Genomic DNA, 111500 nt, shown 5'->3' with positions numbered 1-111500 from the left:
CTTGAAATTCACTAGCCATTTTTACGTCTCCCATGTAGCCATTCGAATTTTCAGCTCGTGATTCAATGGTAAATTCTAATATGTCACCTCGTTTTAGTTCAATTGGGACTTTATGTTCACCACTAAAATGTTGAAAAGATGCTTCGAAAGAGTTATCTGTTTTTGTTTCGACCCATTGTTCTTTTGATGTTCCAAACCTTTCTAAATCTATTAAGTTGATTGTGATAAATATAATAAACATAATGCTTGGTACGAAATATTGTACCCACTTAAATTTTGTTGCTATGACTGTACATAAAAAGAAAGAAAGAGAACATACTGCTCCAATTGATCCGAGTAACAAGAACTGTATTAGACTAGCTTCTTTAAACATTAGGAAGGGAAGAAAAAATAAATAGCCGCAAAAAATATAAAGTAATATTGTCTTCAGTCTTGTATGTGTTTTTAATTTCAATTTATCGATACAAATAGAACAAACAATTGCATATGCAGCAAGAATAGGAACGAAGGGAACAAATAGTAGTTCTCGTAATCCAGCTAAGAAACTATATAATGTTTGTTGACTAGTTGTTAAGAGAAGCGTGCTAATAAGTGATAATAACAAGAAAGTCGCTGTAAGCTTAGTAAGAATATAGGAAAAAGTAGATATTTTATTCATATGTCACTTCCTTTGTTTAATATTTCACATTCATTATATAGGTTATTTCCATCATAATACATCTTTATTTTTGTCAATTATTAACGTCAAAATGACAATTATAATTGACAAAAATAAGGATATTATTTACAATTTTAATTAAATAAATGAAAAAGAGGGAAGACATGAAGCTTCAAAATCGAGTGAGGGAATTGCGAGCAAAGCATCGTTTATCACAAGGGGATTTAGGGAAAGCGATTGGATCATCACGGCAAACGATTAGTTTAATTGAGCGTGGGGATTATGCACCATCTATTGTATTGTCGTTAAAAATCGCACAAATTTTCAATGTATCGGTGGAGGAAATATTCACGTTAGTGGAGGGGGAAGAGGATGATGAAGAGTAAACGAAAAAAACAATTTGATTCTGTGGGGAAAATAGCGTTAAGTATGATGGGTGGCTTTTTAACGTCTTATATAGCTTTAAATTTACTCTCGGATGAACCGAGAAAATTATCATCCAATACATTTATAGGTCTATGTACTATTTTTGGAATCTTAATGATGTACTACACTTGGAAGAATACGCGTATGTTAGCGGAGGCACGCGATGAAGAAGAGAGCGTACAAGGCAGAAAATTAGGCATTATAAGTATATATTTACGTGTAGGTGATATAGTGACGCAGGCATGGTTTGTATATGCAGTTATTACATGTAGACGTGCACTGTTGCAGGATACTAATGTTTCATTTGCGGTGTGGAATTTAGTAGCTTCTATTGTTTGTTTAACTACTGTAGTGATTATCGGGCTCATAACAAAAAATCGTTATAATAAGCTATATCCTGAACAAGGTGTAACGTATATGGAATCTATGAAAATGTGGACGAAAAACGCAGATGAAGGATTAAAGCACATTGTGCATGAGGCTGGATATAAAGCGTATGAATTTACGAATACAATATTGGCATATGTATGGTGGGCTGCCGTTATATATACAGCTGCTAGTGATATCGATTTTGTGTTAATTGGTTTAATCTCATTTATTTGGATATTGCATCTCGGGAAGTTCATGTACGAAATGCAGAGAAAAATGATTTATTAAGGGGAGAAAAAGGTGGATATTTTAAGAAGGCCAGCTGGCTCAATGACAGTGGCGCTAATTCTGTCCATTTTATACGGAGTAATCCGAACTGGGAAATTAGAAGTAATTTTGAACCTATGGGCAATAGTTGGAATTGCATTGTTAGTGTTAGCCATTCATGAGTTAGGACATGTAGTATTTGGTGTAATAGTTGGTTTGACATTTAAATTTATGACAGTAGGACCCATTACTATTCAAAAAGAAAAAGGAAAATTACGCATTCGAGAAAATAAATTATGGGCGTACTTTGGAGGCGTTGCAACACTAGTACCACCTTCTATAGAGACACCTAACCTTTCGAAAAAATGGGCTTGGCTCACTTTAGGTGGACCCATTACGAGTTTACTATTTGGTATTACTTCCGGTTACATATACATGGTAAGTTATTATCAATATCTTTTATATTTTTCCTTTTTCCATTTTGCAATCTTTGCAGTTACAATTGTGCCGATAAAAGGAACACTTATGAGTGATGGGATGCAATTTCTTATTTTAATTAAAGATGATGAAAGAGCTAGAAATCATTTATATGAGATTCAAATATCGAGTGAGTTATTTAGTTATAAAAGACCGAAAGATTGGGATGAAAGATTAGTAGAACTTAGTGAGGAAAAAATAAAAGAGAATAAAGGCATAAGAGAGATAATGAGTAGACTTATGCTCGTCTTTTTTGCTCGTGCGGATCAAGAGGGAATGGAAAGAGCGATACCGTATATAAAACAAATTGTTCAACTACCTGTAACGAAAGAAAATAAGTTTTTCGTTAGTAGTTTTCATAGTTGGTATCTTTTATATAAAGCCCTTTATCAGATGGACAGTCTTTCTTTGCAAGAAGCAAAGGAACATGCAAAGGCCATTACAAAAATGGACCTAAACGGATATTACCGTACACAAGGAATTATTAAATATTTAGAGGGCAATATGGAAGCGTCCCGTATTTATATGAAGAAAGCTGATAAAGAATTAAAGAGTGCCGAGAAGAGTGAGATGGGATATTTACAATTAGAAAGAGAATGGTTGGAGCAGCTGAAAGAGAGGGTATCTTACGATGGGTGAGGTATCCTCTTTTTTATATGTCATCTTATGCCGTTCCATAAACAGCCTAGGGCGAGTAAAATAAGATAAGAAGAGCACAGCTTGGAGGAAGTAAATATGGAAATTTTATCAATTATTTTGATAGTCTTGCTCATTTATGTTGTTTTTAAAGTGGCATATGTAGCATTAAAGATACTCGCGATCCTATTAATTATCTTTTTAATCGTAGAGTTCGGCAGTAAGTTGCTTGGGGGATAGGGTATGTTGTGCATTTTGGATGTCTAAGGTTGTCGTTAAATCGATATCTTGTGCCGAATCGTCGATATAATGAAAAAATCGTTGATATAAGTGGAGAAACGATCGATATATTTGAAAAATCGTTGATATATTTTAGTGAATACGAAGTGGGGTATGTGGAAAAGAAGTTGCCGTTGGGTAGCTTCTTTTTATTGTAGTGCCGGTGTATGCAAACCAACATAAAAAAGCTGGAAGAATTCCTTCCAGCTTAAGAGTTACTTTCAATTTGGCGACCGCTATCTTCTTCATTGTCTTGTAATAGGTTGAATACGTCTGCTAAGCAGAATGCAATGAACCAAGTCCATAGACCGTGGAAGAAAGCTGAGCTTAATTGAAGTGGTAATGTATAGTTTGTCATTGAGTAGGAAATACATCCACCAACGATTCCAATCATTGTTAATAACATTGTTTTCTGAGCATTTTCTTCTGGATTGAAGAGGAAGTAAATGTATCCGCCTAAAATTGAAGCGCTTACAAGTGTTTCGATTCCATTAAAAATGATATTCTCTCCAAGCTGTGTGTTTGTCCAGAAACAAATCGTACCGCCGATAATAGCAAACAGGACAGCTATTGTATATCGTATATATTGATTCATATTTTCATCTCCCTATGTAATAAGATGATTTGGAAGTCAAAAAGGTAGGTATAGTATATTGAAGTGAGTTTTAATTGTACGTATCTTTTTATAAAAAGATCATTGAAGAGTAACTAAGATGATCGGTTGTTTAAACCGTTACGTGTATGGTGTCTGAAATATACCCGACTGCTCGTTTCTTTTTGCTTGTAAAATAAGAGAAACTTCCAAGTCTATATACTCTTTTTTTGTGAGTCTGCTTTCATTATAACACATTTAGGGACATAATAATAGAATTATCTGATTTTGTAATAAGTGTAAAAAATAAAAAGCGCAAGGAGATACCATTAACAATGCAGTTTAGTGGAAGAAGGATTTTAATTTATTATGATGAAATATGTAATCAAGGTGAGATCTAAGAAGGAGGCTTAAATACAATAAAAAATGTTTTGTAACATGAATGTAAGGGAGGGGAGCTAACTTGGAGATCACAACAGAAAGATTAATAATTAGACCTTTTAAGAGTACTGATTTACAGGATGTATTTGCTATTTATAATAATGATGATACATGTAAGTTCCTATTACATAATAAGTGGACTCATGAAGACATGCAGAAAAGATTTAATAAGAAGCTAGCAAACAATTTACTTACTGAAGAATCAATATTAAGTTTGGCAGTTATATACAAGACTAAAGTAGTTGGTGATTTATCCGTATGGTACACAAATATGAAGGACACTGTTGAGATTGGTTATAGTTTTTCAAATGAAGTAGCTGGAAGAGGTTTGGCAACAGAAGCAGTAAGTAGTTTGGTATTTAAATTATTTAATGAATGTAATGTACATCGTATACAAGCTAATCTTGATGCACGTAATACAGCTTCAAAAAAATTGTGTGAACGAATAGGCATGAGAAAGGAAGCCCATTTCATACAAGATTTTTGGAATAAAAATGAATGGACAGATAGTTTTGTATATGGAATGCTATCCTCCGATTTGTAGTAATAAACTTCGTGATTTTATTATGCTAAAGGGTGCGTTAGTTGAATAACAAAGGGCGTAACATAGTATATATGACTAATATGTTATGCCCTTTAATGTATTAACCTTTTTTATATACGTTTGAAACGGCCGACAATTTCAACTGTTTCAGTAATGTTCATAAATGCTTTGTTATCCACTTGACGGATAATACGTTTCATTTCGCCTAACTCATAGCGAGTCACGACAGTGTAAATCATTTTTTTCTTATGGTTTGTATAGCCGCCGACAGCGTCTACCATTGTCACCCCGCGTATGCCGTGATGTAGTAGTGCGCTTTTTATTTCCTCGCCTTTTTCTGTAATAGTCATTATCGTTAATTTAATATGTTTCGTATGCACAGCATCGATAACTTTGCTGACTACAAATCGACTAATTAACGTATAAAGTGTAATATCCCATCCGAAAATAAAACCTGCTGCGACAAGTAAGATTAAGTTGAATACAAATATGATTGCTCCAATTGAAACATCTCTATATTTCGCTACAATCAATCCAACAACATCAAAACCACCTGTTGAAGAAGCAAATCGGAATATAATTCCTGAAGCTGCTCCGCAGATAACACCACCGAATACAGAAGAAAGTAAAATATCGTCTGAAACTTGGTGTACCGGGATAATGTTCATCGCTAAAGATGACACAGCTACAAAGTACGCTGTTAAAAAGGTTGTCTTCTTGCCTAAGTAAAAGTGACTTAAAATAAGAAGAGGAATGTTTAGTAAAAAGATAAGTGCACCGATATTGTAGTGCATTAAATAACCGATAATCATCCCTACACCAGCGAATCCACCGCTAATCATATTATGCGGGATAAAAAACATATTCATAGAAATTGCATACAAAATAGAAGCTATAAAAATAACAACCAACTGAATCATAAATTCTAAATGAAATGTTTTAGCTGCTGGGAAGGATAAAAAGGCGGTGTCGGGAACGTAATCGGCGTCTCCTAGTTGACCCATAGTATGTTTCATCTCCATATTCATTTTTGATTACAAGAAGAGAATAAAGGTTTTTTCAAAAACTGGCAATAGTTTTATTATAATGCAAAAATTTTATAAATTTCTAATAAATCAAGCCTATTCATTGATGTGCGTGAATATACTAAAGAAAGCGAATACAACGTTTCTTAATTATTGTTTTCTTGAGAAAATATGCAAAATACTTTTTTTGAAAATAAAAGGAAATAGAGAATGTTTGCCTAATGTGCTAAAATGACCTTATTAAGGATGTGAAGCGATGGAATTTTTATTGCAGGATGCAATTTTATATATATCGTTTGTAACGACGGCACTTTGTTTATTAGAAGTTTTCTTCCTTGCTAATGTTTCTCGCTTTGTGCGTCAACAAGCATCAAGCGGTAGACAAAGAGCTTTTACGTTAGTTGATACATGTGAAGATAGTGCGGGAAATGTACCGCTATTTTCTATTTTTTATAAATATGGGATGATTCGTTCTGTACGCAGACAAGAATCAAGTGAAGAGAATGACGAGGTCGGTCCGTATACACCAATGTTTCGCTAAATAATTACGAAACATTGGAGGAATGAACATGTTAAAATCATACCGAGCTGTGCTCGTTAGTTTATCATTATTACTTGTTTTTGTTTTATCTGGTTGCAGTAATGCGGCCCCAATTGATGCACATAGTACTGGGATTTGGGATCATTATTTTGTATATCCAATCTCGTTTATGATTCAATTTGTCGCTCATCATATACCTGGAGCTAGCTTTGGGATTGCCATCATTATTATGACGCTCGTTATTCGTTCAGCAATGATTCCATTAGCTGTTTCGCAATATCGCAGCCAAGCGAAAATGAAGAAAATGCAACCTGAATTGCAGAAGTTAAAGAAAAAGTACGGTGATGTAGGCAAAGATCTTGAAAAACAAAAGCAGTATCAAAAAGAAATGTCAGAACTAATGAAATCAGGCGGTTGGAATCCACTTGCTGGTTGCTGGCCAATTTTTATACAAATGCCGATTTTCTCTGCTTTGTATTATGCGATTAGTAGAACGGAAGAGATTCGCACATCTTCGTTTTTATGGGTGAACTTAGGACATGCAGATCCATATCATATATTACCGATTATTGCAGCGTTAACGACATTTATTCAGATGAAAGTTTTCCAATCTAATATTACACCTGGAGAACAAGTACAGATGCTAAAGATGCAGCAAATTATGATGCCGGCAATGATTCTATTTATGGGGTTTGCGGCGCCATCAGGACTTGTATTGTACTGGATAACAGGTAACTTATTTACAATGACACAAACAATTGTATTAAGAAAAATAATGGAACGTGAAGAGTTACAATTACAAAAAGCATAGAGAAATACCGCTCATTACGAGCGGTGTTTTTTATTTGCATCGTTAAGGAAATTTTAAGAAACCAACATTACTATTGGCATTGTATACGAAAGTGTACATGCTTTAGAAATATGAAGGAGGAAATTTCCTATGAAGAAGAAAACAGTTGGGTATTTAGCGATTGCAGGTGCTTTATCATTCGGAATCATTGGAGGAGTCGGTATTCCGGCATTCGCGGCAACGAATACTCCAGCAGCTGAACAGTCTACAAAAACGGCGAAAAAGGATTTGGATGACGCTACAAAACAAAAAGTAAAAACAATTATGGACGATACAAAGAAACAGTTAGAGGAACTAGGTGTAAAGCTTCCGGAGAAAGAGAAGCGTAAAGACATGTTTGCAGGATTAGATGATCAGGCGAAAGCAAAAGCGAAGTCGATTTTAGAGCAAAAGAAGTTTGGAAAATTAACGCATGAGCAAGCAAAAGAGGAATTAACAAAGCTAGGCGTGAAAATGCCGGAGAAAGGTAAACATGGAGACATGTTTGCTAACTTAGATGAACAGGCGAAAGAGAAAGCGAAGTCGATTTTAGAGCAAGAAAAGTCCGGTAAATTAACACGTGAACAAGCACAAGAGGAATTAACAAAGTTAGGCGTGAAAATGCCAGAGAAGGGTAAGCATAAAGACATCCTTGCTGACTTAGATGAAGCAACGAAAGAAAAAGTGAAGTCAATTTTTGAACAAGAAAAGTCGGGGAAATTAACGCATGAACAAGCAAAAGAAGCATTAATAAAACTAGATGTAAAACTTCCAGAGAAAGAGAAGCATGAAGACATCTTTGCGGGATTAGATGAGGCAACGAAAGAAAAAGCGAAAGCGATTTTAGAGAATGAAAAGAAACAATTAGAGGCGTTGAATGTGAATCTTCCACATCACAAATTTTTTATGAAAAAAGATGAGAAATAATTGAGTGAAGTCGTATCTTTCGTGTGGGCAACCGGAAGGTACGTGCGAGGACCGATTTCTGTCAGCAGAAATCGGTCCCTTTTAATGATTCAATAAAATTTTTTTCATTGTTAGTATGTATCCAAAGACGCAGTAGAAGATTGCAAAACCGATAAACACTTCCGTATATTGATATTTACCCAATACGTAGAAGGAAAGAGTGGGTATAATAGCTACGGCTAAAACGCTATAACCAGGATACTTGTGCCGATGCATGATAGCGAATAGAACAGAAAGAAACGTAGCGATGATACAAAAGAAAGCAATCATTATTGGTACACCTCCTAAATGGATTGTACCATTTTTAGAGAAATAGAGAAGTTTTGTATCTTTTGTTATAATATAAGAAGAGAAATATTTCCTATGTTATATAAAAAAATATATTGATTTTTTCTAACAATTCAATATAATGAACAATAACTACAAAATTCGACATCAAGAAGTGATGATGAGGACACGATTAATTTTTTACGATTCCCAGAGAGGGAAGCCTTTGGCTGTGAGCTTCCTAATACGGAAAAATAGATTACCACCTCTGAACTGCAGCAGTGAACGAACATCTAGTAATTGCTTGCCGGCAAAAACCGTTATTTAGACTTGAGAAATTGGTGAAGTGTGTTACTTTACGAATTGAAACAAGGGTGGAACCACGAATACAACACTCGTCCCTTTTTAGGGAGGAGTGTTTTTTTATTTCATTTTTGCATCACACTAGGATTGGAAGGAGGATACGCAGCATGCATCATGATGAGAAGAACAAAATTGGTTTAACGGTAGCACTTTCTATCGTAGTAGGAACGATTATTGGATCTGGTGTGTTTATGAAACCAGGGAACGTATTAGATTACTCGGGGAGTTCTAATATGGCCATTCTTGCTTGGGTAATTGGTGGTCTGTTGACGCTAGCAAGTGGTTTAACAGTAGCTGAAATTGGAGCGCAAATCCCGAAAAATGGTGGGTTGTATACGTATTTAGAGGAGATTTACGGAAGTTTTTGGGGATATTTATCAGGTTGGATGCAAACAATTGTTTATGGACCTGCTATTATCGGAACATTAGGTTTATACTTTAGTTCTTTAATGATTAATTTTTTCTATTTAGATAAAGTATGGAATTTACCAATCGCAATTGGAACGGTTGTTTTCCTTGGCGTTGTAAATAGTATGGGAACAAAATACGGAGGTATCGTTCAAACAATCACGACAATTGGGAAGATGATTCCGATTGTGTTAATTGTTGTGCTAGGTTTCTGGAAAGGGAATAGCGATATTTTTAACGTAGTTGTGCCAATATCGGAAAATCAAAGTATCGGTATGGCAATTTTAGCAACGTTATTTGCTTATGACGGTTGGATTTTACTTGCTTCGATTGGTGGAGAAATGAAGAATCCAACAAAGTTATTACCGAAAGCAATGACAGTGGGGATTTTAATCGTAACAGCTGCTTACGTATTGATTAACTTGGCGTTATTAAATGTATTACCAGCAGCGAAAATTGTAGACCTTGGAGAAAATGCAACAGCGACAGCTGCTGGTATGTTACTTGGAGAATATGGTGGGAAAATTATTAGTATCGGTATTATCGTTTCTATTTTCGGTTGTTTAAATGGAAAGATTTTAACGTTCCCACGTATTCCAATGTCTATGGCAGAACGTGGACAACTTCCATTTGCTAAATTTATTGCAAAGGAAAGTCCGAGATTTAAAACACCAGCAAATGCGATTACTGTTGAAATCATTTTAGGAATTATTTTAATGATTATTAGTGATCCAAATAAGCTATCTGAGATTTCCGTATTCATTATTTATATTTTCTATGTAATGACGTTTATTGGTGTCTTCATTTTAAGGAAACGTAATAAGAATAAAGAGCGTGCATATAGTGTACCGTTATTCCCAATCGTACCAATCGTTGCGATTTTAGGTTCGTTCTTTGTAATCGGTAGTGCGATTATTAACGATCCAGTAAGTTGTTTCTTATCAATTGGAATTGTCTTTACGGGACTTCCGGTGTATTGGTACTTGAATAAGAAGAAAGAAACAGAATGATGGAAGGGTAGGCGTATAATACGCCTACCTTTTTTACTGTAAAAAAATTGTACTTGCGTCCACTTTCTGTTTTGGTTACCATAGTCGTAGTAACCAAAATAGAAAGCGTGGGGAAAGACTTGAATTTTCGTGTTTATATTTTAGCTATCGCGGCTTTCGTAGTCGGAACGGTTGAGCTAATTATAGGAGGAACGCTTGACTTAGTTGCCAACGACTTAGGAGTATCTATTAGCGCAGCTGGTCAGCTTATAACAATATTTTCAGTAGTATTTGCTTTGTCAGGTCCAGTTTTATTAGCTTTGACAGGGAAGTTTGAAAGAAAAAAATTGTATGTTGGAGCATTATCGATTTTCTTAATCGGAAATATTATTTCGGCATTTAGTGTGAATTACGGAATGCTAATGTTCTCAAGGGTTATTTGTGCGGCGAGTGGTTCATTAATTATTGCACTATCGGTAACACTTGCTTCTAGTGTAGTAGAACCGCATTTTCGTGCGCGTGCAATTGGAATCATTTTTATGGGAATTAGTGGATCACTTGTACTTGGAGTACCGCTTGGTCTTGTACTCGGAAATGCATACGGATGGCGTGCGCCATTTGTATTAATTTCGATATTAACAGTTATGGCAATTGCTTGTATTTCATTGTTCTTAACGAAAGTACCACCGACATCGGTATTATCAATAAAAGAACAACTTGCTACTTTAAAAGATAAAAAAATTGTAAGTGCACAGTTAACATCATTTTTGTTTTTAACGGGGCATTTAACATTGTATGCATATTTAACACCGTTTTTAAAAGATGTCATGCATGTTGAAGCAAATTGGATTAGTGTGTTTTACTTCATTTTCGGAATCGCAGCAGTAATTGGTGGCGGCTTTGGTGGCTGGCTTGCTGATAAATGGGGATCGAAGAAAAGTATTATCTCGATTATTATCGTATTTGCATGTGCAATCTTCATGTTGCCATTAATGACATTCTCATTCCCGCTCTTCATCATTATGATGGGACTTTGGAGTATGCTGAGCTGGGCGATTTCACCAGCACAGCAAAATTATTTAATTGAAATTGCACCGGAATCAGCTGGTATCCAGCAAGGTTTAAATAACTCTGCGCTTCATTTAGGAATTGCACTCGGTTCAACAGTAGGCGGAGTTGTTATTGAAAAATCATCTGTTATATATAACGCTTGGGTAGGCGGTGGCTTTATTATATTAGCACTGCTTTGCGCGGTTTTCTCGATTACGAGAGGACGCTCTACTCAGCTTGCAAAAAAAGAATCTATCGTTTGATAGGTTCTTTTTTATTTGTAAAAAATTGCAGGTTTTAGTAGAGAAATGGAGAAAAGGGTGTATAGCGAGGTGAGGTATATGTATACGAATTTTTCAATTATTGGTCTTCTAATTTCAATGCTCCCTTTGTTTCTTATTATTTTTGCACTTAGATGGGTTCGTTTCATCTATAAAAATTCAGAGAAACAGGTAGAGCAAAATGAGAAAATTATTGAGCTGTTGATGGATATAAAGGAACAGAATAAAAAGGAGTCTAGTTGAAAAACTAGACTCCTTTTTATTATTTAATTAGTACCTCAACTTCATCAACAAACTCTTAATTTCCTCATCTTCCATAAAGAGATCGTGGTGTTTTTGAGTAATCTTTGCAAGTGCAACGTCGTGATAGAAAAATTCTGTAAAGAACTTTACGAAAGGTTGTGACATTGTTTTCATCGCTTGCCATGACTCTTGTTCTACGCCAGCAAATAAAATTTCACGATCGTCAACGATGAGTAGCAAGTAGCGCTCTAATGCATTAGGCTCTTCAGCTGGGATTAGAAAATGCATGTTTTCTAAGTCTGTTTCTACTTCTCCAACAATAAGGGATTCAATTTGAACACCTTGTTTTGCTTTTTGTTCTAGTAAAGGAAGATATTCTAAAAGAGTATCATTCCAAGCTGAAATACGGATTGATTCTTTTGCACTTTCAATGAGTTCTTTACTTTGAACTCGAATAGAAGATTGCATCTTTAAGCTCCAAACACGGTCATCTGTAAATGATTTTTTTGATATATTTGTTTCCAGTTCTTTAATATTTGATTGAAATTCTGTCGTTAATTTTTCAATTGCTAGCTTTAGTGGTAATGCTGTATACAATTTTTTCTTTTCTGAAACAGAATCCATTACCATTCCTTTATCGATTAGGCGTGCTAGTACTTCATATATTTTTGCTTTTGGAACACCTGAATGCTTCACAATTGTTGTAGCATCTAATGGTTCATTGCTTGATACGACAACTTCATAAGCTTGGCTTTCATATTGTGAGAAACCGAATTTTTGTAACATAGTTCCCTCCGAACGAATGAGATTATATTTTAAGGATAATGAACTATTTGTTTTTGCACAAGTGGTATTCCTTTTTCTAATTGTATTAAGGTGAGAATTAATTTCAATTTTTTAATTTTATCTATTATACTTAATATAATGATTAATAAGTTTTTAATTTAATGCGAAGGGGATGCTGGGGGGAAGATGTTAAGAAGTTTACGTTTAAAAATTGCGGTAGTGTTTTCAGTTCTTATTTCTATGATGTTCGTAATATTGGGTACAGCTGTGTATCAATTACAGAAAGAAAAGGAAGTGCGTTCCTTAGACGAGTATTCTCAAAATGCGATGGATCTTGTGACAGAGCAACTTACGACATTTGTTCAAAGAACGGATGAAGATATGGGGTATTACGCGAACAGTGAGATGATTCGTAATATACTTCAAGGTGGGGTTACTCCAGAAGAGGAAGCGTTTTTAACGAAAGAGTTTGCGGAGTATAAAAAGAATCATCCTGGTATTTTAGATTTATATATTGGTACGAAAGATAAAAAAACATTAAGTGCCAATCTTGCTGAAGGTGGGCAAGTGCCAGAAGGATATGATCCAACGACAAGACCATGGTATAAAGATTCAGAGGCTGATGTAAAAAAGGTCCATTGGGGACAACCTTCTTATGAAATTGCAACAGGAAAGTTAAGTGTAGGTGTTTCTAAAGCAATTACAGCTCAAGATGGGTCTGTATTAGGCGTTGTTGCGATGGATGTATCGCTTGGGACGATTCAGAAGTTGCTTCACAATATTCAATACAATAATGACGGAGAAATGTTTATTATAAATGATAAAAATATGGCTCTTGTTTATCCAGAAAAGATAGGGAAAGATGTTTCTAAAGAGCCACTTATAAAGAGCTTAAATAAAGAGGTAACAAAATATGCGGTCACTACAATAAAAGGTGAAGATGTAGTTGTTTATAGTCAATCATTTGATACGATGAAATGGACGATAGGAATCTTTTATCCGAAAGAAACGATCGATGGGCTATTAAATAGTACGAGAAATACAGTTATTATAATGGCATGTATTAGTTTATTAGTTGGAATCGTAGCTTCCTACTTGTTCTCAAGAAGATTAGCAAGACCACTGCAATTATTAAAGAATCACGTTCAAAAAGTAGCAGAAGGCGATTTAACGCTGCGAATGAAAGTGACAAGTAAAGATGAAGTTGGAGAGTTGACGAAGCACTTTAATGATATGGTTGAACAAATGAATGAAATGGTAAGTAAAATTAAAAACAGCGTATCAACAGTGCAACAATCAACGAATAGTTTACATTATTTAACGAACGAAACAGTAGCGGCTAGTAGAGAAGTTTCAGGAGCAATGGATGATGTGAGCGGAGGAGCTTCTACTCTTGCGAATAGTGTGGATGAAGTTTCAGCTCAACTCGAGAATATGGCGGAGTCAGTGGAACAAATGAATAGCTCCGTTGGTGAAATAAAAGGAGTGGCTGGCAAAGCGGAAGAGGCATCTAAGCAAGGGTTAAATACAATGAGGAACTTAGTCCGTACAAGGGGGCAATCATCTTCGATTGTTGTTCATACAGAAGAAGCATCGGGTAAGTTAGAACAAAGAGTTGGATCGATTCAAAATGTGGTTGAGCTTATAAAAGGTATTTCAGATCAAACAAATTTGCTTGCTTTAAATGCTTCAATTGAAGCTGCACGTGCAGGTGAGCAAGGTAAGGGATTTGCTGTTGTTGCTGAAGAGGTTCGGAAATTAGCGGAACAATCAAAAGAGGCAACCGGAGAAATCACAACGATGATTGGTGATGTGCAAGTAGAAGTAAAAAGGGTTGTAGAAGTTGTAAGTAAATTGAAAGACATTGCAGATGTGCAAAATAAAGTGACGACAGAGGCAGAAATGGAGTTCCGCACAATTATGTCAGTTGTAAATACGATTAGTACTTCAGTTGAAAAAATTGTAGAAGAGGTACATAACATAGGTTACGAGCAAGGAGAAATTACAGCGGTAATGCATACAATTGCTGGTACGAGTCAAGAAAGTGCAGCTGTTTCTGAAGAGGTACACGCTGCAACGGAATCACAGGTTAATCATCTAGAAAAGGTAGCCCACACGATGGAAAGTTTGACAGAGCATATGAAAGATTTAGAAAGATTAGTTGAGCAGTTTAAAGTGGAAGAGTAACATATTAGTAAAATGATGAGGATTTCGGTAAAATAGACAATGGATATATAAGAAGCGATTATAGGAGGAAGACTACTATGGCAATTGTTGACGTATCGATTATTCCGGTAGGAACAGGTAATCCAAGTGTTAGTGAATATGTAGCAGAAGTACAAAAGGTGCTAGAGAAAAATGCGGATCGCGTGAAGTATCAATTAACACCGATGAATACAATTATTGAAGGAGATCTTCCTGTCATTCTAGAAGTAATTCAACAAATGCATGAAGTTCCATATACGAAAGGTGCACAGCGTGTTGCAACAACGATTCGTATTGATGATCGTCGTGATAAAGTAAGCACAATGGAGAAAAAATTAAACTCTGTTCGATCAAAATTATAAGAAAAAGCAGCGATCTTCGCTGCTTTTTTCATATAGGAGGTAAATAAGATGAGTGAAAAGTTTAACGAGCAGTTTGACGGTTTACTAGAGAAATACACTGAGCTGTTACTTGGCGAGAGTAATGAAGAGCGAAAAGAACAGGTAAAGAAGTGGGCACTTTATTCTTACATAGCGAAGACGATGCCAGCTTTAGTGAAGCATTGGAATGAAACTTATCCAGATGCGAAAGAAGAGATGGTGCAGTTGATTACGGATATTAAAAGGCTGAATGAAGAGAAGCGAAATGAGAAGTAAATAAAGTGAAACTTTAATCAGTGGGGGTCTTACTGCCCGGCAAATAGCGGGATAAACTTAGGTGATGCTACTTTAAGTTTTTCTTATTAATATCCTTATATAATTTACATGGAATATTAAGGGGTTTTATAGGCCTGTCGAATATTTTCGGTATGCCTATTTTTGCCCTAGTAAACCCGTTTTTTCTAAATGTCGAAAAATATTCCCTTCATATTTACATGCGAGAATATAGGTTTTTAAATGTTTTTATAGTATTTTATAAATTATCTAAATAATTATTTGTATCCAATAATTTTAAACAATGATATAATTTTGAAGAGGGGTAAAAAACAGATAAATTACAGTCATAGGGGTGAATTACATGGAACAATTAATGCGAAATTCGTTTCTTTTCTTATCTAAAAATAAAGCGCTAACAAAACTGGCTAAAAAGTACGGTTTACGCTTTGGTGCAGGTCGCTTCGTCGCAGGGGAGACGATTGAATTAGCGACAGCTGCCATTCAGGCATTAAATAAGCAAGGTCTTTGTGTAACAATCGATTATTTAGGTGAATTCGTTGATAATGAAGCGGAAGCAAATGAAATGGCTAACCAATCGATTGAAGCGATCCGTGCAATTGGAAGAGAAGGTCTTGATTCGCAGCTTTCTTTAAAGATGACTTCTATGGGATTAGATATCTCTGATGAAATCGTAATGAACAATATGCGCCGTATTTTAGAAGCTGCAAAAGAAAATGGTGTGTTCGTTACAATTGATATGGAAGATTATACACGCTGCGGAAAGACAATTGATATCTTTAAACAGTTAAAATCTGAGTACGATAATATTGGTACTGTTATTCAAGCTTACCTATATCGTACAGAAAAAGATATTGAGGACTTAAATGCTTATAAACCTAATTTACGTCTTGTAAAAGGAGCTTATAAAGAACCTGAAGAAGTGGCGTTCCCGGACAAGAAAGATGTAGATGACAATTATAAAAAGATTATTAAAATGCACTTATTAAATGGAAATTATACTGCAATTGCTTCACATGACGAAGCGATTATTGAATATACAAAAAAACTTGCTGAAGAACATAATATTCCAAGGGATCAATTTGAATTCCAAATGTTATATGGTATTCGTAATGAGCGTCAACTTGAGCTAGTAAAAGAGGGTTACAAAATGCGTGTTTACGTACCTTATGGAAACGACTGGTATGGATATTTCATGCGCCGTCTAGCAGAGCGTCCAGCAAACGTTGCGTTCGTATTAAAAGGTATGGTTAAAAAATAACCAAGGAGAAAATACTCCTTGGTTATTTTAATTGCTGAAATGCATAATGTGCCATTTTCTTCGTATCAGGATATAGTTGCGCGCGAGTAGAAGATAATACGACGTTAATGACGCGTTTACCGTCTTTTTCATCCACTGTTACGACTGTATATTTGCCAAGTGCCGATAGACCGCTTTTACTTCCAATCGCATATGGATCGTTATATAGTTCTTCTCGTCCGTAGTTTGCGATGTTTGGAGAGCGTTCTGAAGTATGTAGAGTTGTACGTGTTGAATTCATATATTCTAAAACAACTGGATACTTTAATGCTTCTTTCGTAATAATAGCAATGTCATATGGTGATACTTTATTTCCAAGTGCATCAGCACCACTTGCGTTCTTGAAAGTCGCATGCTTTGTACCGAGTTCCTTCGCTCTAGCATTCATCATTTTCACAAATTCATTTTTTGATCCTGCGATATGTTCTGCAATTGATTCAGCTATTGGATCTGCACTAATGATAAGCATAAGTTTTAATGCCTCATCACGCTTTAATTTTTCTCCAGCACGAAGTTTAATTTTCTTGCTTTGACTTTCTGTTTTAATTGCGTTTTCTGTAACTGTAATGTCTTCATCTTCTTTTACATTCTCTAGTAAAAGAAGGGTTGTCATCATTTTGGCTATACTAGCCGGATAAGAACGTTCGTCTTCGCGTTTCCCATACAAAATTTCACCTGTGTCTGCATCGATTGTAACTCCATATTGCCCAGTAATGTTAGGTTGATCAGCTCTTACAGCTTGTTGTCTTTGTGCATAAGAGAAGAAAATCATCCCTGTAAATAGTGTAGCAATCATTACAATCATAACTATTGTTCGTTTCATCATCGTTCCCTCTTTTGTTTTCCATATGTACAAATAAATTGGGCAGAAAAAGCAGCCATTAATCATTATGCCACGTTCTCTGCCCAAAAATATAGCGTTATTTTTCGCCCATATTATGCTTCTTATATTGTTGATTATTACTTTGGCGTCCTTTTTCAACACCGTGATTATGCGGACCTGCATTTCCAGTTACACTAGCTGCACTAATTCCAGCCTTTGAAGGGTTCTTCTTAAGTTTTGCCATATATATTCCTCCAGTTTCGTCAGATTATAAAAAGGAAAAGTGCATTTAAACAAAGAAAATACACATGTATAGCATAGCCAAATGAAAGAAAAATACTTATTTCAGAAAATTTTATCAATAAATATATTGCGAAAATTTAAACAGTATCATATATTTATTAGTAGAGGCTCACTCATTGATTGCGACTTATGTCGAAAAATTGAATGAGCATTCATTCAAGAATAGGGGGAGAATTGGATGTTCCAAATTAAAAAGGCTGCTGTTCTAGGTTCAGGCGTAATGGGTTCAGGGATTGCGGCACACTTAGCTAATATTGGTATTCCGACATTATTGCTTGATATTGTACCACCTGCGCTAACAAAAGAAGAGGAAGCGAAGGGACTTACATTAGAACATAAAAGTGTGAGAAATCGTTTTAGTAATACGGCTGTGCAAAAATTATTAAAGCAAAAACCAGCTCCTCTGACAGTGAAAGGAAATTTAGCACTGATTGAAGCAGGTAACTTAGAAGATGATCTTGAGCGTCTAGCTGATGTAGATTGGATTATTGAAGTAGTAGTTGAAAACTTAGATATTAAAAAGAAATTATTTGAAAAAGTAGACGCTGTTCGTAAACCGGGTTCTATTGTAAGCTCGAATACGTCAGGCATCTCAGTTGAAAAAATGGCAGAAGGTCGTTCAGACGACTTCCAGAAACACTTCTTAGGCACACACTTTTTTAACCCACCACGATATTTAAAACTTCTAGAGGTAATACCGACGAAAGAAACAGATCCACAAGTATTAAGCTTCATGAAACTATTTGGCGAAGACGTTCTTGGAAAAGGCGTTGTTATCGCAAAAGACACACCAAACTTTATTGGAAATCGCATCGGTACGTACGGTTTATTAGTAACTCTTCAAGAGATGATAAAACGCGGCTATAGCATTGGGGAAGTTGATTCTGTAACAGGCCCACTTATTGGTCGTCCGAAGAGCGCGACGTTCCGTACATTAGATGTTGTCGGTTTAGATACATTCGTACACGTTGCAAATAACGTATATGAAAACGTACAAGAAGAAGAGCGTGATGTATTTAAAGTACCAGCTTTCATGCATGACATGCTTGAGAAAAAATGGCTTGGAAGTAAAACGGGTCAAGGCTTCTTCTTAAAACAAGGAAAAGAAATTTTAGAATTAAATCCTGAAACGATGGAATACGAAGCGCGTAAAAAATTAAAAGCTGCATCCGTAGAGTTAAGTAAACAAGAAAAAGGATTAGCGAATAAATTGAAAGCGCTTGTATACGCGAAAGACCGTGCAGGAGAGTTGTTATGGAACATCATTACACCAACTCTTTTATACTCTGCAAAACTTCATAAAGAGATTGCTGACGATATCGTTGCAATTGACCAAGCGATGAAGTGGGGCTTCGGCTGGGAGCAAGGGCCATTTGAAGTGTGGGATGCAATCGGCGTTGAAAAGTCCGTTCAAAAGATGGAAGAAAACGGCGTAGTTGTTCCGACTTGGGTGAAAGAAATGGTAGAGAAAGGTTTCACTACTTTCTACAAACATGATAACGGAGATAGCTACTATTACGATAATGGCGAATATAAGCTAATCGAACGTAATAAAAAGGCAATTTCTCTTAAACAATTAAAAGCGAAAAATGGCGTATTAAAGAAAAATAGCGGAGCGAGCTTAATCGATTTAGGCGACGGCATCCTTTGCTTAGAATTCCATTCGAAGAGCAATGCAATCGGTATGGATATTACGCAAATGATTAACTACGCTGTTGATGAAGTAGAAAAGAATTATAAAGGTCTTGTTATCGGTAACCAATCGAAGAACTTCTGCGTTGGTGCGAACCTAGCAATGATCTTAATGGAAGCACAAGATGACAACTACTTTGAAATTGAGTTGGTTGTGAAAAACTTCCAAGATGCAATGACGAAAATTAAGTACTCTTCTAAGCCAGTTGTAGCAGCACCATATGGTATGACGCTTGGCGGAGGTACAGAAGTTTGCTTACCAGCAGCTAGCATTCAAGCTTCTAGCGAAACGTATATGGGCTTAGTAGAAGTTGGTGTTGGCTTAATCCCTGGCGGAGGCGGTAATAAAGAGCTATACATTAAACACTTAAATAAAATGCCAAACGGTGTAGAGTTTGACCTGCAAAAAGTTGCGAATAAAGTGTTCGAATCTGTAGCGATGGCGAAAGTTTCTACGTCAGCACAAGAAGCTGTATCGAACAACTTCTTAGGCGATAAAGACGGTATTAGTGTGAATGGTGATCACTTACTATATGATGCGAAACAGAAAGCACTTGCTTTATATGAAGCTGGCTATAAAGCACCAATCCGTAAAAAGATACCAGTTGTTGGTGAAACAGGATATGCAACTCTTGTACTTGGTGCAGAAGCAATGCATTTATCAGGTTACATTTCTGAACATGATCTTCACATTGCGAAGAAACTTGCATATGTCATTGCGGGCGGAAAAGTACCGTACGGAACAGAAGTTGATGAGCAATATTTATTAGATGTAGAACGTGAAGCATTTATTAGCTTAGTGAGTGAGATGAAATCACAAGCAAGAATGCAGCACATGCTTGTAAAAGGAAAGCCATTACGTAACTAATAACGAGGGGAGATATCGTTCATGAGAGAAGCTGTCATTGTTGCGGGAGCAAGAACACCAATTGGAAAAGCAAAGAGGGGTTCATTAAAAACAGTTCGTCCTGACGATCTAGGGGCATTAGTAGTAAAGGAAACGTTAAAGCGTGCGAATTATGAAGGACCAATCGATGATTTAATTTTCGGTTGTGCGATGCCAGAAGCAGAGCAAGGTTTAAATATGGCTCGTAATATCGGCGGATTAGCAGGACTTTCTTACGATGTTCCAGCTATTACGATTAACCGTTACTGTTCTTCAGGTTTACAAAGTATCGCTTACGGAGCAGAGCGTATTATGCTTGGTCACTCTGAAGCTGTATTATCAGGCGGGGCAGAATCAATGAGTTTAGTTCCAATGATGGGACACGTTGTTCGTCCGAATAGTCGCCTTGTAGAAGCAGCTCCAGAATATTATATGGGTATGGGACATACAGCAGAGCAAGTTGCTGTGAAATATGGAATTTCTCGTGAAGAGCAAGATGCATTTGCAGTAAGAAGTCATCAACGCGCTGCGAAAGCATTAGCGGCAGGTAACTTCGCTGATGAAACAGTATCTGTAGATGTAACGTTACGTACTGTTGGATCAAACAATAAACTGCAAGAAGAAACAATCATTTTCGCACAAGACGAAGGTGTAAGAGCAGAAACGTCGCTAGACATTTTAGGTAAATTACGTCCAGCATTTAACGTTCGCGGTTCTGTAACAGCTGGTAACTCTTCACAAATGAGTGACGGTGCAGCATCTGTACTATTAATGGATCGTGAAAAAGCAGTGAGCGATGGCATGAAGCCGCTTGCGAAATTCCGTTCATTTGCAGTAGCTGGCGTACCACCAGAAGTAATGGGAATCGGCCCAATCGCTGCAATTCCGAAAGCATTAAAACTAGCTGGCTTAGAGCTATCTGATATTGGCTTATTCGAACTAAATGAAGCATTCGCTTCTCAATCAATTCAAGTTATTCGTGAACTTGGTTTAGATGAAGAAAAAGTAAACGTAAACGGTGGTGCAATCGCACTTGGACATCCACTTGGTTGTACAGGAGCAAAACTAACACTATCTCTTATTCACGAAATGAAACGCCGCAACGAACAATTCGGTATCGTAACAATGTGTATCGGCGGCGGAATGGGAGCAGCGGGAGTATTTGAATTACTTTAAAAAGTGCAGGTGGCTCGTTTAGAACAGGAGGGCGTTGGAAGCCCTGACGAAGAGGCGTTTTTTGCCTCACAGGAAGGGGTGAAACGACCGACTGTTCTAGCCGCTGGAACTAGATTATGAAAAAAAGTGTAAGCGGCTCGCTCAGAATGTGAGGGGGATGGAGCTTCAGACGTAGAGGCGCTTTTTGCCTCGCAGGAAGAAGCGAAGCCACCGAACATTCTAGCCGCTGGAACTGGATTATAAAAAAGTGCAAGTGGCTCGCTCAGAACGAGGAGACGCCAATGCAAAGAATGGAAGCAACCAAGGTTCATAAAAAATAAAATTGAGAGCTAGCTTCTTTCAAAACGGAAGAAGCGGCTCATGAAAATATGAAGGAGGAAATTTTCATGGAAAAAACAGTAGGAAATGCGGTTAAAGGCGGTAGCTTTTTAGTAGATGAGATTACGATTGATCAAGTGTTTACGCCAGAAGATTTTTCATCTGAGCATAAAATGATTGCAAAAACGACAGAGGACTTTATCGTAAATGAAGTTCTTCCAGAGCTTGAATATTTAGAACAACATGAGTTTGATCGTTCTGTTCGTCTTTTAAAAGAAGCTGGGGAGCTTGGTTTATTAGGCGCTGACGTACCAGAAGAGTACGGCGGGATTGGTCTTGATAAAGTAAGCTCAGCGTTAATCGCAGAGAAATTCTCTCGCGCTGGCGGTTTTGCAATTACTCACGGTGCTCACGTAGGTATCGGATCGTTACCAATCGTATTATTCGGTAACGAAGAGCAAAAGAAAAAGTATTTACCATTACTTGCAACTGGTGAAAAATTAGCTGCATACGCATTAACAGAGCCAGGTTCAGGATCTGACGCATTAGGCGCAAAAACAACTGCACGTTTAAATGCAGAAGGTACACATTATGTATTAAATGGTGAAAAACAATGGATTACAAACTCTGCATTCGCTGACGTATTTATCGTGTATGCAAAAATTGATGGAGAGCACTTCTCAGCATTTATCGTAGAGAAAGAATATGCTGGCGTATCTACAAGCCCAGAAGAAAAGAAAATGGGTATTAAATGTTCTTCAACTCGTACGTTAATTTTAGAAGATGCATTAGTACCGAAAGAAAACTTACTTGGTGAAATCGGTAAAGGTCATATTATCGCTTTCAACATTTTAAATATCGGCCGTTATAAATTAGGTGTTGGTACAGTTGGATCTGCGAAACGTGCAGTAGAAATTTCAGCACAATATGCAAACCAACGTCAACAGTTCAAGCAACCAATCGCTCGCTTCCCATTAATTCAAGAGAAACTTGCGAATATGGCAGCAAAAACATATGCAGCTGAAAGCTCTGTATATCGTACAGTAGGTTTATTCGAAAGCCGCATGAGCACATTATCTGAAGAAGAAGTAAAAGACGGTAAAGCAGTAGCAGCTTCTATCGCTGAATATGCAATCGAGTGCTCTTTAAATAAAGTATTCGGTTCTGAAGTACTAGATTATACAGTAGATGAAGGTGTTCAAATTCACGGTGGTTACGGATTTATGGCAGAGTACGAGATTGAAAGAATGTACCGCGATTCTCGTATTAACCGTATTTTCGAAGGAACGAACGAAATTAACCGCCTAATCGTACCAGGTACGTTCTTACGTAAAGCGATGAAAGGTGAATTACCACTTCTTCAAAAAGCACAAAAATTACAAGAAGAGTTAATGATGATGATGCCAGAAGAAGTAGGCGATGAGCCATTAGCACTTCAAAAGTATTTAGTAACTAATGCGAAGAAAATTGGTTTAATGGTAGCTGGATTAGCGGCTCAAAAATACGGTAAAGCATTAGATAAAGAGCAAGAAATTCTTGTGAATATCGCTGACATCGTAAGTAACCTATACGCAATGGAATCAGCTGTTCTTCGTACAGAAAAAGCAATTAAAACAACTGGTCTTGAAAAGAATAAACAAAAAGTGTTATACACTGAAGTATTCTGCCAAGAAGCATTTAACGAAATCGAAGCAGATGCGAAAGAAACACTTATCGCAGTTGAAAACGGCGACATGCTGCGCATGATGTTATCATCATTACGTAAATTAACTCGCCACACACCACTTAACGTAATTCCAAAGAAACGTGAAATCGCTGCGAAAATTTTAGAAGATGAGCGTTATACAGTTTAATAGATGAAAGAGAACCAGTAGCCGATTGGCTACTGGTTTTTTATTGCTGAATTCTTGAATAAAGCTGTATTACATATGTATGTGTAAACAGCTCTTTTTATGGAGGTAAAGAAGATGAAGGTAATAAGCGTAGAAACAGTTCATCAAATCGCATTTTTACCGCGTCTATTTCCAATTAACTGTTACTTCGTTGAAGAAGAGACAGGATTAACTTTAATTGATGCGGCTTTACCGATTTGTGCAAAGAAGATTTTACAATCAGCTCGGAAAATAGGAAAACCGATTACGAATATCGTTATTACACATGCGCATGATGACCATGTAGGAGCACTTGATGCGATAAAGCAAGAGATGCCCGATGTTCCAGTCTATATTTCTAAGAGAGATGCAAGTTTACTTGAAGGAGATTTGTCATTGCAATTAGGAGAACCAGGCAAGCAGGTAAAAGTGGGTGTGTCAAAAAAGATAAAGACGATTCCAGATATTCTTCTTCAAGAGGGAGATAAAGTTGGTTCTCTTGTAGCGATTGGAGCTCCAGGTCATACACCGGGATCAATGGCGTTTTTAGACACAAGAAATGATGCACTCATTGTTGGAGATGCGTTTCAAACGAGAGGAGGATTAGCGGTAGCAGGACAGTTGAAGTGGCTTTTCCCGTTTCCTATGTTTGGTACGTGGGATGCAGAAGTTTCATTAGCAAGCGCGCAGAAATTGCTGGAGTATAAGCCGTCTTTATTGGCGACAGGACATGGGAAAATGATTGAAAATCCGTTAATACAAATGCAACGGGCGATTGAAGAAGCGGAAAGGAATTTAAGTAAAAAGAGCCTCTAATCGTTTAGAGGCTCTTTTTACTTAAATGATTATTTAGCAGGTTTTAGAAATGTATATATTGCTAATACGAAATTGAAAAACGTAAATACGAAAGGGTCTTGGCTTGGATCAGAATCATAAGTTTCTTGGCTTTTTGTAAGAAAGTCGTGGATTTTCATAATCATTGCTCCTTTGTGTTTAGTGTGTAAAGTTTATAAAAGGGTATTTTTAATTAAACTAATACTTACTAATAGAGTCGCACTAATAAATAGTAAGAAAAATGTAGTGTTACGATTTTTATAATTGTTAAGTGCTAAAAATAGAAAACAAATGAGAAATAACATATGTAAAGGTATAGAGGTGAATAGTGGTTTTAAAGTTAATACATCAATTAGTAATTTTATATATAGGATAGTGTAAATGATGAAAAAGATAACTTTAAATGTTCTTTGCATAGGCACCTCTGCTTAATATATTTGTAAATTATCAAGGTAACATAAGGGGGGGATTGTATTTTTCTGTAATTATAACATTTATTTGTATTTATAAATAGATGTGATGGATTTGAAATGTAAGAAAGCTTTTTAATGAATACGATTTGAAAAAAAACAGAATACTAAAGAAGAATGAAAGAAGAAAGGTAGGAGTATTCCATGCAAAATTTAACAGAGCTTGAAGTAGAAAATTTACGTCATTTGATCGGTGGACACGCAACAATTATTAACAAGTTGGAGCAGTATGCACAAACGTGTACAGATCCACAATTGAAACAAATGTTACAAAAGGATGCGCAAGATGCACGAAATACGAAACAGCAATTAATGACTTTCCTAGGATAGGAGGAAGCGGAACATGAATGAAAAAGATATGGTAAATGATTATTTAGCAGGATTAAATGCAAGTTTAACAAGCTATGCAAATTATATTGCTCAGTCTGATAATGAGCAGTTACATCAAACGTTAATTCAAATTCGTAATCAAGATGAGATGCGCCAACGTAATATGTATGAGTACGCAAAGCAAAAAAGTTATTACAAACCGGCAGCACCTGCGAATCCAATGATTGTGCAGCAATTAAAAAGTCAATTAAGTGCGGAATAACGGGATGACAAAAAACGGGCGAATGAAGTCGCTCGTTTTTTGTTTTGAGCATGTCAATAAATATAAAATAAATATTTTTCCAGTTGTAACAAATATGACGAAAATGGAATATGACAATTCACAAAAAGGACAAACACTTTGCTCGATATTTCACAAAGTATCCATGGTTTCTATCGTGAGAACCTCTATAATTAGGAGTGTAAAGAGCAAAAGAAATAGATTATATGATCAATTAGGAGAGATTGCTATGAAAAGACATACAAGAAAAATTGCAATTATCGGTACTGGATTAGTTGGATCAAGTTGTGCGTATTCTATTGTGAATCAAGGTATTTGCGAAGAGCTATTATTAATTGATATAAATCATGAACGTGCAGTTGGGGAAGCAATGGATTTATCACATTGCATTAACTTTACAAATACAAGAACAAAAGTATATGCAGGAAGCTATGAAGACTGCAAAGATATGGACATTGTTATTATTACAGCAGGGCCAGCACCAAAACCTGGACAAAGTCGCTTAGATACTTTAGGAGCGAGTGCGAAGATTATGGAAAGTGTTGTTGGCGGCGTAATGGAAAGTGGATTTGATGGTATTTTCTTACTTGCATCGAACCCAGTTGATATTATTACATATGAAGTGTGGAAATTATCTGGATTACCTAGAAATCGCGTAATCGGTACTGGTACATCACTAGATTCTTCTCGCTTAAGAACAATTTTATCTGAAATGCTACATGTAGATCCTCGTAGTATTCATGGGTATTCATTAGGAGAACATGGTGATTCTCAAATGGTTGCTTGGTCTCATGTAACTGTTGGTGGAAAGCCAATTCTGCAAATTTTAGAAGAACAAAAAGAACGATTTGGTGAAATAGATTTAGATGAAATTGTTGAGAAGACTGCAAAAGCTGGCTGGGAAATTTATAAACGTAAAGGAACTACTTATTACGGGATTGGAAATTCTCTAGCATATATTGCGAGTTCAATCTTTAATGATGATCACCGTGTCATTGCTGTATCAGCCATTTTAGAGGGTGAGTACGGTGAATATGATATTTGTACAGGAGTACCAGCTATTATTACTAGAGATGGTATAAGAGAAGTTGTAGAACTCAATTTAACAGAGGATGAAGAATCTCGATTCGCAAAATCAAACGATATTTTACGTGATTATATGAAAACAATTGGTTACTAACTTATAGAAGAAGGTGAAACAAATGAAGGAATATATAATGTCTCGTGTATTTAAAGCATCTGCTGGAATCGCACAAGGTATTTTCGTATCCCTCGGAATTGGTTTACTGATCGAAAATATAGGAAGAATTGTTGATATACCATTACTTATTACAATCGGAGTTGTTGCAAAATCACTAATGGCACCGGCAATTGGTGCCGGAATTGCTTTTATGCTCGGTGCAAACGGTCTTGTAATCTTCTCGGCGATGGTAGCCGGAGCGATTGGTGCCGGATCCATTTCAATTACTGAAGCTGGTCTAATTATTAAAACAGGTGAGCCAATCGGTGCATTATTAACAGCAACTTTAGCTGTATATATTGGTAAACGTTTAAGCGGAAAAACTGCGTTAGATATGATGCTCGTTCCATTTGCAGCAATATTAGGTTCTGGTTTAGTTGGTATTTGGTTATCTCATAATATTACTCCTGTTTTAAATGCAGTTGGAGCGTTTATTAAAGATAGCTCAGCTGGTAGTCCGTTTATTGCTTCTATCGTCATTGCAGTAGTTTGGGGGCTATTACTTATCTCTCCAGCTTCATCAGCTGCGTTAGCAATTGCACTTAGCTTAGACGGTGTTGCAGGTGGTGCTGCTCTTGCCGGATGCGTTGCTCAGTTTATCGGATTCTCTGTCATCTCAGCGAAAGAAAACAATTTAGGTGGCATATTAGCTCAAGCACTTTGTACTCCGAAAGTACAGTTGCCAAATATCACTAAAAACCCAATGATTCTCGTTCCAACTGTCGTCGCCAGTGCTATAGTCGGTCCAGTATCAGCATTAATTTTCCAACTGGAAGCAGGAAAGGAAATTGCAGGTCTTGGATTAAGTTCTCTTATCGCACCAATTAATTTAATTTCCAGCGAAGGATGGGAAGTTCTCCCGGCGATGGTAATTACTTATATCGTCATTCCAGTAGCTGTTTCTTATATACTTTACATTGCTCTTAAAAAAGCAGGTCGTATTCATTCTGGTGATATGACTGTACCGCAATCTTAAATTGAAAATCTCCTTAATAATAGATAAAAGCAGACTGAGAAGCCACAGTCTGCTTTTTTGTCATGTTACATTCTATGATTTTGTTTTACTGGAACTCTTATTGGTTCTTTGGCCAATAAGAGTTGAACGCCGAAGTAAAGTATGCTTGCAAGCGTCATTCCAGAAACGGCATCTACAAAGGCATGCTGCTTCGTAAATAACGTTGATAAAATAATAAGTGTACCGAAGAAAGTAAGGATGTAATATTCAAAAGCATGCTGTTCTCTACGCTTAAAGGCAGCTAACATAATTACAAATGTAGTAAGAACGTGAATGCTAGGGAAACAGTTTACCGGTTGATCGATACTATAAATATAGCGAACTAGTTCAGAAAATACATCTGTTCCAACGACAGTCGGACGCGGTACAGTTGTTTGCCAAAAATAATAAATAGAAAAACAAGCAAGCTTTCCAAAAATAACACTACTTAAAGTGACATAATATTGCTTTCGGTCAGCAAAGCAGTAATAAATAAGTGCGCCGTATAAGTATGGAAACCAAAGTAAATAAGGAATAATAAATGCTTTTACAAATGGAATCCAATCATCTACTACAGTTGTAACGTCTACTGCGTGAACAGTCGATTTATTTAATACGTCGTAAAGGGGACTTACGAGCACGAGTAGAAGTATATAACTTAACGGAAGAAAAGATGAAAGTTTAAATTTCTTCATGTTGATCTCCTATGTTTAGTAATGTAAGTAAATTCAATTGATTATAATATAGAAACGTGAATTGGGCTATCGATTTTACTTACACTTTCTTGAATTAACCTTACGTTTTTGTCACTTGACTAAAAAGAAGGAGAGGGTGCTAAATGAAGCGTTTATCGTATTTCTTATTTTTTATATTGATATGCCTAGTCGTTGCTGGGTGTGCAAAGGATAAAGAAGGAGAGAAATTAGAATATAACGGAAGAGCACTCGTAATTGGAGTTGTGGGAGAAAAACCGAAAGATACGTTTAGGAATATAAAGTTTGAGGAAATGAAGTTAGAGGAACTGGAACATAAATCAAAGGAAGTGGATGGTTTTCTAATAATGAAAGATCACTTTCAAGAAGCCTCAACAGAGCAGTATAAAAATGTATTTTCATCGCTAAAGAAACCAGTGTTTTTTATCGGTTTACAAGATAAATCATATTCAATTTTTATTACAAAAGGGGTAGAGTATAACAGTGCACGGAAAGATGTAAATGCTATGTATACGCAAGGGTTTGCGAATATCGGAAGTGGTGAAGGACAACAATGGGCAGTTGGTTTATCGAATGGTGGAAATACAGAAGAAAGTATTCATAATATGTATATCGTCGTATTTCAAACCATTGCAGATTATTTGAATAGATGATGAAGGAGCCTGTAAAAGAGGCTTCTTATTTTTTTAATCAAACGTTTGTTTAAGCTGTATGTTCGGTAGGAAGAAACCGATGTAACTCAATGGTTAACAAAGAGAAATGGAGAATTAATCAAACGTTTGTTTAAGCTGTATGTTCGGTAGGAAGAAACTCCTGTAGTTCAAAGGTTAAGAAAGAAAAATGGAGAATTAATCAAACGCTTGTTTAAGATATATGTTCGGTAGGAAGAAACTCCTGTAGTTCAAAGGTTAAGAAAGAAAAATGGAGAATTAATCAAACGCTTGTTTAAGATATATGTTTGGTGCAGAATCTAAAAAATTTATATATTTATTTTTTTCTTAACAAATGGCGGAAAAATAAGAAAAATTCGCAGGATTATTAAAAATTATCACGAAATAAGTAAAAGTTTAGCGAATAATGGTTTGAAATAATAAAACGTTTTCTATATGATAAAGGTAAAGGTTAGTAAAAAAGTAGGTGAATTTATGACAGTAACATTTTATTCATATCCAAAGTGTGGCACATGTCAAAAGGCAAAGAAATGGTTTGAGGCAAACGATGTAGCATATGAGATGATTCATATTGTTGAAAATCCACCATCAAAAGAAGATTTACGTAATTTACATGAAAAAAGTGAATTACCATTAAAAAAATTCTTTAATACAAGTGGAATGCGTTACCGTGAACTTGGTCTAAAAGATAAGTTGAAAGATGCAAGCGAAGACGAAATGTATGAGCTTTTAGCATCTGATGGCATGTTGATTAAACGTCCAATTGTAACAGATGGAACGAATGTAACACTTGGTTTTAACGAAGAGCAGTTTGAAAGTGTGTGGAAAAAGTACCAATAAGGTATTTTTACATAATTAATACATTCACTGGAGGTACAGTCATGAGCATTCCAAATAATTTACGTTACTCTGAAGAACACGAATGGGTAAAAACTGAAGGTAATGAAGTTGTTATCGGTATCACTCACTTTGCACAAGGTGAGCTAGGCGATATCGTATTCGTTGAACTTCCTGAAGTAGGTGCAACAATCGAAGCTAACGAGCCATTCGGAAGCGTAGAATCTGTTAAAACAGTTTCTGAGTTATACGCACCTGTAAGCGGTAAAGTTGTAGCAGTAAACGAAGAATTAAGTGACCAACCAGAACTTGTTAACGAATCTCCATACGAGGGTGCATGGATGGTTAAAGTTGAACTTTCTGATGCAAGCCAAGTTGAGAAGTTATTAACTGCAGAAAAATATGCAGAAATGACAAACCAAGACTAATTATAGTCGACTAAAGGACAGCCTTTGTGCTGTCCTTTTTTATTTTGTGTGAAATAATGAAATTCAAGTTATATGTAAATAAATAAGCTATTATGAGAAAAACTGTTTTGTGGTAAGGTTTCATAAGTCTTCACAATCTAAACGAGCCGCTTCCGCTTTTCTTTTGCAAAAATAAACAGGAAACAACATGAAAATAACGAATATACTATATACTAAGTTCAAGGTTATATAGTATATGGTGATCGGGTGATGACATATGATTTATGTAGAAAAAGTCATTATTGTAGAAGGTACATCAGATAGAAGAAAGATTGAATCTATTATTCGTGAACCGGTGGAAATTGTTTGTACAAATGGTACAATTGGTTTGTCGAAAATGGATGAGCTCGTTGATCAGTTTTTTGATAAGGAAGTGTATGTGCTAGTGGATGCTGATGATGCTGGAGAAAAGTTAAGGAAACAATTTCGAAAAGAATTTCCGCAAGCCGAGCATATCTATATTGATCGCTCGTACCGAGAAGTGGCAACTGCGCCATCTACACACTTAGCAAATGTATTATGGGGAGCCGACATTGACGTTTATACAGAATATTTACGGTAAGGAATGATAGAAGTGATTGATTGGACAGGAGCCGAAGCTACAGCCCTAATAGAGAACGAAGAAAAAACAGTATTATATGTATATACTCCAATGTGTGGAACATGCCAATTAGCAAAAAAGATGTTAACAGTCGTTGAGATGACAATTGAAGAGTTGAAAATTGGGATGTTAGATTTAAATTATGCTCCGCATTTAGCGAAAGAGTATGGGATTGAAAGTGTACCTTGTTTACTTGTTTTTGAAAATGGGACACTGATGAAGAAGATATACGCATTTCATTCGGTTGAATATTTATATACGGAATTAAAGTAGGCGGCAAAATTTTTGCCGCCTCGACATATTTCTTGGGAAATATGTCGAGATGCAGGATGGATACAGTATTTGTCGAGCGAAAATAACAGGATTGCTCTTTAGTGAGAGGGAATGGTATGTAATAGAAAGTGATATGAAGGATGTGATTTAGGGTGAGATTATATTCTTTGCTTCAATCATTTGTAAATTACGCTAATGGTCAATATCATTTAGAACCGCTTTTAAGACGAGAGGAAAAAACTGTTAATTTCCGTTTGGGAGATGAAAGTTGTTCGTTACAAATTTCAAGAGATTATATAGAGCTGGTACATGAGGAAAGAGGAACGGAACAAATCATTTGCTTAGACGAAAAGGATATAGAACAATTGGTTAATGGAAATGTACGATTGCAAATGTTAATGAACGATGGACGTGTACAGTATTCGGGAACGTATCGAACGATGCTATTAGTCGAATCGATGTTTCATATATGTAAACCGATGTCAGTAGGTGCTTAAAATTCTGAAGGTTCATTTTTTGCGAAAATTTCTGTTGACATGATGTTTGGATATTGATACAATTCAATTCATAAAATATAGATAATTTCATAAATTACAAATCAGACGAAAATTGAATCTGATTTCTCTTATCAAGAGAGGTGGAGGGACTGTGCCCTGTGAAGCCCGGCAACCGTCAACTTATGTTGAAATGGTGCCAATTCCTGCAAAGCAAATGCTTTGAGAGATGAGAGAGAGGGATAATGTTGTTATATACGCACATAAACCTTTCTGCTTCTCTAAAGCAGAAAGGTTTTTTTATTGTTTGAATGTGGAGGACATTCAAATAATAAAAGTAGTAATAACGGTGGACTACACGCATTAAACATAAAAAATTGCGGAGTCGATCAAAATAAAAAAGGGGTGAACATCATGATTCTATTAGAGAATGTAAAGAAAATATATAAGGCGAAAAGCGGTGATGTCACTGCTGTAGATAACGCCAATTTGAAAATAGAAAAAGGCGAAATATTTGGTGTTATCGGATATAGCGGCGCTGGAAAAAGTTCTTTAATTAGATTGTTTAATCAGTTAGAGAAACCGACTTCTGGCCAAATTACAATTGCCAATCGTGTTATATCAGCAATTACAGGAAGTGAACTTCGTAAGGCAAGGCAAGAAATCGGAATGATTTTTCAGCACTTTAACTTACTTTGGTCACGAACTGTACGTGAAAATATAGAGTTTCCACTTGAAATTGCAGGTGTTGATAAAGCGAAGAGAAGAAAACGTGTTGATGAATTAATTCATCTTGTTGGATTAGAAGGAAGAGGAGACGCATACCCATCTCAGCTGAGCGGAGGACAAAAGCAACGCGTCGGGATTGCAAGAGCATTAGCTAACAATCCACAAGTGCTTTTATGTGATGAAGCAACGTCAGCTCTTGATCCAGAAACGACAGATCAAATTTTGGATTTACTATTAGATATTAATAAGCGCCTTGGTTTAACAATTGTACTCATTACACATGAGATGCACGTAATTCGAAAGATTTGTAACCGAGTGGCGGTAATGGAGAGAGGAAAGATTGTAGAAACGGGTCCAGTACTTGATGTATTCCGTAATCCGAAGCAAGATATTACGAAACGATTTGTACAGCAGTTAACAGATTCTGAAGATACAAATGAAACGATTGAAAGTTTAATTGAAAAATATCCAGATGGAAAAGTAATTCGTTTGCAGTTTATCGGTGAGGCTGTAGAAAGGCCAGTGCTTCAACGATTAATGCAACGCAGTGATATAGAAGTTAGCATTTTGCAAGGGAATATCGCACAAACGAATAATGGTTCTTACGGTAGTTTAATTGTTCATTTAAATGGTGAGGAAATAGCGATCCAGCAAGCAATAGAAGGAATTCATCAAGATCAAGTAGAGCTGGAGGTGATTGCACATGGATAAGTTACTCGCAAATATTGATTGGAATCAAATGTTAGAAGCAACTGGTGAAACGTTATATATGACGGCAATCGCAGCTCTTGCGACATTTGTTTTAGGACTAATTTTAGGATTGTTACTCTTCATGACAGCAAAAGATAATTTATGGGAAAATAAATCAATTAATACGGTGATTGGAGCATTCGTAAATATATTCCGTTCGATACCGTTCATCATTTTAATTATTTTATTAATTCCATTCACAAAGATTCTTCTTGGAACAATTCTTGGAGCAAGTGCAGCTCTGCCGGCTTTAATTATTGGAGCGGCACCATTCTACGCGAGAATGGTTGAAATTGCACTTCGCGAAATTGATAAAGGTGTAATTGAAGCTTCAAAAGCAATGGGAGCAAAAACAAGCACAATTATTTTGAAAGTGTTAATTCCAGAATCATTACCAGCATTAGTATCTGGTATTACGGTTACGACAATTGCTTTAGTAGGCTATACAGCAATGGCGGGAGTTGTTGGTGCTGGTGGCCTTGGAACACTTGCTTACTTAGAAGGATTCCAGAGAGGGAATAACGATGTAACAATTGTTGCGACAATTTGTGTATTACTAGTTGTATTTTTAATCCAGTGGATTGGTGATAGTTTAACGACTCGAATAGATAAACGATAATAAAAAACGGGAGGATGTTTCAAATGAAAAAATTATTACTTACGGCACTTATTTCAACTTCAATTTTTGGGTTAGCGGCTTGTGGCGGGAAAGATAAAGATGAAAAGAAACTTGTTGTTGGTGCTTCTAACGTACCGCACGCTGAAATTTTAGAAAAGGCAAAACCGTTACTTGAGAAAAAAGGAATTGAGTTAGAAATTAAAAAATTCCAAGACTACGTATTACCAAATAAATCATTAGCGGATAAGGATTTAGATGCAAACTACTTCCAGCACATTCCGTATTTAGAGAAAGAAATTAAAGATAAAAAATATGACTTTGAAATAGCAGGAAAAATTCATTTAGAACCAATTGGTGTATACTCTCAAAAATATAAGAGCTTAAAAGAACTTCCAGACGGGGCGACAATCATTATGAGTAATTCTGTTACTGACCATGGACGTGGTTTAGCAATTTTACAAAAAGAAGGCATTTTAAAAATTAAAGACGGAGTAGATCCAGTTAGTGCAACTCCAAAAGATATTGCAGATAACCCGAAAAACTTAAAGTTTAAAACGGACATTGAGCCAGGTTTGTTACCACAAGTGTATAACAATAAAGAAGGCGACGCTGTTTTAATTAACTCGAACTATGCAATTGATGCGAAATTAAACCCAGAAAAAGATGCAATTGCAATTGAAGGTGATGATTCTCCATACGCAAACGTATTAGTGGTTCGTAAAGGTGATAAAGATAAAAAAGAGATTAAAGAGCTTGTAGAAGTATTGCATTCTAAAGAAATCGAAGACTTTATTAATAAAGAATATAAAGGAGCGGTTGTTCCTGTAAAAGAATAATTGCTGACAAGGCTGGTGTATGCCAGCTTTTTTATAACTACATAACTATAGGGGAGAAGGGGACATCATATGAAAAAGATTCTATTGTCAGTTGTTACAGCGCTGTCTGTATTTACATTAGCTGCTTGCGGAGGAAAAGAAGAGAATAAGCTTGTTGTTGGAGCTTCTAACGTGCCGCACGCTGTTATTTTAGAGAAAGCACAGCCAATCTTAGAGAAAAAAGGCATTAAGTTAGAGATTAAAAAGTTCCAAGATTATGTACTGCCAAATAAAGCGTTAGCGGATAAAGAGATTGATGCGAACTACTTCCAGCATATTCCGTATTTAGATAAGGAGATCCAAGAAAAAGGATATAAAATTGTAAACGCAGGAAAAATCCATTTAGAGCCAATGGGTATTTATTCTAAGAAATATAAAAGCTTAAAAGACTTACCAGATGGCGGGACAGTTATTATGAGTAATAACGTAGCGGAGCGAGGCCGTATGTTAGCATTGTTACAAAAAGGCGGCGTGATTAAGCTTAAAGATGGTGTAGATGTGGTTAAGGCGACAGTAAAAGATGTAGTCGAAAACCCGAAAAACTTAAAATTTAAAACAGATGTTGAACCTGGACTTTCACCGAAGTTGTATGAAAATAATGAGGGAGATGCTTTATTCATTAATTCGAACTATGCAATTGATGCAAAATTAAATCCAACGAAGGATGCAATTGCGATTGAAGGATCAGACTCTCCGTATGCAAACATCATTGCAGTTCGTAAAGGTGATGAGAAGAAAAAAGAAATTAAAGAGCTAGTAGAAGTGCTACATTCAAAAGAAATTCAAGATTTTATTAACAAAGAATATAAAGGTGCTGTACTTCCGATAAGTGAATAATTATAAGGAAAGGACTGGGAATTTACCGGTCCTTTTTTCTTTATATAAATAAGAAGAAAGGTGTATCATATAAAGGTGAGAAGGAAATACTTATATACATTTGTGAAAAAACGGTTACTTTTTTTCGTCGTTTGCGATATCATTTTATTTGATATAAAATTAGAATGAGAATAAAATGAGAATATGAACGTTTTAGGAATTTTTAAAATGTATATATAGGATTAATGGAGGTATTGAGATGGCTGGTTCTACATTAACGGTTAAAGACTTACACGTATCAATTGACGGCAAAGAAATTTTAAAGGGTGTAAACCTTGAAGTAAAAGGTGGAGAAATCCACGCAATTATGGGACCTAACGGAACAGGTAAATCAACTTTATCTTCTGCAATTATGGGTCACCCAAAGTATGAAGTAACAGAAGGTAGCATCATCATTGACGGTGAAGATGTATTAGAAATGGAAGTAGACGAGCGCGCGCAAGCGGGTCTATTCCTAGCAATGCAATATCCAAGTGAAATTAGCGGAGTAACAAACGCTGACTTCTTACGTTCTGCAATTAACGCACGTCGTGAAGAAGGCGATGAAATTTCTCTTATGAAATTTATCCGTACATTAGATAAAAACATGGAATTCCTAGAAATGGATCCAGAAATGGCACAACGTTACTTAAACGAAGGTTTCTCTGGTGGAGAGAAAAAACGTAACGAAATTCTTCAATTAATGATGATTGAGCCAAAAATCGCAATCTTAGACGAAATCGACTCAGGTCTTGATATCGATGCATTAAAAGTTGTATCTAAAGGTATTAACCAAATGCGCGGCGAAGAGTTCGGTTGCCTAATGATTACGCATTACCAACGTTTATTAAACTACATCACTCCAGACTTCGTTCACGTTATGATGAACGGTCGTATCGTTAAATCTGGTGGCCCTGAGCTTGCACAACGTCTAGAAGCTGAAGGTTACGACTGGATTAAAAAAGAATTAGGTATTGAAGACGAAACAGCAGAGCAAGAAGCGTAAGAGAGGAGCATAAACATGACAATCGGTACATTACCTTTCGATCAAGAAACAATCCGTCAGCGCGCAAGCGAAGTAAACGAAGCTGCTTGGTTGACTGAGTTCCGCTTACAAGCTCTTGCACAAGCAACAGAACTTCCAATGCCAACGCCTGATAAAACGAAAATTGAAAAATGGGACTTTATCGGAAAAGGCGACGCTGCTAAGCAAGAGCCTGTAAGTTCTTTAACAGAGCTTCCAGAAGCAGTGAAAAACTTAATCGATGAAAATAACAGCGTATTAGTACAACGTACTGGTACAACTGCGTTCGTTTCTTTAGCAGACGAAGCAAAAGAAAAAGGTGTTATTTTTACAGACATCGTAACAGCTGCAACAGAGCATGCTGAACTATTACAAAAGTATTTAATGAAAGACGGCGTGAAGGTAGACGAGCATCGTTTAACTGCACTTCATGCTGCATTAATCAACGGCGGTGCATTCGTATATGTTCCGAAAAACGTTGTTCTTGAAACTCCACTTCAAGCTGTATTCTTAGTAGACGGCGAAGAAGCTAACGTATATAACCACGTATTATTCGTAGCTGATGCGAACAGTACTGCAACTTATGTAGAAAACTATGTTGCAAATGAAAATGCTAAAGGTATTGCAAATATCGTAGCAGAAGTAATCGTGGAACAAGGCGCACAAGTTAAATTTGGTGCAGTTGATCTATTAGCAAAAGACGTAACAACTTACGTTAACCGCCGCGGTGTTGTTGGACGCGACGGCCGCATTGATTGGGCTCTAGGCCTTATGAATGACGGAAATACAATTTCAGAGAACGTTACAAACTTAATGGGCGACGGTTCATATGCTGATACGAAAACAGTAACAATTGGCCGTGGTAACCAAACACAAAACTTTACAACTAAAGTTGTTCACTTCGGTAAACACTCTGAAGGTTGGATTTTAAAACACGGTGTACAAAAAGATAGTGCAACATCTATCTTTAACGGAATTGGTAAGATTGAACACGGTGCATCTAAATCAAATGCACAACAATCTTCTCGCGTTCTTATGTTAGATGAGAAAGCTCGTGGGGATGCAAACCCAATTCTTTTAATCGACGAAGATGATGTAATGGCAGGTCACGCAGCTTCAGTAGGCCGCGTAGATCCGTACCAATTATACTACTTGATGAGCCGTGGTATTCCAAAACGCGAAGCAGAACGTTTAGTCATCCATGGATTCTTAGCACCTGTAGTAAATGAGCTTCCAATTGAAGGAGTAAAAGCACAGCTTGTTGAGGTAATTGAAAGGAAAGTTCGCTAATGAATATTCATGAAATACGCAAACAGTTTCCAATTCTTGATCAAAAAGTGAACGGCAAACAACTTGTATATTTCGATAGTGCAGCAACTTCTCAAAAACCAATTCAAGTCATTGAAACGTTAGAACGTTACTATAAAGAATATAATTCTAACGTGCATCGCGGTGTTCATACGCTCGGTACGAAAGCTACCGACGCGTATGAAGGTGCACGCGAGAAAGTTCGCAAGTTTATTAACGCGAAATCAATGGAAGAGATTATTTTCACGCGCGGAACGACAACTGCATTAAATACAGTAGCGGCTAGCTATGGTCTTGAAAATGTAAAAGAAGGCGATGAAATCGTTATTTCTTACATGGAGCACCATAGTAACATCATTCCGTGGCAACAAGTTGCGAAGAAAACTGGTGCAACTTTAAAATACCTTCCGCTTCAACCAGACGGTACAATTTCTTTAGAAGATGTTCGTCAAACAGTTACACCGAATACAAAAATCGTTTCTATTATGCAAGTTTCAAACGTGCTTGGAACGATTAACCCTGTAAAAGAAATCGGAGCAATCGCACACGAAAATGGCGCAATTATGGTCGTTGACGGTGCACAAAGTACACCTCACATGAAAGTAGATGTACAAGATTTAAACTGTGATTTCTACGCATTATCTGCTCATAAGATGTGCGGACCTACAGGCATCGGCGTATTATATGGTAAAAAAGAATTGCTGAACAATATGGAGCCAATTGAATTTGGCGGTGAAATGATTGATTTCGTAGATTTACAAGAATCTACTTGGAAAGAGCTTCCGTGGAAGTTTGAAGCAGGTACACCGATTATCGGTAATGCAATCGGACTTGGTGCGGCAATTGATTTCCTAGAAGAAATCGGTCTTGATAATATTGAAAAGCATGAACATGAATTAGCGCAATACGCTTTAGAAAGACTATCAGAAGTAGATGGCGTTACAATTTATGGTCCAAAGCATCGCGCTGGTCTTGTTACATTTAATATTGAAGACGTACATCCTCACGATGTAGCGACTGTATTAGATGTAGAAGGCATTGCAGTTCGCGCAGGACATCACTGTGCACAACCGCTTATGAAGTGGCTAAAAGCTTCTTCAACAGCACGTGCGAGCTTCTATTTATATAATACAAAAGAAGAAATTGATACATTTGTTGAATCGCTAATCAAGACAAAGGAGTATTTCACAAATGTCATTTAATAATTTAGATACGTTATATCGTCAAGTTATTATGGATCATTATAAGAATCCTCGTAACAATGGCGTGTTAGAAGATAGTGTTACTGTTAACTTGAACAATCCAACTTGCGGCGATCGTATTCAACTTACGATGAAAGTAGAAGAAGGTATTGTGCAAGAGGCGAAGTTTGAAGGCGAAGGATGTTCAATCTCAATGTCTTCAGCTTCAATGATGACACAAGCAGTAAAAGGTAAGAAAATTGAAGAAGCACTTCAGCTTTCGAAAATTTTCTCTGACATGATGCTAGGAAAAGAGTACGATGACAGCATCGATTTAGGAGATATTGAAGCATTACAAGGCGTATGCAAGTTCCCTGCACGTATTAAATGTGCAACATTAGCGTGGAAAGCGTTAGAAAAGGGCTTAAACGAAGATAAGTAATGTTAAAGGTTCCTAAAAATGAGGTTATCTAAGGAGGGACACACCAACATGGCGAAGCAACTGCCAGATATCGGCGATTACAAATATGGTTTCAAAGACAAAGACGTTTCGATTTTCCGTGCTGGACGCGGTTTAACAAAAGAGATCGTTGAAGAGATTTCACGTATGAAAGAAGAACCACAGTGGATGTTAGACTTCCGTTTAAAATCACTGGATAAGTTCTATGAAATGCCAATGCCACAATGGGGCGGCGACTTAAACGACTTAGATTTCGATGAAATTACGTACTACGTAAAACCATCTGAGAAATCTGAGAAGTCTTGGGATGAAGTACCTGATGAAATTAAAGCAACATTTGATAAATTAGGTATTCCAGAAGCTGAGCAAAAATATTTAGCTGGTGTATCTGCACAGTACGAATCTGAAGTTGTATACCACAACATGAAAGAAGACCTAGAAGCTCTAGGAATCGTCTTCAAAGATACAGATAGCGCATTAAAAGAGAACGAAGATATTTTCCGTGAGCATTTCGGAAAAGTAATCCCACCAACAGACAACAAATTCTCTGCATTAAACTCTGCAGTTTGGTCTGGTGGATCATTCATCTACGTTCCAAAAGGTATTAAAGTTGATACACCACTTCAAGCGTATTTCCGTATTAACTCTGAAAATATGGGACAATTCGAGCGTACGCTTATCATCGTAGACGAAGGCGCACATGTACACTACGTAGAAGGTTGTACAGCACCTGTTTACACTACTAACTCACTTCACAGTGCGGTAGTAGAAATCATCATTAAAAAAGATGCGTATTGCCGTTATACAACAATCCAAAACTGGGCGAACAACGTATACAACCTAGTTACAAAACGTGCGGTTTGTGAAGAAAACGCGACGATGGAATGGATTGATGGTAACATCGGATCTAAATTAACGATGAAATACCCAGCAGTTATCTTAAAAGGCGAAGGCGCTCGTGGTTTAACATTATCAATCGCGATTGCTGGTAAAGGCCAACACCAAGATGCTGGTGCGAAAATGATTCACTTAGCACCAAACACGTCTTCAACAATCGTTTCTAAATCGATTGCGAAGCATGGTGGTAAAGTAACTTACCGTGGTATCGTACACTTCGGACCAAAAGCGAAAAACTCTCGCTCTAACATCGAGTGTGACACGTTAATCATGGATAACCAATCTACATCTGATACAATTCCTTACAACGAAATCAAAAACGATTACGTTTCACTTGAGCACGAAGCGAAAGTATCGAAAGTATCAGAAGAACAATTATTCTACCTAATGAGCCGCGGTATTTCTGAGCAAGAAGCTACAGAAATGATCGTAATGGGCTTCATTGAGCCATTCACTCGCGAACTTCCAATGGAATACGCAGTTGAAATGAACCGCCTAATCAAGTTTGAGATGGAAGGTTCTATCGGCTAATATATGTATGAAGAAAGCGCCCTGCTGTGCAGGGCGCTTTTTTGTTTTGCGGATTTGTCTTGGTTTGGTAGAGGATACCCAGGTGGGTGTTCAGCTAAATATATCAACGATTTTTCAAGTATATCGATCATAAACGGGAATATATCAACGATTATTTCAATATATCAACGTTTCGACAAGGAATATCGATTTGTTGACAAAGTAAGACAAAAGAAAATCCTCACATACCCCAAACATTTTATAAGAACAGAGAACGACTAGGTTTAAGACAAAGATACTGACAAATCCACTTGAACAATCAACCACTGAATTTTATATTAAACTTTTTGAAAAATCCCCCTTCTAGCAATGAATTCAACAACTAAAAAAATAAAGTTTCTCATATAAAAAGGACAATCTTTTGCTTTTTCTCACAATGCGAGTACAATGTAAAATAGCAAGAAAAGACGAAAAATATTTACAGGATTATTGTGTGCGCATAGCGTAAATGGCAGTAAGGAACTGAGAGGAGGTTTTTTCTCTGAATATAAATAAAGAAACAATCATCCACCTTTATCATACAAACGATATACATAGTCATTTTGAAAATTGGCCGCAAATTTCTCGGTTTGTACAGGGAGAGAAAAAGCGAAGACAGGAAGCGGGAGAGACCGTTTTGACGGTTGATATCGGCGATCATGTGGATCGTTTTCATAGTATTTCGGAAGCGACGAATGGACTTGGCAATACGAAGCTTTTAAATGAGGCGTTATATGATTATGTAACGATCGGAAATAATGAAGGAATTACGTTAGCGAAGGAGCATTTGAATCGTCTATATGATGAGGCTGGATTTGAGGTGCTTGTCGCGAATTTATTTGAAAAAGAAGGTGTACGTCCGGAGTGGGCAAAGCCTTATAAATTACATACAACGACAGATGGGATTACGATTGCCTTTATCGGGTTAACGGTAGCTTATCCAGAGTTTTATCATATGCTCGATTGGCATATTGAAGATCCGCTTATCCATTTAGAGTCTATTTTAGAAGAAGTGCGAGATGAGGCTCATATTACAGTTGTCCTTTCTCATCTTGGAAAAAGCATGGATGAGTATATGGCAGAGCATTATGATATAGATGTTATTTTAGGGGCACATACGCATCATTTATTTGAGCGTGGCGTTCTTATGAATAATACGTTACTTTGTTGTTGTGAAAAGTGGGGGCGTTACGTTGGTCACGTACAGCTTACTGTGGATATAGAGACGAAGAAATTACTGAAAAAAGACGGTAGAGCAATTAAGACGGAACGGTTAGGGGCTTATAGCGAGCCGTTATCCACAATTGAAATACTGCAGGAAGAAAGTAAGCATATAATGGCAGAGCCTGTCGTTCATTTAAAAGAGTCATTACCGGTTGATTGGTTTCATGAGACGCCGTTTTCTCATATGTTAGCAAGTGCGCTGAAAACATGGTGCGGTGCAGAAATTGGAATGGTGAATGCTGGTGTACTTCTTGAAGGATTAGAAGAGGGTGTTGTAACGCGCGGAGATATTCACAGAATTTGTCCACATCCAATTAATCCGTGTGCTTTGAAAGTTCCAGGAAAGATATTAAGAGAAGTTATTTTGAAAGCACGTAAACCGAATATGGAGAATCTTGAGGTGAAAGGATTCGGATTTCGGGGGAAAGTGATGGGGAAAATGATTTACGCTGGTGTAGAAGTAATTCCAGATACGATTCCTGGGAATAAAATTTTATTAGAAGATGTATTGATTAACGGCGAATCGCTGGAGTTAGACCGTATATATACAGTAGGAACAATTGATATGTTTACGTTTGGATACTTATACCCAGAGCTATCCACACTTTCTAGCAAACAATATTATATGCCAGAACTACTTAGAGATGTGTTAACAGATATGTTAATAACTTATACATCTTCCGTTAAACTATAGGCTAGTTAACTTGTAACACTCATTTTTCTCTTGTCATACAGATAAGAAAGAGAGGAGTGTGAACTATGGTTAATGTGGAGCCAATTATAATTGATAATTATACGTTTATTGCAGTTAGCGTGAAACTTCCAAAGACGAATTTGCTAGCTGTAATGAGCGATAAAGGATATATTATGTGTGGTGCATTAGATGTAGGTCTTTTAAATGAGAAGTTAGGTGATCGAGGAATTATTGCTGGCCGTGCGGTTGGTGTAAGAACGATTGAACAACTTCTTGAAGCGCCACTAGAATCGGTAACGACTGGAGCTGAAGCATTAGGCATTTCAGCAGGAACGATTGGAAAAGAAGCATTATTAAAAATGAGATAAGCATATATCGTCCCTCCTTCTTGCATAGAAATGATATAAGAAGGAGGTTTTTTTATGAGTATATTTCGCTCGAAAAACTCGCGGTTTCGAAAGGGACCTATTGCCTTTCGGTATATACTGCTTATGTCGTTTATTCTTTTTGTTATATTACTTACGCAAGGGCTGTGGATTGTGAATAATAGTATTCAGCCGACCTTAATTAAATATGGAGAAGTAGAGACACAGAAAATGGCGACGGCAATTATGACGAAGGCGGTAAAGGATCGAATTAATGAAGGATTCGATGTGGATTCATTAATGAAAGTACAGAATGATAAAAACGGGAAAGTATCCACAATTAATTTAAATACAAAGCAAGTAAATGAAATCGTAACGTCAACGACCACGTACATAGAAAAATATTTGCAGCAAGTAGAACAAGGGAAGTTGAAGGAGCTAGGTATTTCTGAAAAAAACGGGGCGACTATGGCAGTTCCTTTTGGGCGTGTAACTGATAATGCGCTTCTTGGTAATATAGGACCAGATATTCCGATTCATGTCACGCCAATTGGGCATGTGAATACAGATATTAAACAAAAAATTGAGCCGCATGGGATCAACACTACAGCGATTCAAATTGTTATGGAAATGGAAGTAACGTTGCAAGTAATCATTCCATTTCATACGAAAGAGATAACAGTGAAACAAAATGTTCCGATTGCGACGCGTATCGTTCAAGGGGAAGTGCCTACGTATTATGGAAGCGGAAGCGTTGCTGTACCTGATAAAAAGAAAACAGATAGTTAATTGCATATAAAGTGAAACTTGAATCAATCGGGCTTTTACTGGATAAAAAATAACCGTAGCAATGCGCTACGGTTATCGTTTTGTATTTGCTCGTTCTTTGCGTTCCCAAAGGCTTAAATGCATATATGGATCGAAGGCCCATTCTGTATAGCCATTGTCTTTATATATGCCAAAATGTAAGTGGGGTGGGAATTTTCCGGCTGTACCAGGGGGTCCATAGCCAGTGCTACCAACAAATCCGATTACTTTTCCGGGCTCAACAATTTGTCCAAGCTGTATTTCTTTTGAGAACCCGCCTAAATGAGCGTAATAATGGTAATTGTTATGAAGGTCGCGAATACCAATGCGCCATCCACCAAGGCGGTTCCAACCTTTCGTTTCAATAATGCCATAGCAAGTCGATCTTACTGGCACGCCATATCCGGCAAAAATATCGGTTCCTTCATGAACTCGTCTGCCCCCAAAACTTCTTCCAGCACCGAAAGTACTACGGTAACTATGGTCACTACGAATCGGAAGAGGAAAAGCATTTCCTTCTAAATTAATACGTCCATAATGTTTATAAATTTGGGCGTATTCGCTAATTAAATCAACTGTTTTTGCACGTCTATAATATTCCCAAAGCATAATTTTAATACGGTCTTCTGACGTTCCTTGTTTCCTTAAAATAGTCGCTGCGGTATGCAGAAGATCACGGTCGCTATTTGCATTTGCAAATCCATCTTTGTCACCATCTAAACCTATTCCGCCAAATAGAGAAATTGTATGGGGGAGAGTATCGTTACTATTAACAGGTCCAGCCCATATTTCTGGTTTGAAATAAAGGGAAATGATGGCATCTGGTTTTTTTGGAATATCTCTTCTTACGCTCCGTATATTTCTTTCATATTGATCCATTGCAGCTAAGTAATACCATGGAATGCCTGAAGACTGCTCGGTTTCTTTATATAGTGCCATGCGCTTTTCGTATATGCTTTGCTGATTATCTTCACCGTAAGCGATGTTTTGGTGGAGAAGAAAACAAATAGAAAGCAAAAGAGAAATTTTTCGAAGCATGAAATAGACTCCTTTCACAACATCACTCTTTTTAGTGTGGGATATACGGAGTATTTCATTATAGGGAACGATTGGAAAAAATCTTAGAATCTTCATTTGAGCAAATCGCTTTCATACGTTAGAATAGATATGTTACATTGAAAGAAGCGAACACGGTAAACTATTTCATATTGTGCGGAGTTGATAACCATGACAAAACAAACAGAATATAAGCGCAAGCCCGAATGGTTGAAAATTAAGTTAAACACGAATGAAAACTATACAGGCTTAAAGAAAATGATGCGTTCTAAGAATCTTCATACCGTTTGTGAAGAGGCAAAATGTCCGAATATTCATGAATGCTGGGCTGTAAGAAAAACAGCAACATTTATGATTTTAGGTGCGGTTTGTACACGTGCTTGTCGTTTTTGTGCGGTTAAAACAGGCTTACCAACTGAGCTTGATTTACAAGAACCAGAACGCGTAGCAGATTCAGTAGTACAAATGGGCTTAAAGCACGTTGTTATAACAGCGGTTGCACGTGATGATTTAAAGGACGGCGGAGCAGCTGTTTTTGCTGAAACAGTACGAGCAGTACGTCGTAAAAACCCATTCACGTCTATCGAAGTATTACCATCTGATATGGCTGGGGTAGAAGAAAACTTAAAAATGTTAATGGATGCAAAACCAGATATTTTAAACCATAACATTGAAACAGTACGTCGATTATCTAACCGAGTTCGCGCTAGAGCAAAATATGATCGTTCATTAGAGTTTTTACGTCGAGCAAAAGAAATGCAGCCTGATATTCCAACTAAATCGAGCATTATGGTCGGCTTAGGTGAAACAAGAGAAGATTTAATTGAAGCAATGGATGACTTACGTGCAAACAATGTGGATATTTTAACTCTTGGACAATATCTACAACCATCTAAGAAGCATTTACCAGTTATTAAATATTATCCACCAGCAGAATTTGCAGAGCTTAAAGAAATTGCACTTAGCAAAGGATTTAGCCACTGTGAAGCTGGCCCACTTGTGCGTTCTTCTTACCATGCGGACGAGCAAGTACGTTCTGCAAAAGAAAAAACAGCAGAAGCTAAATAATGAAAAAAGAGAGCTAACGATTAGCTCTCTTTTTGTTTGTACTCTAAAACGGTATTTGGACATGTTAATAAAATCTTTTTTAATTCTTCTGTGGATAATTCAATTGTAAATTCAGGAACACCAGGTGTAATTAAAATTTTATCGTACGTATAAACGGAACTGTCCACAATAATTGTTACATCTTGTGAATAACCAAAAGGAGCTACACATCCTGGAGTACAGCCAGTTTCCATTCTTAGTTCATCAGGAGAACAGAGCGATAAGCGTTCTCCAGTTATTTCTTTCATCTCTCCTCGGTTAAGCCGAGTTCCTTCTAACGTAAAAAACACGTAAAAATTTCCAGATGTTGATTTTAAAAATAAGCTTTTACTTGGAGTACCTTGTAAGCCAAGTCTCTCACGTACAATCCGATCTGTCTCATAATCGAGTACCGGTTCGTGTTCGAACTTTTCATAAGAAACATTTGTTTTATGTAGTAGAGCAAGTACGTCTTCGTACATATGAAATAATACCCCTTTCTATTGTTAGAACAGTCTCTTCTCGTGGCGTCAACTGAATGTTTTGGAAAGGGATATTACTTGGACGATGCTTTCCATAAGCGTGTTATGATACATTGTTCGTCGATTGTAATTTCGTAAATATCAGGATTCGTTAAAGTTCTCCATTCATTAAAGCCAATCGTATGATCAAAATGCTTTAAAATGAGTGTAAGTAAATTGCCGTGTGTAACAAGTAGTGTTGTCGTATGGTTTAATTGTAAAACATCTTGAATAAGCGATATGGCACGGTCTGTTGCTTGTTTTGTTGACTCTCCGCCTGAAAAGGCAATATCTATGTTCGTAAAAGTGGATTCTAGTTTTTGCATCCAATCATCCATTGGAACGTTGCTCAATATGCGTTCAGTTAATCGTTCATCTTCTTGGATAGATAAGTTAGCTTGGAGCGCATAGGGCCGAATGGAATCGATAGCTCGGACAAATGGGCTTGAAATAATATGATCGATTTGTAGATGATTTTCTAAGAGGAATGTAGCAAGGGTGTTTGCTTGGTCTTTTCCATCGGTCGTTAATTCATCATCACGTTTTTGCCCAGTTGCTGAACAATGTCGTATTACAATAATTTTCTTCATAATTCATCCCCATCTTTCAAGTTGACGCTATATACTTCGACAAATGTGGAAATAATTCCTTTTTATTGGAAACAGCATATGGATTTAAATATGTGGAAAAGTAATGTGGATAATAAAAAATTGAGGTGCAATGATGAAAAAAATGATATGTATCGTATTCATTATTTGTTTTCTTGCGCAATTGTCCACAACATATGCAGAATCCAACCAAAAACTAAATTATCCAATCAATCGAAATAAGTCATTTGTGAGTGAGGATGTTTTTTATAAACAGTTAGATAAGAAAATCTATAAAGAATATAAAAATGCAGCATATAGTGTTCGGAAAAAAATCTTATTTAAAGAAGTGCCTGATGAAGAATTTTCTTTTAGGCAAAAAACAGCTGTCGGTTGTCGAAGTAGAGTGGTGCTTCAAGATTTTTTTGTTCACCCTGATCGCCAAGTTTATTTTTTCGCTTCTTTTACTCAAAATGAAGTAGAAGAGTTTCATAAGTACATCGTTATAGATGCAGAAACAAAGAGGGAGCTAAAGGAGGGCAAAAGTTATCATCATTGTGATAGTCCTTATAAAAAATAACCCACCAACCGGTGGGTTATTTTTTTACTCTGGTACACTCATTAATTTCTCTTTCATTTTGCGAATAAGAACGACAGCACCAATTGTACAGAGAAGTGTAATTCCTTCGGCAACAAAGATATTGATTGTCTTTGTTTGGTAAAGTGCCGCAAAGAAGTCTACAAATGCGTGGAATAGTATAGCGTATACTAGGAAGATATATTTCTTCTGTTTTACTGCGTATAAAACAAGCATTGTAAAGGCGATTTGAAGCACGAGTGCCATAATTCTTTCTAAGCTACCAAGGAAGTATAAGTAGGCAGGTTGCTGAATTAACATGTCTTGTAAAATGCTGAGTTCGGGTTTTTGTTCAATTAGTCGAGCGAAGCTACCATCGTTAATAGAATTAGCAAAGATTAATGCTTGTAATGCAGAAAAACCGCCAATTAAAATAGATTCAATTCCGCCGTGACCAATTCCATAAGCGAAGCCATCTTTATATTCTAGATATTTTTTTAGTAAGAAGAAGAAGGCAACGAAGCGTCCTAATTCTTCAAAAATACCAGCAGTCAATCCGCCATAAATTGCGAAGGCAAACGGATTTTCTAAAAATGGAGCGATTGTTGGATTACCGCGCATAAATAGGTGGAATGGTGTTTCAAGAATTTGGGTAAATCCGATAAAGATAAGAACACCAATGCCGACCACTTTCCAATTAATATTATATTTTTTACGGAAATAAACGAGTGCGATAATTGGGACCAGAATCGAGACAATGAGTTGAAATATGATGCTGGCAATTACAGTATTTGAAACCATACTTTCACCGCTTTCTAATATATGTACATATCTATTATGCATGAAATACGGGAGAGATGAAACTTTTAGAAAGAAAATGAATTTACTTATTGACTCTAACGTTGCGTCATACTTTATCGTATGTACTAAGGGGGAGATAAAAATGACAATGAGAGTAAAAGAAGTAGCTGATTTAGTTGGAATTAGTGTGCGCACACTGCATCATTACGATGAAATTGGGTTGTTAACCCCAGACGAGACGACAGAGTCTGGATATCGTCTGTATTCCAATGAAAATTTAGAGATATTGCAGCAAATTTTGTTTTTTAAAGAGCTTGGCTTCCCTTTGAAGAAAATTAAAGAAATTATCATGAGTCCATCATTTGATCGCGAAGAGGCACTACAGCTTCATAAGAAAATGCTTATTGAAAAGCGTGCCAGATTAGATAAGGTGATTGCGACGATTGATAAAACAATTCAGCATACAAAAGGAGAGATTGAAATGACGAACAAAGAGAAATTTGAAGGATTCGATTTCAGCCATAACCCATATGAAGAAGAAGCACGTGAAAAATGGGGAGACGCAGCTGTAGATAAAGCGAACGAATATGCAAAAGGTATGTCAAAAGAGAACCAAGAAGAGTTTAATACTATTTATAGAAATTTAGCGGTACTGAGACACGGTGCACCAGATTCTAAAGAGGCGCAGGCAGCGATCAAAGTATGGTACGATTACTTGCAAAACTTTAGTTACTATTCATTAGACGCTTTTAAGGGACTCGGTCAAATGTATGTCGCTGATGAGCGCTTCACGAAAAATATCGATAAGTTTGGTGAGGGGTTAGCGCAGTTTATGTGTGATGCGATGGAAGTTTATGCGGATCGTAATAAAAAGTAAAACAGGTGGAGATTTTCTCCACCTGTTTTACTTTTTAATCATATCATTTAAAGTTTGATCCCCCGTATTGTTCAAATGAGGATTTTTACTCATTTCACGTTTTAACATATCGAGGCTTTGCGTATATTCTGTATCATTTAATGCGCCAGATTGAAGGCCTTGAATTTGGGAAATCAACTTTTGGTCTGTTGATACATATGCTTTATAATAGCGAGGGACGATGGACAAAGCAGCTTTATATACTTGATTTGCTACAAGTTTCGGATCCGTTGTGTTTGCACGGTATACAACGAACACTTCATCATCAGTAACGAGTGTAGCAGCGTTTGTAACGTCAGGAAGTTTGACTGTCATGCTTGTAATCATTTCAGCGACCTTCTCCCGATTAATGGCCCCTACTTGTTTGTTAGATACTTCATGTTTTTGTTTAGAAGAATAACCGACTCTCGTGAGCCTTGTATTTGTATTTTCTGTATGATACATGTCGTTTTTATTGGAAACAAGAACACGGCTTCCTTCTTCGCGCTCCATTTCGGCTTTATTATTTGTTTGGCAGCCTGCAAATAAGGAAACAGTGAGAAGGGAAAGTAAAATTTGTTTTTTCACGATGTATCACCTCCTTCTCCATAGCATGTACTAATTTGCAATTTTTTGTATTTGAAATTGTTGGTTGTTATGCTTTGTGATACGATAAAAAGAAGAATGCTTAGAGAGGAAGTTAATGATGGAGCAAAAGCAAGAGCAAGAGATTCATGCTACGGTGAGCATTAATAATGTACAGTACGAAGTAATTAAAAACTTTCGTGACGGTTTTAGTGAAGAAGCATTTAAAGAGCGCTATGCAGAAATTTTAAATAAATATGATTACATCGTTGGGGACTGGGGATATGAGCAACTTAGATTGCGCGGATTCTTTGATGATAGTAACCAACGTGCGACATATGATACGAAAATTAGTACGTTAACGGAGTATTTATACGAGTACTGTAACTTCGGTTGTGCACATTTTGTACTACGAAAAGTGAAGAAATAAAAAAATCCTCTTACAATTGTAAGAGGATTTTTGGCATATGCTCGCTTACAAACAAATCGAGATATGATCACCTTCAGAAAGTATTGCATTTGGTTTCATTTGTTTTCCGTTCAATTGAATATCCCCATTTTTAATTTTATCCACAATGAGTGTACGGCTCCAATCAGAGATATATGTGGATAAGGCCTTATCCATTCGGTGGGAACCGAAAACGATATCTAATACGATCGTGATTTCAGCTATGCCACTTTCTCTATGTTGCGTAATGGAAATGGTAGTAGTTGTTTCTATTTGATCTTGCTGCGTCATATCGACTGTTTCAACATGTTCAGTAAATGCTTTATAAATACGAAGTTTTTGATTCCACGTGTGATCTTTCGGACATTTATAAATAGCAAAGCGGTATATATTTTTTCCGTTGGCGTTATGCCTACGAATATTTGTATCAGTAAATAGGGTAGTGCGTCTGCAATTTTTACAATATTTTTCGATTGTGTTTTGCTCGTTTTCATATAAACTCCAAGAAATTTGTACTTTCTGCATTTTCCTTCACCTCTTATTTTAGTGGTAAAGGAACGTAATACAGCTATTTGGATGTCTTGTAGTATGAAGACATGAGAAATAGACAAAAATAAAAGGAGATTCCCTTAGGAAGCTCCGTAAACATCATACTACAGATGCGTTACGCTCCTTTGTAATGGGAATGGGCAGACTACTCCCTTGAAAAAAGCATGGTGCTTTTTTGAGAGTAATGCTATCCAATTGCTGGTCCATTACAAAGTAGTTGTTGGCATACGTAGTAAACGTCCTTTCTATCCAAATAGATTTATTCTTAATTATAACATAGAAGATTGAAAATTCTAAACTCTTATAATGAAAAAACACCAGCTAAAATAGCTGGTGCATACGATGAATTATATAAGTTCAAATAAAAATGAGCGTAGTTCTTCTGCGATTTCTTCAGTCATAGAAAATGCGTGCTCTAAGTAGCCTGGTTCGTTTAAATCGTCAGCACCGATGATTGCAAATTTATTACTTTGCATATCAAGGACAATTGTTTTACCGTAATGACGATCGGAGTATAAAAGCGCTAAATCATGACGCTCATTTTCTCCCATAAAGCTAACGAAACGAGTTTTTGTAGCGACAGTGTCGTCGTACAGAAAGAAACGTTCTTCCATACACATGGCTCCTTTATTAAATATCTAAGTTTAAGTGTGGTTTATGATCTAAATGGTGATGCGTTTTAATGAATCGTACTGTTCTTGTTTTGTAACGCATTACGATAGAGTATGTTTCAGCTAAATCTCCGCCAAGGAATTTAACACCGTCTAATAACTCACCAGCAGATACACCAGTTGCTGAGAAGATTGCATCATCCCCAGATACTAAGTCATCTAGCATAAGAAGTTGACGAGGGTCTTCTAATCCCATTTCACGACAACGAGCTTCTTCTTCTTCGTTCATTGGAACTAAGCGAGCTTGCATTTCACCTTCAAGGCACTTTAATGCTGCTGCAGAAATAACACCTTCTGGAGCTCCGCCAATACCTACGAATAAGTCGATACCCGTTCCAGGTAGTGCTGTTGCGATTGACGCACCAACATCACCGTCACCAAATAATTTTACGCGTGCACCTTTTGCACGAACACGGTCAATAATATCTTGATGACGCTCACGTTCTTGAACGATAACTGTTAGATCGCGAATCTTTTTATTGTTAGCTTCTGCTACAATTTCAATTGTTTTTTCAATTGGATCATCTAAGCTAATTTTACCAGCTGCTTTTGGACCAACCGCGATTTTTTCCATGTACATATCAGGAGCATGAAGAAGGTTCCCTTTGTCTGCGATTGCAATAACTGCCATTGCATTTGCAAGACCTTTTGCAACGATGTTTGTACCTTCTAATGGGTCAACGGCGATGTCTACTTCTGGACCGTTACCTGTTCCTAGTTCTTCACCAATATACAACATCGGTGCTTCATCAAGTTCTCCTTCACCGATTACAACTGTACCTGCCATGTTTACTGAATCAAACATATCACGCATTGCTGTAGTTGCTGCATCATCTGCTTCGTTCTTCTTTCCGCGGCCCATCCACTGTGCGGATGCTAATGCTGCTGCTTCTGTTACACGGACAATTTCTAGTGCGAGTTCACGTTCCAAGATTCCATTCCTCCAATTTCAAAAATCATACAAATATAACTATAACAAATAACGGAGAAAAGGTGAATTCGAAAAATTGTCGATTTTTTCAGAAGAAAGCGTTACAATTAAAATGTAAATGCTTTAATTTCCAGGTAGGTGACATTCATGTATTTTGTAGACAGAAAGAAAATAGAACAAATGCTAGTATGTTTAGAACGAGCAACAAGTACATTTCAAGAGAAAAAGATATATGAAACCGAGTTTGAATTTTACGCATTAGAGCGCATAGCCCATCTTATTATTGATACTGTATTAGATGTAGGAAATGCGATGATTGATGGATTTATTATGCGCGATCCAGGAAGCTATGAAGATATTATTGATATTTTAATGGATGAGCGAGTGATAAGTGAAGAAGATGGACAAGGGATGAAAGAAATTATCCTTCTTCGAAAAATGCTTACGCAAGATTATATTCAAATGAATCATGATGAATTATATAAGACGATTCAAAAACATATTGCAGTGGTAGAAAAATACCCAGCAAATATTCGCAGTTATTTAGAAAAGGAATTAGGACCTGTATCTGCATTTGTACCAGAATAATTATGCTTATAAGATCCCCAGAGAATGCCTTTTGGGGATCTTATATTGTATGTGAGAAAGAAAAGGGAGAAGGGTGAAGTATGGGGGAAGCACGTACTACGAAAGACGAGATTGTACAATTGTTGAAAGTAAAGGGAGAGCACACAGTAGCGGAACTAGCTGACGTTTTAGAGATTACAGAAATGGCAATCAGAAGACATTTAAGTAATCTTGAGAAAGATGGACTCATTTATTCTAAGATGGTAAGGCAACATGTCGGAAGACCAACTTATTTGTATGGATTAAGTGAAAAGGGAGAAGATACATTCCCGAAAGAGTATAAGCAATTTGCGATTGATATGCTAGAAGATTTAGCTCGGATGGGCGATGAAAAAATACTTCAATATGTTTTAAAAGAAAGAACGAAGCGTATGGAAGAACAGTTGCAAAAGCGAGTGAGTAATCAAAAGAATTTAGCATATAAAGTGCAAGAGATAGCAGCTATGCAAGAGAAAAATGGTTATATGGTTCAAATAAAGAGAGATGGAGAGAAATCTTTCGTAATTGAAAAACAAAACTGTCCGTTAAAAGAAATTGCAGAGAGATTCCCACAAGTATGTAAAGATGAAAAAGAGATGTATAAGCGTTTATTTACGAACGCAGATGTGAAAACGCTAGCAAACATGTGCGAGGGCGATTGTAGTTGTTCTTACCAAATAAAAGAGAAAAAATGAACGTTATGGGGCGCTTTAAGGTAAAGCGTTTTTTTCTTTTGGAAAAGCGGGTAATATAAGAGTGGTATGATAAGGTGAGAACGTTAGCATAGAAGGAGAGACATAATCGATGTATAAAGGTTACTTAATTGACTTAGACGGTACGATGTATCGCGGGGAAGAACAAATTGAAGAAGCAAGCGACTTCGTCAAAGCATTAGGAGAGCGCGGCATTCCATATTTATTCGTTACGAATAACTCAACTCGCAAACCAGAACAAGTGGCAGAAAAGCTTGTTCGTTTCGATATTCCAGCGAAAGCGGAGCAAGTATTCACAACGAGTATGGCGACTGCGAACTTCATTTATGAACGTAAACAAGATGCAACTGTATATATGATTGGTGAAGAAGGCTTACACGATGCACTTGTGGAAAAAGGATTTGAACTTGTGGATGAAAATCCTGATTTCGTTGTTGTCGGTTTAGATCGTGACATCACATATGAAAAATTAGCAAAAGCATGTCTTGCTGTGCGTAACGGCGCAACGTTTATTTCTACAAATGGAGATATCGCCATTCCGACTGAGCGCGGATTATTACCAGGTAACGGTTCATTAACATCAGTTGTAGCAGTATCAACAGGTGTGGATCCAATCTTTATCGGAAAACCAGAATCAATCATCATGGAACAAGCGTTAAAAGTTCTTGGTATAGGAAAAGATGAAGCATTAATGGTTGGGGATAACTATGATACAGACATTTTAGCGGGAGTAAATGCTGGCATGCATACTCTTCTTGTCCACACTGGAGTCACAACTGTGGAGAAGTTAACAGAATATGAAGTACAACCGACGCAAGTTGTGCATAACTTGACGGAGTGGATTGAGAAGATGTAATGAAGAAAGCTGTTCCAAACTTTGGAACAGCTTTTTTTCTGATATTTGCGGGGAGCCCGATTGGTGTGGGCTAACATTCAGTTGTGACTAGTGTCGATTTTTGTAGGTAAGTCGATATATTTGAAAAATCGCCGATATAATCTGAGTTGCGCTGATATATTAAAAAAATCGCTGATATAATTTTATTAGAATGCACGATTCACAACATCTTTAACTTCTTCAAGATATTGTTTACGCACACTGTCATCCACAGACGGAACACTCGTATAGAATGTATGCTCAATTGTTTCAATGCCTGTAAATTCAAAAATACCAACATCCACTGTTTTCTTCATTGCGTCAAACATACCGCCTGCTGTGTATGCTTCTTTCGAATTTCCCATTGTAGATAATAATAAGCCCTTTTTACCGCTTAATAACTTTTCAATACCGTTTTCACCGTAAGCATAAGCGAAGCCGTGGCTAAATACACGGTCAACGTATCCTTTTAAAATAGCTGGAAGTCCCGCCCACCAAACTGGATAAATGAATGTAATGCTATCAGCCCAAGAGATATGCTCTTGCTCTTCTTTAATATCTTCTGGTGTGTTTCCTTGAGAAAACGAGATGAAATCGGAAGCGCCTAATACTGGATTGAAGTTTAATTCGTATAGATCGCGAACGCGTACTTCATGACCGTTTCCTTCTAACTCACTTTTTACCGTTTCTAAAATCGCATGGTTGAAGCTTTCTGTATTTGGGTGTGCATAAACGATTACATGTTTCATTTTTCTTCCTCCTATTTGTGGATATGTGAATAGTTATTTGTATATCTGTAACTATTATGGTTACTGCTTTTATAGAAGTCAAGTAATACATATGTATAAAAAGACGCCCGAAAATCGCCTTTTTATACCCCGCTCATACAAAGTACAAAGAAGACAAATAAAATAATGACAAGACCGATGCCGAAATTAAATACGAGAGTGCTATCCATATATGTAGCCTCCTTGTTTGAAAGTAAAAAGCACTCTAGTTAAGAGTGCTTTTTTATTTTGAATCTACTTTATAACTTTTAGAAAGTGATTCATGCGTGTAATGATTTACATTATTTTATGTATTTATACTTTGAAATGAGTAAGTCCTTGTTGGATATAGAAAAAAGACACTCGTTGGAGTGTCTTTTAAGATGACAAAATGTGCCAATTGCTTGAGGTTGATAAGACGCTAATTTCCGTGTTAACGCCTTTTCTTTAATCAAGAAGTGTAGCAACAGCGATTCAAATAAATTGTACCATTTGTTTAATTGCGGTGCGTATGCAATTGTGCATATTATGATCATGAGGTAGGTAATGAACTGTGAATAATTTGAAGTGATTTATTTACGATTTCTTCTGCGGCATATATGCCGATTGCGTCTGTTTTTAAAATATGAGGTTGTAAGTTATCATGCATTGCTCCTAATTCACCATGAAGTGGTGCGAAGGCATGATTCGTCTTTTCAAGCATGCATAAATCAAGTAAAGAATCCCCAGCTGTAATAATCGTATCTATTTGCAAAATTTCTTTTATATATTGCACGGCATCCCATTTGTTAATTGGTTTTGGTACAAAGTATAGCTTCCTACCTTGAAGTGAATGATTCCAGCCTTGTTTGTCTAACCAGGAAGTGAAGGATGATAATTCATCATAAGGAATGTTCTCCCGTTTAATGATGCAATAATGGAATAGATCATCAGCTGTTTTTTGTGATATAACCCAATCTTTATGAGCTATTTGCCCAAATTCCTTTAGTATGTCGTTTCTCTCTATACATTCAACCGATAGTCTTTCTTTTACTGTCCTGTTCCAAGTACCATCTTGTTTACCGTTATGAAGGATATTACCGCCGTTACTTGTAATGGCGTATTCGGGAATGATTTCGTTTTGGAATAAAGCAATCCGCTGAAACTGCTCAATAGTTCTTGTTGTAACTGGGATGAAATGTGAGTGCAGTTGTAATTTTTTTAGTAGTGAAATGGTTTTATGTGATATGAAAGAAATTTCTTTCCCATCTAAAGTTTCAATGAGTTGAATTGATTCATCTTCTATAGGGGCACGAAATGATTTCCGGGAATAAATAAGCGTTTGATCAAGATCACTGGCGAAAATCATAACGTTTCCCTCTGAAGAGGCTTAATGAGTCCGCAACATGAATAAGCCATATTCTCATAGATTTCAATTGGGACATTCTTTTCTTTAGCGAGAAGTAAAATATGCTTTAAATCGGGATTGTTTTGCTTACGTATTAAAATTTTCCACGGTATTCTCCGGAGTAATACGCGAGTTGTTTCACCGACTCCTGGTTTAATTAAGTTAATATCGTCAATTTCAAAGTGATTTTGGATAGACTGTATATCTTTTAATCCTTGCCAAGAGGGATCAGTGTAAGTTGAAGTAATATAACGTAATTGATTATCTATATGAGAATGAACAGAAGGGAATAACTCTGTTACCTCATCAACGAAGAAATTTGATAAGTCTTCTTGTTCTAGCTCTTTATAATATTTAACACCATGAAAATCATTTGGACCGATATAGGTGTCATTTAGTACAGTGCGGCTAATTAGTCCAGAGACTGTTGCATTTAAGCAAGCGCTAGGAATAAGAAAATCTTCACGTGTACCGTAAATTGAAGTACAGTAACCGGGATCAGCAAGCACAGCCATACAATGAGAAATGTGTGTATTATTTCGTTCGTTAAATGTGTGTACTGCATATTTTAATTCTTTTTTTATTGCACCTTTTCCAGTCCACCCATCAATGAATTGAATTGTTTCTTTAGGGTGATGTTCCAAAATATAATGGAGTGCATTTTCATCAATACCGCGTCCGCGAACAATAGAAATACAATAGTGAGGTACATCAAGGTTGTATTGATAGCGTATGTAGCGTTTGATAAGAATGCCAATAGGTGTACCAGCACGAGCTAATGAAACGAGGACAAGGTTAGTTCCTTTAGTTTGTATAATCTGTTCGGCGACAACTCCAACAGCGATGGCTAGTTTGTGTTTGTATTGTTGCAGGGAAGAAAAGAATAAATCCATATACGCTTTAGATGGTTTATATTCCATTGGTAACATTTCGGAATAATGTGTGCCAGCTTGAATTGCTTGTTCTCTAGTTTCCGTGGAACTTTCTTTCATTAAATCACTAATATCTTTTAATAGAAAAATAGCATCATTTGGATTGTAACTACTAATATGAGAATTTACTTTTACCATAATTATCAACCTTCCTTTTCTATGCTATTTGAAAATAAGACGATATGAATAAAAGGAATGACTGTTTGTAACTGCTGTAGAAGAGGAGACAGGGCTTCTTCCCCTAAATCACGCTCAATAAAAACAAATACTTCATCGTAATCATGAGGTGAAATATTATAAAAGTAATTTGTAATAGTAGAATCTTCAGGACTTGGATATGAGAAATGATTATGAATGGCGTAGTTCACATCATTTGAAACAGGATGGATAGGGCTTCTTGTTGTAGATTGATATAAAATATTTTCACCCATTTCAGCAGCAATTTTCATTGGGATATACATAAATTCACCTGTCCCGAGACAAAGTGTTCGTTTTCCAATTCTTTCTCTTTTAAAGTTTTTCCTGCTTCTTGAGCGAAAGAATGAATGTGTTTTTGTTCATATGCTGAAATGCCAAATCGCCCAGTATATTTTATATAATTTGATGTATAGGGTAATTTTGGGCAGGTAAGAATATGCTTTTTGAAATTAAGTTTACTTTCTTCAATTTGAATATCTGTTTTTGCAATATTCAATGGTTGGCCAGTTGTATGAATACTGCCTTCTAATAAAGAAATAACATGAATCTTAATTTGAAGTTCTTCTTCTAATTGTTTAAATTGTCTTCTATTAGTATGAGAACGCCAGTCTAATAAAGAAGCAATAATATATTCTTCCCGTGGGAATTTATTTTGAATCGATCTAATAATATTTAATGCTGTTTTTCCTGTTGTCATCTCATCATCTACGAGAACAATAGGATTGCTGTTTTGAAAAAAGCTTTCATCCACATAACAACGGTGCGATGTTGCATGAGAATGTTCTTCCTCAAATGTAATGACAGATTCTAGGTGGGGTATCGATTCCCTAGTTGTATGTACATACTTTGCATTTTGAAAGCATTGAAACATAGAATGACCAAGTGCTGTCGCTGTCTCAGCGAATCCGATGAATAAAACTTCTTCTTGCAGAGGATATTGATAACGAAATACTTCCTCTGGGATTTCATCAATTTCTAATGAAATGAGATTTAAAATTTCTTTTTGAAATGGATGAGAAATATTATGTAGTATTTCCATATATCTTGCAGCGAGAGCAACTCCACTTGATAGGGAGACTGCAGGTTTAATAGGAAGATGCTTTCCAAGGATTGTACTCACAAATAAAAAACTACGTTTCTTATTTATTCTCGCAGCCATTTGAAAAAGACTGTCTAGCGCTAAATTATATGGATTATCACGTACTTCTACATGAACTTGTATATTATTTAAAACGTTATACGTGTTGCTTTGCGTTTGTAATAAGGAGATCGGTGAATTGTTTGTTTTCATGTAGCACCCCGTAAATATTAGATTTTAAAATGGTTTTGCGAGCCCAACCATAATGAGGTTTTACTTCATTCATTTTGTTAGAAAAACTGCTTTTTAGCACTCCATTATACGTATCTGCATTTTGTAAAATTGATCTCGCATCTAAATAATCTTCCATTGTGACAATGTGCATTGCCTGTACAACTTTAATATGAGATGGGTGAATAACTGTCTTTCCGATTAAGCCATTTGCATGGTCAAGTGATACCTCTTGAATAAGCCCTTCTTCATGATCATTAGAAAAATATTCCCATACACATCCTGAAATAATATATTCATTTGTTGCCCTTGAGAAAACGTTAATAATGTCTGAAATACAATCACGGACAACAGTAATATGATAGATAGGTGTGTATTTATTGCGCCGAATACTAAATATACTTGAAAAATCAGTAGCACCAATACGTACATTTAAGATGTAATCGTGATAAGAATCTAGTAAATCTTTTATTTGTAATAATGATTCTGCCCGTGTTTCCTTATACATAATTTCTGGTGATTCTAAAATCGGCATGCCATATAGCGATAATGAGTATAACTCGTTTATATATGCAAGCTGATTGATATAAGTCTTTCCGTTAATAGGTGTGAATTTTGGAAAGACAAAACCACATAAACAATGAACAGCACTACCTAATTCAGTAACAATTGTCTTCATTTGACTGGGCTGTCGAACTCTAATAAAAAGAAGTGGGATGTCTGCTTGATTTAGTATGTTGACACTGACTAAGTTGGCGATTTGCTGTATTTGAACGACGATGTTTTGCTCTGCAAGTTGTACTTCCTCATCGCTGATAGCGTCCTCTAGACAAAGAATAATTGAGGTAGCATCCACATGTTTCTTTCTAATTATATCTTCTGCAATCGTTTCTTTCGTGCCAGGAGTATATAGTGTAGCCCCTAGTGCGTAAGCTAGTTGTTCTTTCCCTATATTTTTTGAAAAACTAAGAGGTTCTTTATAGAAAAAATTTTGCCGTTCTTCTGAGGAGAGATAAGAAAAGTAATTCACATTGTCACCACCTTATTTGTAATGATTCTGTTTAATCGTAACATAATAAGGAAAATCTTCCATAAAATGAAGCGAGAAATTAAAAAAGTATATTGAGAAAGATGAATTATAAGATGAATATCGAATATTGTTAATAGGAATATAATAGGGGGAAAGAGAAAGTGGATATACATAAGTTAACAGAGGAAGAAGCAAATGAGATAAATACGTGGACGTACGAGGAACCATATAGTTTATATAGTTTTTCAGGCGAGAAAGAAGTAATAGAAGAGCTATTAGATGGAACGTATTATGGCTGTTGTAACGATAATGGAGAGTTCATCGGCTATTTTTGTTTTGGAGAAAATGCACAAGTACCAGGTGGAAGAGATGCTCATTTATATGGTGGAGAAGATATGATTGATATCGGACTTGGCATGAAGCCAGATTTAACAGGGAAGGGCATGGGAGAAATGTTTTTTCAAGCTGGAATAGCGTTTGCTGCTAAGGAATTTAATTCGAAAATGTTTCGATTAAGTGTAGCAACATTTAATACAAGAGCGATTACGCTATATAAAAATATCGGATTTAAGCAAGGGCCTATTTTTTTGAGTCGTGGAAGAGAATTTATGCTTATGGAATACGAAAGACCGTCAGCATGAAACTGACGGTCTAGAAAACATTATTATTCCGAGTGATCAGCTCGGTGCGCTAAACGGCTTGAGGCAGCGGCAGCAATTCCGCCAACGATATCGTCAAGGAACGTGTGCACTTTTCCAGTTGATTTATCATTTAAGTATTCTAAAATACCAGGTTTTAATTTATCGATATATCCAAAGTTCGTGAAACCGATAGATCCGTATACATTCACGATAGAAAGTGCGATAACTTCATCAATTCCGTATAAGCCTTCATCACGTTTTACGATATCTTGTAACGGCTCACTTAGCATTCCCTTTTCAGCAAGGACATCAAGCTCGATACCAGTAATCAGTGCGTTTTGTACTTCACGTTTTGATAGTACACGTTCTACATTGTAACGGCATTCTGACATCTCTAAATTTGGATGATATTTTTTTTGAAGAAAATGAACAAGTTCAGCAATATCGTCAATTGTTACACCGCGTTCTTGTAATAGTTGTAATGCTCTTTCTTGTAGTTGATTTGATTCTTTCATGTTTATCACCTTTTTTTCTTTTTAGTATTTGTATACGTTTCGTTGCTTTATCATGTGCATAGGAATGAAAGGCGAGCACAAGCTCATATATATAAAGAAAAACCATAGGTGGCGACTGCGATGATTCAGCATATTTATGAGCATTATCACATGCATGTTAAAGAATTAATCCCCCTTGGCCCCTATAAAAGCTTTTGGATTCGCAACAAAATTTATGTACTTGTTCCAATTGGAGAAATGGAGGAAGAAGTACTTGTAGAGATGAAAAAGCTCAGTGATTATATGAACCAGCAAGGGGATATAACTGTAGCGACTTTCGTTCCGACTATACACGGCTACTATGTAAGTGAGATAGAAGAACAAAATTACTGCTTATTAAAAGGTATGCGCACGTTAGAACGACATGCTATGTCATTAGGAAGTGAGCTTTCTATATTCCATAAACGAGGTGCATTCTTTCCAGAAGAAATTGAGCAATTAAGCCGCATTGGTGAATGGAAAGCGTTATGGGAAAAAAGGCTCGATCAATTAGAAAAGTTTTGGCAATCACAAGTGATGAACCACCCTTCAGATGTATTCGATCAATTGTTTATTGAATCCTTCCCGTATTACTTAGGAGTTGCAGAAAATGCAATTCAATATGTTGTCGATACAGAAATGGATGATACGCCGCAACTAACGGATGCAGCAACAATTTGCCAAGAACGATTCACACCTTTATTATGGCATCAAACGAAGCGGCTCAAACTTCCTTTTGATTGGGTGTATGATCACCCAACTCGAGATATGGCAGAATTAATTCGCTATATGATGATAGAAAAAAAGAAAGACTGGGAGCAAACAATAATTCAATTTGTTACAGATTATGAACGCAATTATTCGCTATCCTCATTTGGCTGGCGCTTATTATTTGCAAGGCTCCTGTTCCCGCTGCACTATTTTGAAACGGTCGAACGATATTATCAAACTGGAAACGAAGAACAAAAAAGCATATATAGAGATCGCTTAGAAGCCATTTTACACGATGTGAACCGCTCAGAGCAATTTATGAAGCATTTTTATGGCTCACTTCGTTTACCAGTAGATAAGCTTGGGATTAGAAAATTAGATTGGCTATCTTAAACGTATAAAAAAGAGACCGCTGGAGGCCTCTTTTTTATACCACAATTTTATGTAATACATTATGCCCCTACCTGTTGATCTGTACATATATTTAAAACGAATTGATGTCTTTCGAGTTTTTCATTTACTTTACCCAATAATTCTTGCTGGATTTCTTTAAATAAAAATTGATAGCTTGTATTCCATGTTGGTATAACGGATGAAAGGCCTAATAAATACTCTTTTTTCTTTTCTAGTTCTTGAATTGTTAAAAAAGTGTTCCCCATTCTTGGCATGTGTCATCCCCCTATGTTTTCTTACTGTATATGTGTGAACGATTCACTATATAGTATTAATTATCGCATTTTTTGAGAAGGATTTCCAATTTTGTTTTATGATGTTAACGGATAAATGTGATTTGAATAAAAAAAGGAGACCCAAATGGGTCTCTTTTTAGGAAGCGGCTAGAACAGTCGGCCATTTCGCGCCTTCCTGTGAGGCAAAAAGCGCCTCTTCGTCAGGAGCTCCAATGACCTCCTGTTCTGAACGAGCCGCTTCCGCTTTTAGATTAAAATACTTGTTCTACTTCAATAACGCCTGGTACTTCTTCAAGTAACGCGCGCTCGATACCAGCTTTTAGTGTGATTGTAGAACTTGGGCAGCTTCCGCATGCACCCATAAGGCGTAGTTTTACGATACCTTCTTCAATGTCTACTAATTCAACGTCTCCGCCATCGCGAAGTAAGAATGGACGTAATTTATCTAATACTTCTAATACTTGTTCTTGCATATGTGGGTTTTCCATTTTTATCGACTCCTTTCATCAGTTTTATTATAATCAAGATAGAGGGGAAAATCTATTTTTTCTCTTCTTGTTTTATTGTCGAAATATTGTATCGTGTTTTTTCAGTATAGGGGTATGGAATAAGTTTGTAAAATGATGTGCTTATGTAATAAGACATCTGAATATACTGTTGGAACAAGAAGTGGGGGAGAAGAAATGGTTAATGTTCAAGTGTATGGGACGAAAGTAATTTGTGCGAGCTGCGTCGGAATGCCATCTTCAACAGAAACGTTTGAATGGTTACAAGCGGCAATTGGTCGTAAATATGAAGGACAAGAAAATAAATTTAATTTCGAGTATATTGATTTCCAAGAAGAACAAGAAGATGAAGATAAGAAAGCATTCGCTGAGCGCGTAGTGGAAGAAGATTTATTTTATCCGGTCGTTCTTGTAAATGGAGAAATTGTTGGAGAAGGAAATCCTCGTTTGAAGGATGTTTACGAAGAAATCGAGAAATATTTATAAAACAAGAAGTCTTTGCGAATTTGCAAAGGCTTTTTTTATTGGAGGGATAGATATGAAAAATGGAGTGAAGCATGCGTTACCGACGGAAGTACAACAGTTAATGGAGCGGTACACAGTAGAATTAAAAGAAATTTTTTTGGATGAAAAAATAGTCGGGGTATATATTTACGGATCCATCGCACTAGGTGCATTTTATAAGGAAACGAGCGATGTTGATTTTGTTACAGTGATAAATGATTCCGTGAATGAAGCTGAAAAACAGCAGCTTGTGGAACTACATAAGAAACTTAGTGATAATACGCTAGGTAAAAGAATGGACGGTATGTATATTCCGCTTGCTGACTTAGGGAAATACAATGATGAAATGAACGAGTACGTGTATTGTGCAGATGGTAAAGCTAATGTTGGTCATTGGGACATTAATGCGGTCACATGGTGGACGTTGAAAAATCAAGGCATTACAGTTACCGGAAAAGAAGCAGAAGATCTTCCGCTGCAAATACAATGGAATGATGTAGTAAATACGATGAAATACAACGTAGAACAGTACTGGAGTGAAAAGGCGAAGAAGCCATATTTATTTTTTATAGAAGAGTGGGTAGAATCAGCTGTCGTTACGATGGGACGTATTTTATATACACTAAATCATAAAACAATCGTTTCAAAAGATAGAGGATTGCAATACTTGTCAGAACGTTCAGCGGAAGAATGGGAGCTCTTATTAAAAGAAGTAGCGAGAATACGGCACAATCCAAAAGAAAAGCGAATGCTCTCAAGGTGGAGAAGAGCAGATATGACGAAGAGGTACTTACTGCATTTAATTGAGACGTGTAGAGAGAAATGGTAGGGACGAAAATGGACAATACAGTGGGGTGTATTGTCTTTTTTATGTTAAATTTGGTATATAATGGTTTAAAAAGTTTAATTATACTGGAGGGGATAGGATGAATATAGAATTAGCTACATATGAAGAAAAGAATGAACAAATGAGTATGCGCCAAGTAATTAGCATTCTATTAATTATTTTTGGGGTCATGCATGGAATTGGTTTTTTGAACCTTTTATATGATTCTTCCTTATACCCATGGTATGTAGATCATCTTATTCCACCTTTCACGTTTTGTATGATTATCGTAATGTATGCACCGGCAAGAAATTGCTGCTTACATTTAATAAAATCATTACAATTCAATAATTTTAAACACTATGTAACGATAGTAATGACAGCGATTGTAATGCTTATATATCTTGCAATATTAAATTTAGTTCTACCACATGGGCTTGGTGTGGATGAGTCTAGTATAGTAATAAAGCCTACTAAAAGTGAAATCATTTTATACGTAGTTGTACTCATGATTTTTGCACCGGTTTGGGAAGAACTTTTATTTCGAGGGATATTTTTCACGAAATTATCTCAGCGCTTTTCTATACTTACTAGTGCCGTTATAAGTGCTTGTATATTTACTTTAGGCCATCCCCTTACAGTAGGTAGTATTTTATATATTTTTGGTATGGGTATATGTTTAGCATACACATATAAGAAAACGAAGAATTTACTCGTTCCAATTGGGATTCATTTATTAAATAATTCGTTTTATTTATTAATAAATTTTCAACTATAAAAAGATGCCTTTTAAAAAGGATGTCTTTTTTATTTTGTAGTAGATAGAAAAGTATTTACAAGTATTGTGTAGAGGAAAGATAATAGAAAAAAATATGTGCATGGGGGAAGCGGATGAGTAAATATAAATTACATATAGATAAAGAACAATTATGGAAAGGGTGCATTTTAAATTCGATTGCCCATGCAATTAATGTAGCACATTGTCCAGATTTCTCACATGAAAGTTCATGGGACGGATTTAACTATAGTATGCAAGATACTCAAGGCGGACAAGGGACAATTACGTTTCATCCGAATTACACGATTGTATGTCTTCAAGATGTGAATAGTGAGAGAATTGATGAGTGGATTGATGCGAAAAATTATTTTGAAGGGGCACCTTCGGAAGTAATAGATATTGCGCAAGAAGAAGCACTTCAATACGTATTAGAAGAAGTAGAAGGCGAAACAGTTCCTTTTATTACAACTGCATTTTGGATTGAGGATAGCGGTGCGTATTCAATTGATTCATTTGAAGAGATGGAAGAGCACGGCGGATTCTTACTAGAAATTCCATTACTTGATACAGAATCAGCAATTGAAAGACTGGAAGAAGAGTATGAACTGACAGAGGAACAAATAGAGCTTTTACAACTCGTGTATAAGAAAAAAATCCAAAGTCCAAATGAGGAAATTAAGTTGTCTAAAGAAGAAGTAGCAATGATTGGGACGGAAGATAGCGAAGGATTGGAAGTTAGTAAGGACTCATTTGAAGAAATGAATATTACTTGGGAGTTGTAGGGGGAGATAACATGTTTCCGATTGGTGATCAGCCGAAGATTATGAAAGACTTAGCAAGTATAGCTGGTGATTTAGAAGAAGTAGCGATTGAGGGGAAAACAAAAAATATAGAACGACTAGCATCTTTGAAAGTTAAAAAATTATGGGTGTTCACAGTAAATCAAAAGCAGTTTGATCATATTCTTACGTATGTTTGTCCCGATATATTATACGTTTACGAAATGAGGGTCGAGGATTTAAGTAGCCTTCAGAAATTGTCTAATTTACAACAGTTGTATATGTGCTGGAATACAAAAGCGAAGACGTTATGGGATATTGATTATAATAAAAAACTCAAATCCTTACTAATTGATGATTTTTCTAAGTTAGAAGATTTAAGTGCTTTAAGTAAGTGCACACAACTCAATACCTACTATATGGGTGGTGGGATAAATACAGCGATGAAAGTACAAACTTTAAAACCACTCGCTGAATTACAGCAGTTGCAAAAGCTTACTTTGATGAATTTAAAGGTTAAAGATGATTCATTAGAACCGTTAATGCAATTGAAAAATTTAAAGGAGTTAAGCTTATCTAATCAATTTAAGGTGGAAGAGTATGCAAAGCTTTCTGTAGCATTGCCATATACGGTATGTGAGTCTTTTAAACCTTACGTATATATAAACGATGCAATAGATGGGAAAAATATAATGGTGACTGGGAGAAGAAGGCCAGTCCTTAATTCAAAAACGGATACTGTGAAGATGCAAAAGTATGAAGAACAATTTAAAAAGTTACAAGAGGAATATAAAGCACTAGTAGAAAGCACAATGTGAAATTACATTGTGCTTTCTACTAGTTTTTTCATATACATATCAACTTCGTGAAAGAATATGGGCTCTTTTTCCTCGGTATTCAGATGCACAGTGCAATGTAAATATTGCTGTAAATAGCGATTAGCTTGTTCGTGCTGTTTTAATTTGTAGAAAGAAAAACAGGTAAGAAGTAGAAACGCTTTTTCTTCTAATATTGGAACGACAGCTAGTATCGGAGTAATGGAATGTATATTTACTTCCACTAAATTTTCATAAGACGCCCACGTTTGAAACCAGTCGAAAATAGTAGAAAGGTAACTCGGAATGTTGATAGTTTCATGTGAAACATTATGCAATAACTGGTTCTGTTTGATATGCATAGGCTCTATTCTCGTTTGTAGAATGCAATCGAATATTGAAATGTTTTCTTTTATTTGTAATTGGTTCGTAATAAGCTGCGGGAGACCGATAGGGTGAACTCCTATATTTATATAAAAATCATCTCCAAACTGGCTTTTTTGTATGTTAATGAGCTTATAAAATCCGTTTTCAGCTTTGAAAAATGTATGTCTTTTTTTCTTAAAGCCGAGTGGTTTTAAAGTGGCGTGTAAATTTGTAATGAAATCTCGATCCTTTTTAGAGCGAGACTTATTCTTCGTCATATTCATACGTAGTTAAGTTTTGTAAGAAACTTTCAAAGTTAGGTGCTAATTCAATAATTTCCTCAAACTCATTATCGATAAATATAACTGGAGGATTTTCAGCTACATTTCGATAGTCTAATGCAATCCATGTATGTCCATCACCAGATAAAAGTACGATATTTTCAGGCATTTCCCATTCTCGAATTAAATAGCGACTCTCTAAAATACTAGATTCATTTTCATCAAAAGAAATACCATATAAACCAGATACATTAACGTGATCGTCTGCCCAAGAATTTGGCTTCGAAGTAGGGTGAGTATCAAGACGAAGAGTTCCCCCATTTTGTTCTTTTAGAAGGTTTATGTATGATTCTGGAAGCTTTACGTTCAGTACCTCTTCTGCTTTTTTGATTAGTTCGTCGTTAATGGGTGCTAGTTTTAAATAGTCATCTTCTGCCCAAATTGTACTCTTCATATTCGGTTACCTCAAATAATAGTTTTAAGAATCTTAAGTCATATATTATAGTTAGTTTAGATAACGCGCAATAGAGGGAGGGATGGAGTATGAATGTGTACGAATACCTTAATCACGTAAATTCTAAAGAAGATTTATTAAAATTCCTTGTATACCTCCAAAAGGATTTTAAAGTGAACAAAGATGAATGGGAGAATGTAGAGGTAGAGACTTATTTAGAGGCATTAAATGGTTGGTTAGGTGATTATGAAGGCGTTTATATAAATCAAGGGGAGAAGATTCCAGAAAATATTCCATGGAAGTTCATTGCTCAAATGTTACTTGCGGCAGCTCATTATGAATAAAATTAGATTTTTAAAAGATAGAATGGAGAAGATGTCATGATTAACCATAATAAAATTAAACAACTTTTAGCACATGTAGATCGTGCTGAGGATAATGAAATTGAGCTAGAGTATGAATCTGAACCTATGACGATAGAATTGTTTAATAGTGAAGAAATAGAAGAAGGGCAACTTGGTTATAGTTTTGATGAAGAAGGGCAAAGCTTAGCCGGGAATGAAGAAGGAGATTGGAAAGAAGGATGGATTGTAATCGGCATAGATTCATATCTTGGAGACCCGATTTTTGTAGATAGTAATGATGAGAATTGTCCAGTTTATACAGCTATGCACGGTGAGGGAGAATGGGAGAAAGAATGTATAGCGGAACGTATAGAAGATATTATTGAGAAAGTGAAGGGGAATGTGGGGTAAATAAACATAGTATTCCAACGTGATTAAGAGGGAGGAAATGTAGTATATATTCACTAAAAAAGATGTATAAAAATGATTTTGATGCATCCTTTTTAGTGAATATATAAAATAATTAACTTAGTGTATTAAAGGTATGATACATGATTATTTTAATATATTTAAAAGTAAAATGAAATAAGAAACGGATAATTGTCGGAATATATTCGATTTCCGTTCATTTTTATGAAATATGTGTACTTTTTGTTAGATTCCTTCATTTTGTACATATACAATAAATGTATATAGAAATAAGAAAAGGATGATGTACGTGAAGGACACTGTTTTACAAGAAACAATTTCTCCACAAGAATTACATAAAGTTGTTCAAAAGAATACAGCTTATTATGACTTTAAGTGGGGGAAAGTAGAAAATCCAGCGCAAGGGAATACATGGAATTGGGTAGCCTTTTTCTTCCCAACTTTTTGGTTAGCTTATCGTAAAATGTATAAGTTATTTATTATATTTGCGTTATTGGCTATACCTAGTATAGTTATACCCCCTTTTATAGATATTCCAGATGGGATTTATGTAACATTTAGTTTAGCTCTTCAATTAGGAATGATGATATTTACTGGATGGCAAGGAAACTGTTTATATTATAAGCATGCTGTTCGTGTTTTTCGTAAGGGAGAAGATGCGTCTGATCATGAGAAGGCGTATTTCTTACAATCAAAGGGTGGCGTTAGTGTAGCTGGTATGATTGGTTTACAGATTATAGTCGGGATTGTGTTTGGGTTAGCTGCGTTCGGGCTGTCCTTTTTACCAACTGAGCCGAATATTAAAAACGTTGTTCGTTCAAGTGATGAAGGGGTTACTTTAGAGATTATGACTGATAATCCAACTTGGAAGTTTGTGAAGAAAGAAAAAGATTATGACGTAGTAGAGTTTACTGGTTATGATTATACAGAGAAGAAAAACGTGAAAATTAAATTCGCTGTTTATTTCGATGAAGATTATTTCGAGTGGCAAGAGGTATATGAAAATAATAAAAAGTTAAGTGAAGAAGAAGTAGAAGAATATCAAATTTACATTGAAGAAAATAATTGGGGTTTCTAGAGGGAACTCGTTCATTTTGAAAAGAAGAATCTTGTGAAGGTTCTTCTTTTGTTTATTAGGGGGGAGAGAAATGATTTCAGCATTAATAGAAGCTCTAATAGAATCTATTAGTTTAAGTACGGGTTTACACACGAAAAAGATTGATGCTAACATACTTTACTTGCAGCAGTATGAATGGTTTCGAATGATATATGAAGACGAGAAGTATCGAAAGTTATTTATTACGAACTACAAAGTTCGCTAAGGGTTTGATTGCTCGTAAAAAAATAAAAATGCACAACGAAGATTTTTAAAATTAGTAGAAGAGCAAATGGAAAAAAGGCATACGAATTGAAATTTTGTAAAATACAATAAAAAATGAGAATTTGAGGTAGGGTTGTCAATAACGTGAGACTATGGCACTATAAAGAAATGCTATACAAATTTTATTTATCGAGATGTAAACATCAATTTTGATTTTTACGTATAAATAATGAACGGAGGAAATGAATTTATGGCTACTTTACCAAATTGTCCAAAATGTAATTCAGAATATACGTATGAGGATGGCGTTCTTTTCGTATGTCCAGAATGTGCTCATGAGTGGGGCCAAGACGCAGAAGCTGAAAATAATGATGGTGCAAAAGTTGTAAAAGATGCGAACGGAAACGTTCTTCAAGATGGCGATGCTGTTACTGTTATTAAAGATTTAAAAGTAAAAGGAACTTCTTCAGTTGTGAAGATCGGTACGAAAGTAAAGAGTATCCGTCTAGTTGATGGCGATCACGATATCGATTGCAAAATCGACGGTTTCGGAGCTATGAAGTTAAAATCACAGTTCGTTAAGAAGGCGTAGTAAATAGAAGAGGAGGCGAATAGCCTCCTCTTTTTATTATGTCACTTTTTGTCGGTAAATCGATATTTCGTACAAAATCGTTGATATATTCTGAGTTATGATAGATATATTTGAAAAATCGTTGATATATTGCAAGTTATGATAGATATATTGAAAAAATCGTTGATATAATTTCACTCACCGTGAACGGTGCATCATTTACCAAGCGAGAGGTACGATTCACTTCGCAGCATAGTCAACCTCTTTCAACTGACACCGCTTATTAAAGAACGTTTTATATCCAAGCTGTAAAAAGATAATGACAGCAAAGGCAGTACTTCCAGAAATACCGAGTATGATGGCAATTTGATATTGAATGGCTGTGAATGGTGATACACCGGATAATATTTGACCGGTCATCATGCCTGGTAAGCTTATAATTCCCATTCCGACCATAGAATTAATTGTTGGTAAAATAGCAGAGTCAAAAGCGTCTCGAATGAGCGGAGTAGCAGCTTCTTTCGGTGTTGCGCCGAGCATAAGTGCACCTTCAATTTGACCTCTTTGCGATTTCATATTGTTTAAGAACGTATTTGCTCCAAGAGAAACACCAGTCATGGCATTACCGACTAACATTCCCGTAATAGGGACGATATATTGCGGAGCATACCAAGGGTCATGACCGATAATAACAAAGATAAATAGTAGAAGTGGCCCAATTGATCCAGCGACCATGGAAAGGGCGGCTACTCGTTTTAATTCTTTAGACATTGGGATATTAACTCGTTTATAAATATTAAAAATTGCAAAGGTAGTAATAGAAGTAATGAGAGCAATTGTATAAAATGGATTACTGTTTTCAAATACGTATGTAAGGACATATGCAACAAGTACGAGCTGAATCGTCATACGGAATGTTGCGAGCGCGATTTGTTTTTCGCGAGGTATTCCTTTTAATTTTACAAGTCCAATTAAGATAAGGATAAAAATATAGGCAGCCGCCAGTTGCCAAATTTGGAGTTCAATAACGCCCTTCAATAGAGAGCACTTCCTTTCTAGTTGCACCGTTTGTTTTACTAATTTCAATAATGTCGTCTGCAATTTCTTCTGGAAGTTGTTGCGAGTGCGTGATGAAGATAACTGTTTTTTTCTTTTTTCGTGCTAGTTCAGTAAATTGTTTCATAACGCGGCGTTCTGTATCACTGTCTAGTGCTGAAGTGGGTTCATCTAATAAATAGACAGGCGGATCCATAAGTACAATACGAGCAAAGGCAAGTCTTTGTTTTTCACCGCCGGATAATGAGGTGGTGCTATCTTCTAATTGCTTGTCTAAGCTAACGGTTTGTAGTGCACTCCGCAGGGCATCATCATTTGGAAATGTTTTTTCAGCAAGACGAAGTCCCATTAATAGGTTGTCTTTAACGGTTCCATCAAAAATAGGTGGAGTTTGCCCAAGCATAACTACGTCACGACGTAATTGAATAGGCGGATAATCAGAAATTAATTTTCCGTTATATTCAATTGTACCGGATGTTGGAGATTGTAAATCGTTTAACATGCGGAGCAATGTACTTTTTCCGCTCCCACTCTCACCGATAATGCATGTGATTTTTTCATTTTTAATCTGTAAATAAGGAATGTGTAGGATATCTTTATATATAACGTCTTTTAATATAAACATAAATCGCTCCTTTCTGATTCTAGTTATATCGTATCAAAAAAGGGAGGATAATGGTTATAAAGAGCAACGTTTTTTCTTCATCTTGAGTTTTATTAATAAGTTAAGTAAACGATCTAATTCTTGGCTGAAAGAAATCACTTTATCATGAGTGAAGCCGTATCGTTCAACGAGATAGATTAACTCTTTCTTTTTCGCTTCTATTCGATTGTTTAGTTTCGATAAGTTCATAAGTTGAATGTAATGCCTCCTACAAAAGTATTTATCACATAAAAAATAAGACCGAATGAATTCGGTCTTAAAGGAAATAATAAGACAACTTACAAATAGCATACACTGTTTATCAATAGTTTTTAATATAAAAATGAAAAATAAATCATTATACATATTGAGAAAGATGTGTCTGATAATTTTTAAAAACTGATGCAAAGAGGCTGCCTACATAGTAGACAGCCTGTAAAGTATTAACCCTTATGATATTTGTACATCCAAAGAAGACCAGATTTTAATAATCTCGGTACACGTCCCATTAATGGTTGGTTTGCTAATAAACCAAAACCGTGCTTCTTACCAAGAGAACCGAGAACACCTTTTAATTTAATTACAGGTAGTTCGTCAGGAAGTGGTTCATTATTCCAACGTTTTAATAATATTTGGACAATTTGTTCTCCTTGACCTTCAGCAAGTTGGGCAGATGGTGCATGTGGAAGTGCTGCGCAATCTCCTACAACGTAAATGTGCTCGTTATTTGGAATATTATGATATTTAGTTAAGACAACCCGTCCGCTACCATCTTGTTCAACTGGAAGGTTTCGAACAACTTCATTTGCTTGAATACCAGCTGTCCAGACGATTGCATCACATTCAAGTGGTTCATCGTGGTTGTACACAATATTTGGTTCTACTTTTGTAATGTTAGAGTTTCGTATAATGTTAACTTTATGCTTTACAAACCATTCTTCTACATATCTACTTAATTTCTCTGGATATGGGAATAAAATTCTATCTTTTCGATCAAATAAATAGATTTTTAAATCAGAACGGCTTTCACGAAGTTCACTTGCTACTTCAACGCCACTTAAGCCAGCGCCAACAACAGCAACTGTTGCATTCGGTTCTAGACTATTTAATTGTTCATATGTCTTACGTGTTTGTTCAATCGATTGTAGACTGTGTGTATATTCCTTTGCTCCAGGAACGTTATGATATTTATCTTCACAGCCAAGTCCGATAATTAAATCATCATATTGGATTGCTTCGCCGCCATCAAGATGAACAGTTTTTTCTTCGAGATCAATATTTGTTATTGTGCCGTATTGAATATTAAGGCGTGGGTGCTCAGGAAACGGTATGCGAATATGAGTTTCTGAAATTGTACCCGCTACTAATGCATAATATTCAGTTTTGAAACAGTGGTATGGTACTTTGTCGATTAATGTCACTTGTACATCATCCGGAAGTTGGTTGCTTGGAAGTAGCCGCTGCAGAATTCTCATTCCCCCGTAGCCGCCACCTAGTATTACGAGGTGTTTCATGATGGATTACCCCTTTTCTGTTGAAATATCCCCTAATCATAAAATTATATATTAATAAAATATTTTGACTTTACTCAATCAAATTATATCGAATTTGTGAACAAATAACAATGCATGAATGAATACTCTGTTGTACAATAAGAAGAAAAGTAAAGTAAACTGTTTTTCCTTTGTAGTTACTCTTTCATTGGAAGTAGCATGTTATATAGAAGAAGTCATCTACTTTGAAGTGAAGTAATGAAGTAACTAAATAGTTTAGACTGTGTAACGAAAACAACAAGAAACAGCTTAGTTTTCTTCTTATAGATAAAGTGAAACTTTAATTGGTGGAGGTGTTCGTCCCACACTAATTATTAGCCTTCACAAATCGAGCATTTACGGACAGTTATCTCCCAACTAACTTCCTTGCATTCGCCGAATTTTGAGGTGGGAGTCTTACTGCCCGTTATGCAGGATAAAGTCAGAAGGTAATTTGTTTTGTAGTACAGGGGGGAGAATTTTGATTAAACCATTAATTGAATTTTGTGTAGGTAACCTTGCAAGTGGTTCACAAGCAGCTCTAGAAAAATTAGAAAAAGATCCGAATTTAGATGTAATGGAGTATGGTTGTTTAGGATATTGTGGTATTTGTTTTGAAGGACCGTTTGCACTTGTAAATGGTGAGGTTGTACAAGGTGCAACAGTAGAAGAGCTTGTTAATAATGTATATGAGTATTTGGATGAAAATCCAATGTTTTAAGGTGTTGCGAATGAGCAGCACCTTTTTCATTAGATAAAATGTTATTTCGTAGGGGAGGCTAATACTGATTATTAGCCTTCACCAATCGAAAATAGTGGGATAAATAAAAAAAAGGCCCTTTTTAGAAGGGCTTTTTTCTTACACAAGTTGTGTAAGAGTGGCTCATCGCCAAACGTTGTCAAATATGAGAAACGGGGGACATTCATATTGTGTTCTAAAAGCATGCATTTTATACTTAACATAACAAATTATTTTTGGAGTGAATATAAATGAGCCAATTTTCTTTTACAAAAATGCATGGTCTTGGCAATAGTTATATATATGTAAATATGTTTGAAGAGCAAATTCCTGAAGAAGATTTAGCTCTTGTGGCGGAAAAGGTTTCAAATATTAATACTGGTATTGGAGCAGACGGGATGATTTTAATTTGCCCTTCAGACGTAGCTCCTGTGAAAATGCGCATGTTTAATAATGATGGTTCTGAAGGAAAGAGCTGTGGTAACGGTTTACGCTGCGTAGCGAAATATGCGTATGAGCATAAACTAGTAGAAGAAACAATTTTCACAATTGAAACGTTAGCTGGTATTGTAACGGCTGAAGTAACAGTAAAAGATGGTGTCGTGACATTAGCGAAAATCGATATGGGAGCACCGCGTCTAACACGTGCAGAAATACCGATGCTTGGTGAAGGTGAAACACCATTTATTCGTGAAAACTTCTTATACAATAATCATCGTTATGCATTTACAGCTGTTTCAATGGGAAATCCGCATGCGGTTATTTTTGTTGATGATGTAGAAAAAGCACCTCTTACAACACTTGGACCAGTTCTCGAGACACATGAAATGTTTCCAGAGCGAGTAAATGTTGAGTTTATCGAAATTTTGAATGATGACGAGATGAACTTCCGCGTTTGGGAACGTGGATCTGGTGTAACGCAAGCTTGCGGAACAGGAGCGTGCGCTGCCGTTGTAGCTGCTATTTTAAATGGAAAGATGGAACGTGGTAAGGAAATTACAGTCCATTTAGCCGGCGGTGATTTAATGATTGCGTGGACTGAAGAAGGAAACGTGTTAATGAAAGGACCTGCGGAAGTAATTTGCCGCGGAGTGTATGAGTACAAGATAGAAGCGTAAAGATGTATAATAGAATGAGAACAGAAAGGATGGTGTATTTCATGATTGAAGTAACAGAACAAGCAGCTTTTCAAATTAAAGATATGTTAAAAGATGCTGAAGATGGAGAGAAGTACGTGCGCCTTGCTGTACACGGCGGCGGATGTACTGGCCTTTCTTACGGCTTAGGATTTGAAGTAGAACCAAAAGAAGACGACACAGTTCTTGAGTTTTTCGGTGTTGAATTTGTTATCGATACAGAAAGTGCTCCAATTGTTAAAGGAGTAAAAATTGACTATAAACAATCTATGCTTGGCGGCGGATTCACAATCGACAATCCAAACGCAATCGCATCATGCGGATGTGGATCATCTTTCCGTACAGCGACGAATGCTGGTAAGCCAGAAGAGTGCTAAGTTTTTAGCAGAAATAGAGAAAGACCTTTTTAGCGATGGGATAAAATCGTTAAGGAGGTCTTTTCTTTTGCCGTAAAAGCCTGATTGGTACGGGCTAATTAAAGTTTTACTTTATCTTTGCATAGATGCATGTATCAGCTAGTTGTTTACCGTCAGCTGAAAAATCTTCATTACGTAATACCCCTTCAAGTTCAAAGCCTAGTTTTTCAGGGATCATACGACTTTTCGTGTTATTAGATTCACATCGTATTTCAATCCTTCTAAATTTGAATAACTGAAATCCAAGGTTTGTTAACGCACTTACTGTTTCTGTCATATATCCACTGCCACTAAATTGCGTGTTAATCCAATATCCAATTTCGCATTTCGAAACCTTCCAATTAATTCGATGAAGGCTAGCCGTTCCAACAAAATCATTCGTCTCCTTGTGGTAGATAAGATAGCGAAAGCTTTCTCTTTTCAAAAAATCTATATGCGCATTTCTCAGGAGGATTTCCGTTTCTTCAACAGTAGGAATGGACTGGAATAAAGACAACCATTGCTTTAATTCACGAATTGAATCTTTAATAGCTTCGTGTACTACATTCCCTTCACCTGCTTGAAGTGGTGCTCGAAGAATGAGTCTATCTGTTTCTATTTGTAACGGAACATCTAATAAAATAGGATTCATATTATTTCTCCTCTCGAAACCTTTAAATTATGACAGAATGAAACTTATATCATAAAAAAACTTTCACCCAAAAGAAATAATCCTTGAGGACGAGAGTTGCAATTTATAATAAATGAATTGAAAAATACTTTATCTCACTAATAGAAAATCCCGTCACAGCATCACTATTAGTTATTATAGAACTGTGCGAAGTACAGGAATATAGTAAAGCTTATCTCCCATAAAGGAACCTCTCAAAAACGCGTAAACAATAAATATATATTCAATTCATCATTTAGAAATCCCTTTTCACATATTGAAAACTAAACTATCATTTGGTACAGCAGCATTAGGCTGTTAAACTAATGCATATGTTAATTAAATAAGGAATTATTATTTTTTAACCTGCTTTAAATTGAACGCATAATTCACGATTGATTATCTAAACGCAATCGCATCATGCAGATTTGGATCATCTTTCCGTACAGCGACGAATGCTGGTAAGCCAGAAGAGTGCTAAGTTTTTAGCCAAAATAGAAAAGACCTTTTTAGCGATAGAATAAAATCGTTAGAAAGGTCTTTTCTTTTGGCGTTACAACAGAAAATGCATGCAAAGTGACTTTTAAATTAAATTTTAATGTTATTATATACGGAATGTATGATAAGTATTGTTAATTCGAGTTTAATATTGTTCGTTTCGGACAATATTATGTAACAAAAATGTAAATGAATAGCAGAAATATACTATTTATTAGTTATATTTAATGTTAATATTTGTAACGAAGATGATTGGTGAGGGTTGATTAAAGTTTCATTTTATATAAAAAGGTGCATGAGGGAGAAGGCTATAGCAAGTTGTATAGAACTGAATAGTTCCGTATTAATTAAAATACGTTGATTACTAGATATTAAAAAAACACCAGGGGGATTAGAATGAAGTCATTTAAGAAAGTACTTATAGTAGGGGTGGCGTTGACTACAATATCGATTTTGGGAGCTTGTTCTAGCGATACAGACGTATTAACAAAAGTAGGAGTAAAGCAACCAGCGAAGGCGGAAGGTGACGTACTAAAAGATCAGAAGAAAACACCTATGACTACGAGCAAACGTGAAAGTATTAAAAATGAGGACGCTCCATCATCAAAGAAGCGTTATATTTCTCATGACGAATTTCAAAAGATTGAGGAAGGTATGACGTATACGGATATTCTTAATACGATTGACTACGGTGGTGAGAACATAAAACAGTATAATAACAATGAAAAACGCGTATTTTATACAGAAAAAGATACGGATGGTACATATGAAATTATGGTTGAATTAAATACATATGGTTACGTCGTGAATATTGAACGTAATGCTATAAAGGATCCAGATAAAGAGAATGAGGTATCTACGAAACGTAGTGAAGAGCCTGTAAAGGAATATGAAGAAAAAAACGATCGTGTACCGTGGTATAAAGATGTAAATAACGATTCGGCAGCAGTAAGTTACAATCACTATTTGAAAATCAAAAAAGGTATGCCCGCGAATCAGGTAAAAGCTGCAATTGGACAGCCACATGTGATTGAAAAATATAAATCTTATTCAGTATATGACTATACTGGTTATGGTGGAGAAGGATCATTACGTGTAATCTTTGAACCAAATGGAACTGTTACCGATGTAGTGGAAGACGGTTTACCACGATAATAAATTAGTTACGGGAAGAGTTGTAGTAAAGTTTTCGTTGATTTTATAAAGTTTTTGGTAGCATACCCGAATATAGGTGGAAAAATAATACTATTAGCTATGTTAACTATAGTATTTACCGAAGTTTCTTCCAAATTCAAAAGCGTTATTGTGAATGTTGTTGTCGTATTATTCTTGTTGGTATATACCGCAGTAGGGCAGCAATTGTAACTGGACGTAAAAGGACGCGGAGTAGTAGTAGCTTCCTTTTGAAAGAAGGAGGAAAATATGATGGAGGATATTTTTGAATTCATAGGGAGATACGTAATTAAACCTATTATTAGTTTAGTAAGATATCTTGTAATAGAGATTGTAATTGAGGGCGTAATAAACGGTATAAGGAAATTACGTGATAAGTGGCGAAATTGGCGTGAAAGACGTTATTGGCGGTAGTGTAGCTGATGAGGGTGCGAAACAAAAACGTTATACAGAAGTTATGAAGAAGTTTAATGAAATGATAGCATACGACCCGCATTTAGAATCCGTACTCGTTCCAATTGGTGATGGAATGACGATTTCTAAAGTGAAGAAATAATTATTATCTTACAAAAGTGTAATGTTCATGTCATGTTTTTGAATTTCTTCTTTAAGCTCCGGGCTTTAAGATAACAATATAAGAAAAAAACATGAGGTGAAGGAAATGAAAAGATATATTGCACTGTTTAGTATTTTAGTTGTATTCGCAAGTTTGTTAGTTGGTTGTGATATTAACCGTATGGGGAAAGATGAGTATTACGTTCAAATCACAGCTGATGGAATTGAAAAAAATGAGAAGTTTGATAACGGAGAGCCACATAAATATTTCGAGTATAAATTAAAAGGATTCGATAAAGGTGGAGAAGTAAAAGAATTAGAATTCACAGCTCCAAAAAATCTTCGTAAAGATGCATTCTTACGCGTATACAATTCAGATAAAAAAGGTGTAACAGCTTGGGAAGAAGTGAAAAAAGAAGAGCTTCCTGCGAAAGTGAAAGAAAAATTAAGTGTGAAATAAGACAGATAAAAAGGAATTGACGCACAGGGTCAATTCCTTTTTTGATTTTCAAAATCCTCTTCTGAAATGACTTTAAAGCCATGTCTTTTAAATAAAGCAGTTGTTACCCCGTAACCAGTTTGCTTATTCCCGTTAAATTCTCCAGTGTAAATCGTAGAACTACCACAAGATGGACTGCGTTCTTTCAAAATAATATATTCTGGGTGTAAATCTTTCATTTGTTCTAGAGCTTTATAAGCACCATTTACAAATGCTTCTGTGACATCTTCACCATCTTTTGTCATCACTTTCGCTTTTCCATCCAAAACGTCATCGCCATTCCCGCCAATAATTTCAGCGGAAGGACGAGGCGTTGGCAATCCTCCTAATACTTCAGGGCAAATGAGGACTGTATCTTCTTGTTGCAGTAACTCCTCTATTTTTGAAACGAGATTGTCATTGCCGTCATATCGACAAGCGATACCACCTAAACAAGCGCTAATTACGATCATATTTTCATCTCCATTAAAAAAATATTAAATTCCACGCCAAATTCTCTTCCTGCCTCTTACTTATAAATGAGGTGATATAAATGGGAAGCTTATATAATTTAATGAAACCATATAGTGAATTTCGAAGTAAAGAAGAGTTTAATACATATCAAAAACAAGTTTTGAAGTGCTACCGATTTCAATTGAATAAAACGGATGCTACCATTATTCATTTTTTAGGAAAGTATGCGGTGAATGAGAAACAAAAAACAGTAGGAGTCGCTTGTCCGTTAATGGAGACGATTGCGACTAATGTTGGAAAGAGTATTCGTACAGTACGCCGCTCAATTGCAAAGTTAGAGGAACTAGGAATTATAAAACGTGTTGCGACGAAAGAAAGGCATAAGCGCGGGGGATATAGTGCGAACTTATATGTTTTTCTTATATCTGCAATTGACCGCATGGATGACCGTATGAAAATGTCCGCTTGTAAAAGTGAGGAATATGCAGCTGGCTGTAGCAGAAAGGAACAAAAAAACGAGGGGGAAACAATTCTTTCTAAAAACATTCCACAAATAAAAGAGAATAGAAAAGTAACGTACGAGCTTGATGAGACGTATTGTCGCCATGATATACCGAAGCCTTTTATATACGCACTTCTGCCGATGACGAGTAATCCGAAGAAGATTAATATATTTTGGAGCAAGGTGGAACTTGCTTATAAGAAGAGCGGGTTACTAGAACAAGGTGTTTTACTAGAGCAAATATTAGCTGACGAAGAAGTGTATGGAAATTTAATTTGGCGCGTGAAAAGTGTTGTGAGAGCTTATAAATATGGGGAGATTCGTAAAGATGTTAGGGCACTTTTATACAGTACAGTGCGAGATTTATTTTTAGAGGTTGGATTAGAATGGGGAGCAGCACTGAGAAGAAGTAAGGGAATAACGTTATTTGATCCGTTTAAAAAGGAGCCATGCGTATAGCACATGACTCCAAGTAGTTAATCAAACTTTCTTACAACTGGAACACGAATCGCTACAAATAGTACGAAGACAATAACAGCTATTGCACCACTTTTCATAACGGTTACGATTGGAATTCCTATTGCAAGTGCAATGGATGTGAATGCATAAGAGAGCGGGATAAAGCCCATTGATGATAGCATAAGTAAACTCATTACGCGTCCCATCATCTCTTCTTTTACGGTTGCTTGAATCATTGCCATAAGCGGTACAATGGCCATTGCAATTGTAATACCATAAAACATGCCGGCTAATAATGCTTGCCAAAGTACGGTGCTAAAGTTGATGGATAAGAAGAATACACCAGACAGTAGCATCATGATAATACAAAATAGACCGCGTCTACGATTAATATTTTTTAAACCGACAATGACAGCACCGATTGCCATTCCGCCGCCTACAGATGCTTCTAAGTAACTAAACTGGAGCGAATCACCATGTAGCACGTTTTTAACAAAAAGCGGGAAACCAACTTGCATTGGGCCGATTAAAAATAAGTTTAAAAAAGCACTACAAATAAGGAAAGTTGAAAGGAATGGCGATTCTTTTACATATAAGATTCCTTCTTTAATGGAAGTGAACATACCTTTATCTGTATCTTTTAGTTCTGGCATCGTAAATTGTATTTTTTGAACGAGTATGGCCGCGACAATCAGTAATAAAATTGTAATGGAAAATATTGTCTCGTAGTTTGTGAATTTGATAAGAATTCCGCCAAGTACAGGGCCTAAGATGACCGATGCTTGGTTTGTCATTTGTGTAAGTGAGTTTGCTTGTGTTAAACGGCTTTTTTCTACCAATTCCGGTAAGATAGATCCATCTGCTGACCAGAAGAAAGCATCAGCAAGTCCAAAGAATAAAGCGAATAAAGCAAATGTATATAGTGTTACATCACCAACGATAAACCATGTGAGAATGGTTGCGACAAGAATCGCTCGAATAATATTGGAGTAAAACATAATGTTTTTTTTCGGGAATTTATCAGCTACAGCGCCGCCGATAATCATAAAAATAAGCCTTGGAACACTAAGAGCTACGAAAACAACACCGAGTGAAGCTTCAAGGTTTAATGTTTTTGCTATGTACCACGTTTGTGAAAAAGTAAAAAAGGCTAAAGCAAAGCTTGAAAAAAGAGTAGCCGCCCAAAGAAAAAGGAAATTCGTATTTTTTAATAACGGTTTTCCGCTTCCTTCTAAAGCAGTTTTATTTTGTTGTAGTTCCTCCATATTGCTTCCTTTCTATGTGACAAATTTAAACTAAAAAACCTGTAAACGCCTGATTGGTGAGGGCTAATACTCAATGGGAGATGCCCTTCGCTGAGTATAGTTTCACTTTATACAGTTTCTAATATTTCTATACTGCACTTTCTCATTGTAGACAATAATAATGAATTTGCACAGTAGCTATTTAACGACAAAAAAGAAGATACCAAATGGTATCTTCTTTTTTGTCGTTCAGGCTAATGCAATATAAATATCCAATTGTACGTTGGTTGGATCTGTTGCTTTTTCATCATAAAGCTCAAAGTCTGTTGTAAAAGCACGTTTATTTTCTTTCGACCATTTCCAAATATATTCCCAAGCTTCGCAAACGACTTCAGCAACTGGTCCCTTTCTCGTTGTAAATACCGCATACGTAGCGGCGGGTATTGTTAAAGTTGTCATATTTTCAGGAACGTCTTTTAGTGAAGAAACGGGCATACCGATTGTAAATGTATATGTACCAGTTTCATCTGACTCGTAGTTTGAATAGAAAGCGAGTGTTTCTTTCGTTTGTTGATTTGGGATGTGATGCATCATTTGTTCTTGAAAGTATCGGTTCCAAAGTTGTGGAATGTTTCCTTCAGTAGATGCCTCTTTTTCATTAGTCGTCGTAACCGAAACGCCGATTGCTTGGAAAGCTTCTTTTTTTACGATAATAGGTTCTTTCATCTTTAAAATATCCCCCTTATTGAATAGAACGTTTGTTCTGTTTTATTGTAACATATTTTGGAAGGATACGGTAGCACAATAATAAAAAACTCCTTCGCGTAAAAGGAGTTCTTTTCATTGCTATATTAAAACATACTTGAGCTATGCATCGGTTGAAGTTTTGCATTTGGATCGAAGTAAGCTTTTGCATTGTTTACTGCTGTCGGTGCTTCGCCAAATCCACAAGCGATAAGTTTTACTTTTCCTTCATATGTACAAATGTCACCAGCAGCGTAAATGCCAGGAATATTCGTTTCCATTTTTGAATTCACAAGGATGCTATTTTTTTGTATATCTAAGCCCCAGTTTTTAATTGGACCAAGAGAAGAAACGAAGCCGTAGTTTACAATTACGTCATCAACATCGATGATAACTTTTTCTTCAGTTTTTACGTGCTGAAGAACGACTTGTTCAATTTTGTCATCACCAATGAGTTCAACTGGAACATACGGTGTACTTACTTCTGCACGAGAATTCATTAAGTTTTCGACGCTATGTTCATGTGCACGGAATTTATCACGGCGATGAACGATTGTAACTTTTTCAGCAATCGGTTCTAACATCATCGTCCAGTCTACTGCTGAGTCGCCACCGCCAAATACTACGACGCGCTTGCCAGCAAATTTATTCATATCATCAACGAAATAATGTAAGTTTTTCTTTTCGTATTTTGCTGTACCTTCTAATTCTAAGCGGCGTGGTTGGAAAGCACCATTGCCGGCAGTAATAATGACTGATTTAGAATAGTGAGTTTGTTTATTCGTAACAAGTTTAAATATACCATCAGCTTGTTTTTCAAGCGTATCAACCGCTTCTTCTAAGCAAATGGTTGGATCAAATTTCTTCATTTGCTCTTTTAAGTTATCAACTAATTCTTGTGCACGCACTTTTGGAAATCCAGCCACATCATAAATGTATTTTTCAGGGTAGAGTGCGGATAATTGTCCTCCAAGTTGAGGTAAGCTTTCAATGATTTTTACACTTGCTTGTCTCATACCGCCATAAAATGCTGTGAACAGTCCCGTTGGACCACCACCAATAATTGTTATGTCGTAAACTTTTTGATTTTCTGCCACTTTCATTCCCCCTATAGATGGAATTTTGATATTGATTTCATATATTGTTCATATGTACACGAAAATCCTGCAAATGATGACACTTTCAAATAAATGATAGCATATTTGAGTTCATAATACTTCTGAAAACGACTGAATTGTGTGTAAGTTTTCGCATAGGTTCCTTTTTATTGTATAAAATATGCAGAAAGGAAAATACATGAAAAAAAGGCTGAAAAACCCTTGAAAACGCTATGTTATTTTAAAATATTGATAATTCGCCAGATGCTTGAATTCTGGAATAAAACCGACTAATATAGGGAAGTATTATGTTAAATTTCTATGACAAAATTCGTACGATTTTTTGACTGCGTTTTGTTATGATATAGAATGTGATAAATTCCACATTCTTGACAAATAGAGTTTTTAGTACTTGGTATTATTTCTCATTACTATTATATAAAGAAAAGGGTTGTGATTTGGTGAAGACTCCAAAAATCGTAGTTTTAGGTGCAGGTTATGGCGGGATGATTACGACTGTTCGTCTGCAAAAAGCATTATCTGTAAATGAAGCTGAAATTACGTTAGTAAACAACAACAGCTATCACTACCAAGCGACTTGGTTACACGAGAGCGCAGCTGGTACATTACAAGATGAAAAAATCTGTCTAGATATTCAAGACGTTATTGATACAAATAAAGTGAACTTTGTACAAGACACAGTAGTAGAAATTAAAGCTGCTGAAAAACGCATTATCTTAAAAGACGGCGAGTTAGAGTATGACTACTTAGTAATCGGTCTTGGTTTCGAATCAGAAACATTCGGAATTACAGGATTAAAAGAGCATGCATTCTCAATCGCTAACATTAATGCAACTCGTGAAATTCGTGAGCATATGGAAGCTAGTTTCGCTAAATATGCAGATGAAAAGCGCGATGAGTTAGTAACAATCGTTGTTGGTGGTGCTGGATTTACTGGTATCGAGTACGTAGGTGAGCTTGCAAACCGTGTTCCTGAACTTTGTAAACAGTACAATGTACCACGTGAAAAAGCACGTATCATCTGTGTAGAAGCGGCTCCAACAGCACTTCCAGGTTTCGATCCAGCATTAGTAGAATACGCTGTAAAACAACTTGAGAAAAAAGGCGTAGAATTCCGCATCGGTACAGCAATTAAAGAAGCAACTGAAGAAGGAATTATCGTTGCAAATGGCGATGATACTGAATTAATTAAGTCTGAAACAGTAGTTTGGGCTGCAGGTGTTCGTGGTAATGGTATTGTGGAAGAGTCTGGATTTGAAGCAATGCGCGGACGTGTAAAAGTTGATGAGTACATGCACGCTCCAGGATACGAAGAGGTATTCATGGTTGGTGATGCAGCGTTAATCATTAACGAAGAAATTAACCGTCCATACCCACCAACAGCACAAATTGCAATTCAACAAGGTTACAACATTGCACACAACTTAACTGTATTAGTTCGTGGCAAGGGCGAAATGAAAAAATTCGCATTTGATAATAAAGGATCTGTATGTTCTTTAGGTCATGACGATGCAATGGGCGTTGTTATGGGTAAAAAGTTAACAGGTTGGAAAGCTTCCTTCATGAAAAAAGTAATCGATAACCGCTACCTATTCTTATTAGGTGGACCTTTATTAGTTCTTAAAAAAGGTAAATTAAAGTTCTTTTAATATATAGTAGAAAAAGCAGAAACGGCTAAGCGCTGTTTCTGCTTTTTTTCGTATAATACATGTTTTCGATATAACAATAGAAAGATGGGGGAAATGTTTTTTTGAACATTGCCGTATCATGAAATGGATGAATCCAATGTTTTATTTTCTTCATAATTACATTCCTGTATCTTGATATTTTTTTGTTAACAGTATATCGACAAAATGGGTTTTTTCACTTTTTGAAAAAAGGAAATTTCACAGCAAATTAAAAAGTATAGTATAATATATAGAAAAGAAAGAATATTCTGTCCGTTCGGATGGAGGAGGATGCATCATGGGGAAGCGCGGGAAAGTATGGTTAGCTGTTAGTGGCCTAGTAGCTACAAAAGATGGCAGGTGGCTATTCGTTAAGAAGAAATACAGTGGGTTAAAAGGGAAATGGTCTTTACCGGCTGGTTTTGTAAATGAAGGTGAGACAGTTGATGAAGCTGTGAAACGCGAAGTGTTAGAAGAGACAGGCATTGTTGCTCATGTGAAGGGGATCATTGGTGTTCGATCGGGTGTTATTCGTGATGAAATTAGTGATAATATGATTATTTTCCTTTTGGAGCCTGAAGGAGAAAATATTATTGTACAGGAGAAAGAATTGTCTGAAGTGGCGTTCTTACATCCGGAGAAGATTGCGGACGATCCGAATACGTCTGTGCTTATTAAATATTTGTTAGAAGGAAGATCAGAACTACATCTTGAAGTGGACAAAACATTAAATCCAGGAGAACCATTTGGTTATACAGCTTATCACGTATTTACGGCATGTGCGAAGGAGAGGGAAAAAGAGTGAGTATACCGGTACTACTTATTTCAATGATGTTATTCTTTATTTTGTTCTTTGGAATTGGATTTTTACTCAACATGATTTTGCGAGCTACATGGGTAATGGTTATTGTGTATCCGATTGTTTGTATGCTTATTATTAATAAAGCGAGTATGTGGGATTATTTTTCAAAGCCGAAAGAGACATTTTCTTCATTTGGGACAAGTGTATCGCACTTAGGACAAGCAGACTTATTTATTCTATCTACTGGATTAGTAGGGGCTGCTTTAGCAGGAGTCGTGATTAAGAAACTTCGGAAAAGCGGATATCAAATGTTTTAATCTCCAATTCATTTGGAGATTATTTTTTTGCATATTCCTTCATCGTATAGGGAATGATTAACGATGAAGGAGTGTGGAATATAAAAATGTTAAAACGATATTGTATTCGCATTATGATGACTTGTTTACTTGCAATTGCATTATGCGTAACATGGAATGCTTTCACAGGAGTTTCTCTATTAGAGATTGTAAAGAAATATGAGGGAACGAGTGCAAAAGAAGTACATGCAGCAGAAGTTAAGAGAAATGTTGCTCCGAGTAAAGAAGTGATAAATGCTTTAGAGCAGGCAAACGACTGGTCTAAATATCGTTCAATTGAAATGACTGCAACAGGTTATACATCGGGGATTGAGTCAACTGGTAAGAGGCCAGGGCATCCAGAGTATGGTATTACATATTCAGGTGTTAAAGTAAAAAGGGATTTATATTCCACAATTGCTGCGGACTTACGCGTATTCCCGATTGGAACGATTCTCTTCGTGCCAGGTTACGGGTATGGTGTAGTAGCTGATAAGGGCGGTGCAATAAAAGGAAACCGTCTTGATCTATATTATGATACGGTGAAAGATGTTTATAGCCAATGGGGTAAGAAAAAAGTAAATGTGTATGTAGTAAAAGTAGGAAATGGTAAGTTTACAGAAGAAGAGTTAACGATGTTAAATCAAGACGAAACGATGCAAGTGTTTCGTGGTCAATATTTAAAACAAAGATAGTCTAGTCGTAATTACGCTAGACTTTTTTTCTTGGCTTATTTCATAACAGAGGAGATTTTACACGTCATATAACTGTAGTTAGAATTATCGCATTTTATCGAAAATAAAGTTATAATGGTGGTAGAGAAATTTAGGGGGTCTGAACATGTTTCAAGTACAAAAAGAATTAGCAGGTCATGAAGTAGTGATTGTTGCTCTATTTGAAGAAGAGAAAATGAGTAGTTTTGTACAAGAACTGGACAAAGCGTTTGAAGGACAATTACAAGTTTTACTAGAAGAGAAAGAATTATCTACGAAGAAAAAGGCCATTTCGAAAGTACATAGCTTAGGAAAAACAAATGTGAAACGTTATTACTTTGTTGGTTTAGGAAAGAAAGAGTCTTACACGACAGAAACGTTACGTGCGGCTCTTGGAAAAGCGTTTAAAACATTACAAGTAGCAAAAGTACAAGATGCAGCAATCTTACTTGATTCTTTCGTAACAGAGAAATTAGACGCGATTGATGTCGCTCATATTGCAGCAGAGGTACAAGGCCTTGGTACATATGAGTTACAAACGTATAAATCAGATAAAAAGGATCGTGTAGAGTTAGAGAAGTTCACGGCTATTACAGCGGAAGATGCACAAGAAATTGAAGCCGCATTAACAGTTGGCTACGTACATGGACGTGCAACAAATTCGGCTCGTACACTTGTAAATATGCCGCCAAACGTATTAACAGCGACAAAGCTTGCTGAGTATGCTGTTGAGTTAGCGGAGAAGTATGATATGGACTATAAAGTTCTTGAGAAAGAAGAGATGGAAGATCTTGGTATGGGTGCGTTACTTGCAGTAAACCAAGGTAGTACAGAGCCGCCAAAAATGATTGCTCTTATTTATAAAGGAAAAGAAGAGTGGACGGATGTCATTGGATTCGTTGGAAAAGGTATTACATACGATACAGGTGGTTATTCTTTAAAACCACGTGAAGGCATGGTTGGTATGAAAGGTGATATGGGCGGTGCAGCTGCTGTATTAGGTGCGATGGAAATTATCGGAGAACTGCGCCCAGAAAAAAATGTGATCGCTGTTATTCCTTCAACTGATAACGTTGTAAGTGGTACGGCATTTAAGCCAGACGATGTAATCAAATCTATGAGCGGAAAGACAATTGAAGTATTAAATACGGATGCAGAAGGTCGTCTAGCTTTAGCTGACGGTATTACGTATGCGAAAAAACTTGGTGCAAACTATCTTGTTGATGTTGCAACATTAACAGGCGGTGTAATTGTTGCACTTGGAAACTATACGACAGGCGCAATGACAAATAATAAAGAGTTATTTGAGCAAGTGCTAGAGGCTTCTATGGAAACAGATGAGCCAATTTGGCAACTACCGATTTTTGATCGTGATAAAGAACGTGTGAGAAACAGTAAGTTTGCTGATTTAAATAACTCACCAGGCCGTGAAGGACATGCGGTTATGGCAGGTACATTCCTAGGCGAATTCGCTGAAGATACACCGTGGGTACACTTAGATATCGCTGGAACATCAGAAACAAAAGGCGCGCACGACTTAGGTCCAGCTGGAGCAACTGGTGCAATGGTACGTACACTTGCAACACTTGTGGAGCGTTTCGGAGAAGAATAAGAGTATAAGTGAAGACTGTTCCAATATTTTGGAACAGTCTTCTTTTTTATAGGTTTGTTTATCCAGCTATTTGCCGGGCAGTAAGACCCTCAATTCAAAATTCAGCGGAAGCAAAGAAGTTAAGTGTGGATTGAGCTGCTCGTAAACGCTTGATTGGTGAGGGCTGATTAAAGTTTCACTTTATAAAGAAATCGTATACAAAATCCCATTTAAGGCAAAAGAAGTACGGCCCGTTTCTTCAGAGACAACTAATATAAGTGCATCACTCTTTTCTGATAAGCCAATTGCAGCTCTGTGACGTGTTCCCAGCTCAGGATCAACTTCTGTACTTTTCGTTAAAGGAAGAATATTAGCAGCTGAGACAATATGATTATTTTTTACCAGAACGGCACCGTCATGAAGAGGGTTACCTGGATAAAATATTGATTCGAGTAATGGTGCAGTTAAATGAGCGTTTAATGTCGTTCCAGTTTGAATGAAAGCTTCAAGCGTCTCGTTTCGTTCTACAACGATAAGAGCACCATGTTTTCTGGCGCTTAAATGTTGGATAGCTGTTGTAATAAAAGATGAACTTTCCGTATAAGGTGATAAATATGCTTGAATATAGTATGTAGCTGCCAATGTTTGTACATTTGCCAACATATGATGAATATCTTCCATTTTGCATAAAATGCATTCATCTTCTTTATCGATTGCGTTCCTCATAATCGATAGTTCTCTTTCAGCAATTTCAATCATTTGTTTTGTTTGTATTTTGAGCTCTTCTGACAAGCCCCATTCGTGCATAATCCTCATTCCCTTTAGTGGAGTATTTAACAATAGTGTATACAAATATTCCTAGTAAAATCCTGCTAGATTTTATAAAATATTGAGATACAGCATGTTTTTTTCATATAATAAAGGTATGACGAGCGAGAGGAGAGAGAAGAATGAATTGGAAACAAGAATTTAGTCGCTGGCTTTCTTACGCACAATTAGATGCAGAATTAAAAGAACAGCTAGAAAACATGAAGCAAGATGAGAAGAAAATCGAGGATAGCTTTTATAAAAATCTAGAGTTCGGCACAGGTGGTATGCGTGGTGAACTTGGTGCTGGTACGAACCGTTTAAACGTATATACAGTTCGTAAAGCAACAAAAGGATTAGCAAGCTTTATTGAAAAGTTAGGTGAGGAAGCGAAAAAACGAGGTGTTGTTGTAGCCTATGATTCTCGTCATAAATCACCTGAGTTTGCAATGGAAGTCGCTGCTACACTTGGTGCACGTGGTATCACAACATATGTGTTTGAAAGCTTACGTCCAACGCCAGTACTTTCTTTCGCAGTTCGTCATTTACATACAGTAAGTGGAATCGTTCTTACGGCAAGCCATAATCCGCCTGAATATAACGGATACAAAGTATACGGTGAAGATGGTGGACAGTTGCCGCCAAAAGAAGCGGATGAGTTAATAAGCTACGTAGATGCAATAGAAGATGAATTAACAGTTGAAGTCGCTGATGTAGAGCAATTAAAAGCTGACGGTTTATTACATATTATTGGACAAGAAGTAGATGATGCATATGCTGCAGAATTGAACAATGTCATCATTAATAAAGAAATGGTGGAAAAGGCCGGCAAAGACTTAAAAATCGTCTTTACACCATTACACGGAACATCAAATATTTCTGTACGCCGTGGTTTAAAAGAAGTTGGATTTACAGATGTAACAGTTGTAAAAGAGCAAGAGTTACCAGATCCAAACTTCTCTACAGTAAAATCACCGAACCCAGAAGAGCATGCAGCATTTGAGTATGCTATTCGTGACGGTGAAAAGGTAGGCGCAGATGTATTAATCGCAACTGATCCTGACGCAGATCGTCTAGGTGTAGCAGTCCGCAATCATAATGGTGAGTTCCAAGTATTAACAGGAAACCAAACAGGTGCTTTAATGCTTGATTACTTATTATCTCAAAAGAAAGAAAACGGAACGCTTCCAGAGAACGGTGTCGTATTAAAAACAATCGTAACGTCTGAAATTGGTCGTACAATTGCAAAAGCATATGGTTTAGATACAGTTGATACGTTAACTGGATTTAAATTTATCGGTGAGAAAATTAGACAGTATGAAGAAAGCGGACAATACGAATTCCAATTCGGTTATGAGGAAAGCTATGGTTATTTAATCCGTCCATTCTGCCGTGATAAAGATGCAGTACAATCTGTCCTATTTGCATGTGAAGTAGCTGCATACTACAAATCACAAGGGAAAACGTTATATGATGGTCTATTAGAAGTATTTGAGAAGTACGGTTTCTTCCGTGAAGACCTTGTATCGTTAACGTTAAAAGGAAAAGATGGAGCGGAACAAATCCAAGAGATGATGGCGACGTTCCGTGAGAATCCTCCAAAAGAAGTAGCAGGCTTAACAGTCGTAGCAGTTGAAGATTATAAAGCAAGCATCGTTACATCTTTACAAGATGGACATAAAGAAGAGATTCACTTACCGAAATCAAATGTGTTAAAATATCAATTAGAAGATGGTTCATGGTTCTGCCTACGTCCATCTGGAACTGAACCGAAGATTAAGTTCTACTTCGGTGTACAAGATAGTTCTTTACAAAATAGTGAACAAAAGTTACTTACTATTAAAGAAGACATTATGAATCGTTTATAATACAAAGTAATTTTAAGTAGTAAGGAACAAAAGGGAGCGAAATCTCCCTTTTGTTTTATGTAGGAAATGATTGCTATTAATTCCGACAGGAGAGAGGGTATTTTGTGATGAAAAAAGTAAGAAAAGCGATAATCCCAGCAGCTGGATTAGGAACACGTTTTTTACCAGCAACGAAAGCAATGCCGAAAGAAATGTTACCGATAGTAGATAAACCAACGATTCAATACATTGTAGAAGAAGCAGTGAAATCGGGAATCGAAGATATTATTATCGTTACTGGTAAAACAAAGCGCTCTATCGAAGATCATTTTGATAACGCATTTGAACTAGAACAAAACTTATTAGAGAAGAAAAAATATGAGTTGCTTGAAAAAGTACAAGCTTCTTCAAAAATGGTAGATATTCATTACATCCGTCAAAAAGAGCCGAAGGGACTAGGACATGCTGTTTGGTGTGCACGTAAATTCATTGGTGATGAGCCATTTGCAGTGTTACTAGGTGATGATATTGTCCAAGCTGAGAAACCATGTTTACGTCAATTAATGGATGAGTATGAAAAAACACTTTCTTCTGTTATTGGTGTACAAACTGTTCCAGAAACAGAAACACACCGTTACGGAATTATCGATCCATTAGAACAAGAAGGTCGTCGTTACCAAGTTCGCAATTTCGTTGAGAAACCAGCACAAGGTACAGCACCTTCAAACTTAGCGATTATGGGCCGTTACATTTTAACGCCTGAAATCTTTATGTTCTTAGAACAGCAACATGTCGGTGCTGGCGGTGAAATTCAGTTAACAGATGCAATCCAAAGCTTAAATGAAATCCAACGTGTATTTGCTTACGATTTCGAAGGAAAGCGCTACGATGTAGGTGAAAAGCTAGGATTCGTTCAAACGACAATCGAAATGGCTCTGCAACACCCAGAATTACGTGATGACATGGTTGCGATGATGAAGAAAATTTTAGAAGAACAAGCGAACCAAGAGTCTTAATAAAAAAAATGAGTTATTTCAGTATACTGAAATAACTCATTTTTTTATTAGGAAATCGTCGAATGAGAATGCTGATAAGCAGAACGACGCACAGCATAGTATATGCGAGGTGCGATAATAGCACCGATAATTGTAAATGCAATATCTTTTACTGCGAACCACATCATAATCATCCAAGCAGCTTTATAACTCATATTACCGCCCATAAAGAGATTGACTGCCCCGTACATGTAAGTAGTACCGATTATATAAGTTAAAATAATTCCTGTGAAAGAGGCAATAGCAAATGTAATGAATGTTGGTCTTTCTTTTTGTTCTACTAGTTTTCCCGATACGTAAGCAACGATAATAAATGCGATAATAAAACCACCAGTAGGATCTAAAAGTGCTCCAAATCCAGCTTTGAAGTTAGCAAAGATTGGTGCACCGGCTACGCCAACGAGCATATATACAGTCATGGATAAGGCACCAAGTCTACTTCCAAGAAGAAGACCTGCTAAAATTGCGAAAAATGGTTGCATAGATAATGGGATGCCCGCTACTTGCAGGAATGGTGCCCAAGATACAATATTTGCACCAATGGCCATAAGAGCGACGAACATGGCAGCTAATGCTAAATCTAAAACATGAAATCTCCTCATAATGTTAACCTCCTGTTGTTTTTAGGTTAACATTATCGTAGCGAAAATATTTACTTGTTGTCAATCAAAATATTTTGATAAGAAGGCTTCAAATAGTCTCTTAGCAACGTATATGGAATACGAAATTGCGGAATTCCACTTGAATACGGAGCAATCTCATATAAAGGGAAATAAATGACGAGATTGTCTGGCTCTAAAAAGAAGTGAAACTTTTTCATACTCATTACCTTTTCAGTTGCATCAGGAAAATAAATACTTTCATTTTGTTTAATTTGTCTTACAATCTCTGCACGGATTACATCTTTATATTTATCTTTTTGTTGAAATAAATCGTCTAAGTGCAGTAGCTTTTTTTCGTTTAAATCAAATGTATTTGCCTTCCACGTATAAAGACCATGTGCTCCGCCAGTATATTGATAGTAATTCACATATAGGCTAAGAAAAGGTGGTTTGTTTAATGAGACTTTATAATCGACATTTGCTACGTACGGATGAAATGGTGTACTAGATCCTTCTGTTTCTTTATAATATTTTTTTGCTTCTTTTTCTAATTTGTTTTTAAACTTGTCAGTGGATTCTTTGTAGTATAAATTGAGCTTATTTTGAAATTTAGAGTCAGAAAAGTTGTGAAAAGAAGGCCTATTTATTTGATATTCTATATAAGGTTTCTTACCTTTTTGCGTTACAGTCTTAACATCGATTGTCAGGTTAGATGCTTTGGCTGTTATTGCACAATTTGGTACAATAGTCAGCAAGGAGAACATAAGCAGTAATATACAAAATTTCTGTTTCATTTAGGTGAAGCCTCCTTATATAAGTGTTATAAGTAGTTTGAAAATAAATAGGTAAAATTATACATTTAATTAAAGTATGAGAAGGGGGAAGCGATATGGCAAAAACTTTAATGGATTCACTTGGAATTGAGTTGTTAGAGATGACAGAAGATAAGGTGGTTGCTACGATGCCTGTTGATGAGCGTACGCATCAGCCGTTTGGATTTTTGCATGGTGGTGCATCGGTTGCATTAGCAGAAACAGTGGCAAGTGTCGGTTCATATAATTTAATTGATCAAGAAAAATGTATTTGTTTCGGATTAGAAATTAATGCAAACCACATTCGCTCAAAGAAAGATGGAATTGTAACAGCGATTGGGACACCGATACATAGAGGACAATCGACAATGGTTTGGGATGTTCGCATTATTGATGAAAATGATGATTTACTATGTATATCAAGATGTACAGTAGCAATTAAAGAAAAACGTGAAAATTAAAAAAGAGGCGCTCTTATGAGCAGCCTCTTTTTCTTATAATTAGAACTGGATTTTCTTCTCTAAGAAACCTTTTAGTTCGCTAATTGGCATACGAACTTGTTCCATTGTGTCACGGTCACGTACTGTAACAGCTTTGTCTTCAACTGAGTCGAAGTCGTATGTGATACAGAATGGTGTACCGATTTCGTCTTGACGACGGTAACGTTTACCGATAGAACCAGTTTCATCAAAGTCTACCATGAAGTCTTTAGCTAATTCTGCGAATACTTCAGTAGCACCTTCAGATAGCTTTTTAGATAATGGTAAGATAGCTGCTTTGTATGGTGCTAAAGCAGGGTGGAAACGAAGAACTGTACGAGAATCGTTTTCTAATTGCTCTTCTTCATATGCATCACATAAGAATGCTAATGTTACGCGGTCTGCGCCTAAAGATGGCTCGATACAGTATGGTACGTAACGCTCATTCGTTTGTGGATCGATATAGTTAAAGTCTTCGTTTGAGTGTTCCATGTGACGTTTTAAGTCGAAGTCTGTACGAGATGCAACGCCCCAAAGTTCGCCCCAACCGAATGGGAATTTGAATTCAATGTCAGTTGTTGCATTACTGTAGTGAGATAACTCTTCTTCACCGTGGTCACGAAGACGCATGCTCTCTTCAGTCATACCAAGTGAAAGTAACCAGTTTTTACAAGTTTCACGCCAGAATGCGAACCACTCTAAATCTTCACCAGGCTTACAGAAGAATTCAAGTTCCATTTGTTCGAATTCACGTGTACGGAATGTGAAGTTACCAGGTGTGATTTCGTTACGGAAACTCTTACCGATTTGGCCAATACCAAATGGAAGCTTTTTACGCATAGAGCGTTGAACGTTTTTGAAGTTTACGAAAATACCTTGTGCTGTTTCAGGACGAAGGAAGATTTCGTTTGTGCTAGACTCTGTAACACCTTGGAATGTTTTGAACATTAAGTTGAACTGACGGATTTCAGTGAATTCTTCACTACCGCAATCAGGACATTTTACTTCATGTTCTTTCATTAAGTCAGCCATTTGGTCGAAAGTAAGACCGTCAACAACCATTTCGATGCCTTTTGCATCTAAAGCATCCTCAATTAATTTGTCAGCACGGTGACGAGCTTTACATTTTTTACAGTCGATCATTGGATCGTTGAAGTTACCAACATGACCAGAAGCGATCCAAGTTTTAGGGTTCATTAAAATAGCTGCGTCTAAACCAACGTTGTGTGGAGATTCTTGAATGAATTTTTTCCACCAAGCTTTTTTAACGTTATTTTTTAATTCGATTCCAAGTGGACCGTAATCCCAAGTGTTTGCAAGACCACCGTAAATTTCAGAACCAGGGAAAACAAAACCGCGATGTTTCGCTAAGTTTACAACTTGTTCCATTGAATACATAAGAAAATCCTCCTTTTGAAAGTTAACGTATTGGCGATGACATACTCTGATACTTTGGAAACGAGCAGTATATGCTAAAAAGAACATAAAAAAACGCTCATCCCAAGGCTTATTTGCCTAGGGACGAGCGTTTGCCCGCGGTTCCACCCTAGTTGATACACAAAAGGTGCATCCACTTTATCATGTATTGCTCGGGACTGCCGTTTCCTTGCGGCTTCAGGCTTTCACTATCCCTGAATCGCTTTTTATGCAAGTACTTATAAGTCCGTCATCGCTACTTATATTAATAATAATGAACATATTCTAACACGTTCTTTTTTAAATCTCAATAGAGGAACGCGTCTATCTATGATAGAGTCTCACCTATTTTTTCATTATTTATTCCGTAATTTTGTTTAATATGCTTAATTGCTTCACGCTTACTTAATGGAGCGAGTTCATTGTTTTGCACGTATTCCCAAACTACATCCGGATTTGTTTTTGCATATTCACGAAGGACCCAGCCAATCGCTTTTTGAATGAAAAATTCTTTTGAAGAATGTAGTTGTCCAATAATCCAGAAAAGAAGTTCTTCATCCATCTTTTGTTTATATTTCAGTTGGAATAAAATAGCGGCACGTTGTAACCATATGTTATCTGATGCAATCCATTTTGGAATATACGCAGAAATCAATTCTGGGTGTTTTAAAAAGATAGTACCTAAGAATGTAGGGACGATGCTATCGACAGAGTCCCACCAAGATTTTGTGACAATAAGTTCTTCTAAGAAGGGGATATGAGTTTCGTTTATATGCTTTTTATATTTTTGCATAATATCAAGTGCGGCCGCTTGGAATTCACGTTCTGGTAAGTCCCACAGCTCACGTACGATAATTTGAAAGTCTTTTTTATCTGGGAGAGTATGTATTTGAATGACGTCTTTTAACAATTGGCGTCTTTCCGGTGTTTGAATACCTAGAAATGGGAAGTGATTTTTCATATAACGAGCCATAGGTTCTGCTTTTTCAGGATTTTGATGAGCTGTAAAATGCTCTTGTAATGCTTTTGCAAATGGATGCATATGTGTTTCTCCTCTCTTATTCTCTTTCTTCTCTTATTATACAAAGAGTTTGGATAAATTTTAAAACATAACTTGCAATGTAATGAAATATGTTGAAAGTAGAGAGGAGAGGATAAGATGGAGGATCAAGGCGTACTAGCAGGTTTCTTTGCTCTTAGTTTTGCGTTTATTCTTGTTGTATTGATTTGGGCAATTATTGCGTATTTATTAACGGCTTTTGCACTGTATACGATGGCGAAAAATGATGGTGCAACGGATGGTGCTCTTGCGTTTATTCCTTTTTTAAATAGTAAGATATGGGGTGATTTAGCAAAAGACAAATTACCGGATTTCTTAAAAGAAGAAGCGGGATGGAAAGTATTCGGCATATATGTCGCGTGTTTCATTTTTAACTTCGTACCAATTCTATATTTATTAGCAACAGCTGTATCGATTGTGCTGTCTATTTATCTTATCTACGCAATTTTAGATAGATACGGAACGAATTCTATATTGTTTACGATTATTCATACAATCACATTTTCGGTTTTCTTACCGATTCATTTATTTATTATTCGAAATGAACCGGTGAGATATAAAGAGTAGATTTTTCGTTTCTGTTGATAAGTCGATATATTTTAGATATAAGTAAAAAAGCGCCCTGATTATCAGGGCGCTTTTTCTACTACATAAGGTAGCGTAAATAAATATAAATGTGAGAAATGATTAATGAAACGATCATAATTGGGAAACCGACTTTTAGGAATTCCATGTAACTAAATTTATGCCCTTCGCGGCTCGCGATACCTGCAACGATTACGTTAGCAGAAGCTCCGATTAATGTTCCGTTTCCGCCGAGACAAGCACCTAGTGCTAATGCCCACCATAATACATCGATTTGTGCGTCAGATGGTGATAAGCCTAGCCCAACTGCCATATCGTTAATAAGTGGAATCATTGTTGCGACGAATGGGATGTTATCAATTGTTGCAGAGGCGATACCAGATACCCATAAAATAAGGATGGATGCGTAAGAAATATCTCCGCCTGTTATACCAATTACTTTTTGAGCTAACATTTTGATAAGACCGATATCGATAAGTCCTCCAACAAGTACGAATAGCCCTGCGAAGAAGAAGATTGTTACCCACTCTACGCTTGCAAATACTTCTTCAATTTCATGCTCTTTCACACCAATTAACATAAGTACAGTAGCACCAGTTAAGGCAATGATAGCCGCATCAATATGGAAAATAGAATGAGTCATGAAACCTACAATTGTAAGTCCAAGTACCGTTAAAGATTTTTTCATTAATACTGGATCTTTAATGTATTGTTTTTCATCTAAGCTCATTAATTTTTTGACTTGTACAGGATCGGCAATTAATTGTTTGCGGTACATGAAGTAAAGTATTGTTGCTGTAACTCCAATAATAATAATTACGATTGGTGCTAGATTCAATAGGAAAGCATTGAAGTCTAAATGTTTATTGGCAGAACCAATCATAATGTTAGGTGGATCACCAATTAATGTTGCAGTTCCCCCAATGTTTGAGAAAATAATTTCAGAAAGTAAATAAGGAACAGGATTTACTTGCAGTATGCGCGTAATAGATAAAGTAACTGGAACAACAAGAAGTACAGTTGTAACGTTATCTAAAAATGCGGAGCCAAGCGCAGTAAGTAGGGAAAGGGAAATTAAAATTTTAATTGGATTTCCTTGTGCCCCTTTTGCTGCTTTAATGGCAACGTATTGGAAAACACCTGATTTACTCGTAATGTTCACCAAAATCATCATACCGATGAGTAGCGTAATCGTTCCCCATTCAATATGTTTCGTAAAGGCGTTATGTAAATCGACGACCCCCACAATTACCATGAGTGCTGCACCAAGAAGTGCGATGACAGCGCGATTAATTTTTTCAGAAATAATAATGGCATATGTAATTAAAAAGACTGCGATAGCAAAATAATACTGCCAGTTAGCGAGTTCTTGCGTTGTTTCGTGCAAAAATCTCATCTCCTTTCATTCATTTTTCTTAGTGTGTCAAATATTAACTAGATGAAACACACATAACGTCATTATAAAGTAGAAAAACTGCGGATGTAAATGAAAGGAGGGATTTTGTCATATTTTCTGCATAGGTCATTTTTTCTTATTTTTTAAAATATTTGTGGGCATTTGACATATATATAAGATACATCCAATCTGAATATTTAAAATGGAATTAGCATTCGAGCTTGTTCGTGTAGGAGTGTCAAATAGAAAGGAATGACAAAAATGATAAGGAAGGGATCGTATGGATGAACAACGATTTTTATTTTTAGACTTTGAGTTTACGATGCCCCAGCATAGAAAGAAACCGAAAGGATTTTTTCCGGAAATTATTGAGGTAGGACTCGTTTCAGTTGCTGGCTGTAAGGTGGAAGATACGTATTCATCACATGTCAGGCCGAAAACATTTCCCTCTTTAACGGATCGGTGTAAGAAGTTTTTAGGAATAAAACAAGAAGTCGTGGATAAAGGGATTTCATTTCCTGAACTCGTTAAGAAGCTTTCAGAATACGAAACGAAATGTAAACCGACAATTGTAACGTGGGGAAATATGGATATGAAAGTGCTGAAGCATAATTGTGAAATGGCAGGGATAGCTTTTCCGTTCTTCGGACAGTGTCGTGATTTATCGCTTGAGTATAAGAAGTTTTTTGGAGAAAGAAATCAAACAGGATTATGGAAAGCAATTGAGGCGTATGGAAAAGTAGGGACAGGGAAGCATCATTGTGCGCTTGATGATGCAATGACGACGTACAATATTTTTAAACTAGTAGAAAAAGATAAAGAGTATTTAGTAAAACCAGCACCTCCAACATTAGGAGAACTTGTTGATTTTTCAAAAGTGTTAAAGAAAGTGAGTACACAGTAACGACCAAATTGCACATTATGTAATTTGGTCGTTTTGTTTTTTAGAGTTTGTAGTCTTTCTTTAACTGTTCTAATGTTTCTAGACTACGCTCTGCAAAAGGTGAATCATCTTCAGAAAATGAATTCATTTGAGTTTCTAATGCTAATTTGAGTGAATCTGTATAATCCGGAATTTCTCCTTCATATTTCTTCACCATTTGTTCTGGAATGTTCGTTTGCTCACGAAAAGCTAAAGCACGTCTTTCGTGGAAAAATGGTACGTCAGCTTGTTTTACGTTATGTAAGTCACCTTGCACCGGATGTTTTAAAACAGCTAATACTTTTACGACGTAACTGCCAGGGCGGCTATTTGTAACTTCGCCAATGTATTTTCCTGTTTTATAAATACCAGTAACGATTTCGCCAATTTCAAATGTTTCTCTCATATTTTTCACCTCAAGTTTATAGTAAGGAAAGTAGGAGAAGGAGTCAAAGAAATCATTCACTTTCGGAACGCCCCTTGAGAATATGAACTGGTTCAACTATAATTTAAAGATATATAACAGAAAATTCTGATGTTTTTTGAATCCTATAATTAAGGAGTGTTCGTTATGATGCCTTTATATTTTCCAGAAGATAAAACAGAATATATTATTCCAGGGATTGTGTGCGTTCTATTTATTATCGGTGCTATTGCCACGTGGCGCATGTTTATTCGTATATCAAAAAGAGAAGCAGAGCGATTACAGAAAGTTGAAGAAAAACTATTAGCTGAAAAGAAACAGTAACGCATTTTTGTATGTTTCCCTCTATGCTCGGACAATCTAAGGGCAGAATATATTTTGGAGGGAATGGAATGAAGAAACGGCTTTTTTTCAGTTGTTGTTTATTATTTCTGATGGCAGGTTGTGACCAAGGAAAGCCGAAAGAAATTGAAGTGAAATTACATAATGCTTCAGGAGATGAAGTAGGGACTGCGAAAGTAGTTCAGCAAACAAGTGGAGTGAAAATTACGATTAAAGGGGAAGGTTTCACGCCAGGACCACACGGACTACATGTACATGAAATCGGAGAGTGTAAGGCACCTCGTTTTGAATCATCCGGGAATCATTTTAATCCTGATGATAAAAAACATGGTCTTCTTAATCCGAAGGGTGCAGAAAACGGTGATTTACCGAACGTAATTGCAGACGGTTCTGGAAAGATCAAGGCAGAAATCGACGCGCCGCACATAACGCTTGAAGAAGGAAAAACAACGATTCATAGAAAAGATGGAGCGTCTATTATTATTACAGAAAACGCTGATGATGGTATGACACAACCGACAGGTAAATCAGGTGATCGAATTGCTTGTGGTGTCATTGTAAAAAAAGCATCGGATATGAAGAAAAAGTAAAAGCTACCGTGCATGGTAGCTTTTTTTGTGAAACGTAATTGAAAAGATATGGATAAAGGAGGTTGTCCTAAAATGATTTATGACAGCCTCTTTTCTTATTATGAAAACGTATGACGCAGTCTGTTCAAAATTTCTTCTAAAACAGATCGTGGACAGCCGATGTTAATTCGAATATGTTCTTCGCCACCTAACCCGTATTTCTCACCAGGTTCAACGATGATTTTTCCTTTTTCCTCAAGTAATGCAGTACGCTCGTTTTGAGAAAGCTTTAGACGAGAACAATCAATCCATAATAAAAAGCTACCTTCTGGCTTCGTTACGGAAAGAGTAGGTATGTGAGTTTTAATATATTCACAAGCAAATTGAGCATTATCTTCTATATATAATCGAATTTCGTTTAACCAATCATTACATTCTGTATAGGCACTTTGCATCGCTGTATAAGCGAAGATATTTAACCCGTGGAAGCCTTGTCTATATTGGATAGCTGTAAAGGCGTGACGGAGTTTTTCGTTTGGAATGATAATAATCGATGCTTGTAATCCAGCGATATTAAATGTTTTACTTGGAGCCATACAAGTGATAGTGCGCTCTGCTAATTCTTCAGATAAGGAAGCGAACGGCGTATGTGTATGGTCTGCATAAATGATATCGGAATGAATTTCATCCGCGACAATGATTACGTTATATTTAGTACATAACGATCCGAGCTGCACAAGTTCCTCTTTCGTCCAAACGCGTCCGATTGGGTTATGAGGGCTACAAAGAAGCATGAGTTTGACGCCTTGCTGAAACTGCTTTTCTAAATGCTCGAAGTCTATCACATATGTATCATTTTGTTTCTGTAATGGACTCACGCATAACTGCCTGTTGTTTGTTGTGACCATTTCGAAAAATGGAGGATAAATAGGTGGTTGTACAAGAACGGCTTCGTTTTCCTTTGTGAAAGCCTGTATGCTCGTACTAAGAGCTGGAACGATTCCGGCGCTAAAGACAAGCCATTCTTTTTGAATATCCCAGTCGTATTGTTGTTTTGTCCAGTTACAAATAATATCCCCAATATTTTCGGGAGGAAGTGTATAGCCAAAAATCGGATGTTCGATTCGTTGTTTTAAGGCAGTTTGAATTGGTTTTGGTACTTCAAAATCCATATCAGCAATCCAAGCATGGATAAGTTCTTCGTTTTTATATGTATCCCATTTTATACTATGCGTTCCACGTCGATTGATTGCTTTATGAAATAGTTGCATACGTTTGCCCCCTTCTTCTGTAAAACCAATAAGTTATGAAAGTTCTCTCTCTTCTTATAGAATAGCTGATGTGATAGGATAAAGAAAAGTATTAAAAAGTGAAAAGGCGGGAAGCGAATGGGTACATATGAAAAGATGATAGAGGTTGTGAAGAATTGGGATCCGTTTCAAATGGGACCGGAGTTTTATGAAACAGAAGCGAGCGATGTTGTGAACGTCATAAGTGTGTTTGATGATCCAAAATACATCGCAAAGAAGATTCAACATATATACTTTATGTCTTTTGAGGAAGTACCTGCGCTTGAAAAATGTGAGAAATTAGCTGTGGAATTACTTGTAATAAAAGAAGGCGGAAGCTGTTCATTATAGGCTGTCGGAATTTCCGACGGCCTTTTTTATATTATCCCGCTATTTGCCGGGCAGTAAGACCCCCACCTCAAAATTCAGCAGAAGCAAAGAAGTTAGGTGGGGGCTAATTAAAGTTTCACTTTATTGCGCAGAAAAAGCGATAATTTCTTCATAAACATGTTCAGGCTTTTCTTCAGGTAGTAAATGTCCTGTATTTTCGTAAGAAATAAATTTTGAATTCGGTAAATCTTTGTGTAGACGATGACCTACATGTACAGGGACGACGCGGTCTTTTTCACCCCAAATGAGTAGTGTAGGTGTTTCGATTTTTTGTAATTCAGTTGAAGATAAGTCACCTTCACGGTCTCGTATCATGCGAGTTAAAGCGGGAAATATACGGTCGTCATAAAAAGGAGCGGAGTAACCTTTTTTCATTTCATCGTCAATTAATGAGTGATCATGAACGACATTCATTAAGTTATGAACAATGCCGCGTCTAATAATCCAGTTCTTTACGTATAAATGAAAGAACGGTAAATAAGAAGAGTATAGTAAAGGTAAGGTTGCGCGTGCTAAATAGCTAGAGCTGCATAGTAAAATCGTCTTTGAGATGAGTTCAGGACGTATACGGTTTACATAGAGAGAAATTTGCCCACCCATAGAGTGCCCAACTAATACAATGTTTGAGAGAGATAAATGTTCAATTAAATCAATAATGATCGTTGCTAAATTGTGATAAGAATACTTAAACAGATGAGACTTATCACTTTTTCCGAACGGTGGTAAATCAAGAGCAATGACTGTTCCTTCCTTCGATAGTAAGGGAATGAGACGACGGTAACTGAATGAGGAAGATAAAAAGCCGTGAACGAGTACGAAAGTAGGACGTTCTGTTTTATTATCATGTTCATACAATTCGTAATGAATAGTAGTGCCGCGAGTGGAAAAAGTGAAATAAGGACAAGTATATTCGTGATTCATTTTTTGTCACTCCATTGATTTTTGTTCATATCATCTCCAAGGAAGAAGAAAATATGTTAACAAAAAAAGGCAAGATGACGATGTCATCTTGCTTTTCGTTTATTCAGTATTACCCGCGAACAATATTAGGCGGTGTTTTTCCTTGCAATCCTGCAACTAAATTTTCAGCGGCGGTCATAGCCATTTGCTGCCTAGTTTTTAATGTTGCAGATCCGATGTGTGGTAAAGTCACAACATTTTGTAATGATAAGAGTGGATTATCTTTTTGAATCGGCTCTTGTGTAAATGTATCGATACCTGCTGCAAAGATTTTCTTTTCTGTTAAAGCATGGATTAACGCTTCTTCATCTACTGTTTTCCCGCGAGAAGCATTAATGAAGATTGCTGTTTCTTTCATTAATGAAAATTCCTTTTCTCCGATAAGGTGATATGTTTCATCTGTTAATGGAGTAAGAAGAACAATAAAGTCAGACTGCTTCAGTAGCGTCTGTAAATCACAATATGTAGCATCGAATTTTTGTTCAGCTTCTTCTTTACGACGGCGGTTATAGTAAAGAACATTCATATCAAATCCGAATTTTGCTCGTTTTGCAACTGCTTCTCCAATTCGGCCCATTCCGATAATACCAATTGTGCTATGGTGTACATCTAGTCCGAAGTGTTCTTTTCCAATTTCAGTGTTCCATTCACCATTTTTTACATAAGAATCGAGTTCGCAAACACGGCGCCCAGCAGATAACATAAGGGCGAAAACAAGATCAGCTACTGTATCATCTAATACGTATGGTGTATTCGTTCCGATAACATTTCGTTTTTTCATCGCTTGTAAATCAAAATTATCGTAACCAACAGAAATGTTGCTCACTACTTTTAAGTTAGGAGCTACTGTTAGTAATTCTTCATTAATAGCAGATCCGAAATTTAATAACCCATCTTTATCTTGTATTTTCTCTAATAGAACATCACGAGGTACTTTTTCATTTTGATCCCATTTTTCATAATCACAGTGTTCTGATAAATAGTTTTCTACAAATGTTGGAACTGGTTCAGCAATATAAACTTTTGGTTTCACGATTCCATCCCCTTTCGCTTTATCACGCATTTTTCCACTGATTAAAGTTTCACTTTACCCCGCATTAACGGACAGCAAGTCTCCCGCCTCAAAAAGCAGCTCAAGCAAAGAGGTTAGGTGGGAGAGCTACTGTCCGTAAAAGCCCGATTGGTTCAACTAATAATCAGCGGGGTGAAGCATTTCGCTGATTAAAGTTTCACTTTATTTTGACATAATTCAATAGAAAAATCTTCTTTTCAAACTGGAAAGGGTATTTGTATAATTTAGACACAAACGAAAAGGAAGGATGATTTATATGGTGACAGAAAAAGAATTAGAATTATTAGCTTGTCTTGAAAAGAGTAGTCGATTATCTGTAGATACATTAGCGAAGCTGTTAAATATAGAAGTAGAAGAAGTAAAGAAGATGGTTGCGAGATTAGAAAATGAAAAAATTATTGTGGATTATGTAACACATATTGATTGGACGAAGGTGAAAGAACATACAGGTTTAACGGCGATGATCGATGTGAAAGTTACACCAAAGCGCGGCGTTGGGTTTGATGCGGTTGCTGAACAAATTTATCGTTATTCAGAAGTGAAATCCGTTTATTTAATGTCAGGGACATATGATCTTTCTATTACATTAGAAGGGAAAACGATGGGGGAAGTAGCGATGTTTGTTTCTGAGAAATTAGCAACAATTGAATCTGTCGTTTCTACAACTACTCATTTCATTTTGAAGAAGTATAAACATGAGGGCGTTATTTATGAAAAAGACGATGATGATAAGCGAATTGTGGTGACACCATGAAGCAATTTGAACTATCCAGATCAGCAGAATCTTTAAAACCATCTGGTATTCGGAAATTTTTCGATTTAGCAGCAAATATGAAAGGTGTTATTTCCCTCGGGGTAGGAGAGCCAGATTTTGTTACACCTTGGAATGTAAGGCAAGCATGTATTCGTTCTTTGGAACAAGGGTATACGTCATATACAGCAAATGCAGGATTATTGGAGCTTCGTCAAGAAATAGCAAAGTATCTAAAAAAACAATTTGCAGTATCGTATGATCCAAGTAATGAAATCATTGTTACAGTTGGAGCGAGTCAGGCGTTAGATGTAGCGATGCGCGCCATTATAAATCCTGATGATGAAGTGCTCATTATTGAACCGAGCTTCGTTTCTTATGCACCACTTGTGACATTAGCTGGAGGAGTTCCGGTTCCTGTGGCGACTACGTTAGAAAACGAGTTTAAAGTACAACCAGAACAAATTGAAGCAGTTATTACAGCGAAAACAAAGGCGATTTTACTTTGTTCACCAAATAACCCGACAGGTGCAATGCTAAATAAATCCGAGCTTGAAGAAATAGCAGTGATTGTTGAGAAGTACAATCTAATCGTATTATCTGATGAAATTTATGCAGAGCTTGTATACGACGAAGTATATACAAGTTTCGCAAGTATTAAAAATATGCGTGAGCATACGATTTTAATTTCAGGATTTTCAAAAGGATTTGCGATGACAGGATGGCGCCTCGGTATGATTGCAGCTCCTGTTCAATTTTCAGAATTAATGCTCAAAATCCATCAATATTCAATGATGTGCGCACCGACGATGTCTCAGTTTGCAGCACTTGAGGCGTTACGCGCAGGGAACGATGAAGTAATTCGAATGAGAGATAGCTATAAGAAGCGTCGTAACTTCATGACGACATCTTTCAATGAAATGGGCTTAATGTGTCATGTGCCGGGCGGAGCATTTTATGTTTTTCCTTCTATATCTTCAACCGGATTATCTTCAGCGGAATTTGCAGAACAGTTATTGCTGGAAGAAAAAGTGGCCGTTGTCCCTGGTAGCGTATTTGGCGAAAGTGGTGAAGGATTTATTCGTTGTTCATATGCGACGTCGCTTGAACAACTTATGGAAGCAATGAAGAGAATGGAACGATTTGTAGAAAATAAAAAAAGGACAAAACGTAATACGTTTTGTCCATAAAAGGGGGGGAATACTAGAAAGCCATGTGTTAGTAGTCTATCCCAATATTGGAGAATTATACTTCTTTAAGGGAAATTTTTCATGAATTTTGAATGAGTTCTGTCATAGTGGTATAATTTACTAATATAAGGTATACGCATTCTAGATATCATTATCTAGAATGCGTACTAACCAATCGGATATTTAAAATAAATATATCTGCTTTGCTCTCTATAATTGTAGAGAGAATGGTAAACGTATGGGAGTGTTTCATATGTCAGAACAATATACAACAGGAGTGGTTGTAACAGGGAAAGTGACTGGAATTCAAGATTACGGTGCATTTGTAGCGTTAGATGCAGAAACACAAGGACTTGTGCATATATCTGAAATTACAAATGGATATGTAAAGGATATTCATGACTTTTTAAAAGTCGGCGATACAGTAGAAGTAAAGGTACTTTCAATTGATGAAGAGCACAGAAAAATGAGTTTATCGTTAAAAGCGGCGAAAAGAAAACAAGGAAGGATTCTTATACCGAACCCATCTGAAAACGGATTTAATACGCTGCGAGAAAAGTTGGCAGAATGGATTGAAGAGTCCGAGTTAACAAAGTAAAAGAGGAACGCATATGAGCGTTCCTCTTTTACTTTATCTTATGATATATATTTGCAAATATGATTGCATGCAATCATATTCGTATGTCGGAGGTGAAAGGACATACTGATTATCGAATTTCGTTTGTTTCTGGGTGCGTACCAAGATTTTCAGATGGTTTAAACAGTAAACCAAGATTGATAAGCCCAGATATACCAACGATGCCGTAAATAATACGTGCAAGAGCTGAATTTTGTCCACCGAAAATGGCTGCTACTAAGTCAAACTGGAAAAATCCGATTAGTCCCCAGTTCACAGCGCCAATTACAGTAAAGACTAATGCGATACGTTGCAAAGTACTCATGAAAAAGCCCCCCTTAATTGTGAAGCATGAGCAAGCGATGAGTTAATTAACTCTTTTATAGAATGGGGTAGTTATGTTGTTTTTATACATAAAAAATGTTCGAAAGAGGATGTATATACATCTATACCGAAAAATGCGAATTTTTATGCAAAAAATGAACTTTTTCTAAAAAATATATATTGGTTACGTTTACAATGGTTGAATCGCTTGATTTACAACTTCAGTTTCGCTAAAGTGAATACAGAAATACATATCCATAATTGGAGGGAAAAAGATGAGTACACATGTAACGTTCGACTATTCTAAAGCGTTATCCTTCATCGGTGAACATGAAATCACTTATTTACGTGATGCAGTGAAAGTAACACATCACGCAATTCACGAAAAAACTGGAGCTGGGAACGATTTCCTTGGGTGGGTAGACCTTCCGCTTCAATATGACAAAGAAGAATTCGCTCGCATTCAAAAATGCGCAGAAAAAATTAAAAATGACTCTGACATTTTACTTGTTGTAGGTATTGGTGGTTCTTACTTAGGAGCACGCGCAGCAATCGAAATGTTAAACCATTCTTTCTACAACACGCTTTCTAAAGAACAACGTAAAACTCCACAAGTGCTATTTGTTGGACAAAACATTAGCTCCACTTACATGAAAGATTTAATGGACGTATTAGAAGGTAAAGACTTCTCTATTAACGTTATTTCCAAATCAGGTACAACAACAGAGCCAGCACTAGCATTCCGTATCTTCCGTAAGTTATTAGAAGAAAAGTATGGAAAAGAAGAAGCTCGCAAACGTATTTATGCAACTACAGATAAAGCACGTGGTGCGTTAAAAACATTAGCTGATAACGAAGATTACGAAACATTTGTTATTCCAGATGATGTTGGAGGTCGTTTCTCTGTATTAACGCCAGTTGGTTTGTTACCAATCGCAGTAAGTGGCTTAAATATTGAAGAGATGATGAAAGGTGCAGCTGCTGGTCATGATGACTTCGGAACATCAGAACTAGAAGAAAACCCAGCTTACCAATACGCAGTAGTTCGTAACGCTTTATACAATAAAGGAAAAACAATTGAAATGCTTGTTAACTATGAGCCAGCACTTCAATACTTCGCTGAGTGGTGGAAACAGTTATTTGGTGAAAGTGAAGGAAAAGATCAAAAAGGTATTTTCCCATCTTCAGCAAACTTCTCAACTGACTTACACTCATTAGGTCAATACGTCCAAGAAGGTCGTCGTGACTTATTTGAAACAGTTCTTAAAGTAGGTAAATCTACACATGAACTAACAATCGAATCAGAAGAAAACGATTTAGACGGATTAAATTACCTTGCTGGTGAAACTGTAGACTTCGTAAACACAAAAGCATACGAAGGTACATTACTTGCACATAGCGACGGGGGAGTACCAAACTTAATCGTCAATATTCCTGAATTAAATGAGTACACATTCGGTTACCTTGTATACTTCTTCGAAAAAGCATGTGCGATGAGCGGCTACTTATTAGGCGTAAATCCATTTGACCAACCTGGAGTAGAAGCATACAAGAAAAACATGTTTGCTTTACTTGGTAAACCAGGATTTGAAGCATTAAAAGCAGAATTAGAAGAGCGTTTAAAATAATAAAAAGCGACCGGAAACCCGGTCGCTTTTTATTATTTTACAGAAAGATACATCAGTATATTCAAACTAAAGTGGGTATGCTAAAGGAAAAGTCTTGGAGGGATGGACTTGATTCCGATTCAATCAAATTTAGAAGGACGTACATATGCGTTATATAAGTTAGAAGAGATTATGAAACCACTTGGATATAGCATTGGTGGTAATTGGGATTATGATAAAGGATGCTTTGATTACAAAATTGATGAAGAAGATGGGTATCAATTTTTACGAGTGCCGTTTACAGCAGTAGATGGTGAACTAGATGTACCTGGTGTAGTAGTCCGTCTTGAAACGCCGTATATTCTTTCGCACGTATATCAAGACGAACTAGATGATAATGTGAATACTTTAACCGCTGGAACGAGTGGGATGGATCAATTTGCTGAACCGAAAGATCCAGATGGAGATGTAAAAAGAAAATATATCAATATTGGGAAAGTGCTCATGCAAGAACTAGAGCGTCATTTTATTAATGGTGAATAACAATGAGTATGTCGCTTTCGATAAGAATGAAGGTATGGACTGGGTTAATCATATATTGATCGTCGCGCTTTATACCTAGTAAGAGAATGTTTTGTTTTAAAAGGGTATAGCTACAATTTGCAAAGGTTTGTCCGGTGCAGGACGGAGAAAGCTCCATCAGTTGTAATTTGTTATCAGAGATTTCATCGTAAAGTGAGAATAGTACACCTGAAATAGAAGGGAATAAAAGAGAAGCGGTAAATACATAACTCGTTAATTTATTTCCTTCTATAATTTCTGACGCGCCAGCTCTCGTTGCATTTTGAATTTGTTCAGTAGTAAGTAGTTCGGCGATGCAGTAAATGTTTGGATTGAGTCCTTTCGCAGTTAAAATATTTAAAATGGACTGTGTATCTGCTAAGCTTTCGTTCTTTTCTTTATCCGCTGTTATTAATATGGTGTGTGCCGTTGCAATATTAGCCTTTAATAAAGTTTGATCGTGATGCGGACAACCTTTTATAAATTCTAAATGATGAAAGGGTTTTGGGAGTAAAGAAAGTGTTTCATCAATTAAAACGATATCAAGGTTTGGTTGTAGTACATGCATTTGCTTTACAACATGTTTTGCACGCTCATTCCAGC

At 36.4% G+C, this 111500-nt stretch carries 132 protein-coding genes, 3 pseudogenes, 1 riboswitch and 1 other annotated feature (2 of these 137 cut by a window edge); of the genes and pseudogenes, 87 read left to right on the top strand and 48 right to left on the bottom strand.

Translation table 11 applies throughout. The features are described 5' to 3' along the window. Window positions 1-658, bottom strand: the 5' portion of a protein-coding gene (locus JFU02_RS16580; RefSeq protein WP_061666029.1) for a hypothetical protein. Its footprint begins 134 nt before the window's first position; only the first 658 of its 792 coding nucleotides appear in the window; it begins with the start codon at window positions 656-658; its stop codon lies off the left edge, out of view. A 164-nt stretch (window positions 659-822) separates the two neighbouring features. On the opposite strand from JFU02_RS16580, the gene JFU02_RS16575 reads away from it, so the two are divergent. From JFU02_RS16575 to JFU02_RS16560, 4 genes are all read left to right on the top strand, one after another. After that, window positions 823-1044, top strand: coding sequence for a helix-turn-helix transcriptional regulator (locus JFU02_RS16575; RefSeq protein WP_000776170.1), 222 nt, complete (start codon window positions 823-825; stop codon window positions 1042-1044). Further along, entirely contained in the window at window positions 1034-1741 is a 708-nt protein-coding gene (locus JFU02_RS16570; protein WP_201071283.1) for a DUF3169 family protein, read from the top strand. The genes JFU02_RS16575 and JFU02_RS16570 overlap by 11 nt, the downstream gene beginning before the upstream one ends. A gap of 42 nt (window positions 1742-1783) precedes the next feature. Then, window positions 1784-2836, top strand: a complete 1053-nt coding sequence (locus JFU02_RS16565) for a site-2 protease family protein (RefSeq protein WP_061666031.1) — start codon at window positions 1784-1786, stop codon at window positions 2834-2836. Window positions 2837-2932: 96 nt separating this feature from the next. Beyond that, on the top strand, window positions 2933-3073 hold the full coding sequence (locus tag JFU02_RS16560) for a DUF3985 family protein (protein ID WP_000404758.1): 141 nt from the start codon (window positions 2933-2935) through the stop codon (window positions 3071-3073). Between the two features lie 247 nt (window positions 3074-3320). On the opposite strand, the gene JFU02_RS16555 is transcribed toward JFU02_RS16560, so the two are convergent. Continuing rightward, window positions 3321-3707, bottom strand: coding sequence for a DUF3938 domain-containing protein (locus JFU02_RS16555; protein WP_001077773.1), 387 nt, complete (start codon window positions 3705-3707; stop codon window positions 3321-3323). Window positions 3708-4167: 460 nt separating this feature from the next. On the opposite strand from JFU02_RS16555, the gene JFU02_RS16550 reads away from it, so the two are divergent. After that, on the top strand, window positions 4168-4689 hold the full coding sequence (locus tag JFU02_RS16550) for a GNAT family N-acetyltransferase (RefSeq protein WP_098221701.1): 522 nt from the start codon (window positions 4168-4170) through the stop codon (window positions 4687-4689). A gap of 110 nt (window positions 4690-4799) precedes the next feature. On the opposite strand, the gene JFU02_RS16545 is transcribed toward JFU02_RS16550, so the two are convergent. Next, on the bottom strand, window positions 4800-5693 hold the full coding sequence (locus JFU02_RS16545; RefSeq protein ID WP_000530044.1) for a YitT family protein: 894 nt from the start codon (window positions 5691-5693) through the stop codon (window positions 4800-4802). A 277-nt stretch (window positions 5694-5970) separates the two neighbouring features. On the opposite strand from JFU02_RS16545, the gene JFU02_RS16540 reads away from it, so the two are divergent. The 3 genes from JFU02_RS16540 (at window position 5971) to JFU02_RS16530 (ending at window position 8011) form a co-directional block, all read left to right on the top strand. After that, window positions 5971-6255 (top strand): hypothetical protein, encoded by a 285-nt coding sequence (locus JFU02_RS16540; protein WP_000394934.1) that lies wholly within the window; start codon window positions 5971-5973, stop codon window positions 6253-6255. Between the two features lie 28 nt (window positions 6256-6283). Further along, window positions 6284-7066 carry a membrane protein insertase YidC gene (gene yidC / locus JFU02_RS16535; RefSeq protein WP_000920529.1) on the top strand — a complete coding sequence of 261 codons (783 nt, stop codon included), beginning with the start codon at window positions 6284-6286 and terminating at the stop codon, window positions 7064-7066. Window positions 7067-7195: 129 nt separating this feature from the next. Then, on the top strand, window positions 7196-8011 hold the full coding sequence (locus JFU02_RS16530) for a hypothetical protein (RefSeq protein WP_061666028.1): 816 nt from the start codon (window positions 7196-7198) through the stop codon (window positions 8009-8011). A gap of 81 nt (window positions 8012-8092) precedes the next feature. Here JFU02_RS16530 and JFU02_RS16525 read toward each other — a convergent pair whose 3' ends face one another. Further along, window positions 8093-8320: a hypothetical protein gene (locus tag JFU02_RS16525; protein WP_061666027.1), complete on the bottom strand. Its 228-nt coding sequence runs from the start codon at window positions 8318-8320 to the stop codon at window positions 8093-8095. A 166-nt stretch (window positions 8321-8486) separates the two neighbouring features. After that, window positions 8487-8723 (top strand) — a binding site (T-box leader). Window positions 8724-8787: 64 nt separating this feature from the next. Here JFU02_RS16525 and JFU02_RS16520 point away from each other — a divergent pair. From JFU02_RS16520 to JFU02_RS16510, 3 genes are all read left to right on the top strand, one after another. Continuing rightward, window positions 8788-10098 carry an APC family permease gene (locus JFU02_RS16520; RefSeq protein ID WP_201071280.1) on the top strand — a complete coding sequence of 437 codons (1311 nt, stop codon included), beginning with the start codon at window positions 8788-8790 and terminating at the stop codon, window positions 10096-10098. Window positions 10099-10205: 107 nt separating this feature from the next. Then, on the top strand, window positions 10206-11390 hold the full coding sequence (locus JFU02_RS16515; RefSeq protein WP_142307736.1) for an MFS transporter: 1185 nt from the start codon (window positions 10206-10208) through the stop codon (window positions 11388-11390). A 78-nt stretch (window positions 11391-11468) separates the two neighbouring features. Beyond that, window positions 11469-11651, top strand: coding sequence for a hypothetical protein (locus tag JFU02_RS16510; protein ID WP_097960155.1), 183 nt, complete (start codon window positions 11469-11471; stop codon window positions 11649-11651). Between the two features lie 27 nt (window positions 11652-11678). On the opposite strand, the gene JFU02_RS16505 is transcribed toward JFU02_RS16510, so the two are convergent. Then, window positions 11679-12437: a TrmB family transcriptional regulator gene (locus JFU02_RS16505; RefSeq protein ID WP_000939479.1), complete on the bottom strand. Its 759-nt coding sequence runs from the start codon at window positions 12435-12437 to the stop codon at window positions 11679-11681. A 186-nt stretch (window positions 12438-12623) separates the two neighbouring features. On the opposite strand from JFU02_RS16505, the gene JFU02_RS16500 reads away from it, so the two are divergent. From JFU02_RS16500 to JFU02_RS16485, 4 genes are all read left to right on the top strand, one after another. Next, window positions 12624-14624 carry a methyl-accepting chemotaxis protein gene (locus JFU02_RS16500; protein ID WP_000946357.1) on the top strand — a complete coding sequence of 667 codons (2001 nt, stop codon included), beginning with the start codon at window positions 12624-12626 and terminating at the stop codon, window positions 14622-14624. Between the two features lie 77 nt (window positions 14625-14701). Then, window positions 14702-15004: an MTH1187 family thiamine-binding protein gene (locus JFU02_RS16495; protein ID WP_001018860.1), complete on the top strand. Its 303-nt coding sequence runs from the start codon at window positions 14702-14704 to the stop codon at window positions 15002-15004. 48 nt (window positions 15005-15052) lie between these two features. Further along, a complete protein-coding gene (locus JFU02_RS16490; RefSeq protein WP_001290588.1) occupies window positions 15053-15298 on the top strand; it encodes a YusU family protein in 246 nt (81 codons plus the stop codon). 361 nt (window positions 15299-15659) lie between these two features. Continuing rightward, a complete protein-coding gene (locus tag JFU02_RS16485; protein ID WP_061666025.1) occupies window positions 15660-16577 on the top strand; it encodes a proline dehydrogenase family protein in 918 nt (305 codons plus the stop codon). A gap of 22 nt (window positions 16578-16599) precedes the next feature. Here JFU02_RS16485 and JFU02_RS16480 read toward each other — a convergent pair whose 3' ends face one another. Then, window positions 16600-17439: a D-alanyl-D-alanine carboxypeptidase family protein gene (locus JFU02_RS16480; protein ID WP_097960154.1), complete on the bottom strand. Its 840-nt coding sequence runs from the start codon at window positions 17437-17439 to the stop codon at window positions 16600-16602. Between the two features lie 97 nt (window positions 17440-17536). Next, entirely contained in the window at window positions 17537-17683 is a 147-nt protein-coding gene (locus tag JFU02_RS16475) for a YuzL family protein (protein ID WP_002034611.1), read from the bottom strand. 237 nt (window positions 17684-17920) lie between these two features. On the opposite strand from JFU02_RS16475, the gene JFU02_RS16470 reads away from it, so the two are divergent. The 4 genes from JFU02_RS16470 (at window position 17921) to JFU02_RS16455 (ending at window position 24501) form a co-directional block, all read left to right on the top strand. Next, window positions 17921-20302 (top strand): 3-hydroxyacyl-CoA dehydrogenase/enoyl-CoA hydratase family protein, encoded by a 2382-nt coding sequence (locus JFU02_RS16470; protein ID WP_061666024.1) that lies wholly within the window; start codon window positions 17921-17923, stop codon window positions 20300-20302. A 21-nt stretch (window positions 20303-20323) separates the two neighbouring features. Next, a complete protein-coding gene (locus tag JFU02_RS16465) occupies window positions 20324-21496 on the top strand; it encodes an acetyl-CoA C-acetyltransferase (protein WP_001206339.1) in 1173 nt (390 codons plus the stop codon). 386 nt (window positions 21497-21882) lie between these two features. Continuing rightward, window positions 21883-23667, top strand: coding sequence for an acyl-CoA dehydrogenase family protein (locus JFU02_RS16460; RefSeq protein ID WP_000416287.1), 1785 nt, complete (start codon window positions 21883-21885; stop codon window positions 23665-23667). 114 nt (window positions 23668-23781) lie between these two features. Next, window positions 23782-24501, top strand: coding sequence for an MBL fold metallo-hydrolase (locus JFU02_RS16455; protein WP_000864823.1), 720 nt, complete (start codon window positions 23782-23784; stop codon window positions 24499-24501). 29 nt (window positions 24502-24530) lie between these two features. On the opposite strand, the gene JFU02_RS32480 is transcribed toward JFU02_RS16455, so the two are convergent. Beyond that, the gene (locus tag JFU02_RS32480) at window positions 24531-24659 is read right to left on the bottom strand and encodes a hypothetical protein (RefSeq protein WP_000690679.1); all 129 of its coding nucleotides are present in this window, start codon (window positions 24657-24659) and stop codon (window positions 24531-24533) included. Window positions 24660-25133: 474 nt separating this feature from the next. Between JFU02_RS32480 and JFU02_RS16450 the strand changes: the two genes are divergently transcribed. The 4 genes from JFU02_RS16450 to JFU02_RS16435 all read left to right on the top strand — a co-directional run bounded on the left by JFU02_RS16450 (window position 25134) and on the right by JFU02_RS16435 (window position 27815). Then, on the top strand, window positions 25134-25319 hold the full coding sequence (locus JFU02_RS16450) for a hypothetical protein (protein ID WP_001180555.1): 186 nt from the start codon (window positions 25134-25136) through the stop codon (window positions 25317-25319). Window positions 25320-25332: 13 nt separating this feature from the next. Then, window positions 25333-25581, top strand: a complete 249-nt coding sequence (locus JFU02_RS16445) for a spore coat protein (RefSeq protein ID WP_001002987.1) — start codon at window positions 25333-25335, stop codon at window positions 25579-25581. Between the two features lie 247 nt (window positions 25582-25828). After that, window positions 25829-26779, top strand: a complete 951-nt coding sequence (locus JFU02_RS16440; protein ID WP_097960151.1) for an L-lactate dehydrogenase — start codon at window positions 25829-25831, stop codon at window positions 26777-26779. Between the two features lie 22 nt (window positions 26780-26801). Then, complete coding sequence (locus JFU02_RS16435; RefSeq protein ID WP_000666168.1) at window positions 26802-27815, top strand: PTS sugar transporter subunit IIC; 1014 nt, start codon at window positions 26802-26804, stop codon at window positions 27813-27815. A 65-nt stretch (window positions 27816-27880) separates the two neighbouring features. On the opposite strand, the gene JFU02_RS16430 is transcribed toward JFU02_RS16435, so the two are convergent. Next, on the bottom strand, window positions 27881-28528 hold the full coding sequence (locus JFU02_RS16430; RefSeq protein ID WP_000713772.1) for a phosphatase PAP2 family protein: 648 nt from the start codon (window positions 28526-28528) through the stop codon (window positions 27881-27883). 143 nt (window positions 28529-28671) lie between these two features. Here JFU02_RS16430 and JFU02_RS16425 point away from each other — a divergent pair, with 143 nt between their 5' ends. From JFU02_RS16425 to yunB, 18 genes are all read left to right on the top strand, one after another. Beyond that, window positions 28672-29199, top strand: a complete 528-nt coding sequence (locus JFU02_RS16425; RefSeq protein WP_000826886.1) for a hypothetical protein — start codon at window positions 28672-28674, stop codon at window positions 29197-29199. Between the two features lie 492 nt (window positions 29200-29691). Next, window positions 29692-30057 carry an arsenate reductase family protein gene (locus tag JFU02_RS16420; RefSeq protein WP_000218968.1) on the top strand — a complete coding sequence of 122 codons (366 nt, stop codon included), beginning with the start codon at window positions 29692-29694 and terminating at the stop codon, window positions 30055-30057. Window positions 30058-30098: 41 nt separating this feature from the next. Beyond that, complete coding sequence (gcvH, locus tag JFU02_RS16415) at window positions 30099-30482, top strand: glycine cleavage system protein GcvH (RefSeq protein WP_000026897.1); 384 nt, start codon at window positions 30099-30101, stop codon at window positions 30480-30482. Between the two features lie 256 nt (window positions 30483-30738). After that, the gene (locus JFU02_RS16410) at window positions 30739-31083 is read left to right on the top strand and encodes a toprim domain-containing protein (protein WP_000640870.1); all 345 of its coding nucleotides are present in this window, start codon (window positions 30739-30741) and stop codon (window positions 31081-31083) included. A gap of 3 nt (window positions 31084-31086) precedes the next feature. Next, on the top strand, window positions 31087-31395 hold the full coding sequence (locus tag JFU02_RS16405) for a thioredoxin family protein (protein WP_002039867.1): 309 nt from the start codon (window positions 31087-31089) through the stop codon (window positions 31393-31395). Window positions 31396-31547: 152 nt separating this feature from the next. Continuing rightward, window positions 31548-31892 carry a hypothetical protein gene (locus JFU02_RS16400; RefSeq protein WP_001242143.1) on the top strand — a complete coding sequence of 115 codons (345 nt, stop codon included), beginning with the start codon at window positions 31548-31550 and terminating at the stop codon, window positions 31890-31892. Window positions 31893-32017: 125 nt separating this feature from the next. Further along, window positions 32018-32125: riboswitch (SAM riboswitch) on the top strand. A 178-nt stretch (window positions 32126-32303) separates the two neighbouring features. Beyond that, entirely contained in the window at window positions 32304-33329 is a 1026-nt protein-coding gene (locus tag JFU02_RS16395; protein ID WP_000601779.1) for a methionine ABC transporter ATP-binding protein, read from the top strand. Then, complete coding sequence (locus JFU02_RS16390) at window positions 33322-33987, top strand: methionine ABC transporter permease (protein ID WP_000359399.1); 666 nt, start codon at window positions 33322-33324, stop codon at window positions 33985-33987. Before JFU02_RS16395 ends, JFU02_RS16390 begins: the two co-directional genes overlap by 8 nt. A 23-nt stretch (window positions 33988-34010) precedes the next feature. After that, window positions 34011-34823: a methionine ABC transporter substrate-binding lipoprotein MetQ gene (metQ, locus tag JFU02_RS16385; RefSeq protein ID WP_000735079.1), complete on the top strand. Its 813-nt coding sequence runs from the start codon at window positions 34011-34013 to the stop codon at window positions 34821-34823. A 69-nt stretch (window positions 34824-34892) separates the two neighbouring features. Continuing rightward, a complete protein-coding gene (metQ, locus tag JFU02_RS16380; protein WP_000722400.1) occupies window positions 34893-35699 on the top strand; it encodes a methionine ABC transporter substrate-binding lipoprotein MetQ in 807 nt (268 codons plus the stop codon). Between the two features lie 238 nt (window positions 35700-35937). Next, window positions 35938-36723, top strand: a complete 786-nt coding sequence (gene sufC / locus JFU02_RS16375; RefSeq protein ID WP_000929162.1) for a Fe-S cluster assembly ATPase SufC — start codon at window positions 35938-35940, stop codon at window positions 36721-36723. A 15-nt stretch (window positions 36724-36738) separates the two neighbouring features. Next, window positions 36739-38031 carry a Fe-S cluster assembly protein SufD gene (sufD, locus tag JFU02_RS16370; protein WP_000152177.1) on the top strand — a complete coding sequence of 431 codons (1293 nt, stop codon included), beginning with the start codon at window positions 36739-36741 and terminating at the stop codon, window positions 38029-38031. Then, window positions 38031-39251, top strand: a complete 1221-nt coding sequence (sufS, locus tag JFU02_RS16365; RefSeq protein WP_001020767.1) for a cysteine desulfurase SufS — start codon at window positions 38031-38033, stop codon at window positions 39249-39251. The genes sufD and sufS overlap by 1 nt, the downstream gene beginning before the upstream one ends. After that, a complete protein-coding gene (gene sufU, locus JFU02_RS16360) occupies window positions 39241-39672 on the top strand; it encodes a Fe-S cluster assembly sulfur transfer protein SufU (protein WP_000009525.1) in 432 nt (143 codons plus the stop codon). Before sufS ends, sufU begins: the two co-directional genes overlap by 11 nt. A gap of 48 nt (window positions 39673-39720) precedes the next feature. Then, entirely contained in the window at window positions 39721-41118 is a 1398-nt protein-coding gene (sufB, locus tag JFU02_RS16355) for a Fe-S cluster assembly protein SufB (protein ID WP_001118824.1), read from the top strand. A gap of 520 nt (window positions 41119-41638) precedes the next feature. Further along, the gene (locus tag JFU02_RS16350) at window positions 41639-43054 is read left to right on the top strand and encodes a bifunctional metallophosphatase/5'-nucleotidase (protein ID WP_207193733.1); all 1416 of its coding nucleotides are present in this window, start codon (window positions 41639-41641) and stop codon (window positions 43052-43054) included. A gap of 65 nt (window positions 43055-43119) precedes the next feature. Next, complete coding sequence (locus JFU02_RS16345; RefSeq protein WP_000248468.1) at window positions 43120-43422, top strand: YunC family protein; 303 nt, start codon at window positions 43120-43122, stop codon at window positions 43420-43422. Between the two features lie 54 nt (window positions 43423-43476). Then, window positions 43477-44208 carry a sporulation protein YunB gene (yunB, locus tag JFU02_RS16340; protein ID WP_098013574.1) on the top strand — a complete coding sequence of 244 codons (732 nt, stop codon included), beginning with the start codon at window positions 43477-43479 and terminating at the stop codon, window positions 44206-44208. Between the two features lie 72 nt (window positions 44209-44280). On the opposite strand, the gene JFU02_RS16335 is transcribed toward yunB, so the two are convergent. Beyond that, the gene (locus JFU02_RS16335) at window positions 44281-45264 is read right to left on the bottom strand and encodes a M23 family metallopeptidase (RefSeq protein WP_098472178.1); all 984 of its coding nucleotides are present in this window, start codon (window positions 45262-45264) and stop codon (window positions 44281-44283) included. Window positions 45265-45453: 189 nt separating this feature from the next. Here JFU02_RS16335 and lipA point away from each other — a divergent pair, with 189 nt between their 5' ends. After that, window positions 45454-46350 carry a lipoyl synthase gene (lipA, locus tag JFU02_RS16330; protein WP_000166367.1) on the top strand — a complete coding sequence of 299 codons (897 nt, stop codon included), beginning with the start codon at window positions 45454-45456 and terminating at the stop codon, window positions 46348-46350. 20 nt (window positions 46351-46370) lie between these two features. Here the strand turns inward: lipA and JFU02_RS16325 are convergent, their stop codons facing one another. Together JFU02_RS16325 and JFU02_RS16320 are read right to left on the bottom strand one after the other, a co-directional pair. Continuing rightward, the gene (locus tag JFU02_RS16325) at window positions 46371-46850 is read right to left on the bottom strand and encodes a YbaK/EbsC family protein (protein WP_000272753.1); all 480 of its coding nucleotides are present in this window, start codon (window positions 46848-46850) and stop codon (window positions 46371-46373) included. Between the two features lie 74 nt (window positions 46851-46924). Then, the gene (locus JFU02_RS16320; RefSeq protein WP_000721053.1) at window positions 46925-47479 is read right to left on the bottom strand and encodes a histidine phosphatase family protein; all 555 of its coding nucleotides are present in this window, start codon (window positions 47477-47479) and stop codon (window positions 46925-46927) included. A gap of 142 nt (window positions 47480-47621) precedes the next feature. Between JFU02_RS16320 and JFU02_RS16315 the strand changes: the two genes are divergently transcribed. Continuing rightward, window positions 47622-48056 (top strand): hypothetical protein, encoded by a 435-nt coding sequence (locus tag JFU02_RS16315; RefSeq protein ID WP_308201944.1) that lies wholly within the window; start codon window positions 47622-47624, stop codon window positions 48054-48056. 24 nt (window positions 48057-48080) lie between these two features. On the opposite strand, the gene JFU02_RS16310 is transcribed toward JFU02_RS16315, so the two are convergent. Further along, window positions 48081-48896, bottom strand: a complete 816-nt coding sequence (locus tag JFU02_RS16310) for a YhfC family intramembrane metalloprotease (RefSeq protein WP_042972781.1) — start codon at window positions 48894-48896, stop codon at window positions 48081-48083. Between the two features lie 100 nt (window positions 48897-48996). Here JFU02_RS16310 and JFU02_RS16305 point away from each other — a divergent pair, with 100 nt between their 5' ends. Continuing rightward, window positions 48997-49731, top strand: coding sequence for a MerR family transcriptional regulator (locus tag JFU02_RS16305; RefSeq protein WP_000178766.1), 735 nt, complete (start codon window positions 48997-48999; stop codon window positions 49729-49731). A 27-nt stretch (window positions 49732-49758) separates the two neighbouring features. Here JFU02_RS16305 and JFU02_RS16300 read toward each other — a convergent pair whose 3' ends face one another. Continuing rightward, a complete protein-coding gene (locus JFU02_RS16300) occupies window positions 49759-50337 on the bottom strand; it encodes a YhcN/YlaJ family sporulation lipoprotein (RefSeq protein WP_098285441.1) in 579 nt (192 codons plus the stop codon). 115 nt (window positions 50338-50452) lie between these two features. On the opposite strand from JFU02_RS16300, the gene JFU02_RS16295 reads away from it, so the two are divergent. Continuing rightward, window positions 50453-50764 (top strand): YutD family protein, encoded by a 312-nt coding sequence (locus tag JFU02_RS16295; protein ID WP_000970508.1) that lies wholly within the window; start codon window positions 50453-50455, stop codon window positions 50762-50764. A gap of 45 nt (window positions 50765-50809) precedes the next feature. Here JFU02_RS16295 and JFU02_RS16290 read toward each other — a convergent pair whose 3' ends face one another. The 3 genes from JFU02_RS16290 to glpX all read right to left on the bottom strand — a co-directional run bounded on the left by JFU02_RS16290 (window position 50810) and on the right by glpX (window position 52933). Beyond that, the gene (locus tag JFU02_RS16290) at window positions 50810-51307 is read right to left on the bottom strand and encodes a hypothetical protein (RefSeq protein ID WP_001174555.1); all 498 of its coding nucleotides are present in this window, start codon (window positions 51305-51307) and stop codon (window positions 50810-50812) included. 371 nt (window positions 51308-51678) lie between these two features. Next, on the bottom strand, window positions 51679-51945 hold the full coding sequence (locus JFU02_RS16285) for a DUF3055 domain-containing protein (RefSeq protein WP_000392611.1): 267 nt from the start codon (window positions 51943-51945) through the stop codon (window positions 51679-51681). A 16-nt stretch (window positions 51946-51961) separates the two neighbouring features. Then, window positions 51962-52933, bottom strand: a complete 972-nt coding sequence (glpX, locus tag JFU02_RS16280; protein ID WP_000439090.1) for a class II fructose-bisphosphatase — start codon at window positions 52931-52933, stop codon at window positions 51962-51964. A 147-nt stretch (window positions 52934-53080) separates the two neighbouring features. Between glpX and JFU02_RS16275 the strand changes: the two genes are divergently transcribed. From JFU02_RS16275 to JFU02_RS16265, 3 genes are all read left to right on the top strand, one after another. After that, on the top strand, window positions 53081-53521 hold the full coding sequence (locus tag JFU02_RS16275) for a DUF86 domain-containing protein (RefSeq protein WP_000274010.1): 441 nt from the start codon (window positions 53081-53083) through the stop codon (window positions 53519-53521). Between the two features lie 80 nt (window positions 53522-53601). Beyond that, window positions 53602-54234 (top strand): helix-turn-helix transcriptional regulator, encoded by a 633-nt coding sequence (locus JFU02_RS16270; protein WP_000503340.1) that lies wholly within the window; start codon window positions 53602-53604, stop codon window positions 54232-54234. 109 nt (window positions 54235-54343) lie between these two features. After that, the gene (locus JFU02_RS16265; RefSeq protein ID WP_000276470.1) at window positions 54344-55108 is read left to right on the top strand and encodes a TIGR01457 family HAD-type hydrolase; all 765 of its coding nucleotides are present in this window, start codon (window positions 54344-54346) and stop codon (window positions 55106-55108) included. A gap of 185 nt (window positions 55109-55293) precedes the next feature. Here the strand turns inward: JFU02_RS16265 and JFU02_RS16260 are convergent, their stop codons facing one another. The 5 genes and pseudogenes from JFU02_RS16260 to JFU02_RS16240 all read right to left on the bottom strand — a co-directional run bounded on the left by JFU02_RS16260 (window position 55294) and on the right by JFU02_RS16240 (window position 60749). Continuing rightward, the gene (locus JFU02_RS16260; protein WP_000683450.1) at window positions 55294-55875 is read right to left on the bottom strand and encodes an NAD(P)H-dependent oxidoreductase; all 582 of its coding nucleotides are present in this window, start codon (window positions 55873-55875) and stop codon (window positions 55294-55296) included. Window positions 55876-56425: 550 nt separating this feature from the next. Continuing rightward, window positions 56426-57241, bottom strand: coding sequence for an HAD family hydrolase (locus tag JFU02_RS16255; protein WP_141535821.1), 816 nt, complete (start codon window positions 57239-57241; stop codon window positions 56426-56428). Next, window positions 57238-58350: a cysteine protease StiP family protein gene (locus JFU02_RS16250; protein ID WP_098568136.1), complete on the bottom strand. Its 1113-nt coding sequence runs from the start codon at window positions 58348-58350 to the stop codon at window positions 57238-57240. Before JFU02_RS16250 ends, JFU02_RS16255 begins: the two co-directional genes overlap by 4 nt. A gap of 5 nt (window positions 58351-58355) precedes the next feature. Next, a pseudogene (locus JFU02_RS16245) lies at window positions 58356-59701 on the bottom strand (phosphoribosyltransferase family protein). Then, complete coding sequence (locus tag JFU02_RS16240) at window positions 59646-60749, bottom strand: HpcH/HpaI aldolase/citrate lyase family protein (RefSeq protein ID WP_061666016.1); 1104 nt, start codon at window positions 60747-60749, stop codon at window positions 59646-59648. Before JFU02_RS16240 ends, JFU02_RS16245 begins: the two are co-directional and overlap by 56 nt. A gap of 161 nt (window positions 60750-60910) precedes the next feature. Between JFU02_RS16240 and JFU02_RS16235 the strand changes: the two genes are divergently transcribed. After that, window positions 60911-61390 (top strand): GNAT family N-acetyltransferase, encoded by a 480-nt coding sequence (locus tag JFU02_RS16235; RefSeq protein WP_061666015.1) that lies wholly within the window; start codon window positions 60911-60913, stop codon window positions 61388-61390. A 23-nt stretch (window positions 61391-61413) separates the two neighbouring features. Here the strand turns inward: JFU02_RS16235 and JFU02_RS16230 are convergent, their stop codons facing one another. After that, window positions 61414-61905 carry a phosphatidylglycerophosphatase A family protein gene (locus JFU02_RS16230; protein ID WP_000665102.1) on the bottom strand — a complete coding sequence of 164 codons (492 nt, stop codon included), beginning with the start codon at window positions 61903-61905 and terminating at the stop codon, window positions 61414-61416. 120 nt (window positions 61906-62025) lie between these two features. On the opposite strand from JFU02_RS16230, the gene yutH reads away from it, so the two are divergent. Then, window positions 62026-63027 carry a spore coat putative kinase YutH gene (gene yutH / locus JFU02_RS16225; RefSeq protein ID WP_000614219.1) on the top strand — a complete coding sequence of 334 codons (1002 nt, stop codon included), beginning with the start codon at window positions 62026-62028 and terminating at the stop codon, window positions 63025-63027. Between the two features lie 59 nt (window positions 63028-63086). Here the strand turns inward: yutH and JFU02_RS16220 are convergent, their stop codons facing one another. Further along, entirely contained in the window at window positions 63087-63302 is a 216-nt protein-coding gene (locus JFU02_RS16220; RefSeq protein ID WP_001137789.1) for a hypothetical protein, read from the bottom strand. A 272-nt stretch (window positions 63303-63574) separates the two neighbouring features. After that, the gene (locus JFU02_RS16215) at window positions 63575-63811 is read right to left on the bottom strand and encodes a NifU family protein (RefSeq protein ID WP_000431159.1); all 237 of its coding nucleotides are present in this window, start codon (window positions 63809-63811) and stop codon (window positions 63575-63577) included. A gap of 195 nt (window positions 63812-64006) precedes the next feature. Here JFU02_RS16215 and JFU02_RS16210 point away from each other — a divergent pair, with 195 nt between their 5' ends. From JFU02_RS16210 to JFU02_RS16190, 5 genes are all read left to right on the top strand, one after another. After that, on the top strand, window positions 64007-64315 hold the full coding sequence (locus JFU02_RS16210; RefSeq protein ID WP_000248590.1) for a YuzD family protein: 309 nt from the start codon (window positions 64007-64009) through the stop codon (window positions 64313-64315). Between the two features lie 52 nt (window positions 64316-64367). Continuing rightward, window positions 64368-65162: a nucleotidyltransferase domain-containing protein gene (locus JFU02_RS16205; RefSeq protein ID WP_061666030.1), complete on the top strand. Its 795-nt coding sequence runs from the start codon at window positions 64368-64370 to the stop codon at window positions 65160-65162. Between the two features lie 97 nt (window positions 65163-65259). Next, complete coding sequence (locus tag JFU02_RS16200) at window positions 65260-65937, top strand: CPBP family intramembrane glutamic endopeptidase (protein WP_098316663.1); 678 nt, start codon at window positions 65260-65262, stop codon at window positions 65935-65937. A gap of 113 nt (window positions 65938-66050) precedes the next feature. Beyond that, complete coding sequence (locus JFU02_RS16195) at window positions 66051-66719, top strand: hypothetical protein (protein ID WP_000049686.1); 669 nt, start codon at window positions 66051-66053, stop codon at window positions 66717-66719. Window positions 66720-66730: 11 nt separating this feature from the next. Continuing rightward, entirely contained in the window at window positions 66731-67534 is an 804-nt protein-coding gene (locus tag JFU02_RS16190; RefSeq protein WP_000483945.1) for a leucine-rich repeat domain-containing protein, read from the top strand. 2 nt (window positions 67535-67536) lie between these two features. Here the strand turns inward: JFU02_RS16190 and JFU02_RS16185 are convergent, their stop codons facing one another. Together JFU02_RS16185 and JFU02_RS16180 are read right to left on the bottom strand one after the other, a co-directional pair. Further along, entirely contained in the window at window positions 67537-68175 is a 639-nt protein-coding gene (locus JFU02_RS16185; protein ID WP_140337785.1) for a DUF4304 domain-containing protein, read from the bottom strand. Further along, window positions 68162-68632 carry an SMI1/KNR4 family protein gene (locus JFU02_RS16180; protein WP_000843112.1) on the bottom strand — a complete coding sequence of 157 codons (471 nt, stop codon included), beginning with the start codon at window positions 68630-68632 and terminating at the stop codon, window positions 68162-68164. Before JFU02_RS16180 ends, JFU02_RS16185 begins: the two co-directional genes overlap by 14 nt. A gap of 89 nt (window positions 68633-68721) precedes the next feature. Between JFU02_RS16180 and JFU02_RS16175 the strand changes: the two genes are divergently transcribed. The 5 genes and pseudogenes from JFU02_RS16175 (at window position 68722) to phnA (ending at window position 71318) form a co-directional block, all read left to right on the top strand. Then, the gene (locus JFU02_RS16175) at window positions 68722-68976 is read left to right on the top strand and encodes a DUF7660 family protein (RefSeq protein ID WP_001103708.1); all 255 of its coding nucleotides are present in this window, start codon (window positions 68722-68724) and stop codon (window positions 68974-68976) included. A 36-nt stretch (window positions 68977-69012) separates the two neighbouring features. Then, entirely contained in the window at window positions 69013-69387 is a 375-nt protein-coding gene (locus tag JFU02_RS16170) for a hypothetical protein (RefSeq protein WP_000607082.1), read from the top strand. A 298-nt stretch (window positions 69388-69685) separates the two neighbouring features. After that, a complete protein-coding gene (locus tag JFU02_RS16165) occupies window positions 69686-70483 on the top strand; it encodes a DUF2628 domain-containing protein (RefSeq protein WP_003308141.1) in 798 nt (265 codons plus the stop codon). Between the two features lie 70 nt (window positions 70484-70553). Further along, window positions 70554-70817, top strand: a pseudogene (locus JFU02_RS16160) (hypothetical protein). A gap of 159 nt (window positions 70818-70976) precedes the next feature. Further along, complete coding sequence (phnA, locus tag JFU02_RS16155; protein ID WP_000212735.1) at window positions 70977-71318, top strand: alkylphosphonate utilization operon protein PhnA; 342 nt, start codon at window positions 70977-70979, stop codon at window positions 71316-71318. 219 nt (window positions 71319-71537) lie between these two features. Here phnA and JFU02_RS16150 read toward each other — a convergent pair whose 3' ends face one another. The 4 genes from JFU02_RS16150 to JFU02_RS16135 form a co-directional block, all read right to left on the bottom strand. Further along, window positions 71538-72335 (bottom strand): ABC transporter permease, encoded by a 798-nt coding sequence (locus tag JFU02_RS16150; RefSeq protein WP_000679262.1) that lies wholly within the window; start codon window positions 72333-72335, stop codon window positions 71538-71540. Then, a complete protein-coding gene (locus JFU02_RS16145; protein WP_098291674.1) occupies window positions 72319-72978 on the bottom strand; it encodes an ABC transporter ATP-binding protein in 660 nt (219 codons plus the stop codon). The genes JFU02_RS16150 and JFU02_RS16145 overlap by 17 nt, the downstream gene beginning before the upstream one ends. A gap of 54 nt (window positions 72979-73032) precedes the next feature. Continuing rightward, window positions 73033-73206, bottom strand: a complete 174-nt coding sequence (locus tag JFU02_RS16140; protein ID WP_001054088.1) for an aspartyl-phosphate phosphatase Spo0E family protein — start codon at window positions 73204-73206, stop codon at window positions 73033-73035. A 233-nt stretch (window positions 73207-73439) separates the two neighbouring features. Beyond that, window positions 73440-74510, bottom strand: coding sequence for an NAD(P)/FAD-dependent oxidoreductase (locus JFU02_RS16135; protein ID WP_098867220.1), 1071 nt, complete (start codon window positions 74508-74510; stop codon window positions 73440-73442). A 499-nt stretch (window positions 74511-75009) separates the two neighbouring features. On the opposite strand from JFU02_RS16135, the gene JFU02_RS16130 reads away from it, so the two are divergent. The 3 genes from JFU02_RS16130 (at window position 75010) to JFU02_RS16120 (ending at window position 76780) form a co-directional block, all read left to right on the top strand. Further along, complete coding sequence (locus tag JFU02_RS16130) at window positions 75010-75249, top strand: YuzB family protein (RefSeq protein ID WP_000595026.1); 240 nt, start codon at window positions 75010-75012, stop codon at window positions 75247-75249. A gap of 269 nt (window positions 75250-75518) precedes the next feature. Further along, window positions 75519-76385 carry a diaminopimelate epimerase gene (dapF, locus tag JFU02_RS16125; RefSeq protein ID WP_000077389.1) on the top strand — a complete coding sequence of 289 codons (867 nt, stop codon included), beginning with the start codon at window positions 75519-75521 and terminating at the stop codon, window positions 76383-76385. A gap of 41 nt (window positions 76386-76426) precedes the next feature. Then, window positions 76427-76780: a HesB/IscA family protein gene (locus JFU02_RS16120; protein WP_000573830.1), complete on the top strand. Its 354-nt coding sequence runs from the start codon at window positions 76427-76429 to the stop codon at window positions 76778-76780. A gap of 106 nt (window positions 76781-76886) precedes the next feature. On the opposite strand, the gene JFU02_RS16115 is transcribed toward JFU02_RS16120, so the two are convergent. Continuing rightward, complete coding sequence (locus JFU02_RS16115; protein WP_001068201.1) at window positions 76887-77450, bottom strand: GNAT family N-acetyltransferase; 564 nt, start codon at window positions 77448-77450, stop codon at window positions 76887-76889. Between the two features lie 406 nt (window positions 77451-77856). Here JFU02_RS16115 and JFU02_RS16110 point away from each other — a divergent pair. The 5 genes and pseudogenes from JFU02_RS16110 to JFU02_RS16090 form a co-directional block, all read left to right on the top strand. After that, window positions 77857-77949, top strand: a pseudogene (locus tag JFU02_RS16110) (iron-sulfur cluster assembly accessory protein); the annotation flags it as partial. Window positions 77950-78362: 413 nt separating this feature from the next. Beyond that, on the top strand, window positions 78363-79121 hold the full coding sequence (locus JFU02_RS16105) for a hypothetical protein (protein WP_000834578.1): 759 nt from the start codon (window positions 78363-78365) through the stop codon (window positions 79119-79121). A gap of 270 nt (window positions 79122-79391) precedes the next feature. Further along, on the top strand, window positions 79392-79553 hold the full coding sequence (locus tag JFU02_RS16100) for a hypothetical protein (RefSeq protein WP_170959185.1): 162 nt from the start codon (window positions 79392-79394) through the stop codon (window positions 79551-79553). Beyond that, window positions 79510-79695 carry an O-methyltransferase gene (locus JFU02_RS16095; protein WP_003308144.1) on the top strand — a complete coding sequence of 62 codons (186 nt, stop codon included), beginning with the start codon at window positions 79510-79512 and terminating at the stop codon, window positions 79693-79695. Before JFU02_RS16100 ends, JFU02_RS16095 begins: the two co-directional genes overlap by 44 nt. Before the next feature lie 105 nt (window positions 79696-79800). Next, entirely contained in the window at window positions 79801-80154 is a 354-nt protein-coding gene (locus tag JFU02_RS16090) for a YxeA family protein (RefSeq protein ID WP_000833125.1), read from the top strand. Window positions 80155-80183: 29 nt separating this feature from the next. Here the strand turns inward: JFU02_RS16090 and JFU02_RS16085 are convergent, their stop codons facing one another. Then, window positions 80184-80645, bottom strand: coding sequence for a 2-thiouracil desulfurase family protein (locus tag JFU02_RS16085; protein ID WP_000635499.1), 462 nt, complete (start codon window positions 80643-80645; stop codon window positions 80184-80186). Between the two features lie 80 nt (window positions 80646-80725). Here JFU02_RS16085 and JFU02_RS16080 point away from each other — a divergent pair, with 80 nt between their 5' ends. After that, a complete protein-coding gene (locus tag JFU02_RS16080) occupies window positions 80726-81607 on the top strand; it encodes a helix-turn-helix domain-containing protein (RefSeq protein ID WP_000535252.1) in 882 nt (293 codons plus the stop codon). Window positions 81608-81624: 17 nt separating this feature from the next. Here JFU02_RS16080 and JFU02_RS16075 read toward each other — a convergent pair whose 3' ends face one another. From JFU02_RS16075 to JFU02_RS16065, 3 genes are all read right to left on the bottom strand, one after another. Continuing rightward, window positions 81625-82872 (bottom strand): MFS transporter, encoded by a 1248-nt coding sequence (locus JFU02_RS16075; RefSeq protein WP_061666010.1) that lies wholly within the window; start codon window positions 82870-82872, stop codon window positions 81625-81627. 228 nt (window positions 82873-83100) lie between these two features. Further along, window positions 83101-83577, bottom strand: a complete 477-nt coding sequence (locus tag JFU02_RS16070; protein WP_000662575.1) for a GyrI-like domain-containing protein — start codon at window positions 83575-83577, stop codon at window positions 83101-83103. Window positions 83578-83702: 125 nt separating this feature from the next. Continuing rightward, window positions 83703-84692: an NAD(P)/FAD-dependent oxidoreductase gene (locus JFU02_RS16065; protein ID WP_000829773.1), complete on the bottom strand. Its 990-nt coding sequence runs from the start codon at window positions 84690-84692 to the stop codon at window positions 83703-83705. A 461-nt stretch (window positions 84693-85153) separates the two neighbouring features. Between JFU02_RS16065 and JFU02_RS16060 the strand changes: the two genes are divergently transcribed. From JFU02_RS16060 to pepA, 5 genes are all read left to right on the top strand, one after another. Further along, complete coding sequence (locus tag JFU02_RS16060) at window positions 85154-86362, top strand: NAD(P)/FAD-dependent oxidoreductase (RefSeq protein WP_000856602.1); 1209 nt, start codon at window positions 85154-85156, stop codon at window positions 86360-86362. Window positions 86363-86678: 316 nt separating this feature from the next. After that, the gene (locus JFU02_RS16055) at window positions 86679-87185 is read left to right on the top strand and encodes an NUDIX hydrolase (RefSeq protein WP_000517994.1); all 507 of its coding nucleotides are present in this window, start codon (window positions 86679-86681) and stop codon (window positions 87183-87185) included. After that, window positions 87182-87499 carry a YuiB family protein gene (locus JFU02_RS16050; protein ID WP_000027012.1) on the top strand — a complete coding sequence of 106 codons (318 nt, stop codon included), beginning with the start codon at window positions 87182-87184 and terminating at the stop codon, window positions 87497-87499. Before JFU02_RS16055 ends, JFU02_RS16050 begins: the two co-directional genes overlap by 4 nt. 86 nt (window positions 87500-87585) lie before the next feature. Further along, window positions 87586-88212 (top strand): 3D domain-containing protein, encoded by a 627-nt coding sequence (locus JFU02_RS16045; RefSeq protein WP_000920103.1) that lies wholly within the window; start codon window positions 87586-87588, stop codon window positions 88210-88212. Between the two features lie 145 nt (window positions 88213-88357). Then, complete coding sequence (pepA, locus tag JFU02_RS16040) at window positions 88358-89842, top strand: cytosol aminopeptidase (protein ID WP_086406394.1); 1485 nt, start codon at window positions 88358-88360, stop codon at window positions 89840-89842. A 180-nt stretch (window positions 89843-90022) separates the two neighbouring features. Here the strand turns inward: pepA and cdaS are convergent, their stop codons facing one another. Then, window positions 90023-90628 carry a sporulation-specific diadenylate cyclase CdaS gene (gene cdaS / locus JFU02_RS16035; protein WP_000545255.1) on the bottom strand — a complete coding sequence of 202 codons (606 nt, stop codon included), beginning with the start codon at window positions 90626-90628 and terminating at the stop codon, window positions 90023-90025. A 143-nt stretch (window positions 90629-90771) separates the two neighbouring features. On the opposite strand from cdaS, the gene JFU02_RS16030 reads away from it, so the two are divergent. Together JFU02_RS16030 and galU are read left to right on the top strand one after the other, a co-directional pair. Continuing rightward, entirely contained in the window at window positions 90772-92496 is a 1725-nt protein-coding gene (locus tag JFU02_RS16030) for a phospho-sugar mutase (RefSeq protein WP_001104215.1), read from the top strand. Between the two features lie 107 nt (window positions 92497-92603). Continuing rightward, entirely contained in the window at window positions 92604-93491 is an 888-nt protein-coding gene (gene galU / locus JFU02_RS16025) for a UTP--glucose-1-phosphate uridylyltransferase GalU (RefSeq protein ID WP_000757823.1), read from the top strand. 47 nt (window positions 93492-93538) lie between these two features. Here the strand turns inward: galU and JFU02_RS16020 are convergent, their stop codons facing one another. Both JFU02_RS16020 and JFU02_RS16015 read right to left on the bottom strand, forming a co-directional pair. After that, window positions 93539-94132, bottom strand: a complete 594-nt coding sequence (locus tag JFU02_RS16020; protein ID WP_001252163.1) for a biotin transporter BioY — start codon at window positions 94130-94132, stop codon at window positions 93539-93541. 50 nt (window positions 94133-94182) lie between these two features. Then, window positions 94183-94926: a DUF3298 and DUF4163 domain-containing protein gene (locus tag JFU02_RS16015; protein WP_098316666.1), complete on the bottom strand. Its 744-nt coding sequence runs from the start codon at window positions 94924-94926 to the stop codon at window positions 94183-94185. A gap of 95 nt (window positions 94927-95021) precedes the next feature. Here JFU02_RS16015 and JFU02_RS16010 point away from each other — a divergent pair, with 95 nt between their 5' ends. After that, window positions 95022-95405, top strand: coding sequence for a hotdog fold thioesterase (locus JFU02_RS16010; protein WP_001140613.1), 384 nt, complete (start codon window positions 95022-95024; stop codon window positions 95403-95405). A gap of 39 nt (window positions 95406-95444) precedes the next feature. On the opposite strand, the gene JFU02_RS16005 is transcribed toward JFU02_RS16010, so the two are convergent. Further along, window positions 95445-96821 carry a glycine--tRNA ligase gene (locus JFU02_RS16005; RefSeq protein ID WP_000287148.1) on the bottom strand — a complete coding sequence of 459 codons (1377 nt, stop codon included), beginning with the start codon at window positions 96819-96821 and terminating at the stop codon, window positions 95445-95447. 346 nt (window positions 96822-97167) lie between these two features. Beyond that, window positions 97168-97881, bottom strand: coding sequence for a DNA alkylation repair protein (locus JFU02_RS16000; RefSeq protein ID WP_098316667.1), 714 nt, complete (start codon window positions 97879-97881; stop codon window positions 97168-97170). Between the two features lie 117 nt (window positions 97882-97998). Here JFU02_RS16000 and JFU02_RS15995 point away from each other — a divergent pair, with 117 nt between their 5' ends. Then, on the top strand, window positions 97999-98466 hold the full coding sequence (locus tag JFU02_RS15995) for a hypothetical protein (protein WP_000390065.1): 468 nt from the start codon (window positions 97999-98001) through the stop codon (window positions 98464-98466). 79 nt (window positions 98467-98545) lie between these two features. Here JFU02_RS15995 and JFU02_RS15990 read toward each other — a convergent pair whose 3' ends face one another. Further along, window positions 98546-99871 carry an ArsB/NhaD family transporter gene (locus JFU02_RS15990; RefSeq protein WP_000545234.1) on the bottom strand — a complete coding sequence of 442 codons (1326 nt, stop codon included), beginning with the start codon at window positions 99869-99871 and terminating at the stop codon, window positions 98546-98548. Between the two features lie 289 nt (window positions 99872-100160). Between JFU02_RS15990 and kapD the strand changes: the two genes are divergently transcribed. Continuing rightward, entirely contained in the window at window positions 100161-100784 is a 624-nt protein-coding gene (gene kapD / locus JFU02_RS15985) for a 3'-5' exonuclease KapD (protein WP_000344358.1), read from the top strand. A gap of 40 nt (window positions 100785-100824) precedes the next feature. On the opposite strand, the gene kapB is transcribed toward kapD, so the two are convergent. Next, complete coding sequence (gene kapB / locus JFU02_RS15980) at window positions 100825-101208, bottom strand: kinase-associated lipoprotein KapB (RefSeq protein WP_001209340.1); 384 nt, start codon at window positions 101206-101208, stop codon at window positions 100825-100827. Window positions 101209-101373: 165 nt separating this feature from the next. Between kapB and JFU02_RS15975 the strand changes: the two genes are divergently transcribed. Both JFU02_RS15975 and sodC read left to right on the top strand, forming a co-directional pair. Then, window positions 101374-101550 carry a hypothetical protein gene (locus tag JFU02_RS15975; protein WP_000982756.1) on the top strand — a complete coding sequence of 59 codons (177 nt, stop codon included), beginning with the start codon at window positions 101374-101376 and terminating at the stop codon, window positions 101548-101550. A 68-nt stretch (window positions 101551-101618) separates the two neighbouring features. Beyond that, window positions 101619-102158 (top strand): superoxide dismutase [Cu-Zn], encoded by a 540-nt coding sequence (gene sodC / locus JFU02_RS15970; protein ID WP_000746518.1) that lies wholly within the window; start codon window positions 101619-101621, stop codon window positions 102156-102158. A 98-nt stretch (window positions 102159-102256) separates the two neighbouring features. On the opposite strand, the gene JFU02_RS15965 is transcribed toward sodC, so the two are convergent. After that, window positions 102257-103408: a MalY/PatB family protein gene (locus tag JFU02_RS15965; RefSeq protein ID WP_098285451.1), complete on the bottom strand. Its 1152-nt coding sequence runs from the start codon at window positions 103406-103408 to the stop codon at window positions 102257-102259. A gap of 117 nt (window positions 103409-103525) precedes the next feature. Here JFU02_RS15965 and JFU02_RS15960 point away from each other — a divergent pair, with 117 nt between their 5' ends. After that, the gene (locus JFU02_RS15960; RefSeq protein WP_000537641.1) at window positions 103526-103777 is read left to right on the top strand and encodes a YugE family protein; all 252 of its coding nucleotides are present in this window, start codon (window positions 103526-103528) and stop codon (window positions 103775-103777) included. 120 nt (window positions 103778-103897) lie between these two features. On the opposite strand, the gene JFU02_RS15955 is transcribed toward JFU02_RS15960, so the two are convergent. Next, window positions 103898-104737 carry an alpha/beta fold hydrolase gene (locus JFU02_RS15955; protein ID WP_001015211.1) on the bottom strand — a complete coding sequence of 280 codons (840 nt, stop codon included), beginning with the start codon at window positions 104735-104737 and terminating at the stop codon, window positions 103898-103900. A 109-nt stretch (window positions 104738-104846) separates the two neighbouring features. After that, the gene (locus tag JFU02_RS15950) at window positions 104847-105839 is read right to left on the bottom strand and encodes a 2-hydroxyacid dehydrogenase (RefSeq protein ID WP_001205001.1); all 993 of its coding nucleotides are present in this window, start codon (window positions 105837-105839) and stop codon (window positions 104847-104849) included. Between the two features lie 265 nt (window positions 105840-106104). Here JFU02_RS15950 and JFU02_RS15945 point away from each other — a divergent pair, with 265 nt between their 5' ends. From JFU02_RS15945 to yugI, 3 genes are all read left to right on the top strand, one after another. Beyond that, window positions 106105-106602 (top strand): Lrp/AsnC family transcriptional regulator, encoded by a 498-nt coding sequence (locus tag JFU02_RS15945; protein WP_000255697.1) that lies wholly within the window; start codon window positions 106105-106107, stop codon window positions 106600-106602. After that, the gene (locus JFU02_RS15940) at window positions 106599-107789 is read left to right on the top strand and encodes an aminotransferase (RefSeq protein WP_000808538.1); all 1191 of its coding nucleotides are present in this window, start codon (window positions 106599-106601) and stop codon (window positions 107787-107789) included. The genes JFU02_RS15945 and JFU02_RS15940 overlap by 4 nt, the downstream gene beginning before the upstream one ends. A gap of 253 nt (window positions 107790-108042) precedes the next feature. Beyond that, complete coding sequence (gene yugI, locus JFU02_RS15935) at window positions 108043-108387, top strand: S1 domain-containing post-transcriptional regulator GSP13 (protein WP_000003764.1); 345 nt, start codon at window positions 108043-108045, stop codon at window positions 108385-108387. 109 nt (window positions 108388-108496) lie between these two features. On the opposite strand, the gene JFU02_RS15930 is transcribed toward yugI, so the two are convergent. Beyond that, window positions 108497-108730, bottom strand: a complete 234-nt coding sequence (locus tag JFU02_RS15930) for a DUF378 domain-containing protein (protein ID WP_000105788.1) — start codon at window positions 108728-108730, stop codon at window positions 108497-108499. Between the two features lie 274 nt (window positions 108731-109004). Between JFU02_RS15930 and JFU02_RS15925 the strand changes: the two genes are divergently transcribed. Both JFU02_RS15925 and JFU02_RS15920 read left to right on the top strand, forming a co-directional pair. Continuing rightward, on the top strand, window positions 109005-110357 hold the full coding sequence (locus JFU02_RS15925) for a glucose-6-phosphate isomerase (RefSeq protein ID WP_098838605.1): 1353 nt from the start codon (window positions 109005-109007) through the stop codon (window positions 110355-110357). Window positions 110358-110465: 108 nt separating this feature from the next. Further along, complete coding sequence (locus tag JFU02_RS15920) at window positions 110466-110879, top strand: YugN-like family protein (protein WP_000612335.1); 414 nt, start codon at window positions 110466-110468, stop codon at window positions 110877-110879. Here JFU02_RS15920 and JFU02_RS15915 read toward each other — a convergent pair. Next, window positions 110866-111500: the 3' portion of a potassium channel family protein gene (locus tag JFU02_RS15915; RefSeq protein ID WP_098838606.1), read on the bottom strand. 361 nt of this gene lie beyond the right edge of the window; 635 of the gene's 996 nt are visible here — the last part of the coding sequence; the start codon falls outside the window, past its right edge — the gene reads right to left on this strand; it ends in the stop codon at window positions 110866-110868. The genes JFU02_RS15920 and JFU02_RS15915 overlap by 14 nt on opposite strands.

The organism is Bacillus sp. TH13 (genome assembly GCF_016651175.1).
GTDB lineage: Bacteria > Bacillota > Bacilli > Bacillales > Bacillaceae_G > Bacillus_A > Bacillus_A thuringiensis_S.
This window is presented reverse-complemented; position numbering and strand designations above follow the sequence as displayed.

Excerpts from the sequence above, each read along its gene's own strand:
- JFU02_RS16250 (WP_098568136.1), bottom strand. The coding sequence starts at position 58,350 with ATGGTAAAAGTAAATTCTCATATTAGTAGTTACAATCCAAATGATGCT.
- JFU02_RS16565 (WP_061666031.1), top strand. The coding sequence starts at position 1,784 with ATGACAGTGGCGCTAATTCTGTCCATTTTATACGGAGTAATCCGAACT.
- JFU02_RS16275 (WP_000274010.1), top strand. The coding sequence starts at position 53,081 with ATGTATTTTGTAGACAGAAAGAAAATAGAACAAATGCTAGTATGTTTA.
- JFU02_RS16255 (WP_141535821.1), bottom strand. The coding sequence starts at position 57,241 with ATGATTTTCGCCAGTGATCTTGATCAAACGCTTATTTATTCCCGGAAA.
- JFU02_RS15925 (WP_098838605.1), top strand. The coding sequence starts at position 109,005 with ATGAGTACACATGTAACGTTCGACTATTCTAAAGCGTTATCCTTCATC.
- kapB (WP_001209340.1), bottom strand. The coding sequence starts at position 101,208 with ATGAGAGAAACATTTGAAATTGGCGAAATCGTTACTGGTATTTATAAA.
- metQ (WP_000735079.1), top strand. The coding sequence starts at position 34,011 with ATGAAAAAATTATTACTTACGGCACTTATTTCAACTTCAATTTTTGGG.
- JFU02_RS16335 (WP_098472178.1), bottom strand. The coding sequence starts at position 45,264 with ATGCTTCGAAAAATTTCTCTTTTGCTTTCTATTTGTTTTCTTCTCCAC.
- JFU02_RS15945 (WP_000255697.1), top strand. The coding sequence starts at position 106,105 with ATGGTGACAGAAAAAGAATTAGAATTATTAGCTTGTCTTGAAAAGAGT.
- JFU02_RS16220 (WP_001137789.1), bottom strand. The coding sequence starts at position 63,302 with ATGCCAAGAATGGGGAACACTTTTTTAACAATTCAAGAACTAGAAAAG.
- JFU02_RS16230 (WP_000665102.1), bottom strand. The coding sequence starts at position 61,905 with ATGAAAGAATCAAATCAACTACAAGAAAGAGCATTACAACTATTACAA.
- JFU02_RS16165 (WP_003308141.1), top strand. The coding sequence starts at position 69,686 with ATGATGTACGTGAAGGACACTGTTTTACAAGAAACAATTTCTCCACAA.
- galU (WP_000757823.1), top strand. The coding sequence starts at position 92,604 with ATGAAAAAAGTAAGAAAAGCGATAATCCCAGCAGCTGGATTAGGAACA.
- JFU02_RS16570 (WP_201071283.1), top strand. The coding sequence starts at position 1,034 with ATGAAGAGTAAACGAAAAAAACAATTTGATTCTGTGGGGAAAATAGCG.
- yutH (WP_000614219.1), top strand. The coding sequence starts at position 62,026 with ATGATTCAGCATATTTATGAGCATTATCACATGCATGTTAAAGAATTA.
- JFU02_RS16120 (WP_000573830.1), top strand. The coding sequence starts at position 76,427 with ATGATTGAAGTAACAGAACAAGCAGCTTTTCAAATTAAAGATATGTTA.
- JFU02_RS16555 (WP_001077773.1), bottom strand. The coding sequence starts at position 3,707 with ATGAATCAATATATACGATATACAATAGCTGTCCTGTTTGCTATTATC.
- sufS (WP_001020767.1), top strand. The coding sequence starts at position 38,031 with ATGAATATTCATGAAATACGCAAACAGTTTCCAATTCTTGATCAAAAA.
- JFU02_RS16045 (WP_000920103.1), top strand. The coding sequence starts at position 87,586 with ATGTTAAAACGATATTGTATTCGCATTATGATGACTTGTTTACTTGCA.
- yunB (WP_098013574.1), top strand. The coding sequence starts at position 43,477 with ATGAGTATATTTCGCTCGAAAAACTCGCGGTTTCGAAAGGGACCTATT.
- cdaS (WP_000545255.1), bottom strand. The coding sequence starts at position 90,628 with ATGCACGAATGGGGCTTGTCAGAAGAGCTCAAAATACAAACAAAACAA.
- JFU02_RS15995 (WP_000390065.1), top strand. The coding sequence starts at position 97,999 with ATGGAGGATCAAGGCGTACTAGCAGGTTTCTTTGCTCTTAGTTTTGCG.
- JFU02_RS16320 (WP_000721053.1), bottom strand. The coding sequence starts at position 47,479 with ATGAAGAAAATTATTGTAATACGACATTGTTCAGCAACTGGGCAAAAA.
- JFU02_RS16260 (WP_000683450.1), bottom strand. The coding sequence starts at position 55,875 with ATGAAACATGTAATCGTTTATGCACACCCAAATACAGAAAGCTTCAAC.
- JFU02_RS16495 (WP_001018860.1), top strand. The coding sequence starts at position 14,702 with ATGGCAATTGTTGACGTATCGATTATTCCGGTAGGAACAGGTAATCCA.
- JFU02_RS16345 (WP_000248468.1), top strand. The coding sequence starts at position 43,120 with ATGGTTAATGTGGAGCCAATTATAATTGATAATTATACGTTTATTGCA.
- JFU02_RS16180 (WP_000843112.1), bottom strand. The coding sequence starts at position 68,632 with ATGAAGAGTACAATTTGGGCAGAAGATGACTATTTAAAACTAGCACCC.
- JFU02_RS16390 (WP_000359399.1), top strand. The coding sequence starts at position 33,322 with ATGGATAAGTTACTCGCAAATATTGATTGGAATCAAATGTTAGAAGCA.
- JFU02_RS16085 (WP_000635499.1), bottom strand. The coding sequence starts at position 80,645 with ATGATCGTAATTAGCGCTTGTTTAGGTGGTATCGCTTGTCGATATGAC.
- JFU02_RS16440 (WP_097960151.1), top strand. The coding sequence starts at position 25,829 with ATGAAAAGACATACAAGAAAAATTGCAATTATCGGTACTGGATTAGTT.
- JFU02_RS16175 (WP_001103708.1), top strand. The coding sequence starts at position 68,722 with ATGAATGTGTACGAATACCTTAATCACGTAAATTCTAAAGAAGATTTA.
- JFU02_RS16490 (WP_001290588.1), top strand. The coding sequence starts at position 15,053 with ATGAGTGAAAAGTTTAACGAGCAGTTTGACGGTTTACTAGAGAAATAC.
- JFU02_RS15955 (WP_001015211.1), bottom strand. The coding sequence starts at position 104,737 with ATGAATCACGAATATACTTGTCCTTATTTCACTTTTTCCACTCGCGGC.
- JFU02_RS16000 (WP_098316667.1), bottom strand. The coding sequence starts at position 97,881 with ATGCATCCATTTGCAAAAGCATTACAAGAGCATTTTACAGCTCATCAA.
- JFU02_RS16020 (WP_001252163.1), bottom strand. The coding sequence starts at position 94,132 with ATGAGGAGATTTCATGTTTTAGATTTAGCATTAGCTGCCATGTTCGTC.
- JFU02_RS16015 (WP_098316666.1), bottom strand. The coding sequence starts at position 94,926 with ATGAAACAGAAATTTTGTATATTACTGCTTATGTTCTCCTTGCTGACT.
- JFU02_RS16290 (WP_001174555.1), bottom strand. The coding sequence starts at position 51,307 with ATGCAGAAAGTACAAATTTCTTGGAGTTTATATGAAAACGAGCAAAAC.
- JFU02_RS15960 (WP_000537641.1), top strand. The coding sequence starts at position 103,526 with ATGGGTACATATGAAAAGATGATAGAGGTTGTGAAGAATTGGGATCCG.
- JFU02_RS16140 (WP_001054088.1), bottom strand. The coding sequence starts at position 73,206 with ATGAACTTATCGAAACTAAACAATCGAATAGAAGCGAAAAAGAAAGAG.
- JFU02_RS16455 (WP_000864823.1), top strand. The coding sequence starts at position 23,782 with ATGAAGGTAATAAGCGTAGAAACAGTTCATCAAATCGCATTTTTACCG.
- JFU02_RS16305 (WP_000178766.1), top strand. The coding sequence starts at position 48,997 with ATGACAATGAGAGTAAAAGAAGTAGCTGATTTAGTTGGAATTAGTGTG.
- JFU02_RS16295 (WP_000970508.1), top strand. The coding sequence starts at position 50,453 with ATGATGGAGCAAAAGCAAGAGCAAGAGATTCATGCTACGGTGAGCATT.
- sodC (WP_000746518.1), top strand. The coding sequence starts at position 101,619 with ATGAAGAAACGGCTTTTTTTCAGTTGTTGTTTATTATTTCTGATGGCA.
- JFU02_RS16575 (WP_000776170.1), top strand. The coding sequence starts at position 823 with ATGAAGCTTCAAAATCGAGTGAGGGAATTGCGAGCAAAGCATCGTTTA.
- JFU02_RS16195 (WP_000049686.1), top strand. The coding sequence starts at position 66,051 with ATGAGTAAATATAAATTACATATAGATAAAGAACAATTATGGAAAGGG.
- JFU02_RS16450 (WP_001180555.1), top strand. The coding sequence starts at position 25,134 with ATGCAAAATTTAACAGAGCTTGAAGTAGAAAATTTACGTCATTTGATC.
- JFU02_RS16485 (WP_061666025.1), top strand. The coding sequence starts at position 15,660 with ATGGAACAATTAATGCGAAATTCGTTTCTTTTCTTATCTAAAAATAAA.
- JFU02_RS16410 (WP_000640870.1), top strand. The coding sequence starts at position 30,739 with ATGATTTATGTAGAAAAAGTCATTATTGTAGAAGGTACATCAGATAGA.
- JFU02_RS16315 (WP_308201944.1), top strand. The coding sequence starts at position 47,622 with ATGATATGTATCGTATTCATTATTTGTTTTCTTGCGCAATTGTCCACA.
- sufB (WP_001118824.1), top strand. The coding sequence starts at position 39,721 with ATGGCGAAGCAACTGCCAGATATCGGCGATTACAAATATGGTTTCAAA.
- JFU02_RS16210 (WP_000248590.1), top strand. The coding sequence starts at position 64,007 with ATGGTTAATGTTCAAGTGTATGGGACGAAAGTAATTTGTGCGAGCTGC.
- JFU02_RS16475 (WP_002034611.1), bottom strand. The coding sequence starts at position 17,683 with ATGGCAAAACTTAAGAAGAACCCTTCAAAGGCTGGAATTAGTGCAGCT.
- JFU02_RS16510 (WP_097960155.1), top strand. The coding sequence starts at position 11,469 with ATGTATACGAATTTTTCAATTATTGGTCTTCTAATTTCAATGCTCCCT.
- JFU02_RS16075 (WP_061666010.1), bottom strand. The coding sequence starts at position 82,872 with ATGGAGGAACTACAACAAAATAAAACTGCTTTAGAAGGAAGCGGAAAA.
- JFU02_RS16265 (WP_000276470.1), top strand. The coding sequence starts at position 54,344 with ATGTATAAAGGTTACTTAATTGACTTAGACGGTACGATGTATCGCGGG.
- JFU02_RS15950 (WP_001205001.1), bottom strand. The coding sequence starts at position 105,839 with ATGCGTGATAAAGCGAAAGGGGATGGAATCGTGAAACCAAAAGTTTAT.
- yugI (WP_000003764.1), top strand. The coding sequence starts at position 108,043 with ATGTCAGAACAATATACAACAGGAGTGGTTGTAACAGGGAAAGTGACT.
- JFU02_RS15940 (WP_000808538.1), top strand. The coding sequence starts at position 106,599 with ATGAAGCAATTTGAACTATCCAGATCAGCAGAATCTTTAAAACCATCT.
- JFU02_RS16310 (WP_042972781.1), bottom strand. The coding sequence starts at position 48,896 with ATGCATAATAGATATGTACATATATTAGAAAGCGGTGAAAGTATGGTT.
- JFU02_RS16070 (WP_000662575.1), bottom strand. The coding sequence starts at position 83,577 with ATGAAAGAACCTATTATCGTAAAAAAAGAAGCTTTCCAAGCAATCGGC.
- phnA (WP_000212735.1), top strand. The coding sequence starts at position 70,977 with ATGGCTACTTTACCAAATTGTCCAAAATGTAATTCAGAATATACGTAT.
- JFU02_RS16270 (WP_000503340.1), top strand. The coding sequence starts at position 53,602 with ATGGGGGAAGCACGTACTACGAAAGACGAGATTGTACAATTGTTGAAA.
- JFU02_RS32480 (WP_000690679.1), bottom strand. The coding sequence starts at position 24,659 with ATGAAAATCCACGACTTTCTTACAAAAAGCCAAGAAACTTATGATTCT.
- kapD (WP_000344358.1), top strand. The coding sequence starts at position 100,161 with ATGGATGAACAACGATTTTTATTTTTAGACTTTGAGTTTACGATGCCC.
- JFU02_RS16405 (WP_002039867.1), top strand. The coding sequence starts at position 31,087 with ATGATAGAAGTGATTGATTGGACAGGAGCCGAAGCTACAGCCCTAATA.
- JFU02_RS16080 (WP_000535252.1), top strand. The coding sequence starts at position 80,726 with ATGGGAAGCTTATATAATTTAATGAAACCATATAGTGAATTTCGAAGT.
- JFU02_RS16395 (WP_000601779.1), top strand. The coding sequence starts at position 32,304 with ATGATTCTATTAGAGAATGTAAAGAAAATATATAAGGCGAAAAGCGGT.
- JFU02_RS16545 (WP_000530044.1), bottom strand. The coding sequence starts at position 5,693 with ATGGGTCAACTAGGAGACGCCGATTACGTTCCCGACACCGCCTTTTTA.
- JFU02_RS16325 (WP_000272753.1), bottom strand. The coding sequence starts at position 46,850 with ATGTACGAAGACGTACTTGCTCTACTACATAAAACAAATGTTTCTTAT.
- JFU02_RS16135 (WP_098867220.1), bottom strand. The coding sequence starts at position 74,510 with ATGAAACACCTCGTAATACTAGGTGGCGGCTACGGGGGAATGAGAATT.
- pepA (WP_086406394.1), top strand. The coding sequence starts at position 88,358 with ATGTTTCAAGTACAAAAAGAATTAGCAGGTCATGAAGTAGTGATTGTT.
- JFU02_RS16530 (WP_061666028.1), top strand. The coding sequence starts at position 7,196 with ATGAAGAAGAAAACAGTTGGGTATTTAGCGATTGCAGGTGCTTTATCA.
- JFU02_RS16010 (WP_001140613.1), top strand. The coding sequence starts at position 95,022 with ATGGCAAAAACTTTAATGGATTCACTTGGAATTGAGTTGTTAGAGATG.
- JFU02_RS16435 (WP_000666168.1), top strand. The coding sequence starts at position 26,802 with ATGAAGGAATATATAATGTCTCGTGTATTTAAAGCATCTGCTGGAATC.
- JFU02_RS16420 (WP_000218968.1), top strand. The coding sequence starts at position 29,692 with ATGACAGTAACATTTTATTCATATCCAAAGTGTGGCACATGTCAAAAG.
- JFU02_RS16190 (WP_000483945.1), top strand. The coding sequence starts at position 66,731 with ATGTTTCCGATTGGTGATCAGCCGAAGATTATGAAAGACTTAGCAAGT.
- metQ (WP_000722400.1), top strand. The coding sequence starts at position 34,893 with ATGAAAAAGATTCTATTGTCAGTTGTTACAGCGCTGTCTGTATTTACA.
- JFU02_RS16460 (WP_000416287.1), top strand. The coding sequence starts at position 21,883 with ATGGAAAAAACAGTAGGAAATGCGGTTAAAGGCGGTAGCTTTTTAGTA.
- JFU02_RS16505 (WP_000939479.1), bottom strand. The coding sequence starts at position 12,437 with ATGTTACAAAAATTCGGTTTCTCACAATATGAAAGCCAAGCTTATGAA.
- lipA (WP_000166367.1), top strand. The coding sequence starts at position 45,454 with ATGACAAAACAAACAGAATATAAGCGCAAGCCCGAATGGTTGAAAATT.
- JFU02_RS16430 (WP_000713772.1), bottom strand. The coding sequence starts at position 28,528 with ATGAAGAAATTTAAACTTTCATCTTTTCTTCCGTTAAGTTATATACTT.
- JFU02_RS16540 (WP_000394934.1), top strand. The coding sequence starts at position 5,971 with ATGGAATTTTTATTGCAGGATGCAATTTTATATATATCGTTTGTAACG.
- yidC (WP_000920529.1), top strand. The coding sequence starts at position 6,284 with ATGTTAAAATCATACCGAGCTGTGCTCGTTAGTTTATCATTATTACTT.
- JFU02_RS16200 (WP_098316663.1), top strand. The coding sequence starts at position 65,260 with ATGAATATAGAATTAGCTACATATGAAGAAAAGAATGAACAAATGAGT.
- JFU02_RS16100 (WP_170959185.1), top strand. The coding sequence starts at position 79,392 with ATGGAGGATATTTTTGAATTCATAGGGAGATACGTAATTAAACCTATT.
- JFU02_RS15930 (WP_000105788.1), bottom strand. The coding sequence starts at position 108,730 with ATGAGTACTTTGCAACGTATCGCATTAGTCTTTACTGTAATTGGCGCT.
- JFU02_RS16055 (WP_000517994.1), top strand. The coding sequence starts at position 86,679 with ATGGGGAAGCGCGGGAAAGTATGGTTAGCTGTTAGTGGCCTAGTAGCT.
- JFU02_RS16170 (WP_000607082.1), top strand. The coding sequence starts at position 69,013 with ATGATTAACCATAATAAAATTAAACAACTTTTAGCACATGTAGATCGT.
- JFU02_RS16115 (WP_001068201.1), bottom strand. The coding sequence starts at position 77,450 with ATGAATCCTATTTTATTAGATGTTCCGTTACAAATAGAAACAGATAGA.
- JFU02_RS16500 (WP_000946357.1), top strand. The coding sequence starts at position 12,624 with ATGTTAAGAAGTTTACGTTTAAAAATTGCGGTAGTGTTTTCAGTTCTT.
- JFU02_RS16030 (WP_001104215.1), top strand. The coding sequence starts at position 90,772 with ATGAATTGGAAACAAGAATTTAGTCGCTGGCTTTCTTACGCACAATTA.
- JFU02_RS16205 (WP_061666030.1), top strand. The coding sequence starts at position 64,368 with ATGAAAAATGGAGTGAAGCATGCGTTACCGACGGAAGTACAACAGTTA.
- JFU02_RS16005 (WP_000287148.1), bottom strand. The coding sequence starts at position 96,821 with ATGTATTCAATGGAACAAGTTGTAAACTTAGCGAAACATCGCGGTTTT.
- JFU02_RS16425 (WP_000826886.1), top strand. The coding sequence starts at position 28,672 with ATGAAGCGTTTATCGTATTTCTTATTTTTTATATTGATATGCCTAGTC.
- JFU02_RS16520 (WP_201071280.1), top strand. The coding sequence starts at position 8,788 with ATGCATCATGATGAGAAGAACAAAATTGGTTTAACGGTAGCACTTTCT.
- JFU02_RS16525 (WP_061666027.1), bottom strand. The coding sequence starts at position 8,320 with ATGATTGCTTTCTTTTGTATCATCGCTACGTTTCTTTCTGTTCTATTC.
- JFU02_RS16145 (WP_098291674.1), bottom strand. The coding sequence starts at position 72,978 with ATGTTTATATTAAAAGACGTTATATATAAAGATATCCTACACATTCCT.
- JFU02_RS16105 (WP_000834578.1), top strand. The coding sequence starts at position 78,363 with ATGAAGTCATTTAAGAAAGTACTTATAGTAGGGGTGGCGTTGACTACA.
- JFU02_RS16480 (WP_097960154.1), bottom strand. The coding sequence starts at position 17,439 with ATGAAACGAACAATAGTTATGATTGTAATGATTGCTACACTATTTACA.
- dapF (WP_000077389.1), top strand. The coding sequence starts at position 75,519 with ATGAGCCAATTTTCTTTTACAAAAATGCATGGTCTTGGCAATAGTTAT.
- sufD (WP_000152177.1), top strand. The coding sequence starts at position 36,739 with ATGACAATCGGTACATTACCTTTCGATCAAGAAACAATCCGTCAGCGC.
- JFU02_RS16445 (WP_001002987.1), top strand. The coding sequence starts at position 25,333 with ATGAATGAAAAAGATATGGTAAATGATTATTTAGCAGGATTAAATGCA.
- JFU02_RS16215 (WP_000431159.1), bottom strand. The coding sequence starts at position 63,811 with ATGGAAAACCCACATATGCAAGAACAAGTATTAGAAGTATTAGATAAA.
- sufU (WP_000009525.1), top strand. The coding sequence starts at position 39,241 with ATGTCATTTAATAATTTAGATACGTTATATCGTCAAGTTATTATGGAT.
- JFU02_RS15975 (WP_000982756.1), top strand. The coding sequence starts at position 101,374 with ATGATGCCTTTATATTTTCCAGAAGATAAAACAGAATATATTATTCCA.
- JFU02_RS16090 (WP_000833125.1), top strand. The coding sequence starts at position 79,801 with ATGAAAAGATATATTGCACTGTTTAGTATTTTAGTTGTATTCGCAAGT.
- JFU02_RS16285 (WP_000392611.1), bottom strand. The coding sequence starts at position 51,945 with ATGGAAGAACGTTTCTTTCTGTACGACGACACTGTCGCTACAAAAACT.
- JFU02_RS15965 (WP_098285451.1), bottom strand. The coding sequence starts at position 103,408 with ATGCAACTATTTCATAAAGCAATCAATCGACGTGGAACGCATAGTATA.
- JFU02_RS16470 (WP_061666024.1), top strand. The coding sequence starts at position 17,921 with ATGTTCCAAATTAAAAAGGCTGCTGTTCTAGGTTCAGGCGTAATGGGT.
- sufC (WP_000929162.1), top strand. The coding sequence starts at position 35,938 with ATGGCTGGTTCTACATTAACGGTTAAAGACTTACACGTATCAATTGAC.
- JFU02_RS16465 (WP_001206339.1), top strand. The coding sequence starts at position 20,324 with ATGAGAGAAGCTGTCATTGTTGCGGGAGCAAGAACACCAATTGGAAAA.
- JFU02_RS16560 (WP_000404758.1), top strand. The coding sequence starts at position 2,933 with ATGGAAATTTTATCAATTATTTTGATAGTCTTGCTCATTTATGTTGTT.
- JFU02_RS16185 (WP_140337785.1), bottom strand. The coding sequence starts at position 68,175 with ATGACGAAGAATAAGTCTCGCTCTAAAAAGGATCGAGATTTCATTACA.
- gcvH (WP_000026897.1), top strand. The coding sequence starts at position 30,099 with ATGAGCATTCCAAATAATTTACGTTACTCTGAAGAACACGAATGGGTA.